This window comes from Maribacter stanieri (assembly GCF_900112245.1).
In the GTDB taxonomy this organism is placed as follows: domain Bacteria; phylum Bacteroidota; class Bacteroidia; order Flavobacteriales; family Flavobacteriaceae; genus Maribacter; species Maribacter stanieri.
Genome location: NZ_FOYX01000005.1, coordinates 64,034 through 157,944, shown reverse-complemented (window position 1 = coordinate 157,944; position 93,911 = coordinate 64,034). Strand labels below are relative to the sequence as shown.

General features: G+C 34.3%; 87 protein-coding genes and 1 other RNA gene (1 of these 88 cut by a window edge). 36 read left to right on the top strand and 52 right to left on the bottom strand.

Annotated features, from left to right (window positions below):
- The 7 genes from BM296_RS18650 to BM296_RS18620 all read right to left on the bottom strand — a co-directional run.
- Nucleotides 1-2,994 (bottom strand): PQQ-dependent sugar dehydrogenase (locus tag BM296_RS18650; RefSeq protein ID WP_177214979.1); only part of this gene is annotated, 2,994 nt, incomplete at its 3' end.
- A gap of 239 nt (nt 2,995-3,233) precedes the next feature.
- On the bottom strand, nt 3,234-3,764 hold the full coding sequence (locus BM296_RS18645) for a 1-acyl-sn-glycerol-3-phosphate acyltransferase (protein WP_091905577.1): 531 nt from the start codon (nt 3,762-3,764) through the stop codon (nt 3,234-3,236).
- 51 nt (nt 3,765-3,815) lie between these two features.
- Nucleotides 3,816-4,925, bottom strand: coding sequence for an iron-containing alcohol dehydrogenase family protein (locus tag BM296_RS18640; RefSeq protein ID WP_245787053.1), 1,110 nt, complete (start codon nt 4,923-4,925; stop codon nt 3,816-3,818).
- 23 nt (nt 4,926-4,948) lie between these two features.
- A complete protein-coding gene (locus BM296_RS18635) occupies nt 4,949-5,647 on the bottom strand; it encodes an HAD family hydrolase (RefSeq protein WP_091905574.1) in 699 nt (232 codons plus the stop codon).
- Entirely contained in the window at nt 5,638-6,351 is a 714-nt protein-coding gene (gene kdsB, locus BM296_RS18630; protein WP_177214981.1) for a 3-deoxy-manno-octulosonate cytidylyltransferase, read from the bottom strand. The genes BM296_RS18635 and kdsB overlap by 10 nt, the downstream gene beginning before the upstream one ends.
- A 26-nt stretch (nt 6,352-6,377) precedes the next feature.
- On the bottom strand, nt 6,378-6,947 hold the full coding sequence (locus BM296_RS18625; protein WP_091905570.1) for a DUF4126 domain-containing protein: 570 nt from the start codon (nt 6,945-6,947) through the stop codon (nt 6,378-6,380).
- A 61-nt stretch (nt 6,948-7,008) separates the two neighbouring features.
- Nucleotides 7,009-8,442: an ATP-dependent DNA helicase gene (locus BM296_RS18620; protein ID WP_091905567.1), complete on the bottom strand. Its 1,434-nt coding sequence runs from the start codon at nt 8,440-8,442 to the stop codon at nt 7,009-7,011.
- A gap of 101 nt (nt 8,443-8,543) precedes the next feature.
- On the opposite strand from BM296_RS18620, the gene BM296_RS18615 reads away from it, so the two are divergent.
- The 3 genes from BM296_RS18615 to BM296_RS18605 are packed head-to-tail and all read left to right on the top strand — an operon-like array spanning nt 8,544 to nt 10,544.
- Nucleotides 8,544-9,194 (top strand): hypothetical protein, encoded by a 651-nt coding sequence (locus tag BM296_RS18615; protein ID WP_027067715.1) that lies wholly within the window; start codon nt 8,544-8,546, stop codon nt 9,192-9,194.
- Complete coding sequence (locus BM296_RS18610; protein ID WP_036147178.1) at nt 9,172-10,008, top strand: DUF3822 family protein; 837 nt, start codon at nt 9,172-9,174, stop codon at nt 10,006-10,008. The genes BM296_RS18615 and BM296_RS18610 overlap by 23 nt, the downstream gene beginning before the upstream one ends.
- Nucleotides 10,008-10,544, top strand: a complete 537-nt coding sequence (locus tag BM296_RS18605) for an RsmD family RNA methyltransferase (protein WP_091905564.1) — start codon at nt 10,008-10,010, stop codon at nt 10,542-10,544. The genes BM296_RS18610 and BM296_RS18605 overlap by 1 nt, the downstream gene beginning before the upstream one ends.
- 85 nt (nt 10,545-10,629) lie before the next feature.
- Here BM296_RS18605 and rnpB read toward each other — a convergent pair.
- Nucleotides 10,630-10,937, bottom strand: an RNA gene (gene rnpB, locus BM296_RS18600) — RNase P RNA component class A.
- A 109-nt stretch (nt 10,938-11,046) separates the two neighbouring features.
- Here rnpB and BM296_RS18595 point away from each other — a divergent pair.
- A complete protein-coding gene (locus BM296_RS18595) occupies nt 11,047-12,909 on the top strand; it encodes a DNA polymerase III subunit gamma/tau (protein ID WP_091905561.1) in 1,863 nt (620 codons plus the stop codon).
- Here the strand turns inward: BM296_RS18595 and BM296_RS18590 are convergent.
- The 7 genes from BM296_RS18590 to BM296_RS18560 are packed head-to-tail and all read right to left on the bottom strand — an operon-like array spanning nt 12,898 to nt 19,660.
- The gene (locus BM296_RS18590) at nt 12,898-13,251 is read right to left on the bottom strand and encodes a transmembrane 220 family protein (RefSeq protein ID WP_027067719.1); all 354 of its coding nucleotides are present in this window, start codon (nt 13,249-13,251) and stop codon (nt 12,898-12,900) included. The genes BM296_RS18595 and BM296_RS18590 overlap by 12 nt on opposite strands.
- Nucleotides 13,252-13,257: 6 nt before the next feature.
- Nucleotides 13,258-14,631 (bottom strand): alkaline phosphatase family protein, encoded by a 1,374-nt coding sequence (locus BM296_RS18585; RefSeq protein ID WP_091905558.1) that lies wholly within the window; start codon nt 14,629-14,631, stop codon nt 13,258-13,260.
- A gap of 1 nt (nt 14,632) precedes the next feature.
- On the bottom strand, nt 14,633-15,826 hold the full coding sequence (eboE, locus tag BM296_RS18580; RefSeq protein WP_091905555.1) for a metabolite traffic protein EboE: 1,194 nt from the start codon (nt 15,824-15,826) through the stop codon (nt 14,633-14,635).
- Nucleotides 15,827-15,830: 4 nt separating this feature from the next.
- Nucleotides 15,831-16,991: a 3-dehydroquinate synthase gene (locus BM296_RS18575; RefSeq protein WP_091905552.1), complete on the bottom strand. Its 1,161-nt coding sequence runs from the start codon at nt 16,989-16,991 to the stop codon at nt 15,831-15,833.
- 6 nt (nt 16,992-16,997) lie between these two features.
- Entirely contained in the window at nt 16,998-17,897 is a 900-nt protein-coding gene (gene eboC / locus BM296_RS18570) for a UbiA-like protein EboC (protein ID WP_091905550.1), read from the bottom strand.
- Nucleotide 17,898: 1 nt separating this feature from the next.
- Nucleotides 17,899-18,807, bottom strand: coding sequence for a TatD family hydrolase (locus tag BM296_RS18565; protein ID WP_027067724.1), 909 nt, complete (start codon nt 18,805-18,807; stop codon nt 17,899-17,901).
- Between the two features lie 4 nt (nt 18,808-18,811).
- Nucleotides 18,812-19,660 (bottom strand): EboA domain-containing protein, encoded by an 849-nt coding sequence (locus BM296_RS18560; protein WP_091905547.1) that lies wholly within the window; start codon nt 19,658-19,660, stop codon nt 18,812-18,814.
- Between the two features lie 120 nt (nt 19,661-19,780).
- Between BM296_RS18560 and miaE the strand changes: the two genes are divergently transcribed.
- Nucleotides 19,781-20,362 (top strand): MiaE family protein, encoded by a 582-nt coding sequence (gene miaE / locus BM296_RS18555; RefSeq protein WP_027067726.1) that lies wholly within the window; start codon nt 19,781-19,783, stop codon nt 20,360-20,362.
- A 1-nt stretch (nt 20,363) separates the two neighbouring features.
- Here miaE and ppk1 read toward each other — a convergent pair whose 3' ends face one another.
- The 11 genes from ppk1 to BM296_RS18500 all read right to left on the bottom strand — a co-directional run bounded on the left by ppk1 (nt 20,364) and on the right by BM296_RS18500 (nt 29,689).
- Nucleotides 20,364-22,436 (bottom strand): polyphosphate kinase 1, encoded by a 2,073-nt coding sequence (gene ppk1 / locus BM296_RS18550; protein ID WP_027067727.1) that lies wholly within the window; start codon nt 22,434-22,436, stop codon nt 20,364-20,366.
- Nucleotides 22,433-22,921 (bottom strand): SixA phosphatase family protein, encoded by a 489-nt coding sequence (locus BM296_RS18545; RefSeq protein ID WP_091905544.1) that lies wholly within the window; start codon nt 22,919-22,921, stop codon nt 22,433-22,435. Before BM296_RS18545 ends, ppk1 begins: the two co-directional genes overlap by 4 nt.
- 9 nt (nt 22,922-22,930) lie before the next feature.
- Entirely contained in the window at nt 22,931-23,578 is a 648-nt protein-coding gene (pdxH, locus tag BM296_RS18540; RefSeq protein WP_091905606.1) for a pyridoxamine 5'-phosphate oxidase, read from the bottom strand.
- Nucleotides 23,579-23,656: 78 nt separating this feature from the next.
- Nucleotides 23,657-24,562, bottom strand: a complete 906-nt coding sequence (locus BM296_RS18535; RefSeq protein ID WP_091905541.1) for a ribonuclease Z — start codon at nt 24,560-24,562, stop codon at nt 23,657-23,659.
- Nucleotides 24,563-24,597: 35 nt separating this feature from the next.
- Complete coding sequence (locus BM296_RS18530; protein WP_091905538.1) at nt 24,598-24,930, bottom strand: ribonuclease Z; 333 nt, start codon at nt 24,928-24,930, stop codon at nt 24,598-24,600.
- 1 nt (nt 24,931) lies between these two features.
- Nucleotides 24,932-25,858, bottom strand: coding sequence for an aspartate carbamoyltransferase catalytic subunit (locus BM296_RS18525; RefSeq protein ID WP_027067732.1), 927 nt, complete (start codon nt 25,856-25,858; stop codon nt 24,932-24,934).
- A gap of 4 nt (nt 25,859-25,862) precedes the next feature.
- Nucleotides 25,863-26,402, bottom strand: a complete 540-nt coding sequence (gene pyrR, locus BM296_RS18520) for a bifunctional pyr operon transcriptional regulator/uracil phosphoribosyltransferase PyrR (RefSeq protein WP_091905535.1) — start codon at nt 26,400-26,402, stop codon at nt 25,863-25,865.
- Between the two features lie 111 nt (nt 26,403-26,513).
- Complete coding sequence (locus tag BM296_RS18515) at nt 26,514-27,242, bottom strand: LytR/AlgR family response regulator transcription factor (protein WP_091905533.1); 729 nt, start codon at nt 27,240-27,242, stop codon at nt 26,514-26,516.
- Nucleotides 27,239-28,273 carry a sensor histidine kinase gene (locus BM296_RS18510; RefSeq protein ID WP_027067735.1) on the bottom strand — a complete coding sequence of 345 codons (1,035 nt, stop codon included), beginning with the start codon at nt 28,271-28,273 and terminating at the stop codon, nt 27,239-27,241. Before BM296_RS18510 ends, BM296_RS18515 begins: the two co-directional genes overlap by 4 nt.
- A gap of 7 nt (nt 28,274-28,280) precedes the next feature.
- A complete protein-coding gene (locus BM296_RS18505) occupies nt 28,281-28,622 on the bottom strand; it encodes a DUF4907 domain-containing protein (RefSeq protein ID WP_051638368.1) in 342 nt (113 codons plus the stop codon).
- Between the two features lie 74 nt (nt 28,623-28,696).
- Complete coding sequence (locus tag BM296_RS18500) at nt 28,697-29,689, bottom strand: Kelch repeat-containing protein (protein ID WP_091905530.1); 993 nt, start codon at nt 29,687-29,689, stop codon at nt 28,697-28,699.
- A 239-nt stretch (nt 29,690-29,928) separates the two neighbouring features.
- On the opposite strand from BM296_RS18500, the gene BM296_RS18495 reads away from it, so the two are divergent.
- Together BM296_RS18495 and BM296_RS18490 are read left to right on the top strand one after the other, a co-directional pair.
- Nucleotides 29,929-31,269, top strand: coding sequence for a DUF4270 family protein (locus tag BM296_RS18495; RefSeq protein ID WP_081819474.1), 1,341 nt, complete (start codon nt 29,929-29,931; stop codon nt 31,267-31,269).
- On the top strand, nt 31,259-32,512 hold the full coding sequence (locus BM296_RS18490) for a BamG family beta-barrel-assembly machinery protein (RefSeq protein WP_027067738.1): 1,254 nt from the start codon (nt 31,259-31,261) through the stop codon (nt 32,510-32,512). The genes BM296_RS18495 and BM296_RS18490 overlap by 11 nt, the downstream gene beginning before the upstream one ends.
- A gap of 169 nt (nt 32,513-32,681) precedes the next feature.
- Here the strand turns inward: BM296_RS18490 and rpsA are convergent, their stop codons facing one another.
- A complete protein-coding gene (gene rpsA / locus BM296_RS18485) occupies nt 32,682-34,517 on the bottom strand; it encodes a 30S ribosomal protein S1 (protein WP_027067739.1) in 1,836 nt (611 codons plus the stop codon).
- Between the two features lie 262 nt (nt 34,518-34,779).
- Between rpsA and BM296_RS18480 the strand changes: the two genes are divergently transcribed.
- Nucleotides 34,780-35,160 carry a LysM peptidoglycan-binding domain-containing protein gene (locus tag BM296_RS18480; RefSeq protein ID WP_027067740.1) on the top strand — a complete coding sequence of 127 codons (381 nt, stop codon included), beginning with the start codon at nt 34,780-34,782 and terminating at the stop codon, nt 35,158-35,160.
- A gap of 49 nt (nt 35,161-35,209) precedes the next feature.
- Here BM296_RS18480 and cmk read toward each other — a convergent pair whose 3' ends face one another.
- Together cmk and lon are read right to left on the bottom strand one after the other, a co-directional pair.
- Complete coding sequence (cmk, locus tag BM296_RS18475; protein WP_091905528.1) at nt 35,210-35,905, bottom strand: (d)CMP kinase; 696 nt, start codon at nt 35,903-35,905, stop codon at nt 35,210-35,212.
- Nucleotides 35,906-35,933: 28 nt separating this feature from the next.
- Entirely contained in the window at nt 35,934-38,384 is a 2,451-nt protein-coding gene (lon, locus tag BM296_RS18470; RefSeq protein WP_091905525.1) for an endopeptidase La, read from the bottom strand.
- A gap of 263 nt (nt 38,385-38,647) precedes the next feature.
- On the opposite strand from lon, the gene BM296_RS18465 reads away from it, so the two are divergent.
- Genes BM296_RS18465 through BM296_RS18450 form a run of 4 tightly spaced genes read left to right on the top strand, consistent with a single transcriptional unit; the run spans nt 38,648 to nt 41,590 of the window.
- Nucleotides 38,648-39,202 (top strand): RNA polymerase sigma factor, encoded by a 555-nt coding sequence (locus BM296_RS18465; protein ID WP_091905522.1) that lies wholly within the window; start codon nt 38,648-38,650, stop codon nt 39,200-39,202.
- Nucleotides 39,202-39,765 carry a hypothetical protein gene (locus BM296_RS18460; protein WP_091905519.1) on the top strand — a complete coding sequence of 188 codons (564 nt, stop codon included), beginning with the start codon at nt 39,202-39,204 and terminating at the stop codon, nt 39,763-39,765. Before BM296_RS18465 ends, BM296_RS18460 begins: the two co-directional genes overlap by 1 nt.
- Nucleotides 39,746-40,837 carry a DUF4097 family beta strand repeat-containing protein gene (locus BM296_RS18455; protein ID WP_091905603.1) on the top strand — a complete coding sequence of 364 codons (1,092 nt, stop codon included), beginning with the start codon at nt 39,746-39,748 and terminating at the stop codon, nt 40,835-40,837. Before BM296_RS18460 ends, BM296_RS18455 begins: the two co-directional genes overlap by 20 nt.
- A 27-nt stretch (nt 40,838-40,864) precedes the next feature.
- A complete protein-coding gene (locus BM296_RS18450; protein WP_091905601.1) occupies nt 40,865-41,590 on the top strand; it encodes a head GIN domain-containing protein in 726 nt (241 codons plus the stop codon).
- 45 nt (nt 41,591-41,635) lie between these two features.
- Here the strand turns inward: BM296_RS18450 and BM296_RS18445 are convergent, their stop codons facing one another.
- From BM296_RS18445 to glgB, 4 genes are all read right to left on the bottom strand, one after another.
- Nucleotides 41,636-42,976: an MFS transporter gene (locus BM296_RS18445; RefSeq protein ID WP_091905517.1), complete on the bottom strand. Its 1,341-nt coding sequence runs from the start codon at nt 42,974-42,976 to the stop codon at nt 41,636-41,638.
- A gap of 61 nt (nt 42,977-43,037) precedes the next feature.
- Nucleotides 43,038-43,847: a M48 family metallopeptidase gene (locus tag BM296_RS18440; protein WP_027067748.1), complete on the bottom strand. Its 810-nt coding sequence runs from the start codon at nt 43,845-43,847 to the stop codon at nt 43,038-43,040.
- Between the two features lie 36 nt (nt 43,848-43,883).
- Entirely contained in the window at nt 43,884-46,286 is a 2,403-nt protein-coding gene (locus tag BM296_RS18435; RefSeq protein WP_091905515.1) for a glycoside hydrolase family 31 protein, read from the bottom strand.
- Nucleotides 46,287-46,370: 84 nt separating this feature from the next.
- Nucleotides 46,371-48,266, bottom strand: coding sequence for a 1,4-alpha-glucan branching protein GlgB (glgB, locus tag BM296_RS18430; RefSeq protein ID WP_091905598.1), 1,896 nt, complete (start codon nt 48,264-48,266; stop codon nt 46,371-46,373).
- Nucleotides 48,267-48,438: 172 nt separating this feature from the next.
- Here glgB and BM296_RS18425 point away from each other — a divergent pair, with 172 nt between their 5' ends.
- The 4 genes from BM296_RS18425 (at nt 48,439) to BM296_RS18410 (ending at nt 51,548) form a co-directional block, all read left to right on the top strand.
- Entirely contained in the window at nt 48,439-49,002 is a 564-nt protein-coding gene (locus BM296_RS18425; RefSeq protein WP_091905511.1) for a collagen-like triple helix repeat-containing protein, read from the top strand.
- Between the two features lie 151 nt (nt 49,003-49,153).
- A complete protein-coding gene (msrB, locus tag BM296_RS18420; RefSeq protein ID WP_027067752.1) occupies nt 49,154-49,651 on the top strand; it encodes a peptide-methionine (R)-S-oxide reductase MsrB in 498 nt (165 codons plus the stop codon).
- Nucleotides 49,652-49,847: 196 nt separating this feature from the next.
- A complete protein-coding gene (gene lpdA / locus BM296_RS18415; RefSeq protein ID WP_091905508.1) occupies nt 49,848-51,239 on the top strand; it encodes a dihydrolipoyl dehydrogenase in 1,392 nt (463 codons plus the stop codon).
- Between the two features lie 21 nt (nt 51,240-51,260).
- Nucleotides 51,261-51,548, top strand: a complete 288-nt coding sequence (locus BM296_RS18410; RefSeq protein ID WP_027067754.1) for a DUF3817 domain-containing protein — start codon at nt 51,261-51,263, stop codon at nt 51,546-51,548.
- A gap of 112 nt (nt 51,549-51,660) precedes the next feature.
- Here the strand turns inward: BM296_RS18410 and aroQ are convergent, their stop codons facing one another.
- Together aroQ and BM296_RS18400 are read right to left on the bottom strand one after the other, a co-directional pair.
- On the bottom strand, nt 51,661-52,077 hold the full coding sequence (aroQ, locus tag BM296_RS18405; protein ID WP_091905505.1) for a type II 3-dehydroquinate dehydratase: 417 nt from the start codon (nt 52,075-52,077) through the stop codon (nt 51,661-51,663).
- 81 nt (nt 52,078-52,158) lie between these two features.
- Entirely contained in the window at nt 52,159-52,677 is a 519-nt protein-coding gene (locus tag BM296_RS18400; protein ID WP_091905595.1) for an outer membrane beta-barrel protein, read from the bottom strand.
- Between the two features lie 210 nt (nt 52,678-52,887).
- On the opposite strand from BM296_RS18400, the gene xerD reads away from it, so the two are divergent.
- On the top strand, nt 52,888-53,790 hold the full coding sequence (xerD, locus tag BM296_RS18395) for a site-specific tyrosine recombinase XerD (RefSeq protein ID WP_091905503.1): 903 nt from the start codon (nt 52,888-52,890) through the stop codon (nt 53,788-53,790).
- Here xerD and BM296_RS18390 read toward each other — a convergent pair.
- Together BM296_RS18390 and BM296_RS18385 are read right to left on the bottom strand one after the other, a co-directional pair.
- On the bottom strand, nt 53,787-54,302 hold the full coding sequence (locus BM296_RS18390) for a hypothetical protein (protein WP_143099102.1): 516 nt from the start codon (nt 54,300-54,302) through the stop codon (nt 53,787-53,789). The genes xerD and BM296_RS18390 overlap by 4 nt on opposite strands.
- Nucleotides 54,303-54,437: 135 nt before the next feature.
- Entirely contained in the window at nt 54,438-55,730 is a 1,293-nt protein-coding gene (locus tag BM296_RS18385) for an NAD(P)/FAD-dependent oxidoreductase (protein ID WP_036147192.1), read from the bottom strand.
- Between the two features lie 99 nt (nt 55,731-55,829).
- Between BM296_RS18385 and BM296_RS18380 the strand changes: the two genes are divergently transcribed.
- From BM296_RS18380 to BM296_RS18370, 3 genes are all read left to right on the top strand, one after another.
- The gene (locus BM296_RS18380) at nt 55,830-57,257 is read left to right on the top strand and encodes an amidohydrolase (RefSeq protein ID WP_091905497.1); all 1,428 of its coding nucleotides are present in this window, start codon (nt 55,830-55,832) and stop codon (nt 57,255-57,257) included.
- A gap of 124 nt (nt 57,258-57,381) precedes the next feature.
- Nucleotides 57,382-57,876: an RNA polymerase sigma factor gene (locus BM296_RS18375; RefSeq protein ID WP_091905493.1), complete on the top strand. Its 495-nt coding sequence runs from the start codon at nt 57,382-57,384 to the stop codon at nt 57,874-57,876.
- A gap of 4 nt (nt 57,877-57,880) precedes the next feature.
- Nucleotides 57,881-58,531 carry a DUF8845 family protein gene (locus tag BM296_RS18370; RefSeq protein ID WP_091905490.1) on the top strand — a complete coding sequence of 217 codons (651 nt, stop codon included), beginning with the start codon at nt 57,881-57,883 and terminating at the stop codon, nt 58,529-58,531.
- Here BM296_RS18370 and BM296_RS18365 read toward each other — a convergent pair.
- Nucleotides 58,528-59,334, bottom strand: a complete 807-nt coding sequence (locus BM296_RS18365; RefSeq protein WP_027067763.1) for a lysophospholipid acyltransferase family protein — start codon at nt 59,332-59,334, stop codon at nt 58,528-58,530. The genes BM296_RS18370 and BM296_RS18365 overlap by 4 nt on opposite strands.
- Nucleotides 59,335-59,360: 26 nt before the next feature.
- Nucleotides 59,361-60,002, bottom strand: a complete 642-nt coding sequence (locus BM296_RS18360) for an NUDIX hydrolase (RefSeq protein ID WP_027067764.1) — start codon at nt 60,000-60,002, stop codon at nt 59,361-59,363.
- Between BM296_RS18360 and BM296_RS18355 the strand changes: the two genes are divergently transcribed.
- On the top strand, nt 60,001-60,720 hold the full coding sequence (locus BM296_RS18355; RefSeq protein WP_091905486.1) for a peptidylprolyl isomerase: 720 nt from the start codon (nt 60,001-60,003) through the stop codon (nt 60,718-60,720). The two genes, BM296_RS18360 and BM296_RS18355, sit on opposite strands and share 2 nt — an antisense overlap.
- A 19-nt stretch (nt 60,721-60,739) precedes the next feature.
- Here the strand turns inward: BM296_RS18355 and BM296_RS18350 are convergent, their stop codons facing one another.
- Both BM296_RS18350 and BM296_RS18345 read right to left on the bottom strand, forming a co-directional pair.
- Entirely contained in the window at nt 60,740-61,351 is a 612-nt protein-coding gene (locus BM296_RS18350) for a trimeric intracellular cation channel family protein (RefSeq protein ID WP_091905483.1), read from the bottom strand.
- Nucleotides 61,352-61,354: 3 nt separating this feature from the next.
- Nucleotides 61,355-62,080, bottom strand: coding sequence for an RDD family protein (locus tag BM296_RS18345; protein WP_091905480.1), 726 nt, complete (start codon nt 62,078-62,080; stop codon nt 61,355-61,357).
- A 33-nt stretch (nt 62,081-62,113) separates the two neighbouring features.
- On the opposite strand from BM296_RS18345, the gene BM296_RS18340 reads away from it, so the two are divergent.
- The 6 genes from BM296_RS18340 to BM296_RS18310 all read left to right on the top strand — a co-directional run bounded on the left by BM296_RS18340 (nt 62,114) and on the right by BM296_RS18310 (nt 68,276).
- Nucleotides 62,114-63,100: a stage II sporulation protein M gene (locus tag BM296_RS18340; protein ID WP_091905477.1), complete on the top strand. Its 987-nt coding sequence runs from the start codon at nt 62,114-62,116 to the stop codon at nt 63,098-63,100.
- Nucleotides 63,063-64,001, top strand: a complete 939-nt coding sequence (locus tag BM296_RS18335; protein WP_027067769.1) for a hypothetical protein — start codon at nt 63,063-63,065, stop codon at nt 63,999-64,001. The genes BM296_RS18340 and BM296_RS18335 overlap by 38 nt, the downstream gene beginning before the upstream one ends.
- Nucleotide 64,002: 1 nt before the next feature.
- Nucleotides 64,003-64,725 (top strand): hypothetical protein, encoded by a 723-nt coding sequence (locus BM296_RS18330; RefSeq protein ID WP_091905474.1) that lies wholly within the window; start codon nt 64,003-64,005, stop codon nt 64,723-64,725.
- A gap of 1 nt (nt 64,726) precedes the next feature.
- Nucleotides 64,727-65,947: a DUF4350 domain-containing protein gene (locus tag BM296_RS18320; protein WP_143099101.1), complete on the top strand. Its 1,221-nt coding sequence runs from the start codon at nt 64,727-64,729 to the stop codon at nt 65,945-65,947.
- Nucleotides 65,937-66,935: an AAA family ATPase gene (locus tag BM296_RS18315; RefSeq protein WP_091905469.1), complete on the top strand. Its 999-nt coding sequence runs from the start codon at nt 65,937-65,939 to the stop codon at nt 66,933-66,935. The genes BM296_RS18320 and BM296_RS18315 overlap by 11 nt, the downstream gene beginning before the upstream one ends.
- Before the next feature lie 114 nt (nt 66,936-67,049).
- On the top strand, nt 67,050-68,276 hold the full coding sequence (locus BM296_RS18310) for a DUF58 domain-containing protein (RefSeq protein ID WP_245787052.1): 1,227 nt from the start codon (nt 67,050-67,052) through the stop codon (nt 68,274-68,276).
- A gap of 4 nt (nt 68,277-68,280) precedes the next feature.
- Here BM296_RS18310 and BM296_RS18305 read toward each other — a convergent pair whose 3' ends face one another.
- Nucleotides 68,281-68,742 (bottom strand): hypothetical protein, encoded by a 462-nt coding sequence (locus BM296_RS18305; protein ID WP_091905463.1) that lies wholly within the window; start codon nt 68,740-68,742, stop codon nt 68,281-68,283.
- Nucleotides 68,743-68,936: 194 nt separating this feature from the next.
- Here BM296_RS18305 and BM296_RS18300 point away from each other — a divergent pair, with 194 nt between their 5' ends.
- The 5 genes from BM296_RS18300 (at nt 68,937) to BM296_RS18280 (ending at nt 74,800) form a co-directional block, all read left to right on the top strand.
- Nucleotides 68,937-69,650, top strand: coding sequence for a pirin family protein (locus tag BM296_RS18300; protein WP_091905459.1), 714 nt, complete (start codon nt 68,937-68,939; stop codon nt 69,648-69,650).
- 246 nt (nt 69,651-69,896) lie between these two features.
- Nucleotides 69,897-71,213: a sensor histidine kinase gene (locus tag BM296_RS18295; RefSeq protein WP_091905456.1), complete on the top strand. Its 1,317-nt coding sequence runs from the start codon at nt 69,897-69,899 to the stop codon at nt 71,211-71,213.
- Between the two features lie 45 nt (nt 71,214-71,258).
- The gene (locus BM296_RS18290; RefSeq protein WP_091905453.1) at nt 71,259-72,359 is read left to right on the top strand and encodes a Gfo/Idh/MocA family protein; all 1,101 of its coding nucleotides are present in this window, start codon (nt 71,259-71,261) and stop codon (nt 72,357-72,359) included.
- 24 nt (nt 72,360-72,383) lie between these two features.
- Nucleotides 72,384-74,576 carry a transferrin receptor-like dimerization domain-containing protein gene (locus tag BM296_RS18285; RefSeq protein ID WP_091905450.1) on the top strand — a complete coding sequence of 731 codons (2,193 nt, stop codon included), beginning with the start codon at nt 72,384-72,386 and terminating at the stop codon, nt 74,574-74,576.
- A 5-nt stretch (nt 74,577-74,581) separates the two neighbouring features.
- Nucleotides 74,582-74,800, top strand: a complete 219-nt coding sequence (locus tag BM296_RS18280; protein WP_091905447.1) for a putative signal transducing protein — start codon at nt 74,582-74,584, stop codon at nt 74,798-74,800.
- Between the two features lie 55 nt (nt 74,801-74,855).
- Here the strand turns inward: BM296_RS18280 and BM296_RS18275 are convergent, their stop codons facing one another.
- Complete coding sequence (locus tag BM296_RS18275; protein WP_027067778.1) at nt 74,856-75,791, bottom strand: 3-keto-disaccharide hydrolase; 936 nt, start codon at nt 75,789-75,791, stop codon at nt 74,856-74,858.
- A gap of 195 nt (nt 75,792-75,986) precedes the next feature.
- Here BM296_RS18275 and BM296_RS18270 point away from each other — a divergent pair, with 195 nt between their 5' ends.
- Nucleotides 75,987-79,418 carry a HEAT repeat domain-containing protein gene (locus BM296_RS18270; RefSeq protein WP_091905444.1) on the top strand — a complete coding sequence of 1,144 codons (3,432 nt, stop codon included), beginning with the start codon at nt 75,987-75,989 and terminating at the stop codon, nt 79,416-79,418.
- A gap of 1 nt (nt 79,419) precedes the next feature.
- Here the strand turns inward: BM296_RS18270 and BM296_RS18265 are convergent, their stop codons facing one another.
- Both BM296_RS18265 and mnmA read right to left on the bottom strand, forming a co-directional pair.
- Nucleotides 79,420-80,361: an NAD(P)H-dependent flavin oxidoreductase gene (locus BM296_RS18265; RefSeq protein WP_091905441.1), complete on the bottom strand. Its 942-nt coding sequence runs from the start codon at nt 80,359-80,361 to the stop codon at nt 79,420-79,422.
- A gap of 62 nt (nt 80,362-80,423) precedes the next feature.
- Complete coding sequence (mnmA, locus tag BM296_RS18260) at nt 80,424-81,614, bottom strand: tRNA 2-thiouridine(34) synthase MnmA (protein WP_091905439.1); 1,191 nt, start codon at nt 81,612-81,614, stop codon at nt 80,424-80,426.
- Nucleotides 81,615-81,957: 343 nt separating this feature from the next.
- Between mnmA and BM296_RS18255 the strand changes: the two genes are divergently transcribed.
- Nucleotides 81,958-83,829 carry a fasciclin domain-containing protein gene (locus BM296_RS18255; RefSeq protein WP_177214978.1) on the top strand — a complete coding sequence of 624 codons (1,872 nt, stop codon included), beginning with the start codon at nt 81,958-81,960 and terminating at the stop codon, nt 83,827-83,829.
- Between the two features lie 378 nt (nt 83,830-84,207).
- Here the strand turns inward: BM296_RS18255 and yidC are convergent, their stop codons facing one another.
- From yidC to BM296_RS18240, 3 genes are all read right to left on the bottom strand, one after another.
- On the bottom strand, nt 84,208-86,061 hold the full coding sequence (yidC, locus tag BM296_RS18250; RefSeq protein ID WP_091905436.1) for a membrane protein insertase YidC: 1,854 nt from the start codon (nt 86,059-86,061) through the stop codon (nt 84,208-84,210).
- 68 nt (nt 86,062-86,129) lie between these two features.
- Nucleotides 86,130-87,767 (bottom strand): CTP synthase, encoded by a 1,638-nt coding sequence (locus BM296_RS18245; RefSeq protein ID WP_091905434.1) that lies wholly within the window; start codon nt 87,765-87,767, stop codon nt 86,130-86,132.
- Between the two features lie 59 nt (nt 87,768-87,826).
- Entirely contained in the window at nt 87,827-88,060 is a 234-nt protein-coding gene (locus tag BM296_RS18240) for a DUF3820 family protein (protein WP_027067784.1), read from the bottom strand.
- A gap of 48 nt (nt 88,061-88,108) precedes the next feature.
- On the opposite strand from BM296_RS18240, the gene BM296_RS18235 reads away from it, so the two are divergent.
- Complete coding sequence (locus BM296_RS18235; RefSeq protein WP_091905431.1) at nt 88,109-88,978, top strand: hydroxypyruvate isomerase family protein; 870 nt, start codon at nt 88,109-88,111, stop codon at nt 88,976-88,978.
- Between the two features lie 72 nt (nt 88,979-89,050).
- Here the strand turns inward: BM296_RS18235 and BM296_RS18230 are convergent, their stop codons facing one another.
- From BM296_RS18230 to guaA, 4 genes are read right to left on the bottom strand one after another with little or no spacing between them, the layout of a single operon-like run.
- Nucleotides 89,051-89,584 (bottom strand): DUF922 domain-containing protein, encoded by a 534-nt coding sequence (locus tag BM296_RS18230; RefSeq protein ID WP_245787051.1) that lies wholly within the window; start codon nt 89,582-89,584, stop codon nt 89,051-89,053.
- Entirely contained in the window at nt 89,572-89,976 is a 405-nt protein-coding gene (locus tag BM296_RS18225) for an OsmC family protein (protein WP_027067787.1), read from the bottom strand. The genes BM296_RS18230 and BM296_RS18225 overlap by 13 nt, the downstream gene beginning before the upstream one ends.
- 1 nt (nt 89,977) lies before the next feature.
- Nucleotides 89,978-92,164, bottom strand: a complete 2,187-nt coding sequence (locus tag BM296_RS18220) for a PBP1 and LysM peptidoglycan-binding domain-containing protein (protein WP_091905429.1) — start codon at nt 92,162-92,164, stop codon at nt 89,978-89,980.
- A gap of 1 nt (nt 92,165) precedes the next feature.
- Nucleotides 92,166-93,698: a glutamine-hydrolyzing GMP synthase gene (gene guaA / locus BM296_RS18215; RefSeq protein ID WP_027067789.1), complete on the bottom strand. Its 1,533-nt coding sequence runs from the start codon at nt 93,696-93,698 to the stop codon at nt 92,166-92,168.
- A gap of 73 nt (nt 93,699-93,771) precedes the next feature.
- Between guaA and BM296_RS18210 the strand changes: the two genes are divergently transcribed.
- Nucleotides 93,772-93,911, top strand: the start of a protein-coding gene (locus BM296_RS18210; protein WP_091905423.1) for an SIMPL domain-containing protein. The gene runs 586 nt beyond the window's last position; the window shows 140 of its 726 coding nt (coding positions 1-140); the start codon lies at nt 93,772-93,774; the stop codon falls past the right edge of the window.

The window sequence follows — 93,911 nt, the reverse complement described above, 5'->3', positions numbered from 1 at the left end:
GGGTGCAGTAGTGTCCGGAGCCGGGTCTCCCGGCAGATATTGAATCAACGTGGCCTTGGTCGCCATAGCGCTATCGTCCACATATTGGGACACTCCGCCCCTTCCCCGGAGATGGATGCTTACAAGATCATTGTTTCCATCGCTGTAAACCTGAACCCGGAGCGCATCGGCCTCGATAGGGTACTGGTCAGGTCCGCCCCATTCATAGATACCGGAGTCGATCCATCCGCCCTTGCCCTCTTCAAGTACGGCCCAACTTCCGTTGTGCAGATACGATATCCTCCACATCGAATTTGGCTGGGGCTGGTTAGGGTACGTTCCCCCGAAAGTAATATAGTTGATACGCTTGGGCGTAGGCCAATCAACCTGCCACCTGAAACCGTCATCCGCAACGGGACGACCTAGGTTTTCTTGATAAGCCACACCGTGCTCGTTGAACCGTGTTGGCGTATAGTAATTGTCCGCAATGGGATCGTACAATATCGCCTCCATCGTGCCCCTGCCATCACCGACAGTACCACTGAGAACCGCATCGTCCAAAAGACCTAGGTTGATATTCGCATCAGGATCATTGAATTTACCAGTATTTGGCTCGACATTTAGTTGATTAATCCATTCCTGTAAAAGTTCAACCCCTTTTTCATCTATCTTATTTTTAGCAATTGGAGGCATCATAATTCCTGAATCCGTACTGTTTACCCTGTAAAAAATATGTGACTTTGCAGCATTACCTGGGTATAAAATTTTTTGATTATTTCCAATACCTTCAACAACTTCACCTATACCAGCAGTTAAAAGACCAGTTTCTTCCAAAGAATTTATTAACCTTAAGTCAAACTCTGCTCGTAGTCCATTTGATGGCAAATGGCAATAAGCACAGTTCAAATCTAAATATGAACGAGCTTTATCTTCTAAGGTGGCATTGAGATCATCGATGGAGGTATGGGTCAAAAAATCTTGTGTATCAGAATCAATAATTTGTTCATCTAAAATTCCCAAGTGACTTAAAGTAACTAATTGATTGGCTACCATTCCTCCATTAATATGGGTGGAGTAATCATACTCAATATTTAAATACCTTGTTCTTGGACCTAAAGTACCTTGAGAAGATTCATTATGGCAATTTAAACATTCATTTGTCGAAGGATAGCGCCAAATTTCCGTACGTGTTCCCCCATCAGTTTTAACAACTCCAATTGATCGTTCTTCACCCGTAGTCATATTTACAAGGACTGCATCTGTCTGAGAAGAATTCCATTTATACGATAAAAATGTCCAATTATTATCACTATTTTTAATTGAAATCCGCGTCTCTATTTTTGCAGTTAACTCTGGATTACTATCACTTATAGGATAATCAAAATGTTTCACTAAAACAGAACCTACCGGAAAAATCCAATTATTATTTTCTGAATATTGAATTTGTTCCTCAACAGAATCGTGTGTTCCATCATTAGGAATTGCCATCCAACGTTTCTTAACAGATCCGTCAGACCAAAATGCATCAATCATATCATATGGTACAAAACCATTGGTCACAGTTAAATTGCCCAAATTTGTAAATACTCCAGTCTCTGAAAGTAATTGTGGAATACCAGATGATAATACCGGGGCTACGAAACGAAGTAATTGTACATTGTTTCCCTGTAACAAATAATATATACTACCGTCCTTTCCTTCCCCAAATGAAATTGGTCTCTTAGGAAGAGTTCCTAAAACAACATGACTTCCATCAGTGATATCGACAGAAAATATCTTTTGTGTAAGCCAATCAGCAGTAATATATTTTCCCTTATAGGATATAAATTCTGACCCACGATAAACTTGTCCCCCTATTATTGATTTAGCGTCATCTCTATTAAATGATGTTAATGGAACTTCATGCTCCATATTATTTAACATCTGAATATTACACTGGTTGAAGGGGCCAGGTATTTCACCTTCCCAAACTGGCCAGCCATAATTTTTACCTTTGGAGACAACATTTATTTCGTCATGTGTACTTTGACCAACTTCTCCAATATATAGTTTTCCTGTTTGAGAATCTTTACTCATTCTATGAGGACTTCGATTGCCAACAGTATAATATTCCTCAAAATTATTACCTGAAGCACTTAAGAAAGGATTGTCGTTCGGTATCCAATAAAACCTACCTGAAAATTCATCAGTTTCCCCAGCATTATCAGGCATAATCCTAATTGGCGGATGACTTTTATTTGAATTCATATCTACATCTATGCGCAATACTCCACCATCTAAATTATCACTCAAATTTTGCGCACTAACAGCTCTACCTTGTTCACCTGTAGCTATATAAAGAAAACCGTCATCTCCAAATTCCATTGCTCCACCTCTATGCGTAGTGTTCAACATACGCCTTCGCATCATACGCTTTCTGGAATTTGCAACAAATGACATATTTGAAGGGTTTATTTCAAAACGATCCAAATGGATATAGTTTCCATGAAAATTTGCTAAGTCACAGCCAAAAGTGCCATTACCACCACTATTTAAAGTATCATCTCCTGTCTCTGATTCAGTAGTATAATATATGAAAATGAAGTTTTTGCCAACTTCGCCAAATTCTGGATGAATCTCCAATCCTAGAAGTCCACCGTCCCAAACTTCAATATTTGGCAAAACAGCATCGCCTATCTCATTTGTAAAATCAACCAGTAAATTTTTATTCAAAGTTCCCTGGCTATCGTCCATCCAATAAATCTTTCCATCTAATTGCCCAATTAGAACTCGATTATGATTAGGTATTGCGGTATAGGTTATAGGCCAGTCAAATCGTATATTGGAATATGCAATTTCGTAAGGTTCATGATTAAGATTAACATCTGGAAAATTATAATTTACAAATGGTCCTATTGGTTGTACATCATTATAACCAGGTCCAAAAAACATTGAACCAAAACTCATTGAGATTGAAATTATCGTGAAACCAGCAACTATTTTTAACCATCCATTTAAGCCCCTTTTTATTTTCATATTGGTATATTTAAACATCTATCTATCAACAATAATCGATTGTTAATAAATAATATATGGGATATTAAAAATTAGGGGAAAAACAATAAATTAATTGACACTATTAAAACTACGACAGTATTATATTAACGGAAAATTAACATCTAATTACCAGATAAAACACTCAAAAAATCGACGATCGGCAGTATGGATCAGATTTATAAGGAAAATTAATTTTTCTAAAATAATAAATTTAATATCTATCTATGCTTCCCCTCCACCCCATCAAAAAAAGCATGATATTTTTTAAAATCAGCTTCCTGTTCATCCGTAGGGATTATTGGTTCTGAAATTTTAATTTCTTTCTTACCATAATCAAAAGCAACTAATACAATGGGGACATTAGCGGTTTTAGCAATAAAATAAAAACCTGTTTTCCATTTCTCTACCTTCTTTCTTGTTCCTTCTGGAGATAGTGCTAATCGGAACTTTTTTCTTTCACTAAAAATCTGAGCCGTAGCCTTAACCGTATCATTGTTTTTTGTTCGATCTATTGGTGCACCACCTGTCCACCTAAAAAACCATCCAAATGGAGGTTTAAACAAACTCTTTTTACCAACAAAATTTATTTCCTCTTGCCATACAGCACGTATTAATAGCCCTAAGAGAAAATCCCACCAACTGGTGTGCGGTACCACTATTGATACGAACTTATCTAAATACGAAGGAAATTCGCCATTAAGTTTCCACCCTAATAATCTGAAATAGATGAATTTTGCTATTTTTTGCATCATAAAATTGAAGTGATTACCAGCTAAGTATCTAGATGGATGGATACTGTATTAAATTTTTCTGTAAATAGCTTTTAGCTTTTCAGGTGAAATAATGGACTGCCAATTTTCTCCTAGTGCATTTTCCCATAATGGAGCCATACCTAATGCTACAGAAATCATTGTGTCCATTTCAGAAGATGACAAGTTAGAACACACTCCTTTCGGCAAAATAATTTTATGCTTTGCTAGCATTTTATTAAACACTGCTACTCCTTCCGGATAAAACTCTTCTAAATATTGAAAAACTAGACAATTTCCTATGCCGTGTTTAACCCCTAGAACATAACCGAGCCCATAACTCATTGCATGCGCTACACCTACTTGAGAATAGGCTATACTCATACCGCCATGCCATGATGCCATCATGAGTTTTTCTCTACTTTCAGATGCTTCTATATCTTCTAAAAACACTTCTTTACAAAGCTCCAATGATTTTTCACCATAGCTTTTACTGAAGGCATTTAAAAAGGTACCGTTAAGTGATTCAATGCAATGTATATAGCAATCCATACCTGTATAGAACCATTGTTCTTTTGGCACGCCTTTAGTTAATTCTGGATCAAGTAGTACTTGGTCAAAAGTGGTATAATCAGAATTAATACCTAATTTTTTTTCCGGTCCCAACAAAACTGTTGTTCTTGAGACCTCTGCACCCGTACCACTAATAGTAGGTATACCTACATGATAAATAGATTTTTTATTTACCAAATCCCACCCTTGATATTCTGATGCATCACCTTTATTGGTGAGCATTATCGCTACAGCTTTTGCTAAATCTAACAAAGTGCCACCACCAATACCAATAACACCTGAAGGTAATTCTGTATACTTACCCCTTAGCATCTTCACAAGAGCATCTACCTGTTCTGTTTTCGGCTCTTCATCTGCTGAAATCAATATTATTTGATCACAAAATATACTTGGTATTCTATCTAAAAGTTCCGTTCCTTCAAAAATATCATCCACTAGATAAATCATCGGTGCCTCTGAATGCTTCCTTTTTGGCATCAATATATCACCTAAGGTATCGAAACTTCCTTTACCATATACCACTCTGGGTACCATCGGAAAATTTCTAAACTCCTCTGAAGCTTTTGTTGGTATTTTCTTCAATGCCATTTTTTTATTCACCTCGATTTTCATTAAACATATTCCAAAATATCCGACAGGGTAGAAATTGTAATATACCCCTTATTCTCAATAGGTCCTTTTACTTCTTCATGTTCCCACGTGGTATGAAATGGTACGTGTATTGCCCTCGCTCCTATTTCAACTAGCGGTAAAACGTCTGATTTTAAAGAATTACCTATCATTAAAAACTCACTTGGCTCTATCTGTAAATGTTCTAATAAATCGCTATAATTCTTTTCTTTTTTATCACTCAATACTTCTACATGATGAAAATATTCTGATAGCCCAGAACGTTCTAACTTTCTTTCTTGATCCAATAAATCTCCTTTTGTCAAAACAATTAAACGATACTTATCATTTAAACTTTTTAAAACATTTTCAACTCCATCCAACAATTCTACAGGCTGAGTAATCATTTCTTTACCAAGATCTAATAATGCACCAATTGTTTTAGATGAAACTTGATTATTAGATAGTTCAAGTGCACATTCAATCATTGAAAGCATAAACCCTTTTATACCATAACCATATAAATCTAAATTCTTGATTTCGGTCCTAAACAGTTCTTGGTCTATTTTATTCTTGGTTTCGTACTTCTCCAATAAATTGGCGAACTTATCTTCTGTATCTCTAAAGTAAGTCTCGTTCACCCATAGGGTATCATCTGCATCGAAACCGATTACATTAATTCCGTCAAAATTTATTTCCATGCTTCTTGGGCTTTCCTTAAGTCTTCAGGTGTATCTATCTCTATTCCCTGAACATCAGTTTCTACCATTTTAATCTTCTTGCCATACTCCAAATAACGTATAGCTTCAATTTTTTCTGTTGCCTCTAATTGCAACATTGGTAACCGTTGAAAATCTACCAAAGCACTTTTTCTAAATGCATATATACCTTTATGTTTAAAATAAGTGGTATTTGAATCTTTAGCTCTTGGATAAGGTATTGGAGATCTTGAAAAATATAATGCAAAATTTCTATTATCCACAATTACCTTTACAGTATTAGGATTGTTGATTTCCTCTTCATCTGTAATTTTCACCATCAAGGAAGCTAAATCAATCTCCTTATGCACATCATCTTCAAAAACTTTTAAGACACCTTCTAAGCTTTCTCTATCTGTAAAAGGTTCGTCTCCTTGCACATTTACAATAATATCCACGTCCATATGCATAACCGCTTCAGCTATTCTATCGCTTCCACAATCATGTTCTTTTTTGCTCATGATAGCCAAACCACCCTCTTTTATGATGGTTTCGTAAATAATATCACTATCGGTGACTACAAACACTTCATCGAACAACTTTGTGTGCACTGCTGCTTGATAAGTTCTTAAAATGACCGGTTTACCAGCCAAATCTTGCATTAATTTTGCAGGAAATCTCGATGCCGCATAACGGGCAGGAATCATTGCTATTTTCTTCAACTAAATCTAATTTAAGTTTTTGCTTTTGGTCTTAAGCTTCTATAAATTCTAAAGATTATTACCAAAATAATAATAACCAAAACGGCAGCAAGTATCGGTGCAAATATAGAAGCAACGGATACTACTGCAGCTGCCCCTGTTTCAACAGTCGTTAATACAGGGTTTGCTAAACCACCGGTTGTTGCTGTAGAAGCCAATCTACCGGTTGCTCCTGCGCCCTTTATCGCCGTAGCAGTTCCTCCACCTGCAATTATTGCAAGAGACCAAGTTATTACGGGATCTAAATCTGCAACGGTTGACACCATAACTGCAGTACCGGCTATTGCAGCTAAAGGCACGGCAATACTGTCCAGTAAATTATCGAACCAAGGAATGAAATAAGCGAATATTTCTAAAAATGTAGCAACACCTAAGGTTAAAACAGCTACCAAACTTCCAATCCATTCCCAATTATCATTTAATTCCCAAACTCCAAAATAAGAGGCCAGACTTAATGCAAATAAGGGTAAAAACACCCTAAAACCCACAGAAGCCGCTAATCCTATTCCTAAAAATATACTTAAAACTGTATCGGTCGTCATATTAAATCTACTATTAAAAAGTATATTTTATTATATCAATAATCACTAAAATAATCTTTTCTTAATCAAGAAAAAAATCATCCTTAAACCCAATAAGGTACAATTTATTTTTTGCTCTTGTAACTGCGGTATATAGCCATCTTAAATATTCTTTATCTATACCGTTAGGTAAGTAAGGTTGCTCTATAAAAACGGTATCCCATTGTCCACCCTGAGACTTATGACATGTTATGGCGTAAGAAAATTTAACTTGTAACCCGTTAAAATATTTATTGTTCTTTACACCTAGAAACTTCTTGTACTTAGAGCTCTCATGGGCAAAATCTTTCATTACTTCTTGGTAAAGTCTATTACCATCTTCATATGATAAAGAGGGAGATTCCGCTGCTATGGTGTCTAATAACAAAACTGTTTCAAACGGAGGCATATTTGGATAATCAACCATTTTTACCTTAACCTCAGCAAATTTGAAGGTGTAAATTTCCTTAATATCATATATTTCTAAAACCTCTATAATATCACCGTTTGCAATAAAACCGGCTTCCGTGCTTGGTTTTAACCAATAGTAGTTATTCTTAACCACCATCATAAAATCGCCTACAGCAATATCATTCTCTAAAAATAAAATTCGCTCTCTTATATTCTGATTGTAAAGATTTGCACGTTTATTAGATCGGACTATAAATGCAGTTTCTTCTTTACCATTTTCTGAATAAGAACTATCTATTGCCTCTTGAATTTCATTGCCATCTATTAAACGTACAATATCCGTAAAAGGGTTTACATCAAATTTAAAATCTTCAAAGAAATTACTTTGTAATTGTTCTCTTAACAAAGTTGCATTAGCCAATATCCCCGAATCGCCCGCTTGCCGAACAACTTCATTCAACTCTAAACGAACAACTTCCTTATTGTAGTTTAATGACAGCTTATCCCCATCCAACGCCGGACTCAACACTAAATGTACTGGTGGTAATTGAGCAGTATCCCCAATTAAAAGTAATTTACATTTATGACCTGAATACACAAACATCATTAAATCATCTAATAAAGAACCGTTTTCAAATAATTTTGAATCTGCAGCAGTATCTGGTATCATTGAGGCCTCATCAACAATAAATAATGTGTCTCTGTGCTTATTTGGCGCTAAAACAAATTGCACTCCACCACCACTTTGTTTTTTAGGAAAATAAATTTTTCTATGAATTGTAAAAGCCTGCGTTTTTGAATAATTAGACATCACTTTTGCCGCCCTACCAGTAGGTGCCATAAGTACTGCTTTCTTCTGAACCTTCCATAAACTGTTAACTAAAGTCCCTATTAAGGTCGTTTTACCAGTACCGGCATAACCTTTTAATAAAAAAACTTCATCTTTAACTGTTGACAATGTAAATTCCGCTAACTTTTGCAAAGCCACTGATTGTGTGGCAGTTGGTGTATGTGGAAATTTACTTTCTAGTATACTATAGAATGATGCGGGAGTTGTTGGTTTCATGAGCCCTCAAAGATAAAGATGATTTTTAGGCTAAAAACTTTTACCATTAAAAAAAAATTGTAGATTTGTGAAGACCACTAAATAAAAATAACACATACGAAATGAAGACCATTATACAAATTGTACTTTGGATTGGATGTATCGCTTTAGGATACTTTATTTACAACTCCATAACTGGACCAATCAAATTTAAAGAGGTAAAAGAGGAACGTTTTTCTCAAGTTATTGCCAAATTAAAAGATATTAAGAATTCTCAAGAAGCTTACAAAACAGTAAACGGTAAATATGCAAATGACTTTAACAGTCTTATTCGTTTTATTGATACTGGTAAATATGTAATTACACAACAGAGAGATTCGTCTTTCATGGAATTCGATAAAGCATATGGAATTGATATGTTGAAAGAAATGAAAATTATCGACACGTTAGGTTTTGTTTCAGTAAAAGATTCACTTTTTAAAAGTGATGGTAGATATAAAAGCTTAATGGAAGTACCTACAGCTGCAAATGGCGAAAAATTTGAGATGAAAGCTGGATTTGTTGAGAAGAGTGGATATAAAGCTCCTGTTTTTGAAGTAAAAGTTGATAAAGAGGTAGTTCTTTACGATCAACCCAAAGATCTTTTATCTCGTGAAAAAGCTGCATTAAGTGTAGAAGAAGTTAATGGACCATCTATTAAAGTAGGTTCTTTAGACGATGTTAGCACAACTGGTAACTGGCCTGCTATTTATGACAAAAAAGAAAAAAAATAGTAGCTTAAATATAGCGGATAAAAATTTTAAGAAATTGTCCATTCAGGTTAGCTTGAATGGACTTTCTTTTTGTGTGGCAGATACTGTCTCACAAAAAATCTTGATTTCTGATAGGGTTGATTTTTCAGATGAGAAAAATCCTATGGAGATTAAGAATGAATTGGAAAATCTATTTCAACAACATGATATTGAAGAAATGCAATTTGATGAAGTTGTAGTTGTTCACAGAAATACCCTTTTTGGACTTGTACCTAAATCCTTATTCCAATCAGACAATTTAAACGAATACCTTAAATTTAATACGAAAGTTTTAGCCACCGATGTTTTAGCTTTTGACGAGGTAGAAAATCATGATTTAGTAAATGTCTATGTACCTTATGTAAATATCAATAATTACATATACGATTTATTTGGCGAGTTTAATTTCATGCATAATGGCACCGTTTTATTACAGTCATTAATGAATAATCAATCGCAAAGCTTAGAAACCACATGTTTTGCCCATGTAAATAAAAACCAACTAGATATTACCGTTTTAAACCAGCGCAAGCTGCTACTCTACAATAGTTTTAAATACCATACTAAAGAAGACTTTGCATATTATCTTTTATTTGTAATAGAACAATTAGAATTAGACCCTAAAACAGTTACAGTTAAGTTATTTGGTGCTATAGAAGAGGATGATGACATTTATCAATTATGTTATAATTACATTCAAAATATCAGCATCTTTGCTCCATCAACACCACAGTTGATAAAGCTTGGAGAACCAACAGCATCCTCTTTAGATTTCACACTTATTAATACGATATAATGCGCATCATTTCAGGAAAACATAAAGGACGTAATTTAACCGCACCAAAAAATTTACCTGTAAGGCCTACTAAAGATATGGCCAAAGAAAGTTTGTTCAATATTTTGAGCAATAACTATTATTTTCCTGATTTAAAAATACTTGACTTATTTGCAGGTACAGGAAACATAAGCTATGAATTCTCATCTAGAGGAGTTGACGATGTTCTTGCAATAGATGCACACTCAGGATGCGTAGATTTTATTGATAAGACTGTAACGCTTTTAGACATGAATATTCGTACTCTAAAAAGTGACGTTTTTTCATTTTTAAAGCGAAATAACGAAAAATTCGACATTATTTTTGCTGATCCATTTTATGATATGGATTTGACCGATTTTGAGAAACTACCTCAATTAGTTTTTGAGAATGATTTATTATTAGAAGACGGGGTTTTAATCATTGAACACTCTAACCGTACCAGCTTAGCCGAATTTCCACACTACAAAAACTCTAGGAAATATGGTGGTAGTGTTTTTAGTTTTTTTGAAAAATAAAACTTTCCATTACACTTCTGCTCACAAAACAAGCAACTAAATTTCAAAGCTTCAGTAAAGTTTCAAACTCAATACTTAAGTTTTTTAAAAAAGCAGGCCATAAGCCGGATTCTGTAGACTAAAAAATTAGAATTCCTTATCATTTATCTAGGCAATGGGTTACCCCAATGCTCTAACCGCCTACCCTTCGGCTTGAGCGTGCAGCCCTTAAACACCGATTTACATGACGTTTCACCGTATAGAGTTTACCTGGTTTCACTACAGCCGAACTGTACTTGCTTTCTGTTGCACTTGTCCTCACTTTTCAGTGGACGGGCGTTACCCGCTATACTGCACTATGGTGTCCGGACTTTCCTCTCCCAATTACTTGGCAGCGATAAGGCGGCCTGCTTTGCGCAAATGTACTGCAATTGTTGATAACTATGGATGATCTCTATTCTTAATTCTCGTTAGTATTCACTGCTATATTTATATTTGTATAAGTTTAATCAGAGATAGAATTTTGGAACCATTTATCGTATCGGCCAGAAAGTATAGACCTCAAACATTTAAAGATGTTGTAGGTCAACAATCTATTACCAATACGTTACAAAATGCAATAGACCAAAATCACCTAGCCCAAGCACTATTATTTTGTGGACCTAGAGGTGTTGGTAAAACTACTTGTGCACGTATTTTGGCCAAACAGATAAATTCTGATGGCACGGAGCAAGAAAATGAAGATTTTGCTTTCAACATTTTTGAATTAGATGCCGCATCTAACAACTCTGTAGACGACATTCGAAATCTTATAGATCAAGTACGTATACCACCACAAGTTGGTAAATACAAGGTTTATATTATCGATGAGGTACATATGCTATCTCAATCTGCTTTTAATGCTTTTCTAAAAACCTTAGAAGAACCGCCAAAGCATGCTATTTTCATTTTAGCAACTACAGAGAAACATAAGATTATACCTACCATTCTTTCTAGATGTCAAATATTTGATTTTAAAAGAATTACGGTTAAAGATGCTGCTGAGTATTTAAAATATATTGCTGAAAACCAAGGTATAAATGCCGAGGACGATGCTCTTCATATCATTGCCCAAAAGGCTGATGGTGCTATGCGTGATGCCTTATCTATATTTGATAGGGTCGTTAGTTTTTCAGGCGCTGAACTTACACGTAAAGCAGTAACAGAAAACTTAAATGTATTAGACTACGACACTTATTTTGAAGCAACAGATTTAATTTTGGAACATAACATTCCAAATCTTCTATTACTTTTCAATAAGACATTATCACTTGGTTTTGATGGTCACCACTTTATATCTGGCCTAGCTTCGCATTTTAGAGATTTGATGGTATGCCAACATCCAGACACTATTACATTACTTGAAGTTGGTGAAGCAGCACAGCAATTATATAGAGACCAAAGTAAAAGAACATCTCCTTCATTTTTATTGCAAGGTTTAGATATCGCAAATGACTGTGATCTAAAATATAAAACAAGTAAGAACCAACGCTTACTAGTTGAACTAACTCTTATGAAGCTTGCCTCTATCAATTTTGATGGAGAAAAAAAAAATCCTGAATCTGTAGCATTACATAATAAGACTATTGATTTTATTGCTCCTTCTGCTTTTTTCAAGCAACTACCTAAAGCACCTGCAAAAGTTTCTGAAAATAATACTATTGTTTCTAAAGAAGTAAGTAATCAAAAAATTCAAGCTAAAGCTACACAAGAAAATGGTAGTCCTAAACAACCAGAAGCGCCAACCGATGTGAAAATAGCTGCAAAAACTGAGCAAGAGCAAGTTTCTTTAAAGACTAAAGAACCAGAGCAAGTAGCCAATCAAAATACTTCTAGCCCAGAAGTAAAGGAAATTGCAAAAAAGCTGACTATTAATCGCCCTACAAAAAGGGTTTCTGGTTTGTCCATATCTAGTCTTAATGCAAAAAAACAACATGAGCTCAATAAAATTGAAGTTGTAATAGATGAGAACAACTTACCTAAAGACCCATTTACAGAAGAAGAATTGCGTAAGCACTGGGCAGATTTTATAGAAATCATAGATAAGAAAGGGCAAAAAATTCTAGCTTCTAACCTACATTCAGATATTCCTAAATTAAAAGAGAATTTCGCTATTCACTTAGAGCTTCCTAACGGAACTATGAAGAAAGAAATTGAGCGTGAGCAGTTTGAATTGATGGAGTATCTACGAACTAAGTTGAATAATCACTTTGTTCATTTAGAAATTACGGTAAATGAAACTACAGTAACAAAATTTGCATTTACTCCCGAAGAAAAGTATGAAAAATTAAGGAAGAAGAATCCAGTTATTGATTTATTAAGAACAGAATTCGACTTATACCTTTAGTTTTCTTTTTATTCTAAAGGCAAACACTAAAAGTGTTATGGAAATTATTAAGGATCCAAATGCCTCTCTACCTAACTCTACAGTTTCTATATCTCCATCGTTTAAATCAAAACCTTGAAAATCTGACGGATATAAATACACAAAATTTATAAAAGCTAACACTCCTAAAACTAACGGTACTAAAAATCCTATTTTATTCAAAGCGAATAAAAGAGATACTAATGCAGCAATTCCGTATATAATTATCCAATGTAGAGAATCGGGATCATTGTATTGTAATACAGCACTAATTGTAAATAAAACCGCAAAAAGATAACCTAAAACCTTAAATAATTTATTCATTTGAAATTAGTTTAATAAGTGATCTTCAATAAGATCACGCACTTGTATTGCCGTAATTTTCTGATGATTATCACCCATTACATGATTACTAATGAAAATGGGGAAATCCTCAATATCTTCAGTTAATCTCCCATGAGAACCTTTTATTAAAGTTGCATCAATAGGAATTATATCCATCACAGTTCTAAAGCCCATTTTCTTTTTAAGAAGTTTACCCACCACTTTCGCCATCACCAATTTATCTTTTGGATCTGTCATCATTTCAACAGGATCATAACCAGGCTTTTTATGAATGTCTACCATTCGTGCATAGTCGGGAGCTTTTGAATCATCTAACCAAAAGTAGTATGTAAACCAAGAATCTTTATCTGCAATTACCACAATATCTCCACAGCGTTCATGATTTATATGATGGGTTTTTAAATCATCACCATAAAGAACTTTTTCAACACCTTCAACTGATTTTATAATTTGCGCTACACGTGCAATGTCTTTTGAATCTTTGCAATATACATGCGCTATTTGATGGTCTGCAACTGCAAAAGCATCACTCTCACCAGCATCCAAGAGCTCTAAGCCTCTTTCTTCACGCACGACAATCATACCTTCCCTTCTTAATACTCTATTAAGATGAACAGGTCTGTTTACATTTGTAATTCCGTATTCCGAAAGCAAAATTACCCTAGCATTCAATGCTTCATAATGCTTTACTAATTGCTCAACAACAGTATCTATTTCTTGAAGGTCTTGTGAAATGATTTCAAAATCAAGACCATATCGCTGCAAATTATAATCTAAGTGAGGAAGGTAAATCAATGTCAAATCTGGATTATGCTTTTTGTCTGTCAACAAAGCGGCATCGGCTATCCATTTAGAGGAATTGATAGTTGTTTTAGGTCCCCAAAATTCGAACAAAGGAAACGTACCCAAGGCTTTTTGCATATCATCTCGTAATTGTGGAGGATATGAATAAACATCAGGGATTTTTCTTCCGTCTGCCAAATAATTTGGTCTTGGGGTAATGCTAAAATCTACATTAGAATACATATTGTACCACCAAAAATGATTGGCACAGGTAAAATCAGGATACTTTTCCTTTAGATCATCCCAAAGTTTAGGTTGCTGTACCAATTTATTGGACTGTCGCCAAAACTTAACTTCACATTCATCTTTAAAATACCAGCCATTACCCACAATACCATGTTCTGCCGGCCATTTACCTGTAACATATGTAGATTGCACTGTGCAGGTAACCCCTGGCAATACAGGCTCAATATAAAGAGCTTCACCTTTTTCTAAAAACGATTCTATAAACGGAGTATGCTCACCTATCAACCGTTTCGTTAACCCAACTACATTTATGACTACCGTTTTTTTCATGCTACATGTGTGATTTAAACCACTCTATTTCTCTTATTATGGATACTGTTAAATCTTGTTTCAAATCTGTAGGCAAAACATCCCATGTATAAGTTTCGATTTCTAAATGTTCAGATACCGAATTAGATTTAATGAAATCTATCGTCTTTAAAATATGATCTTGTGTTGAAAACAACTCTCCATATATTTCCAAGAAAATGGGAACATGATAATGCGCTCGAAGTTCTTTATGATTTCTTTCTCCATCTAAAACTAATGGCAAATCACTGTATGTTTTTACTTTACCATCTATTTTCTCAGTGACTTGGTGTAAATAGGTAGGCTCATTAAATTGAGATAATTCTTTCCAAATACGCTCATTGTCCTTCCTATTAAATATAATTTTAAGAGCTGCGCTTACTTGAATTTTACCAACTCTTATATTTTCTTTTTTAAACTTGGCAAACGTATCTTCCGGCTCTTCATATGCTAAAGAAAAATGGCAAATGTCATAACAAACGGTCAGATACTTTTTAATTACCGCTTCAGCTTCTTCTTGCCCTAAACCCAGTTCTTTCTTAAAATACTCAACCCCTAAAGGCAGTAAATAGTTTGTATAAAAAGATACTACTTCATCACTATTTTCTAGCAAACCATCTGGCTCAGGTTCTATATCTAGATGTAAATATTTTCCGGTACTTTTCTCTAATTCAAGTAATTGCTTAGCAACTTCTAGCATATTTTTAGCACCAATCTCAAATGCATTTTGAGTATCGCTTTCCGTCTCATGCCAATATTTATAAGTAATTGGTGAGGTTGAAATTCCACCATTCAATCCATCAGGCAATAATTCTGATAATTGGCGAAACAATCGTTTTGTATAAGTCAGACGTTTATCTGTTGTCCAATCAGGAGCGTGTACCATATCTTTTACACGTTCATCATGAAAATTACCATAAGGAAATCCGTTCATGGTAAAAACGTATACATTATTTTCTGATAGCCACTTTTTGAAATTGAACAAGTTATCCCCAATTTCTAGTTCTTCACTAGCCTTATTGGATAAACGTAGCCCTAGACCAAATGGTTGATCTTTTGAAACCTTATGCTTTATAGCGGGTACATGTTTTTTTATACTATCAAAAGTACTTTTCCAATCTTGACCAGGATGAATATTGGTACAATAAGTTAAGTGAAGATTCTCCTTTATTTGCATTGTTTTAATTTAATGCGAATTGATGATTCAATTTTAAAATAGCTTGGGCCATCAGCTCCATATCAATAGTATGGACATCGTGCTTCACACCTAAATCAGAAATTAAGGTAATTGTCAATTGACCACCTAAATGCTCTCTAAACTCCTCTATACCATCTAACAAGGATTGAATCTCGTTAGAACTTTCAACAGGGAGTGTGAGATCAAAACCTATAGAAATCATTACATCTAAAATATGTTGTAAATCTGCCTCTGAAATTAAACCTGTTAATTGGGCATAAGTTACATCTAGGGCTATTCCTTTTGCTACCGCTTCACCATGTCGTAATTCATAATTAGTCATGAATTCCATTTTGTGGGCAGCCCAATGTCCAAAATCTAAAGGTCTAGATGAACCAGATTCAAATGGGTCACCACCTTGGGCAATATGCTGCATATGCATTTCTGCACATTTATAAATTACATATTGCATTGGTTCCATTTCCCTATGCTTTAGCTTTGTAGCATTGTCAGAAATATATTCAAAGAACGATTTATCTTTTATCAACGCAACCTTTATTGCTTCAGAAATACCTGAAATCCAATCACGTTGCTCTAAAGTTTTTAAAAAATTGCTATCATTTATAATCGCGTATGGCGGTGCAAATGTTCCTAAGAAATTTTTCTTTTTAAAAGCATTTACGCTATTCTTTACCCCAACCGCAGAATCATTCTGAGATAGCACTGTAGTAGGTATTCTAATCAATTTAACGCCTCTATGTGCAATTGCAGCAGCATAACCAACCATATCAATCACTGCACCACCTCCAATTACTACAACAAATGAATGACGACAGATTTTGTTATCATTTACTCCCTTTAAAACGGATTCAACAGCTTCATCACTATTCTTAACTTGCTCTCCACCAGGTAACACCAAAGCACTTGTATACTTTATAGTCTGTTGATGTTTTTCACAATATGCCGAAATTTGATTTATTAAAGCTGGGTGATGATTTTTTACTCCATCATCTATAACGAAAAGTAATTTTACGGGTTCAAAATCTTTGTAATCCGCTATTAATTTTTCAAATAAAGGATTCTCCAAAGAAAATAATCCAGAAGTAAAATACAATTGATAATCATATTGTACTTTAAAAGACTGTTTTATAGGTTGTAATTGCATATGAATTTATGTTACTGCAAATAATTTAGACAAAAGCATTGATAATGGTAAAAGCAACAAAACTGCCAATGCTAAGTACCAATCTGAAAAACCAGCTACCCAGCATGCGTTCATGACAACAAGTGACAAAACACCAGACATAACCGCTTTTTTGATATTGCTTGGTGAATTTTCTTTAAAAGCCTTTACTAATGGCTTGAAAATTAAAAATCCGAACAATATTAGAAACGGTAATAACACTATTAGATTGTCTTTCTGTTGCATTACAACTAACGCAATAGACAGTATAACTATTGCATACAAAATACCTGCCCAAACAATGTGTTTTTTATTGTTTCCATGAACTTCTCCTCTGCTTATTAAAGTAATAGCAAAAATATATACTACCGGAACAATTGAAATGTACCAATGAGAGAGCGTTCCTAAAATAGACATACCCATTAGCAAATTCAATCCACGACAGATTCCCATATTTAAAGGACCTGAAAATGAAAATTGTTTAAAGTATGCATCGTAAGTTAATATCGCTATTGTCAAAGCAATTGATATTAGCCCCGACAACAAACTACATTTAAAAGCCAATGTTATACCTATTAGCATTAAAATAATTCCAAAATAAACCGCTTCCCTCTTAGGAACAAGTCCGCTAGGTATTGCCCTTTCCGGTCTTTCAACAGCATCTAACTCTGCATCAAAAACATCATTGAATACAACACCACCTGCGTAGAGTGCTATAGAAGAGAACACCAATGACAAAATATCAGCACTCTGATCTTCAAGAAATTTAAGTACTTCAATATTTTTAAGATATAAAGCTATAGCAGTACCTGCCAAAATATCTGCCGCTGCAGTTGGCAAATTTGCGGGTCTTGCCAAACGAGCAAAACCCATTAATTTCTCCTTCATCCTAAGTAATTTGGTCTTCGTCTATTCGTGGTTTCTGACCTCTTAAAACACTATTATCATTAAATAATTGCGATTGATTAATGCTATCTGGTTGTAGCCAATGTGCCTCTTTCATTTTTCCATTCTTACTAAAAGCATCCAAGGCATTTTGATAACAAGTCTTTCTTACATCTTCCATTGAAATACCTCTTTTCAACATCAAAGAAGCTGTTTTTGGCACAGCCAAAGGATCACTAACGCCCCAATCTGCTGAACTATCTACAATTATATTAGAGCTTCCATATTTTTTAACAACCTCAACCATACGTTCATTTCCCATTTTAGTTTTAGGGTAAATTGTAAATGCAGCTATAAATCCACGATCTAAAACTTCTTTAACCGTTTCTTCGTTATTATGATCTATAATTACATTTGCAGGGTCTAAACCATGTTCTAAGCAAACTTCCATGCTTTTGATAGTACCGGCTTTTTTATCTCGGTGCGGAGTATGAACTTGTACGGTCATATCCAATTCTTTGGCCATATCCAACTGCATTCTAAAAAACTTATCTTCTGCAGGCGTTTGGTCGTCATATCCTATCTCCCCTATAGCTACAACATTTTCTTTATGTAAGTATAAAGGCAACAGCTCAATTACTTGCTCTGCCAATGCTTCATTATTGGCTTCTTTAGAATTTAAACCTATTGTACAATAGTGCTTTATACCAAATTGACTAGCTCTAAAAGGTTCCCAACCTACTAGACTACTAAAGTAATCTTGAAAAGAACCAACTTGGGTTCTAGGCTGACCTAACCAAAAAGAAGGTTCTATTATTGCTACTACCCCCGCAGCTGCCATTGCCTCATAATCATCCGTGGTTCTTGACGTCATGTGTACATGCGGGTCAATAATCATCATTTTATCTTCCATTCTTTTATTGTTTAATCGTTTTCCAATTAATTTGCCCGTCTGCCACTTTATGTTTCAACTCCGGCTTATTATTTAAAAGTGCTATTGCTTTATCATTTTCTGAATAATAACAACATAACGCACCTGATTTATTCTCAATCACATCTTCACTTTCAAGAAGCGTATTCATGTCATTTAAAAGTTCTTCATTCAAAAATTTTGAAACAGGTCGCCAAAACATCGGATCTATTTTTCTAGAGGCCGCCCATCTTTCATGAGCATAATCTGATATAATTCTAGTAAGATCTTCATTTGCCCTTTCATCAACAGACTCTATTTGCGAAAGATCGCGCTCCATAAATGCGGCCTTTAAATACATTTGATTCCACTGTTGATCATTAAAGTATTTTGCCGGATATGGATTATTCAACGAAATTGCATCAAAAATTATTGCAATATTGGTACGTAATGCCTCTACTGCAGTTTGCTTATAGGCTTCAGGGTTAGGTAATAAAACCAAATATTTCAAAAATGTTTCCAATTCACCAGTATCAGCTACCTGAATAATATTAGCCACCTTAGGTGTATAAAATTCTATGTCTTCGCTTAGAACTTCTGACAATAGATATATACGTGCTACCTGTAGAATATTTGCTTTATGTGCATTAAAATAGCGTGAGCTATCATTATCTAAATCATCGAACGAAATAGGCTTTGATGCACTAAATTTGACATTCAAAAGACTATAGGTCATAAATAAATCTTTTGACGATTTATTCCCTGCCATCTTTTCAATTTTATCTTTCAACCAAGCAATACTTTCTGGCTTACCGTATTTGATTACTATATTCTGGATATCTTCTCGATTGTGCATTTTATAATAAAGATTGACTTTACTTCAAAAATAATTATTATTCATCAGTAAGTTGTGCAGGTTCTTAATTATAATTGGTGAGGTCTTCAAAATCTTTCTAATTTTGAAAAAAAGTAAACTATGCTAGGCTTAAAATTACCAACCGATCCAAGATGGGTAAATATTGTTGAGAAAAATATTGATGAAATACTTACAGACCATGCTTATTGTGAACAAAAAGCTGCTAGTACAGCTATCTCTTTGATTGTATCTTTTCCTGAATATACTGAACTTGTTGAGGAAATGGTAGCTTTATCAAGAGAGGAAATGGGGCACTTTAAAATGGTACATGACCTTATTTTAAAACGCGGCAATACATTAGGAAGAGACCGTAAGGATGATTACGTTATTGAATTAATTAAATTTTTTCCTAAAGGTGGTAGCAGAACTACACAATTGGTTCATAGATTATTATATGCCGGTTTAATCGAGGCACGCAGCTGTGAACGTTTTAGATTACTTTCTGAAGAATTGGAAGACAAAAAATTAGCCGACTTCTATCATAAATTAATGATAAGTGAAGCCGGCCATTATACGATGTTCTTAAAATTTGCCCGTAAATATGGGGAATTAGAAGAGGTTAATAAGAAATGGAACAGTCTTTTGGAATATGAAGCCCAAATCATGAAAAATTTAGGTACAAAAGAATCTATTCACGGTTAACCTATTCATTGGATTCTAAACTTTTTAAGTAATAGTTATAGGTCTCAAATTGTGATCGTATTTTAGGTATCGATGTTTTACGGTATGCATTGTCTTGCGCCATATTAAAAACACGAGCCTTTGTATTATCCCTCCAACAGATATCATAAGTTTCCATTAATTCCTTTTTAATATCCTCATCATAAATTGGACAACCTACTTCTACCCTATAATCTAGATTTCTTGTCATCCAATCTGCAGATGATATGTATATTTTTGGATCACCTCCATTTGCAAAAGCAAACAACCTTGTATGTTCTAAAAATTTGTCAACAACACTAATCGCTTCTATGTTTTCACTCATGCCCTCAACACCTGGTATTAAGCAACATATACCTCTTATGATCAACTGGATCTTTACCCCCGCCCTACTAGCTTCATACAACTTATCTACCATCTTATAAGAGGTGAAACTGTTCATCTTTATTTTAATGTAAGCTTCTTTTCCCTGCTTAGCATTAGCGATTTCATTATCTATTAATTTTATGAAAGCATTTTTAGTGTAATGCGGAGAAACTATAAGATGCTTGTATTTATTGATTTTGTACGTTGTTTCAAAGAAATCAAATACTTTGTTCAATTCCTTTAAAATTGGATCATACGCTGTAAACAAGGTATAATCCGTATAAATTCTTGCTGTAGATTCATTAAAATTACCAGTACTTACAAAACCATATCGCTTTAATGAGTCGCCTTCTTCACGCTCAATTAAACATATCTTACTATGCACTTTTAAACCCGGTACACCAAAAATCAACTTTACCCCTTCAGCTTGAAGTTGTTCGGCATATTCAATGTTTGCTTGCTCATCAAAACGAGCTTGTAACTCAATTTGTACCGTAACCTGCTTACCATTTTTAACTGCATTAATCAATGATGCCGCTATTTGAGAATTACTTGCCAGTCTATAAACCGTAATTTTAATTGTACGCACCTTAGGATCAAGTGCCGCTTCTCGTAAAAATTTTAAAATATAGGTAAAGGTGTGGTAAGGAGTGTATTGCAGATAATCTTTTTTTGCAATGCTTTCTAAAATACTTCCTTCTACACTTAAACCTTTTACTGGTAACGCTGTTATTTTATCATACAATAGGTCTTTTCTCCCTAAACTAGGAAACCCCATATAATCTCTGCGGTTATGATATCTACCACCTGGTATTACACTATCCGTATCTTCAATATTCATTTTTTCCTTTAGAAAAGTCAATGTATCTCTACTGATACTTTTATCATATACAAAACGTACCGGATCACCCGTTTTTCTATGCTCTACACTAGAAGATATTTTCTCAATAAAACTCTTACTTAGATCATTATCAATATCAAGTTCTGCATCTCTAGTAATCTTTATCATGTGAGCAGATATCGAATCGTATTCGAACATGGTAAAAATATTGTCTAAGCAATATCTAATTAAGTCATCTAAGATGATGATAAAGCTCTTATCACCTTCGTCTGGTAATACAACAAAACGGTCTATTCCTTTAGGAATTTCAATTAAAGCATATCGTTTCTCCTTTTCACTTTCTTCACTTTTAATTACCATTTTAACTGCTAAATACGCAGCAGTATCTTTTAAGGTCGGAAAACGAGTAAGATCATTTAATATAATGGTCATCAACTGTGGACTAACCTCTTTTAAGAAATATGCCTTCACAAATTCCTTTTGGTTTTCGTTCAGTTCTGTTTCCTTGATGATAAAAATGTTCTTACCCTCAAGTTCATGCTCTATTCTTCTAAGTATGGTTAAACTCTTGGTTTGCTGCTCAATTACAATATTCGTAATCTCCTCTAAAAGATCTTTAGCCTTCTCACCACCCAAAACGCTCTTTCCTGTTTTACCAGCCTCTACAATACGCTTTACAGTTGCATAACGCACTTTAAAAAATTCATCTAGGTTGTTAGAGAAAATACCTAAAAAACGAAGTCTTTCAATTAAAGGCACGTTCTTATCTGCGCTTTCTTGTAAAACACGCTCATTAAACCATAACCAACTTATTTCTCTATTTACGTATTGATTGTTATTTTTTATCATGCTTTTAGTTGCTTCGGAAAAATGGTTTGTATTGTTGAGCCTTTTGAAATGGAAGCCCAAGAATCTTCGTTAAATTTTATATGCACCAACCCACTTGTAGGTACATTATCTATATGCTTGTCACCTAATGAATTAGCTAAATAGGTAAAGGTATGATTGTGACCGAATAAAAGTACATTCTCTAATTTATTATCTAAACCCTGAATAAGTTCAAGCACTTTTTCTCCAGAAAAATCATATAAATCTTCTACTATACTACAATTTTCTAAAGGATAATTTAATGCTCTTAAACATATCATACAAGTGTGAAAAGCCCTATTTGCCGGACTCGTGAAAACACAATCTATTTTTAAATTTTTACTTTTAAGCTCATTACCCACTAATTGGGCATCAATGATACCTCTTTGTAATAATGCCCTATCTTGATCACTTACATTAAGTTCCCATGAAGATTTACCATGGCGCATTAAAAATAGATTCTTCATATTGTATATTTAAGGAGCCAAACGATCCATTTTCCAGTCAAAATCTTCGGTTAATGTATAACGAATACGGTCATGCAACCTATTTGGTCTTCCCTGCCAAAACTCCATTGAAACCGGTCTTACCAAATAACCACCCCAATGTTCTGGTCTTTTAATTTCTTTTCCGCTATACTCTTTTTCTAATTGTGAAAGTTTGTCTTCTAAAACGCCTCTTGATTCTATGACCGTACTTTGTTCAGAAACTAATGCACCTAACTTACTACCGTCTGGTCTAGATTCAAAATAACCATCAGACAGATTTTTTGCTAACTTTTCAGCAGTACCTTTTATTATAATTTGGCGTTCTAAACTCGGCCAAAAAAATGAGAGACAAATTTTAGGGTTTTCACTTAACGCCCTTCCTTTTTCACTGTTGTAATTAGTGTAAAATATAAAACCTTCATGGGTATACTTTTTAAGAAGAACTACTCTACTTTTTGGAAAACCATCTAAACCTACAGTTGAAACCGTCATGGCGTTAGGTTCATCTACTCCATCTGATTTTTCGACCTCGTAAAACCAAGTCTGGAATAGCTGAATAGGATTGTCAGATATACTGTCTTCCATCAACGCACTTTTCTCGTATGATTTTCTGTAATCGCCTAAATCTTTCTGCATCATTTTCGTGTTAAAAACAAGATAAACAAAGTTCTAAAAAGAAAGGAAAATAAATGGTATAAAAATGGATTAAAACATCTAAAAATCGAAAGTCTTTCCGTCATCGGCAAGCAGAACATTTGGAAAAACAGTAGACGCTTCTTCTTTAAAAAGTTCTATAGATTTATAACGCGTAGAATAATGACCTAACACTAAGGTTTTTACGTTAGCATCTTTAGCTACTTTTGCAGCTTGTTTAGCTGTGGCATGCTTTGTTTTAGTCGCTAAATCTGCCTCTGACTCTAAAAAGGTGGCCTCATGATACAAAATATCAATATCCTTAATTTTAGCTGCTAAACTTTCATCATAAATAGTATCACTACAAAAGGCATATGATTTTGGTGCTGGCGGATCAAAAGTCAATTCCTTATTATCAACTACCTTACCATTATCTAAAGTTATGTTCTTGCCATTCTTTATGTTATGATAATAAGCTTTGTCTATTCCGTACGCCTCTGCCGCATCAATATTCAACTTTCTTTTACCTATTTTTTCACTAAACAAAAAACCGTTTGTATACACCCTATGATCTAATGGAATAGTAGTTACAGATATCTTTTCGTCTTCGAAAACAAGCTCAGATTCTTTGCTGGACAATTCATGAAATAGTAACGGATAATTAGTCCAAGAATCTCCTAATTTTAGAAGTAATGTAATTGCCTCCTTTATTCCCTTAGGCCCATAAACATGAAGTTCCTTTTCTCTACCCAACAACCGCATGGTGGAAATAAAACCTGGAAGACCAAAAAAATGGTCTCCATGAAGGTGAGAAATAAAAATGTGGTTAATTCTAGAGAACTTAATTTTATGCCGTCTTAATTCTACTTGCGTACCTTCTCCACAATCAATCAATACAATATGGTTATTAATTTCAAGAACTTGAGATGTAGGATTCGTAAGTGTTCTTGGTGTTGCAGCATAGCAACCCAATACGGTAAGGCGCATATTATCTAAGTTCTAAATTATTTAAGTCTATACAATTACAGACCTAAATCACGTTCTATTTCTTCCATTTCAATTAAATCCCTAGCTTCTTGAAGTGTAGGCACTAAATTGATTTCTTCTGGCACATCATCGTAAGATACCTTATCGGACACCAAAACAAATGACTGTTCATTCTTTTTATGTTTTCTAGATATTTCTAAAAATGAAATAACATTGTACGGAGTTAATTTAGAGAAACCCAATAAATCTACCACCAAGTTATCATTCTTCAACTTAGCGTATTCGTTTTCCAAATTCTGCAAAAAACGTTCAATTGAAATTTCTTCTTGAGAAACTATAATCAACGACCCTTCTTTAGTAAAAATCATATCATTTAATTTTAGATGCTAACAAATAAATAACCGCCATACGTATCGCGACACCGTTTTCAACTTGATTCAAAATTATAGATTGTTTTGAATCTGCAACATCACTCGTAATTTCAACGCCCCTGTTTATAGGACCTGGGTGCATGATTACAATTTCTTTATCCAAGCTATCCAATAGCTTTTTATTTACTCCAAATTGCTGGGTATATTCTCTGGTAGTTGGAAAATAACTAATATCCAATCTTTCGTTTTGTATACGTAACATATTAGCCACATCGCACCATTCTAAGGCTTTTCTAAGATCAGTCTCTACGCCTACTCCTAAAGAATCTATATATTTAGGTAACAATGTTTTAGGACCGCATACTTTAACATTTGCTCCTTGTAATTTTAAGGCGAAAATATTTGACAGCGCTACTCTTGAGTGAAGAATATCTCCCACAATTACCACGTTTTTCCCAGCAACATCTCCTAGTTTCTCTCGAATGGAATATGAATCTAATAACGCCTGTGTTGGATGCTCATGAGCTCCATCACCTGCATTTACAATAGACGCGTTTACATGTTTAGATAGAAATATACCTGCTCCAGGATTTGGATGCCGCATAACAACCATATCTACTTTCATAGACAAAATGTTATTTACAGTATCTATCAATGTTTCACCTTTCTTTACAGAAGATTGACTGGCGGAAAAATTAAGTACATCTGCAGAGAGTCGTTTTTCAGCTAGCTCAAACGATAATTTAGTTCTTGTACTGTTTTCAAAAAATATATTGGCAATTGTAATATCTCGTAGCGAAGGAACTTTTTTAATCGAACGATTGATCACTTCTTTAAAATGATCGGCAGTTTCAAAAATAAGCTGAATATCGGTTTCCTTTAGATACTTAATTCCCAATAAGTGTTTCACACTCAGTTCGCTCATTTTCTTATCTATTTACTAAATATATAATATCTTCTCCATCATTTTCTTTCCACATCACCTTTACCTTTTCATCATTTATAGCATCTACCTGTCGCCCTCTATAATTTGGTTGTATTGGTAAATGTCTACTAAATCTGCGGTCTATTAAGCATAATAACTCTACATCTTTAGGCCTACCAAAAGATTGTAAGGCTGTTAATGCAGCATTTATACTTCTACCGGTATATAGAACATCATCAATTAAGACCACATTCTTATCTTCTACTAAAAAATCAATTTTTGTTTTTGTAGCCTCTAAGGTTTTATCACCTCTTCTAAAATCGTCTCTATAAAAAGTAATATCCAAGAAACCAACATCTATATGCTTTACCTTATATTCTTCTTTAAGAATTTTGGTTAAGCGCTGAGCAAGAAATTTACCTCTTGGCTGTATACCTATTAAAACCGTATTATCAAAATTCAAATGGGTTTCAAGAAGCTGACAAGCCAAACGATGCAGGATGATATTTATTTCTTTGGAAGAGAGTAAAACTTTTTCGCTCATAATAGGCACCCGTGCTTTAGCTTAACAAAAATAGATAATTCTATCTAAACTATGACAGGTAAAATTAGGAAGTAAACCTGAAAAATATAATTCAAGTTTTTAAATGCGCTACTACAATCCTAAAATGGAGAAAAATGCCTCTTTATGACTTTCACCTATAGGTATGCGCATATCATTAATGACAATTCTATTACGTTGAACGGTCTTAATATAATTTACATTAACAACGTAAGACTTATGCACTCTAAGAAATTGGTTTGCAGGTAATTTGCTCATAATCTCCTTAAAGCTCATTAACGTTAAAATGGTTTTATTGGTATTGGCTATATGAATTTTCAAATAATCTTTTAACCCCTGTACATATTCAATCTGGTCAAGATCTATTTTAATACTTTCGTATTCAGCCTTAACAAAAATGAACTTTTTTTCTACTGAATTATCGCCGGTCGATGAGAATACGTTTGCTTCCATAATAGGTGTTTGTTTTTTAGAAATTAAATCTTGTACTCTAGACACCGATTTTATAAAACGATGGTACGGTATTGGTTTTACTAAATAATCTACAGCGTTTAACTCAAACCCATCTACAGCGTATTGAGAATATGCCGTTGTAAATATGAACAAAGGTTTGTTATCTAAAGTGCCCATAAAATCTATTCCATTTATTTGAGGCATCTCTATATCACAGAATATTAAATCGATTTTCTTCTCTTTTATTTCTGCAATAGCATCTAACGGATTGGTATATGTGTTTACCAATTCTATAAAATCTAACTTTTCGCAGTATCCCGATAGTATTTCGATCGCTAATGGCTCATCATCTATAATAATACATTTCATAAGCTAGATTGTTTTTGATAAATAGTTAATGATACTTCGTAATCTTTTCCATCGTTATCAACTTCAAGATTATGCAACCCAGGGTAGATTAACTCTAACTGGTTTCTAATATTCTCCAAACCAATTCCAGAATTTTTTGTAGGTTCTCTAAAAATTCCAATTTTATTTTTTACGTTCAAAAAAACAGAAGTATCCGTAATGGTCAGGGTAATTTTCACATAGGTTTTCCCTTTATAGTCGGTACCATATTTAAATGCATTTTCTATAAAGGAAATAAACAATAGTGGTGGAACTGCCCTACCCCTATCTTCACCTGTTATTTTTAAGCAAACATTCTCACTATCAGATAAACGTAAACGCTGTAACTGAATGTAACTTTTAATATAGTCTATCTCTTTATTTAGAGGCACCAAATCTTTGTCTGCCTCGTAAATCATATACCTCATTAACTCAGACAAATCAACTATAGCTTCTGAAGTATCGGGTGATTTTTTTACCGAAAGTGCATAAATGGTATTAAGAGTATTAAATAAAAAATGAGGATTTAGTTGTGCTTTTAAAAATTGTAATTCAGATTTAATATTTTCCTTCTCAACCGATAATCGTAAATTCTCATTTCTTTTCCACTCTACATACATTTTTAAAATAGCACTAATGACATAAGGTATACCAAGACTTACAAATGACCTATAAATTGGTATATACCCAAAATCTCTCGGAGGTTTTCTACCTAAAAAAAAATTTTCTGGAAATTTTGGCTCATAGAAATGATTTAACGCTACTACTGATATTATCAATAAACCCAACGAAACCATTAAGTATATAAAAACACTCTTTCGCAATAAATATACGGGCACTAAATAGAAATAATTGAAATAAAAAAGAACAAGGATAACAAGTAACTTTGGAAAAACATCTGAAGGAATTGGTCTTTCATTATTTAAAATAGGATAAAAAGTTAGCCCGTATAACAAAATCCATATACTTATATGAACTACTATTTGAACTCTATTTTTAATAATTGATTTCATATAGAAATTAGTGACTTACTGCAGTAGAAATATTCAATTCTGCTAAATCTGACGGCAATAAAACTGGCGACTTTCCATCTTCCAATTTTGAGATTACTAGACCTGCCGTTTTAAGAGCTTCCTTTTTGGTAACAAACTTCTGTTTACCAGGAAAACCAGGGATAAACTTTTGTAAAATCACTATTTTCTCTCCTTTCATAATCTGATAACCATAACCATCATTTAAATCTACAATCTGACTATGAAATGTGTGATCATTATTAGTTAATGGCTGATTATAAATTGAGTACCCAAAGCCTAGTGCCAAAAATAACACAATAACAACCCAATATTTTGCAGTAGAAATCATAAATAAATGTTTAAAAATGGGCCAATCCACACAGATTGACCCAAAAAATTAACAATTGCACTCACTATGAAAAATTAATCTTCCTCTTCGTATTCATCAAGAGGAAAGAATTCATCTAAATCATCTAAGTATAAAGTACCTGTTCTACCCATACCTATAAACACACGACTACCATTAGAAAAAGCAATCGCATCTTGTCTTGTAGCCCCTTCAAACGAAGTTTTTTGATCCCATTCATCTGAAGAAGGGTCGTATTCCCATACAGTGTTAGTTGCACCGCCTAATTCACCACAGGCTATATAACCGTATCCGTTTACCGTAAATCCTACAGCGTTGCTTCTTTCTACAGCATACTCATCTTCCTCATCCAAGTCTAACTTCTTTGTCCAGCTTTCTGTTGTAGGGTCAAATACCCAAAAATCATCTAAGTAAACTCCGTTAGAAACACCGGTACCCAAATACACCAAACCATCTATTGTAAATGTGGTTGCCGATCTTCGTTTGTTTCCCCCAAAACCTACTAATTCTACCCATGTATCATTTGCAGGGTTATATTTCCAGAAATCTTTTCTATCATTCTCACCATCATAACCAGTTCCCACAAAGCCAAAACCATTTGCACCAAAACCAACCGCACTTCTTCTTGCTGTTGGTAAAGAAGCAATCTCGGTCCATGTGTTGGTTGCCGTATTATAACTATAGAAATCAGTTAATTCATCAACACCGTCATAACCAGAACCTATATAACCAGTACCATCTACTTCAAAACCTACCGCTGCGTTTCTGGCAACACCAGGAAAATCCGCTTTCTGTGACCAGTAGTCTCCCTCTATATCATAAGCCCAAAATGAAGCTAAATAATCATCCCCGTCATAACCTACTCCCATGTAACCAACATTGTCAATAGTAAATCCAGAAACACTACTTCTAGCACTGCCATCAAAAACAGACTTATCTACCCAGTTGCCTAAATCGTCATCGTCATCATCACTTGAACAACTTGTAATTACCATGGCCATTAATGCCATTCCAGTAATCTTGTACACATACGATTTTCTTTTATTCATTATTTTTTGTTTAAAGGTTCTTTCTTTTCTGGTTCAAATCTACTAGAGACCTTAGTGTCCAAAAAACACAATAGATTAAGGTTGGTTTTTAACATACCAAACCCAGTTTTTCATCTACCAACACAAACATTTCATTAATAGTTTAAATAACTGAGTTCATCCCTTAACATTGGGGATTCGTCTATTCAGGTTTTTACAACCGTACTTGGTATTTAGTTTTGATAAAAATTAAATTCTAAATGAAGGTGTTCCTAAACAAAGTACGTGCGCTCTACATCATAATGTTTGGCGGTTTCCTCTCTATTGCTGTAATATCTTGTAGCAGTGAAATATATAATGATTCAGAATTTGTAGCTGGTGAAACGTTTACAGACAGTAATATTCGTCTTATACTGGTTGATACATTGACGGTCAGTACTTCTACCATGAAGTTTGATAGTATTACCACTTCTGAATCTACTAGAATACTTACCGGTAAATACACAGACTCCGTTTTTGGATCCATAACAGCATCTAGCTACATGCAGTTTTTACCAGAAACCTACACTATTGACAGTGAAGCCGAATTTGATAGTATTGTTATGGTATTAGGGTATGATAAGTATTATTACAATGACACACTACAGAAGAACACAATACACATTAAAAAAATAAACGAAAACTTAAAGCCTGAAAGCGATGATTACTTCTACAATACTAGTAACATTGGCTATGATGAAGATGATTTAGGTTTTTTAGAATACTACCCAAGACCATTGGCTGGAGATTCAATTACTATTACCCTTGTTGATGATTTTGGTACAGATGTATTCTCTAGACTACAAGAAAAAAACATTGTAAATTCTGATGAGTATAGAGATTACTTTAAAGGAATTGGTATTGTACCAGATGACACCGATAATGGTTCTATTATTGGCTTTTCTAAATCTTCCGAAAACACTTATCTACGTTTATATTTTAGTACAGATACAGCAGATGAATCTGTGCAAGAATATATGGACATTCAAATAAATGCAACAACATCCCCTATTCCATTTTTTAATAAAATTACGGCAGATGATCCTATTGCCCCTCTGCAAACGCTTACCAATAGCAAAGTAAATTTAGAAAGTGCCGACTCTAACAACCAAAGCTTTATAGAATCTGGTATAGGTATAGCCATGCGTGTACAGTTTCCACATATTAACAGCCTTTATGACATACCTGGTAATGGAACAATACTGGATGGCGTTCTTAAAATAAAACCTGTTGCACAGTCTTATGACGACCATTTAAAGCTTAGAGACACGCTTGCCGTATACGTTGTTGACCAGAACAATAATTTGACGGAAACCTTAACCTCTACATCTTACGCCATTCTTAACAGAGACAATCAAGAATTCAATGACATCTATTATGAAATATCGCTGGCTTATTATTTGGAAGAATTACAATTAAAAGACAGAGATATAGATGATGCATTAATATTACTTCCTATAGATTATAATTCTTCTGTTGATCGATTTATTATGAGTGGAAATGGAAATGGCGAAAACGAAACAATTTTAGAATTAACATACGGTATATACGATGAAGATTAATCAAATTATATTTAGTACAATCACCTTATTAGTAATAGGCTCTCAATATATTTTTGCCCAGTCCGAGGCATTAACGAGTTCTCCATATTCATTATATGGTTTAGGGGTTATTAACCAAACCAGCATTGGCAAATTCAATAGTTTGGGCTACAGCGGTATTGGGATAAAATCGCCCTATGAACTTAATAACTTAAATCCTGCTAACTACGCATTGGTTCCACAGAATTCATTTTTATATGATATTGGGGTAACAGGTGAATATAATAATTACAGTAATTCATCTGCCTCCGAAGGAAAATCGAATGTCAATTTCTCAAATCTTGCATTCGGATTTAGAGTAATGGAAAATTTAGGCGCAGGTATTACGATGACACCCTATAGTGACGTTGGATACTCTATTCTGGGAGTTAGCAGTAATATAGAAGGTTCAACAGAAAGTTTTGAAAGTAACATTACAGGATTGGGCGGTCTAAACGAAATTAAACTTAATGTTGGTTACTCACTTACACCTAAACTAAGACTTGGCTTAAGTGCTTCGTTTTTATTTGGAAATATTGAAGAAACCGAATCTTTTATTTACAGTTCCACCACATTTGAATCTATAGAAAAAACCAACTATAGTGGGGCGAGACTAGGCTTTGGATTTCAATATGACATCAATGACAGAATTACTATTGGTGGTACTGCACAATTACCAACAAGTTTAAATGGTAACCTTAAAAGATCTGTAAATAAATCCCTTTCTGGAATAGATATTTCAGTTGAAGATGAAAGTTCTGATTATGTTTCAGATTTTAAACTACCCTTAGAACTTGGGTTTGGGATGAGTATAAAACCTATAGAAGAGATAACTTTTAGTGCAGATTACAAGAAAAACTTCTGGACAGACACCGATCAATCTGAAAATATTGGCAACTATCAAGACCAAGATATTTATGCATTTGGATTAGAATACCTTCAAGACCCTTCTAGTTATAAGTATGGTCAAAGAATAAGCTACAGATTGGGCTACAATTATGATAATGGATATTTAGCCATTGGCGATAGTAAAGTAGAAGGTTACAATTTTACTGCAGGTGTTGGTATACCTACAAGCAGAGGCACGCATTCAATGATTAACCTATCATATAGTTATGGCTCTAAAGGATTATTACAAAACGTTCTAGTCAAAGAAAACTACCACCTTATTACATTAAACCTAAGCTTAGAAGATTTATGGTTTGTGAAGAGAAAAATCAATTAGTAAAAGACAGCGAATAGAAATTATACAAAGTCCTATTCATTTTAAATTCTCCACTAGTAATTCATTTTCTTAGAACCCTAATAGGAACCGATTAAATGAAAACTAAAAAAGCCCGGATATATATCCGGGCTTTTACTTTTAATCCTTTATCAGGATCTATAATAAGAAATTACTTCTTCTTAGAATCAGCTTCCATCTTATCTTTCAACGCTTGTAGTGCATCGTTAGCATCACCTAAAGTAGGCTTAGCTTCATCTGCGCTAGCCGCTTGTCTTTTGACAGCTGCCTTAACATTACGTTGTTCTTCTTCACGGAAAATAGCAGTATGACTAGCTACAACACGCTTGAAGTCTTTATTGAACTCAATAATCTTGAATTCAGCTTCATCGCCTTTACCTAGTTTCTTACCATCTTCTTTCTCTAAATGACGTTGAGGAATGAATGCAGTAATATCTTCGTTAAATTCAATTGTTGCACCTTTATCAACTACATCAGAAATGGTTGCCGTATGAACCGTACCCAAAGCGAATTCAGTTTCATATTTATCCCAAGGGTTTTCAGTAGTTTGTTTATGACCTAAACTTAACTTACGACCTTCAACATCTAATTCTAATACTTCAACTTCTAAAGTATCGCCTACGTTAGTAAACTCAGATGGATGCTTGATTTTCTTAGTCCAAGAAAGATCAGAGATGTAAATTAAACCGTCAATACCTTCTTCTAGCTCAACAAAAACACCAAAGTTTGTAAAGTTTCTTACAATACCTTTATGTTTAGAAGCTACAGGATATTTAGTTGTAATATCAGTCCAAGGGTCTGGAGTCAATTGCTTGATACCAAGAGACATTTTACGATCTTCACGATCCAATGTCAATACAACCGCTTCAACCTCATCACCAACATTTACGAAATCCTGTGCAGAACGCAAGTGCGTAGACCAAGACATTTCAGAAACGTGGATAAGACCTTCAACACCTTCAACAACTTCGATGAATGCGCCATAATCAGCTATAACAACTACTTTACCTTTTACTTTATCACCAATCTTAATTTCATCAGATAAAGCTTCCCAAGGATGCTTCTCTAATTGCTTAAGACCTAATTGTATTCTAGATTTGTTTTCATCAAAATCAAGAATTACAACATTTAATTTCTGATCCAATTCAACAACCTCGTTCGGGTGGTTGATTCTGCTCCAAGAAAGGTCAGTAATGTGAACTAAACCATCAACACCACCAAGATCAATAAAGACACCGTAAGAAGTAATGTTTTTAACAACACCTTCTAATACTTGTCCTTTTTCAAGTTGGCTAATGATTTCTTTCTTCTGTTCTTCAATATCAGCTTCAATAAGAGCTTTATGAGAAACAACAACGTTTTTAAATTCGTGGTTGATCTTTACAACCTTGAATTCCATTGTTTTGTTAACATACTGATCATAATCACGAATAGGCTTAACATCAATTTGAGAACCTGGTAAGAAAGCTTCAATACCAAATACGTCAACGATCATACCACCTTTAGTTCTGCATTTAACAAAACCACTAACGATTTCTTCTTTGTCATGAGCCGCATTTACACGGTCCCAAGCCATAATAGTTCTCGCCTTTCTGTGAGATAATACTAATTGACCACTTTTATCCTCACGAATATCGATCAATACCTCTACTTTGTCACCAACTTTTAAACCTGGGTTGTAACGAAATTCGTTTAACGAAATTACACCTTCAGATTTTGCATTGATATCAATAATAGCTTCTCTATCTGTGATATAAACTACCGTTCCCTCAACTACTTCCTCATCGGCAGTATCAACGAAATTTTCGGCTACTAAACTTTCAAATTCCTTTAATTTAGAATCATCAACACGCTCAATTCCTTGCTCGTATTTTTCCCAATTAAAGTTTTCTAAAAATTCTTGTGGATCTTGCTGTGGAGTTTCAACAGCTTGTTGTGTTGCTTCAGTAGTAGCTTCTACCTCTGCGTTTGTTTTTTCTTCAGCCATTTGCTGATTAATAATTTGTATTTCATAACCTTATCAAGACTTAGGCAACGACTATGAAAGTTGTTATAATTATTTGTTTATCTAATCCCTTCTCTCTTGACTTCCTTGCGAAAAAGGTGTGCAAAAATAATCATTTTATTTAAATTAGACAACTCAACTAATTATGTTTCATTCATTTATCGATTATGGCACGATTTTGGAATAAAATATTATAAATATGCGTAACTTAGAAGCATAAAATTAACCATTAAAAATTATAATTATGAGTGTTAAAGCGAAGTATCAAGGTCTTTTAGACTTAGGTGAGCAATTAGGTATAAAGGACGGTAACGTTACTGTTGAAGGTGATGTTCTTAAAATAAAAGGACAAGCAAAAACTCCTTATGAAAAAGACCTAATGTGGGATAAAATTAAGCAAATAGGTGGCGAAAGTCCTTCTGATATAAAAGCTAATATTACCGTTGAAGATGAATCTGTATATCACAGACACGTTGTTAAGGGTGGTGAGTCTTTAAGTAAGATAGCTAAGCATTACTATGGTGATCCTATGAAGTACAAAGCTATATTTGAAGCTAACACTGGTGTTTTGAAAAACCCAGATGTTATTCATCCAGATCAAGTATTGGTTATTCCAAACAACTAGTATATATAATATATATTAAAAAAGAGGTTAGCAATGCTAACCTCTTTTTTTATGCTTGACTTTCTATAACTCGAAGGGAATGTTCATACATTCTTTGAAATTGATCTTCTAAACCTAAATCACTATTATCAAACTCTATAGCGTCTTCAGCTCTTTTTAAAGGTGATATTGCACGATTACTATCAATATGATCTCGTTTTTGAACATTCTCCAGAATATCTGCATAAACAATATCCTCTCCTCTATCCAATAATTCTTTATATCTCCTTACCGCACGTTTCTCTGGTGATGCTGTCATAAAAATTTTAAGTTCAGCATCTGGGAATACCACTGTGCCAATATCCCTGCCATCCATAACAATACCTTTATCAACACCCATTGCTTGTTGCATAGCTACCAATTTCTCTCGCACAGCTGCTATAACAGAAATCTGACTCACATTTTTAGACACGGACATTGTTCTTATTTCCTTCTCTACATTTTCGCCATTCAAATACATTTCGGCAAAACCTAAATTTGAATTAAAAACAAATTTTAAGTCTATATCATCTAAAGTTTTAATCAATGAATCTTCATCAATTTTATCTTCCTCTATAAACCCGGACCTCATAGCAAACAAGGTTACGGCGCGGTACATTGCACCTGTATCTACATATATATAATGTAACTTCTTAGCTAATTGTTTAGCTAAAGTGCTCTTGCCTGTAGAAGAGAAACCGTCAATTGCTATTGTTATTTTTTTCATTCTAACATAAATATAAAGAAAAGAGAATTTATAACTCCTTGGCGTTTTTTACTTTAACATCTGTAATTGCAATATCTATAACCTCAGACATTTCTTTTACATAATGAAAAGTAAGTCCTTTTAAGTATGATTCTTTAATCTCCTTAATATCGCGCTCATTGTCGGCACAAAGAATAATTTCCTTTATACGGGCTCTTTTAGCAGCTAGAATCTTCTCTTTGATTCCACCTACAGGTAATACCTTTCCACGTAACGTAATTTCACCTGTCATAGCCAAGCTCTTTTTAATACGTTTCTGAGTAAATAAAGAAACCAATGATGTCAACATGGTTATACCGGCACTTGGCCCATCTTTTGGCGTTGCTCCTTCTGGCACGTGAATATGTACATTGTAATTTTCAAATACAGTAGGATTAATATTAAACCTTTCTGCATTAGACTTTATGTATTCCATTGCAATAGTAGCCGACTCTTTCATCACCTTACCAAGATTACCGGTAATACTCATAGTTCCTTTACCTTTTGAAAGTATCGATTCTATAAATAGAATATCACCACCTACACTTGTCCACGCAAGACCAGTTACAACACCTGCAACCTCATTGTTTTCATATTTGTCTCGCTCCATTTTGGGTGCTCCCAAAATTTCAATAATATCTTCGTTGCTTACCTTTTTATCATATTCTTCCTCTGTAGCAATAGATTTAGCTGCATAACGTACCATTTTAGCAATTTGCTTCTCTAAAGAACGAACTCCAGATTCACGGGTATAACCCTCCACAATTTTTTCTAATTGTGGTTTGCCAATTTTTAAGTGGCTAGTATCTAAACCATGCTCAGTCAATTGTTTTGGCAATAAATGCTTTTTAGCTATTTCTACCTTTTCCTCAATGGTATATCCACTTACATGAATAATCTCCATACGATCTCTCAATGCTGGCTGTATACTACCTAAATTATTGGCTGTAGCAACGAACATCACTTTAGAAAGGTCATAACCTAACTCTAAAAAATTATCGTGAAAATCGCTATTCTGCTCAGGATCTAACACTTCTAACATTGCAGAAGATGGATCACCTTGATTACTATTCGATAATTTATCTATCTCATCTAGTATAAAAACCGGATTTGATGTACCTGCCTTTTTAAGACTTTGAATTATTCTACCTGGCATAGCACCAATATAGGTTTTTCTATGCCCTCTAATTTCAGCTTCATCACGTAAACCACCTAATGACATTCTAACGTACTCTCTACCTAATGCTTCTGCAATAGATTTTCCCAATGAAGTTTTGCCAACACCCGGTGGTCCGTACAAGCATAAAATTGGAGATTTCATATCGTTTCGCAACTTTAATACCGCTAAATACTCAATGATTCTCTTCTTAACATCTTCTAAACCAGAATGATCACGATCTAGAATTCTTTGTGCTCGTTTTAAATCGAATTTATCTTTTGAATACGATTTCCAAGGTAAATCCAATAATAAATCTAGATAGTTTCTTTGGATCGAATATTCAGCCACTTGCGGATTCATCCGCTTCATTTTTGATAGTTCTTTCTCAAAATGCTCTCTTACCTTCTTGCCCCATTTCTTCTTTTTAGATTTGACTTTCATCTCCTCTAATTCCTCATCATAAGAAACCCCACCTAATTCTTCTTGAATGGTTTTCATTTGCTGATGCAGAAAGTACTCTCTTTGCTGCTGGTCCAGGTCATTTCTAACCTTAGACTGAATATCATTCTTAAGCTCTAATTTCTGCATTTCAACATTCATATATTTCAATGTTGCCAATGCTCTTTCTTGCAAGCTTCCTATTTCTAGTAAATCTTGTTTTGCTTTTACATCTAAATTTAGATTAGAAGAAACAAAGTTTATAAGGAATGAATCGCTTTGAATGTTTTTAATAGCAAATGAAGCCTCACTAGGAATATTAGGGTTATCCCTAATTATTTTCAGCGCCAATTCTTTGATCGACTCAATAATAGCCATGAACTCTTTATCGTTCTTTTCAGGTCTTATCTCTTTAGTCTCCCTTACTGTAGCTGTTAAATAAGGCTTTTTAGTTAACACCTCTGCAACCTCAAAACGTTTTTTACCTTGAATGATTACAGTTGTATTACCATCTGGCATTTGTAGAACACGCAAAATTTTTGCGACTGTACCCAAAGTATTAATATCCTGTACATCAGGATTTTCAGTTTCCTCGTTTTTTTGAGATACTACGCCAATTACTTTAGAACCATTATTGGCATCTTTTATTAAACGAATACTCTTATCCCTTCCTGCAGTAATAGGTATTACTACACCAGGAAAAAGAACTGTATTTCTTAAAGGCAAAATCGGTAAGGTTTCTGGTAGCGTTTCACTATTCATTTGTTCCTCATCTTCTGGGGTCAATAGTGGTATAAGCTCAGAATCTTGATCGATTCCCTGTAAGGACATGTTGTCAAAATTTGAAAATTTAGAATCTCCCATACTCATATATCGGTCATTCTGTCATTAAACCAACAGAATTTTATTTTTATAAATTATACATAAATGCCGTAAATGCAATGAAAACTAAGCTATTATAGCTTTTAACACCTTCATTTGCACCTATGTATTTCAATTCTTGTGCCAAGTGAAAAGAATCATTTTAAAAATTAAACAGAATAGAAATAAAGAATAAAATCATATTAATTCTAACAAACTGTAACAAACCGTAAATTGAATCATCTTTCAATAAAACCAATCACTTTTTGAGCCAACAAAGAGAACATATTGATGAGCTAGTGCAATTGTGCATGGCCGGTAAACAGAGTGCACAGCTAGAAGTGTATAACAGGTATTACAAGGCTATGTTCAACACATCAATCAGAATCGTAAAGGACACTGCCCAAGCAGAAGACATTATGCAAGAATCGTTTTTAAGCGCATTTACGAAACTGCATACTTTTAAAGGTGAAGTAACTTTTGGATCCTGGTTAAAACGCATTGTTATTAACAACAGCATACATCAATATAGAAAGCAACAAAAAAAGAATGAAGTTGCTTTAGATGAAGTATTGTACAAGGTCGAAGATAATGACGGAATTGCATCTGACCATGTGTTTACAGAACTAAAGGCTCAAAAAGTGATGGAAACCATGAAAGATTTAAAAGACAATTACAGAATTTCTTTGACCTTACATCTAATTGAAGGGTTTGATTATGATGAAATCAGCGAAATCATGAACATTAGTTATGCCAATTGCAGAACTACTGTTTCACGAGCTAAAGAAAGTTTAAGAAAGAAATTAATACTCGCAGTCTAATGAAGAAAGATACTATTGACGAGCTTTTTAACAAGCTACAGGATACTATAGATTATGCGGAACCCAAAAATGGGCACCAGCAACGTTTTTTAGAAAAATTAAATGAATCTAAAGGAGCAACAAAACTTACACCAAAGAAAAATAATTCTTGGTTACTATTTTTATCTGTTGCCGCATCAATCGCTATTTTATTATCTGTAGGCATATTTCAACTTAATACTGCTAGTAGCATTGATGATAAGGTTGCCGAAATTTCACCTGAAGCTTCTAAGACCCAATTTTATTTCGCCAATTTAATCGAAGAGCAAATCAACGAACTGAATTCTGAAAAATCACCAGAAACAGAAAAAATAATTAATGACACCATGACCCAATTGAAAAAGCTTCAATTGAATTACACCAAAATGGAACAGGATCTTTTAAACGGTGGTAATAGTAAACTTATATTAAGTGCTATGATTACCAATTTCCAAACCAGAATAGACCTTTTAAACGAGGTAATGATACAAATTGAAAATATTAAATCAATTAAAAAATCGAATGATGAAAACTATACTATATAAATATACCTGGCTATTATTATTAGCATTTACCACTGTAGCCAATGCCAACGATACTGATTTTGATGGCAAGCATACTAGAGAAAAGACCATTAAAAAAGAATTTAATGTCAATGCTAATGCATTGCTAAAAATCAACAACTCATACGGTAATTTAAATATTACTTCTTGGAACGAGAATAGGGTCGTTATCGAAGTTCATATTAAAACCAATGGTAATAACGAAGAAAAGGTTCAGAAAAAACTAGATGAAATTTCAATTGATTTTGAAGCCAGTAGCGAACGTGTTTCTGCAGAAACTATTTTCAATAAAAGTAGTAATGGCTGGGGATGGAGCTGGGGAAACAACAACAATGTTAACATGCAGATCAACTACACCATAAAAGTTCCTGTAAAAAACAATGTTGATCTTAGTAATGATTATGGCAACATTATTCTTGATAGAATTGACGGTCATGCTAGAATTAATTGTGACTATGGTAGACTTGAGTTGGGTGAACTTAGAGGTCGAAACAACCGTTTAAACTTCGATTATACTTCTAAGTCTACAATTGGGTATATCAATAGTGGAGAAATAAGAGCTGACTACTCTGGTTTCACCATAGAAAAAGCAGGAAATCTTGCTATTAATGCAGACTATACCAACGCTAGTATTGGCATTATGGATAACCTAGAGTATACGAGTGATTACGGCAATATGGATATTGACGAATTAAAGAGTATTGATGGTAACGGCGATTATATTACTGTAAAATTAGGTACCGTACATGGTGATGTTTCTATTGTTGCCGACTATGGATCTATAAGAATAGAAGAACTTGCCGCTGATGCTGGCGATGTAAATATTAGAACTGACTATACCGGAATCAAAATTGGATATCATAGTGAATACCATTTCGATTTCGATATTTCGACCAGTTATGCAGGAGTTAGTGGAAAAGATGACTTTACCATAAACATCAGTACAGAAAAATCTTCGGACAAACACTATGAAGGTTTTTATGGGTCTAAAGGAAGTGGAAATAAAATAACGCTATCAAGTGACTATGGCGGAATCAGTTTTACCAAAAAATAATCAATCAATCAATTAAATATGAAAATCATGAGAAAATTAAGTGTATTAGTATGTGCAGGTCTACTATCCTTATCTTGTTCTGCCCAATGGGGAAAAACAATTAAAGGAAATGGAAATAATGTAACCATAGAAAGAAGCACCGGAGATTACGACGGTGTAGCGGTTTCTGGCTGGTTTGATATAGATTTAGTTGCAGGTAGTGAAGGTGAGATTACGCTAGAAGGTGAAGAGAATCTATTAGAATATATCATTACCGAAGTTAAAGATGGCAAATTGGTTATTAAAACGGAAAAAGGTGTCAATCTTAAATCTAGTAACTGGAAGTCTGGAATTCATATTACAGTGCCGATAGAATCTATAAGTTCTGTGGCCATGTCAGGTTCCGGAGATATTGTTGGTAAAACAAAAATTAAAACAGACAAATTCAGTACGGCAATGTCTGGTTCTGGTGATATTACGTTAGATATCGACACTAACTCTATATCAGCTACAATGTCAGGTTCAGGGGATATTACCCTTAGCGGTAACACTACTGATTTTGAAGCAACTATATCAGGTAGTGGGGATATTGAAGCATATGGCCTTGAGGCTGATAATGTTGAGGCAACCGTTTCTGGATCTGCAGACATACAAGTAACTGCAAATAAATCTATAAAAGCGCGTGTATCTGGATCGGGTGACATCTCTTATAGAGGCAATCCTGAAAAAGTAAATACAAAAACCTCTGGTTCAGGAGATATCTCTAAAGGGTAAAGTATAAAATCAAAATAGCGAACAATCAATTCAATTAAGCCTCTTTTAAAGGGGCTTTTTTGTTTCATTAACCCTAAATAGCAATATAATACCGCCTAAAAAGAATACGAACAAAAATAGAATGGCATATCTCATATTGCTTACTTGATCTATTATAGCAAAGAGTGCCATACCTATAACAATACCTATTTTTTCAGCTACATCATAAAAACTAAAATACGATGTAGTATCTTCTGTTTCCGGTAAAAATTTTGAATATGTTGATCTCCCTAAAGATTGTACACCTCCCATTACCAAACCGACAAAACCGGCTGCAATATAAAACTGAATAGGTGTTACCATAAAGTAAGCATAAACACATAATAGCATCCAAATAGCATTTACAACTATTAGCGTTTTAATATTACCATATTTTTCTGATGCTTTGGAGGTAATAACAGCACCAATTATGGCTACCAATTGTATAACCAATACACTAATAATTAAACCTGTAGTCTTTTCACTTGCAGAAACCCATGCAATTTCTTTTTCTCCGAAATATACTGCGACTAGCATAATTGTTTGGACAGCCATACTAAACACAAAAAAAGCGTTTAGATAACGTTTTAGTCTTTCATTTTCTTTCAATTGACCCCAGACAACTTTAAGTTCCTTTAACCCATTAAACACAATATCTTTAGTTATTTTGTGCCCTTTACCTACTCCCTTTGGCAGCACCCAAAATGTATATTGACTAAAAATCAACCACCATAATCCGACTGTTATGAATGATATTCTCATCGCTTCTACCTTAGCCAAGTTTAGTGAATCTTCAGTTTCACCAATATCAAACCCAAACAACTCTGGTTTCATGACCATGGCCAAATTCAATAACAACAATAGAACACTCCCAAAATAACCTAATGAAAATCCTTTTGCGCTAATACTATCTTGTTGATCTTCAAACGCAATATCTGGCAAATACGAATTGTAAAAAACTAGACTCCCCCAATACCCTATTAATCCCATAAAATAGAACAACAGACTAAGATGAATATGCTCTAGATCAAACCAATACAACCCAATACAACCCAAACTACCTGTATAGCAAAAAAACTTCATGAACATTTTCTTATTGCCAACATAATCTGCTATACCAGATAATACAGGCGACAAAAATGCTACAACAAGAAAGGTGAAAGCAGTAACTATTGAAATGAGAACGGTCTGCTTCATATCAAAACCAAATGCAGTAACCAATTCATCTTTAGTCGAGAATAGTGTAGAATAATAGATAGGAAAAATTGAAGATGCTATAGTTAATGTATAAACCGAATTAGCCCAATCATAAAAGGCCCATGCATTCAATAATTTTTTACTCCCTTTTAGATCTAATGTTTCTCCCATATATAAAAAATAAAAGCCGTTCATTTCTGAACGGCTTCAATATACAATAATCCTTAACGTTTTATTGGAATTTAGTCACTCCAAATTTAGCTGCTTCTGCCGCGGCATCTGGTGCCCAAGCTGTTAGATTATTAATTCTTGTATCATTAGAAGGGTGCGTACTCATAAATTCTGGTGGTGCTTGGCCCCCGCTGTTTGCCTTCATGCGTTTCCACAATTCTGCTGCTTCGTAAGGATCGTAACCTGCAATGGCCATAATTTGTAATCCAATTCTATCTGCTTCAGTTTCGTGACCTCTACTAAAAGGTAACATACCTAAATACTGTGTACCCACACCATAAGCCTGATTAAATAAGCCTAAAGTTTGTTGATTTTTAATTGCTACATTACCGGCAACAGCTCCTACTTGTTGTAAAGTACCAGCACTCATACGTTGTGCTCCATGGTCTGCTAAAGCATGTGCAACTTCGTGCCCCATAACTACCGCAACACCTGTTTCAGTTTGGGTAATAGGTAATATTCCTGTATAAAATACAATTTTACCACCTGGCATACACCAAGCATTTACAGTCTCATCGTTTACTAAATTGTATTCCCAAGAATAATCTTTTAAGTAACCTGGGTAACCATTTGCAGTTAACCAACGCTCTGCCGCAGAAGAAATACGTTGCCCTACCCTTGTAATCATTTGAGCATCGCTTGTACCTGTTACTACTTTATTTTCAGTTAAAAACTGATCATATTGTGCGAATGCAGATGGAAACACTTGACTGTTTGGATAAAAGTTCAAAGTTTTCTGCCCTGTAAAAGGGTTTACTTTACAGGCTGAAACGCCTATAAAGACTAGTACTATTAATAATAATTTTTTCATGTCCTTATTTTAAAGTTAATGGTATAAGCTACAAAGTTATTGTTTTCCTGATAAATGCAATAAAGTAAAGTTTTTGTTTATTCGTAAATCATCACTATTATTTACAGATAAACTCTCTATTGAGATTTCCTCATTATCAACCATAACATTCACAATCTCAAAAGGCAAACCATGAAAACTTAACCTTACCATCTCATATTCAGTATCAAAAGTACCGTCTTTAAACAACTGAATGGTCAGGGAATTCTCTTTACCCGTCAATTTATAATTACTTAAAGAATACCTACCCTTTTTGTAATCATAACCATTATTTGCATCTTCATATACCTCAGAAGCTTCTGTACCTTCTTTATAATATACTTCTAAAACTAATTCTTCAATTTTCTTTTCCCCTACATATTGCTGAACAGGATATTTAGGAATTATAGCTCCAGCTTTTACAAAAATCGGAAGCATGTCTATCTCTGCAGCCACCCATTTTTCTTTGCCTCCTGTTACATGTTCGTTAGTCCAAAAATCATACCAGTCTCCACGTGGTATATACATTCTACGACCTTGCGCGTTGGGCTCTTGTATTGGACACACCAATATTTTTTCACCAAAAATGAACTCATCTGTTCTAAAATGCGTCTGACTATCTTCTTGGTCAAAAAACACTAAAGACTGCACCATTGGAATGTTCTCTTTCGTGTACTTATAGAACATAGTATATAAGTAAGGTAATAATTGATACCGTAGTTCCACATATTTTCTTACGATATCAGTAATTTCAGAACCGAACGACCATGGTTCTTGATCACCATGATCTCCACTTGAATGTACCCTACAAAATGGATGGAATATTCCTAATTGTACCCATCTAGCAAATAGTTCGCCATCTGGTTGTTCTGCAAATCCACCAATATCAGACCCCACAAAAGAATAGCCACTTAAGCACATGCGTTGTACCTGTACGTTGGCTATCCACAAATGTTCCCATGTAGCCACATTATCTCCTGTCCACGTAGAAGAATATCTTTGTGTTCCTGCAAATGCAGCTCTTGTTATTACGAATGGTCTTTTAGGATATACATATTTTTTGACCCCTTCATAAGTAGCCCTAACCATTTGCATTCCATATACATTGTGCGCTTTTCTATGCGTACAAGGGTGACCATCATAATTATGTCTTGTATCTAAAGGGGCTGTTTTTGTAGGTACCTCCATTACCGCTGGTTCGTTCATATCATTCCAGACGGCATGTACACCTAGGTCAGACATAAATTCTTTATATAATTCTGCCCACCATTCTCTGACTGCAGGGTTGGTAAAATCAGGAAAATTACATTCTCCAGGCCACACCTTACCATGCATTAACGGTCCATCTCCCCTTTTACAAAAATAATCGTTCTCTAAAGCTTCATTATAAATCCAATAATCTCGATCCACTTTTATACCTGGATCAATCATTACTACGGTTTTAAAGCCATCTTCTTCCAATTCGCTTATCATCCTTTTAGGATCTGGAAAATGGTTCTTATCCCATGTAAAACATCTAAACCCATCCATGTAATCTATATCCAAATAAATGGCATCACACGGAATTCGATGTTTTCTAAAATCACTAGCTATTTCTTTTACATTACTTTCTGGATAATAGCTCCATTTAGACTGATGAAAACCTAATGCCCACATTGGAGGCAATTCTGGAGTACCGGTAAGACTAGAATAAGAGCTTACCACTTTTGACATATCTGGACCAAAAATGAAATAATAATTCATCTCGCCACCGTCTGCCCAAAAATTAGTTATGTTTCTACGTTCTTGTGAAAAATCAAAACCAGTTCTAAAACTGTTATCAAAATAAATACCGTAAGCTTTACCTTTATTTAAGCCTACGTAAAACGGAATTGCTTTATATAATGGGTCTTGCTCTTTAGCAAAAGCAAATTGATCGGTCACCCAATTTTCTACTCTTTTTCCTTTTAAATTACTATGCATGGCTTTATCTCCCATGCCGTAAAAACTTTCTCCAGATTGCGTTATTTTACTAAGCTTTACAGTATTACCACCATACTCGTAGTTTTCTTCCCAGTGAAAACCTAGTTCATCTTCATTTATAATAGTACCTTCTAAATCTGAAATTTGAGTACGTAATGTTTTTTTATCTACCAGTATATTTAGCCTTGCAGTAGATATTATATATTCCGTATCATTCTCCACTACCTCTAACTTACTATAACCCATAGTGGCGTCTGGGTCTATACCATAAGAAAAATCTGGCTCAAAGTTATAATTGGTAGCGTATCTAAAACGTATTATACTACCCCTTAAAATTGTTATTTGTAAGACAACACCGTTGTCTGTCGTGAAGTATATTTTATCTGAGTCTTGTGAAAATTCAACGATGTGGTTTGGATATAAATTACCTTTATATTCAAGCTCTGTATTTGTAATCATTAACTTATGAATTAAAAAATATCAAATTAATAGTACTACAGAAATACCTTATAGTGGTCTAAACGAAGACCTATTTATTACAAGTTATTTCAGTATCACAATTCCTAAAGGCGGAATCGTTATTTCAATCGACTTCTCATGTCCGTGAAAAGGCTTGGTAGAGCTCTTTATTTTATTATTCACATTGCCGCCTCCACCATACTTGGCGTTATCACTATTTAAAACCTCTTTAAGTTTTCCTTTTTTAGGATTACCTATTCTATAATTTTCTCTGGGTATAGGTGTAAAATTACATGCTATAATTAAATCGTTTTTAATATCATGCCCTTTACGAACATAGCACAATACAGAATTTTCATGATCACTATAATCTATCCATTGAAAACCTTCTGGACTAAACTGCTTTTCATATAACGCAGGAGACCCTTTGTACAAATGATTTAGATCTTTTACAAAATCTTGTATGCCTTTATGACCATCATATTGCAATAAATGCCAGTCTAAACTTGTTTCAAAATTCCACTCTGCAGTTTGTCCAAATTCGCCGCCCATGAACATTAAATTAGTTCCTGGGTGGGTAAACATGTACCCGAATAACAACCTCAAATTTGCAAATCGCTGCCATTCATCACCTGGCATTCTATATACTAATGACTGCTTTCCGTAAACCACCTCATCATGGGAAAACGGCAACATAAAGTTCTCTGTAAAAGCATAGGTCATACTGAAGGTTAAATCATTCTGATGATGCTTTCTATATATTGGTTCTTTTTGAAAAAACTGTAACGTATCATGCATCCAGCCCATCATCCATTTCATTCCAAAGCCTAACCCGCCATGTGCTACAGGTTTAGATACTCCAGAAAAAGCAGTGGATTCTTCGGCAATTGTCTGTACACCATCAAAATTGGTATACACCGCCTCATTCAATTCTCTAATAAAAGATATTGCCTCTAAATTTTCATTATTACCATATATATTTGGCTCCCACTCCCCTTCTTCTCTAGAGTAATCTAAATACAACATAGATGCAACCGCATCTACTCGTAAACCATCTACATGAAATTGATCCAACCAAAAGATAGCATTGCTTATTAAGAATGCCCTAACTTCATTTCTTCCATAATTAAAAATGAGACTCTTCCAATCTGTATGGTAGCCTTTTCTTCTATCTGGGTGTTCATATAAATTAGAACCATCAAAGAAACCAAGTCCGTGAGCATCTTCTGGAAAATGAGATGGTACCCAATCTAAAATTACACCAATGTCATTTTGATGAAAAGTATCTACCAACATTTTAAAATCTTCTGGTGATCCAAACCTTGATGTAGGCGCAAAATATCCTGTTAATTGATATCCCCAAGACGGATCATAAGGATACTCCATAATTGGCATGAATTCTACATGGGTATACCCCATTTCCTTCACATAATCAACTAGGTCTATTGCAAACTCTTTGTAGGTTAAAAATTTATTCTCCGCATTTTTCTTCCATGAACCTAAATGCACCTCATAAACGGAGTAAGGTTTATCTAAACCGTTTTTGTCTTTTCGATAACCCATCCAAGCGTCATCCTTCCAATCATGCTCAGAAGTCCATATAATAGATGCTGTATTTGGTGGATGTTCGCAATATTTAGCAAAAGGATCTGCTTTTTCTGTCCAAATATCATTATTGTTAGATTGTATCTTATACTTATAGATTTCACCTTTTCCAATATTAGGAATAAAGCCTTCCCAAATACCACTAGAATCCCAGCGAACATTTAGTTGATGCTCTTGAACATCCCAAGAATTAAAATTACCTACAACAGAAACTGTTTTCGCAGATGGAGCCCAAACGGCAAAATAAGTTCCTTTTACGCCATCCACTTCAACTAAATGCGAACCCAGTTTTTCATAGAGTCGATAATGCTTACCTCCCTTAAAAAGATTGATATCAAAATCAGTGAATAATGAGTGAACTATTACGTTAGGCATATAAAAGGTTATTTTGGTAAAGCTAATCATCTTTTAAAGACGGTCGACTTCAATTCATTTTTGTTGAAAATATAGCAGTTAATATCCGATTTAAATATCTAAAAACCAAAAATGGAACGCTTTTTGAAACATACAATCAAGATTTAATCTCAAACCGAATAATTATAACATTATGAAAAAACTGAATTTATTTTTAGGAGCACTAATTACTATATTTTTTATATCATGTGAAGGACCACAGGGACCCGCTGGGTTTGATGGATTTGACGGCGCCCCAGGACAAGATGGTGCAGATGGAATTAATATATTAGGACAGGTTGTTGATATTGAAGGAACTTTTACAATAGACAATGATTATTCTATCTTTTATGAGTTTCCACAAAGTATAGAGGTTTTTGAAACCGATGTTGTATTAGTGTACATGCTTTGGGATGTAACCGAAGATGGAAATGGTGAATCTGTAGACATATGGAGACTAATGCCACAGACAAGAATTATAGATCAAGGGCTTCTTCAATATAATTATGATTATACTTTTTTTGATGTAAATATTTTCTTGGAGTCAGATTTTGACCTTGCCACTTTACCAGCAGGCGATACAGATAATCAAGTTTTTAGAATTGCTGTTTTACCAGCAGAATCTACAACTGGAAAATTAGACACTTCTAACATTAATTCTGTAATGGCACATTTAGGTGTATCTGAAGAAAGCATTCAAAAAGTAACATTAGATTAACACCCCATGTAGTTAACCTATTTAAAGTCTTTGATTATTAATCAAAGACTTTTTTTATTTATATTATTTAAAACCTTAACCTAAAAGTTACGTAAATACAGTACATTGAAAGGAACACATAATTTTATCGACAGAAATAAAAAATTGAAAAATGAAATTTAAAATAGCAATTGCACTTTTAGTACTTTTTGTTAGTTGCAAGGGTACTTCACAAGAAAAAGAAATGGCTAAGGAAACTAAACCCAGCCAGAAAAAAGAATTTGCCGTTCAAAAGACAAATAGCGAATGGAAAAAAGAGTTAACCGATTCTCAATATTATGTACTGCGTGAAGCTGCTACAGAAAACCCTTTTACGAGCGAACTTTTAAAGAACAAAGAAAAAGGTACTTATGTTTGCGCAGCATGTGCAACTCCTCTTTTTAAAAGCTATACTAAGTTTGACTCTGGTACCGGATGGCCTAGCTTTTATGAAGAAATTAAAGGTAATGTAGCGTATGATGTTGATTATAAAATCGGTTACAAGAGAACAGAAGAACACTGTGCTACATGTGGCGGTCATTTAGGCCACGTTTTTGAAGACGGTCCTAATCCTACTGGTTTAAGGCATTGTATAAACGGTGTTGCTTTAGATTTTGTTCCTGCGGAATAAATCCATGTTAGCATTTTAAAAAACAAGAGGTCTAAATAGACCTCTTGTTTTTTTCTAATAGTTTCATAATCGGTCATCTAGATACTTTTCAAAATATCACAATTTCTTATTAAAGGTCATATTTTAAAAACCTACAATCAATTTCAATTAGGTTTTGTATTTTTGCACCTCAATTCAAACTACAAAAAATCAAAATATGAGCACTTTCGATATTATTGTTTTAGGTAGTGGTCCTGGTGGATATGTTACCGCTATTAGGGCTGCACAATTAGGCTTTAAGACTGCCGTTATTGAAAAAGAAAGTTTAGGAGGCGTTTGCTTAAATTGGGGTTGTATACCTACTAAAGCCTTATTGAAATCTGCACAAGTATTTGAATACTTAAAGCATGCAGAAGACTACGGTTTAACAGTTAATGGTGCCGATAAGGATTTTGATACTGTAGTAAAAAGAAGTCGTGGCGTTGCCGAAGGAATGAGCAAAGGTGTTCAGTTTCTAATGAAGAAGAATAAAATTGAAGTTATTAAAGGCTACGGAACTTTAAAAGCTGGCAAGAAAGTTTCAGTTAAGGCTGAAGATGGTACTACTACTGAATACAGTGCAAATAATATCATTATTGCAACTGGGGCTAGAAGTCGTGAATTACCAAGCTTACCACAAGATGGCAAAAAAATAATAGGTTACAGAGAGGCAATGACCTTAGATAAGCAACCTAAAAAAATGATTGTTGTTGGTAGTGGTGCAATAGGTATTGAATTCGCTTACTTCTACAATTCAATGGGAACTGAAGTTACCGTTGTTGAATATTTACCAAACATAGTACCTGTTGAAGACGAAGATATTTCTAAGCAATTAGAAAGAAGTTTCAAAAAAGCGGGCGTTAAGATTATGACTTCTGCAGAAGTTACTTCTGTTGATACATCTGGTGATGGTGTAAAAGCAACCGTAAAAACCGCTAAAGGCGAACAAGTTTTAGAAGCTGATATCGTATTATCTGCTGTAGGTATCAAAACCAACATTGAAAATATAGGTTTAGAAGATGTAGGTATCGCTACCGATCGTGATAAAATTTTGGTTAACGATTATTACCAAACAAATATACCTGGCTACTATGCTATTGGTGATGTTACACCAGGCCCGGCTCTTGCACATGTTGCATCTGCAGAAGGTATTTTATGTGTTGAAAAGTTAGCAGAAATGCATGTAGAGCCATTAGATTATGGTAACATACCTGGCTGTACATATTGTTCTCCTGAAATTGCTTCTGTTGGTTTAACCGAAAAACAAGCAAGAGAAAAAGGTATTGATATTAAAGTAGGGAAATTCCCATTCTCTGCTAGTGGTAAAGCAAAAGCTTCTGGTGCTTCTGACGGATTCGTAAAAGTTATTTTTGATGCTAAGTACGGTGAATGGTTAGGTTGCCATATGATCGGCGCAGGTGTTACAGATATGATTGCTGAAGCTGTTCTTGGTCGCAAATTAGAAACCACGGGGCATGAAGTACTTAAAACAATTCACCCACACCCAACTATGAGCGAAGCTGTTATGGAAGCAGTTGCAGCAGCATATGACGAGGTTATTCATTTATAATTAATTACAATTTTATATAACATGTTAAAATTATTTCGAGCAACGGCAATTTTAGAAGGAATCTCCTATTTGGCGTTGTTCGGGATAACCATGCCTTTAAAATATTGGGCAGAAATACCTGAACCCAATAAATGGGTAGGTTATGCACATGGTGCGCTTTTTATTGCCTTTATTGCACTTACTCTAATCGTAGGTTTCAAACACAAATGGAGCTTTAAAAAAGTATTTATATTTGGGATAGCATCACTTCTACCCTTCGCAACTTTTTATGTAGAAGAAAAATACTTAAGAACTGAAAAAGCCGATTAAGGTGATTCTTCAGTTACGGTAGTTAGTTTATACACACTACCATCAAAAAAATAGCTACATATTTTATATTATTTGAAAAAGAGTGCTTTGAATAACGTAAAGGTTTTACGTTCTAAACCAAAAAGCTCTCAATGGCCAAATCATAACTTTTAAGACCAAAGCCTAGTATTACACCACTTGCAGCTGGTGAAATATAAGACACATGCCTAAATTCTTCACGCTTGTGAGTATTTGATATGTGCACCTCTATAACGGGAGTTTCTACTGCTTTTACAGCATCTCCAATACCTACAGATGTATGCGTATATGCCGCAGCATTTAAAACAATACCATCATAGCTAAAACCCTTTTCCTGAATTTTAGAAATAAGCTCCCCTTCTATATTAGATTGAAAATACTCTAATTCAACGTTTTTAAATTTGAATTGTAGCTTTGAGAAGTAATCTTCAAAAGTTTCAGCTCCGTATACATCTGGTTCCCTTTTTCCCAAAAGATTTAAGTTGGGACCATTAATTATGATAATCTTCATACATCAAAAATAATGAATGTTGCCGTACAATGAATTAGAAATACAAGAAGTAAATTAAACTTGCTTAGCTAAATTATTTCACTAGCGACGTGTTCTATATTTAGGCTCAAAATTATAGACAATTCCTAAGGTCACCGTAGACCATGTAGTTTCTTCAACATCAATACCAGTATAGGATAAATTAACCTCAACACTTGAACTCATTAAATAAGCAATTGTAGGTCTATAATATAGACCACCTTCATTACCGTCACTAATACCCATAGCATAACCTATATTACCACCAAATGAAAAATAATTTGATGTCCAAAAACGAACGCCTGCAGATAATGGCAAAAACTGAACAGCTTCTTGTTCTTCTCTAATAATCGTTGTTTGAAAGGTTTCTGCAAAACCATGAATATAACCTACAGCAGGCCCTACATCTACTACTTCACCTAACGGATACATGTATGAGAAATCCGCTCCAAGTACAACACTTACCGCTTCATTATAATCATCTAAAGGTATTCCTGCTTGTATCCCGAATTTAAATCCTTCTTGAGCGAAAATTTCGGCTGAAAGACATAAGGCTAATAGTAAAATAAAATACTTATTCATGGTTGATTGGTTTATTCTAACAAAAATAAAGGTAAGAGTAAGCTTACAGGCATCTTTGTTGTGAACACCATAAAAGTAGTTGTACATCATACAATTAGGTAGGTTATAAAATATTAAATTTAGAGAATTTACGCTATATGATACAATTTTACATGGCTATAGACTATACTTTATAGACTGCTGAATTAATGTATTCTTTATCTTTAAACCATGAAATGGAAACATGCGCTGAAAGATTACACCACTTACTTAAAGCTTGAACGCGGTTTATCAAAAAACTCTATTCAGAGCTATACTATGGATATTGAAAAGCTAATTTCTTTTCTTGAAACCCATGATATTAACGTTACTCCTATTCTTATTGATAAAGACACAGTTCAACAATTTATCTATGAAATTGCAAAAGTGATTAACCCCCGATCTCAAGCACGAATTATATCGGGACTTAAAAGTTTCTTTAACTATCTTATTTTTGAAGATTACCGAAAAGACAATCCTTTAGATTTAATAGAATCACCTAAATTAGGCAGGAAATTACCCGACACTTTATCTGAGAACGAAATTGATAATTTAATACAAGGTATTGATTTAAGCTCTGCCGAAGGGGAGAGAAATAGAGCTATACTTGAGACGTTATATGGCTGCGGATTAAGAGTGTCTGAACTTATTGGCTTAAAAATATCTGATTTATTTTTTGAAGAAGATTTTATTAAAGTTACCGGTAAAGGAGATAAGCAACGTTTTGTTCCTATAAGCCCTGTAAATAAAAAGTATATTAATATTTATAGAAATGAAATAAGAGTTCACCTAAATATTCAAGAAGGCTTTCAAGATATCCTTTTTCTCAACAGACGAGGAAAACAACTTACTAGGGCTATGATTTTTACTATTGTGAAAAATCTGGCTGTAACTATAGGGTTACAGAAAAATATAAGCCCGCATACATTCAGGCATTCTTTTGCTACGCATTTACTAGAAAACGGAGCCGATTTACGTTCCATTCAGCAAATGTTAGGACACGAAAGTATAACCACAACAGAAATATACATGCATGTAGATCGCTCGCATTTAGCTGAAGTCATGAACACCTATCACCCTAGAAAGAGTCATTAAAATTTCCACTTACTACCTAATGTAAGTGCAGCGGGCATTACTACGTGCTTTTCACCAAATGCACCCATACTCGGGTTATTCATTTGAATATTAGCCTTCAACTCAATCATTAAATTAGGATCGACATCATACCCTAATCCAGTAACAAAACCAATACGATATGGTGTTTGACCAACACCTGCATTTTCTGTAGCTATTTCTGCTTCTATCCCACCAAATAGATATAACCGTTCATTCAAATACACTTTAGCCAATACACTAGATCTGAACCTTTCACTCAATATGTACGTGTCATAAAAACCTTGAAGTTCTAATTGTAGCGATTTTGAAACTCCGTATCGCACCATAAAAGACTTATGAACATCACCAAGTGCAGAATCAGGGTAAGCATGTCCAGTTATTGACAATCCAATTAATGACGAAGGTAAATTTGATACTGGTGGATTTTCTTTTACTTGCCCTTTAGATACTATGACAAACAAGAATAGAAAACTACTCATAAATACTTTCATAGGTTGGATATCTTAAGTAATTGAAAATAAATTCCTACAAAAGATATTTTAAAAAACAGAGCCAACGAAACACTTAGCAAAACTTTAACTGCCAAGTATTTAAACTATTACGAATTAAACCACTTATTAAGTTGACTAATCTTTAAATTGACTGTAATCTCTTTTAAACGGACGGATAATCAATCTAGCTTCTCTATCAAACCTAATGTAGTTGTATACCCAATTGATAAAAACTACCATTCTGTTTCTAAAACCTATAAGAAAAAATAAATGAACGAACATCCAAACAAACCAGGCAAAAACCCCTTGAAACCTGAATTTGTTAATATCGCAAACAGCCTTATTTCTACCAATAGTAGCCATACTACCTTTATCGTTATAGATAAAAGGCTTCATAGCTTTATGCTCTACTAGCTTAATTAAGTTTTCTCCTAATAACTTTCCTTGTTGAATTGCGGGTTGTGCAACCATAGGATGTCCTCGGGGATTATCTACTGTAGCCATACAAGCAATATCTCCAATAGCGAATATTTCTGGATGACCAATTACCTGATTAAACTCATTTACGTTTATTCTATTACCACCAGCGGCAACGCCTTCACCTTCTAAACCTGGAATAATTGCACCTTTTACACCAGCAGCCCAAACTACTGCTGCGGAATCGAATTTCAAATCTGTTTTAGTAGTAACGGTTTTACCATTGTAACCCGTAACACGAACACCTTTCCAAACTTGTACCCCTAATTTCTCTAAAAAGTCCTCTGCTTTTTTTGAGGCCTGCGCACTAAAGCCCGGCAATAAGCAATCGCCACCTTGCACAATATTTATCTGTGCTCTTCTAGTATCCAAATCAGGATAATCTTTTGGAAGTATTCCTTTTTTAATTTCAGCTAAAGCACCAGCAAGCTCTACCCCTGTTGGACCACCACCAACAATCACAAAATTCATTAGAGCATCTCGTTCATGATAATCATCTGTAAGAAGTGCCTGTTCAAAATTTTCTAATATTAAACTTCGAAGATTTAAAGATTGCGGTATCGACTTCATCGACATTGCATTCTTTTCTATCTCCTCATTACCAAAAAAGTTTGTCTCTGAACCTGTGGCAACAACTAAATAGTCATAAGTTATATCACCAATGTTAGTATTTAACTTTTTACCAGCAGTATCAATGTTCTCCACTTCCGCTAAACGGAAATAAAAATTATCGTATCCGATTAACACCTTACGCAATGGGTATGCAATGGAATCTGGTTCAAGACCACCTGTAGATACTTGATATAATAAAGGCTGAAAAGTATGGTAATTGTTCTTATCTATAAGAACGACTTGCACTTCTTTTTTACTTAATTTTTTAGCTAGAGAAACTCCGCCAAAACCACCACCTATAATTACAATTCTAGGATAGCTTGAAAGTGGTATGTTCATAGTATAGTACTTAAATGCAAAATTAAACAAATGGACTTCCACTTTAAAATAATAATGTGTTTTTAGTATCTTTAAGCTCTAACTCAAACAAACACCAAAATGCGTAAAACCCTTATTTTATTGGCAGTACTAAGTACTTCCATTTTTTCGATGAATGCTCAAAAGAGCGAAAAAGATATTATTAAAAAATTAGATCAAAAAAGTGCCGATTACGGAAATATAGCTCAAAATATTTGGGAATTCGCAGAAATGGGATACCAAGAAGAACAAAGCTCCGGTTTGTTACAAAAGACCTTACAAGATGCTGGGTTTACCATTAAAAAAGGTGTTGCCGGTATACCAACAGCATTCATTGCCGAATATGGTAGTGGAAGTCCTGTAATTGCAATTATGGGTGAATATGATGCTTTACCTGGTTTATCTCAGAAAGCGGTTGCAGAAAAAGAATCTGCAGGTGCTGCTGCCGGTCATGCATGTGGTCATCATTTATTTGGTACAGCCTCTACAGCTGCCGCAATTTCAACTAAAGAATGGCTAGAAGCCAATAAATCTAAAGGTACTATTCGTTTTTACGGTACACCTGCTGAGGAAGGTGGTTCTGGTAAGGTATTTATGGTTCGTGAAGGTTTGTTCAATGATGTTGATATTGCTCTACATTGGCACCCAGGTGCACAGAATGCTGCAAGTGCCGGAGCCGCTTTGGCAAACAAGTCTGCCAAATTCAGATTTTATGGTGTTTCTGCACATGCTGCCGCATCACCAGAAAAAGGACGTTCTGCTTTAGACGGTGTAGAAGCTATGAACATGATGATAAATATGATGCGAGAGCATATACCACAAGAAGCTAGAATTCATTACGTAATTACTGCCGGCGGTAAAGCTCCTAATGTTGTGCCGGATTTTGCTGAAGTATATTATTATGCTCGCCATAATAGACGTGATGTTGTAATAGATATTTTTGACCGTATGGTAAAAGCCGCTGAAGGCGCTGCTTTAGGTACCGGCACTACAATGGATTACGAAATGATTGGTGGTACACATGAGTTACTACCAAATCTTACCCTACAAAAAGTAATGCATGATAACTTATCTGAAGTAGGTGGAATGGAATATACTGCTGAAGAAAAAGCATTTGCAGATAAAATTGCAAAATCTTTAGGTCAGGAAAAAGCGGACCTTGCTACTGCAAAAAATGTACAGCCTTACAAAACCGAAGCGAGAGCTTTTGGCTCTACTGATGTTGGAGATGTAAGTTTCACTGTACCTACTGTAGGTTTTAGCACGGCTACATGGGTACCTGGCACTGCAGCTCATAGCTGGCAAGCTGTTGCAGCAGGTGGTACTTCAATTGGTAATAAAGGAATGATGATTGCTGCGAAAACATTAACTATGACAGCTATAGACTTATTCAAGGATAAAAAATTGATTGAGACTGCTAAAGCTGAGTTCATAGAAAAGAGAGGTGCAGATTTTAAATATATCCCACTTCTAGGGGATAGAGCTCCTGCTTTGGATTATAGAAAATAGTCTAGCATTAATATAAAATAGAAAAGTGCCAAGTTGACCTTGGCACTTTTTTTACGTATTTACAGATTTATTGTAACAAATGAAACCAAACATAGACTAACACCGTAAGAACAGCCAACTAATAGTGAATAAAGACCTTGAACACAAATTTGTGACCGAGTTACAGGACAATCAAAATATTGTCCATAAGGTGTGTACCCTGTATACAAATGACCGTGACTCTCACAATGACCTTTTTCAAGAAATCACTATTCAATTGTGGAAGGCATATCCAAAATTTAGGGGCGAAGCCAAGTTTAGTACATGGATGTATCGGGTAGCACTGAATACTGCGATAACATTGTATAGAAAGCGTAAAAGAAGAATTGATACTGCCGACTATGAGTCTATAATTTTTAAAATTAAGGCCGAAGTATATGATGAGACCGAAGAATTGCAATTGAAACTGATGTACAAAGCAGTAAAGCAATTAAATGATGTTGATAAGGCTTTAGTATTTTTATATCTTGAGGATAAAAATTATGCTGAAATATCAGAAACCTTAGGTATTACCGAGGTAAATGCAAGAGTGAAAATGAATCGTATCAAAACAAAATTAAGAACCATTTTGAATCCATAAGCGTATGACGGATGAACTGGAATTATTAAAGAGAGACTGGCAGAAGAAGGAATTTGATGTTCCTAAACTAAGCTATGATGAGATACATAAAATGATTTGGAAGAAATCTTCTTCTATTGTTAAATGGATACTCATAATAAGCATATTAGAATTTACAGTGCCTCACCTATTATATCTTTTACCTTCAATGCGCGAGGGAATGGAAATATATGATAAAATAGGAATATCGAAGTACCTGCTATTTTTATCTGGTTTCACCTATTTAGTAGCGTTCTACTTTATATTTCAATTCTATAAAAGATTCAAGGAAATATCGGTTTTAGATAACTCTAAGAACTTGATGAAGAAAATAATTAAAACTAGAAAAACAGTAAAGCATTATGTCATCTTTTCTTTATCAATGATAATGGTTACTATCATTATGATGATAATTGGTGTTTACCTAAACGATAATATCACCCTTGCCTTTCCTGAATTAAAAGATAGTCTAGAAAACATATCACAAGAAAAGCTAAAAGTAACTATAATGCTTTCCATTGGAATTTTCGGCGTCATACTAACTTTAGCTATGGGTGGAATATACTTTCTACTTTACGGACTTTTACTTAGAAAATTAAAACAGAATTATAGTGAACTAAGACATTTAGCAGTTTAAGAATTTTTCCATTTACGCTGCTTATTCTCTTCTTCATATGCCAAGAGATCCGCTTTTGAAATCACTTTTAAAAATGAAGGATGTTGTTCAATTGCATACTCTAATTTTTCTATAATAGATTCAGAAGTTTCATTATCATAATCTATCTGTAATGGTTCTTTAATAACCATAGATTGAAGAATACCTTTTTTCTTTACACGGAGCCCTTTTTTATCAAAAGAACGTCTAAAACCATCTATAACAACTGGTACTACTACAGGTTTGTACTTCTTGATTATATGCGCCGTTCCTTTTCGTAAAGGTTTCCATGGCGTGGTTGTTCCTTGGGGAAACGTAATTACCCAACCATCATTTAAGGCTTTACCTATACTAGATATATCGCTCATTTTCACTTGACGCTTAACATCTTTACCTTCAGAACGCCACGTTCTTTCAACACTAACAGAACCTGCATAGGCCATTATTTTGGTCAACAGACTTTTCCTCATCGTTTCCGCTGCAGCAACATAATACATGTTCAATTTAGGTTGCCATATGTACCCTAAATTTTTAATGGAATCCTCTCGCCCACTTAAACTAGCATTGAATACGTGAAACATAGCCACTACATCTGCAAAATAAGTTTGGTGATTGCTTACAAACAGCACATTTCTGTCTGGCAGATTTCTGATAATATCAGAACCTTCAATTTCTAATGTATTAAATCCCTTATAGCGCTGATGCGACAATAAGGCCAAAATACGAATTAGCCACTTTTTAATATATAAATTATGCCCAAAAGGGTTCTTATCAAATAATCCCATAGAATGCTAAAATAATTAAATATGCCTTACAACACCTGCTTTAATAACTCTTTAATCTCATTCAACATCATTGCGGTTGCTCCCCAAACGATATAACCGTTTAATTCAAAGGCTGGTACTTCAATATCTTCCGCGTATGATGTCGTTAATTTTTTAGAAATAACTTTATTCTCATCTAAAAAGTCCACTATAGGCACTTCTAAAATTAATTCTACCTCAGTATCTTGTTTTACAAATGGTTTCGGGTTTTTATACAAACCTATATATGGTTGCACCATAAAATTACTTGGTGGTATAAAAATCTCTGAAATTTCTTTTACCAAAGTAACATCATTAGGTAGTACACCTACTTCTTCATGTGTTTCTCGTAATGCGGTGGTCAATAATCCATCATCAGACTTTTCTGCCTTCCCCCCCGGAAAACCAACTTGATTAGAGTGTATTCCTTTATAGGTTTTACGCAATATCAACAATAAGTTTGTATTTTGATTTACCGTTGGATAAAACAATGCCATAACAGCTGCCTTCCGTGGATTTTTCTTAGCAATATTGATTTGTTTTAAATCTTCTAGCCGACTTTCTGGAGCCATTTTATATTGCGAAGCCTCTCCCGGTAGCGGTAGATCCTTTATTTTTGATATTCGTTGTTCAAAAAAATTGAAATCCATGCGTTTACTTAAATACTATTCATATTTCTGCGCTGCCATTCTCGCTTTAACCAGCTGCAAAGATACTTCTAAGAAAGTTGATGATACAACTACAACAGTAGAAGTAGTTATAGATTCAACTAAAATTACCGAAAATAAAGTAGGTGATGAAAAACAAGAGGAAACCTTTGAACTTAACGAAGACAATGCCATCGATTTCTTTTTCAATTATGAAAAGACTTTAACTTCTAATAAAGTAAAAATTACTACCAACCTTGGTAGCTTTATTGTTGAGTTGTATGATAATGTCCCCTACCACAGGGCTAACTTCATCTACTTAACAGAAAAAGGATATTTCGATTATACCCAATTTCATAGAGTGGTGAAAAACTTTATAATTCAAGGTGGTAATTCTGATGACGAAAGAACTGGTAAAAAAAGAACAAAAATAGGCAGGTATTTATTACCACCCGATACTAGAAAAGGCCATAAACACCATAGAGGTACTATTTCTATGCCTAGTAGCGAAATGGATAACCCACATATGTTAGCCTCCCCTTTTGAGTTTTTCATAGTAGTTACCGATCCTGGCTCTTATCATTTAGACAATGAATACACCCCATTTGGAAGAGTTATTGAAGGTATGGATGTGGTTGACAAAATTAATAATCAGCCTGTTGAAAAAGGAGATTGGCCTTTGCAAAATATTTACATTGAAAAAGCGGAAGTACTTAAATAATTCTTGCCTTTCTGATGAATTAAGTTATTTCCCGATAGATGTTCGGTAACGAAATTTTAAATTGTACCGCCAATACACGCATGATTATTATGGTTACAATTGCCATAGAATAGGCAATTGTGTTTTCAATTGGGAATTGAATTAAAAGAAAGTATACCAAACCGCCCAAAATACATACGGTTGCATAAATTTCTTTTCTAAATATCACCGGAATTTCATTACATAAAATATCACGTATTACGCCGCCAAAACACGCTGTAATTGTACCTAAAGCGATACACATTACCGGAGACAAATCTGCAGCTAAACCCTTTTCTATACCTACCATGGTATATAACCCTATACCAATAGTATCAAACAGGAATAACGATTTTCTAACGTACTTTAACTGCTTTACAAAAATAATCGCCAATAATACGGTAACTACTATTATCATTAGATGCATTGGTGCATTCAACCATCCAACAGGTTTTATCCCTATTAAAAGATCTCTTAAAGTACCACCACCAACTGCTGTTACAAATGCAATGATTAGCACACCAAATACATCTAGTCTTTTATCCATTGCAACCAAAACTCCGGATATTGCAAATGCAATGGTTCCTAAAATATCAATGATGAAATAAAACATTATCTACAGCTTTTGAGTAAAGTAATTATAGTCCTTCAAAACAGTATTTATATATGCAACATCATATAATTCTGAATTGGTCTGCAAGATACTATCTACTTTATCCCTAAGCGCTTTTAATGTCTTAAAATCGTTACTTTTTTTAGCTATACTAAAGGTTTCTTTGATCAGTCTTACATCCTTATCCGTCAACAAGGTAACATTCATGAATTGAGGCACATAAGTATCTTCAACTTCTTCAAGTATGGTATGTGAAACAGTTGTTTTATTCTTAGTACTGATTACTACGGTACCTGCGGCCGCATCACCTAAACGTTGTCTTTTTTCAGAAAACAAAATAGTAAGTATCCCTATTGATCCTACAAAAATCCAGATATCAACCAAACGTAGCATCCATCTAATTAAAAAATTGCTCCAGTGTACTGGTGAACCATCAACTTTTACCACCCTCATTTTCATAAGCATTTTACCTACAGTTCTACCATTAAAGATAATATGCATCAGTAAACTGTAAAACATTGCAGGTAATGTAATTAAAGCAACTATTCCTCTTTGTGTCCAACCATCATCATAGATATAACCAATGGCATCACCTATTAAATTTACCAAAGCATAATAGAGATATAGTATAAAAGCGTCGATACAAAATGCTACAATTCTTTCACCTATACCAACAATAGTATAATTAAGATTAACATTTTGCGTTGTATTGATTTGGAGGTTATTCATTAAGTCTTAAATTTAACAAGGTAAAAATAGTTTATGCGCGAAGCTGCTTTTGTAAGGCAAAATAAGGAAAAATGGATAGCATTTGAAAAGGCTATCAACCTAGGTGCTACTACAAACCCAGATGAACTTGCCAATGGCTACATTCAACTGACCAATGATTTAGCTTATGCGCAAACGTATTACGCAGAAAGTAAGACTTTATTGTATTTAAACGGATTAGCATCACAAGCGCACCAAAAAATTTATAAGAATAAAAAAGAGAGTAGAAACAGGATTTTCAGTTTCTGGAAGACGGAATTTCCACTTTTCTTTAAGCAATACCATAATACGCTAGGGGTAGCATTTTTAATTTTTGTTATAGCCTCTGCCATTGGCTCGCTTTCAGCTTTAAACGATGCAACTTTTGTACGTTTAATATTGGGTGATGCCTATGTTAATGAAACTCTTAATAACATTGCTAACGGAGATCCTGCTGCAATTTATAAAGGCGGTAGTGAAATTGGTTCTTTTTTAGGGATTACCATAAATAATATTAGAGTTGCATTCCTTGCCTTTGCTTTTGGTGTTATTACTAGTATTGGAACTGCTTACATTCTTTTTAGCAATGGAGTAATGCTCGGAGCATTCATTACTTTTTTTTATACAAAAGGTGTATTCTTTGAAGCCAATAAACAAATTTGGTTGCATGGAACCATTGAGATTTCCGTAATAATCATAGCTGGTTGTGCCGGTTTAATTATGGGCAATAGTATTCTTTTCCCAAAAACCTATTCTAGACGCGTATCATTTATGAAAGGGGCTAAAGATGGCCTAAAGGTTGTTATTAGTACAATTCCCTTTTTTATCCTTGCTGGGTTTATTGAAGGTTTTATAACACGATATACAAGCATGCCAAATTGGTTGGCTTTTCTAATAATTGGTGCTTCATTATTTCTAATCATATTTTATTACATAGTATACCCCATTTTACTTAACAACCAACATGAAAGACAATTACATACCGTTACGGGTAAACCGTGATTTTGGCGGAATTATTTCTGTTTATTTTGACTATTTTAAACAAAACATTAAAAACTTTACCAATGTTTTTATAAGCTATAACGGCGTTTTCTTAATAGGACTTTTAATAACTAGCTACTTATTAGTATCTGGTTTTTTAGGAATGATTGCACAAGAAACGGGTCAGAATTCTTTTGTTGGTGGTAATGATTTTGAGCAAGACTATTATATATACTTAGGAATTGGAGGGTTTTTATTTGCCATCATCTTTTTAGGTGTTGCTTTTCTTAACTACTCGTTATCCACTAGTTATATGATAAAATATGTAGAGACCAGGGATAACAATGTAGATAAAAAAGAGGTTTGGAACTTGGTAAAAAACCAATTTGGAAATATTGCCCTCTTCGTTCTTTTATTGATACCAATTTATATAGCATTTATAATTGCAGCAATTATATTGGCTATAATACCATTGGTAGGATTTTTTGCCCAATACATTGTTCAATTTTTCTTAACGGCATGGATAGGTGTTTCATTCTTTGATATGTTAGAAAAGAAAAAAGGTGTTACAGAAGCACTAGGCGAAGGCTGGAAATTAGTAACCTCTAACTTTTGGAAATCTGTAGGTGTCAATTTTATTATGGGATTGTTATTAGGTCTTTTACTAATGATCGCTTTAATTGTACCTGGTATTATCATCGGTGTCTATACATTTCATGTAGTTGAAAACGATGTAGATTACTCCCACTCTATAGTTTCTACAATTATATATACTTTAAGTACATGTCTTATACTTATTATTGCAGTGTACGGGCAGTGTCTTACTCAGTTTGTTAATGGTATTTTATATTATGCTTTGCACGAAAAAACATACAACGAAAACACTAGGGCTACCATTGATCAGATAGGCCAAAACGATTAATTTGAAATATTTTATTTTTCTCATATTCTTTCAACTAATAACCCTTTGCTCTTTTGCACAGGAGAAGAATGATAGCATCATAAAAATTGACTCATCTTCAATATTGATATCTAGAAATATTGAAGAAGACCTTTCTAAAAGGTATACGGGAGATGAGTTTAATTATACCTTTAAAACAGGTGAATCTCAAAACATTTTAGCTCGATTTATAAATTGGATAGGTCAAGGTTTATATAACGTATTTGGCATAACATTATCTCCACAGGTACTTCAAATTATTGAATATTTTATATACTTTTTGCTAGTGATTCTGGCTATATATCTAATTGTAAAAGTACTAATCAACGAAAGTTTCAATTCTATTTTTCAGAAAAAAGCCAAGGCAATAAATGATATAAACCTAACGGAAGAACACATAGAAAGTATTGATATTAATACGCTTCTTAATACAGCATTAAACGATAAAAATTATAGACTTGCAATACGATATCAGTTTCTACTAACGTTACAGAAATTATCTGAAAATGATATTGTTGAATGGCATTTTGATAAAACAAATTCGGATTATTTAAGCGAAATTAAACAGCCCCAACTTCAAAATGGATTTAAAAAAATAACCTACCTGTACGACTATATATGGTATGGTGAGCAGCCAATAGATGAAATTAAATACAGTAAATCGATTTTAGATTTCGAATCGATAAACCAACTAATAAAACCATAAATTGGGGAAACGTTCTAAAATAATACTTGGGCTTTTGGTTACTGTGCTTATTGGCATCATTGTAACGGAAATTGTGCGCCCTAGACCTATTAATTGGCGACCCTCATATACTTCTATTTCTAAAATACCATTTGGTTGTTTTGTTTTATTTAATGAACTCCCTTCCATATTTCCAAATAGTGATATAGAGAAAGTAGAAAAAAGCGTGTATGATCTTCTTATTGAAAATGATTCTACGATCACTTCCAATTATATAATGATTAATGACTTCATCTATTTAGATGAGCAAGAAACTAATCAGATTTTAAAATATGTCGAAAATGGAAATCAGGTTTTCATTGCCAGCAGCAATTTTACAGGGAAATTGGCGGACACTTTAAATATTCAAATTACCCAACAATATGATATTCAAGAAGACTCTGTAAAGACATCATTTTCTAATCAAAATTTTAAACAGGAACATTTCTATTTTACAAGAGGAGTAGATCCCGCTTATTTTACAAGTGTTGACACTGTTAACACAGAAATACTTGGACACATTCAGTTTAAAACCTCAGCGTTTTTAGAAAACGAGACGGAAAAAATAAAAACTAGAGCCAACTTTATAAAAACATCTTTTGGTAAAGGAAGTTTTATCATAAACACTTTACCCATTGCATACTCTAACTATTATCTTTTAGGCGAAAATAGTAACTACAGTGTACAAAGTTTCTCTTACTTAGAAGACCATCTTTTATATTGGGACGACTATAAAAAATCTGGTCGTAAAGTTATTACTTCGCCAATGCGATTTGTTCTAAATCAGCCTGCCTTAAAATGGAGCTATTATTTATTGATTGTTGGATTATTACTTTTTGTCGTTTTTAAAGCCAAGCGAGAACAACGCATAATACCAATTATAAAACCGCTTGAAAACTCTTCTGTAGAATTTGCAAAAACAGTTGGGTCTCTCTATCATCAACACAGAGATTACAAGAATTTAAACGATAAAAAAACCACCTACTTCTTAACTTACATTAGAAATAGATATTACGTAGACACCACTGTTTTAGATGAAAAATTAATTACTCAATTAACTGCCAAAGCAGGAAAACCAACAGAAGAAACTAAAGCTATTATTGAACTCATACTCAGTCTTAAAAATAAACCTATACATACTGAACAAGATGCTTTAAACCTTGCTCAGAAAATAAATACATTTAAACAATCTTATGGAAGATAATATACAAGATGAAAACAACGTAGAATTTAATTCTCGAATTGATCTTACCAAGCTCCAAGATTCTGTAGCAAAAGTAAAATTAGAATTAGGTAAGGTTATTATTGGTCAACAAGAAATGATCGAATTATTAATCGTTTCTATTTTGGCAAACGGGCACTCGCTTATAGAAGGTGTACCAGGTGTAGCCAAAACCGTTACCGCTAAGCTTTTAGCAAAAACAATGAATGTAGACTTTAGCCGAATTCAGTTTACGCCAGACTTAATGCCGAGCGATATTTTAGGAACTTCTATTTTCAACGTAAAGACTTCTGAATTCGAATTTAAGAAAGGTCCTATTTTTTCTAATATAATACTGATAGATGAAATAAACAGAGCTCCAGCAAAAACACAAGCCGCTCTTTTTGAAGCAATGGCAGAAAGACAAATTACTATTGACGGTAATGAATTTGAAATGCAACCCCCGTTTTTAGTTTTTGCCACTCAGAACCCTGTAGAACAAGAAGGAACATACAGACTACCTGAAGCTCAATTAGACCGTTTTTTATTTAAAATAAATGTCAACTACCCTACTTTAGAAGAGGAAATACAGATTTTAGAGAATAAACACCAACAGAAAAATATAAATGTAGAAGCATTAATAGATTCCGTTCTTTCTGCGGAACAAATTGCATCTTACCAACATGTTATTAAGGATATTATCGTAGAAGATAATCTGTTGAAATATATAGCAGCAATCGTCAATAATACACGAACCAATGCCAATCTATATTTAGGGGCTTCCCCTAGGGCATCTATTGCAATTTTAGAAGCATCAAAAGCAGTCGCTGCTATTAATGGTAGAGATTTTATAACTCCAGATGATATAAAGAAGGTAGTAGGTCCTATTTTATGTCATAGAATAATACTTACACCTGAGCGTGAAATGGAAGGTTATACTGCAGAAAAAATGATTAAAGACCTAATTCAAACTATAGAAATTCCAAGATAAAATTCTGTGAAAAAAATCTTTAAAAAAATATTTCTTCAAAAGAGGTTCTTCCTTGTTTTAACAGGGGTGATTCTCAGCTTTTTGGTATCCTATATTTTTGAGAATTTTATTTTCATGGCCAAGATATTTTTCTTTCTATTCTTAATATTAATCTTGGTAGATGCAGTATTATTATTTTTTTCTAAAGGCAATATAATAGCTGATAGAATAGTACCTGACAAACTCTCTAACGGAGATGAAAACAGTATCAAAATCAAGGTAACCAATCAATATTTATTTTCATGTAATGTCAACATAATAGATGAGCTTCCATTTCAATTTCAGAAGCGTGATTTTAGTTTTCTGGGTATATTAAAATCTGGGGAACAAAAATTTTATTCCTATACCATTAGACCCGTAGAAAGAGGTGTTTATAGTTTTGGTGATTTAAATATTTTCGCTTCCTCTCCTATTGGGTTTTTAGCTAATAAGTATACGTTTAGTCATAATAAAGAAGTACCCGTATATCCTTCTTTCTTACAACTTCGTAAATATGACCTTTTGGCATTTAGCAACCGACTACTAGAATTTGGTATTAAAAAAATTCGTCGCATAGGGCATACGATGGAGTTTGAACAAATCAAGGATTATATTCAAGGTGATGATATTAGAAATATAAACTGGAAAGCCACAGCCAAAAGAGGTCAGTTAATGGTCAATCAGTTTCAAGATGAAAAATCTCAACCCATTTACTCTATTATAGACAAAGGGAGGGTGATGAAAATGCCTTTTAACGCCCTAAGTTTATTAGATTACGCCATTAACGCTACATTGGTCATCAGTAGCATTGCTCTCAAAAAGAATGATAAAGCGGGTATGTTCTCCTTTAGTAATAAAATAGAGAATAGAGTTGTTGCAGAACGTAGAAGCTCGCAAATGAATCTAATTCTAGAGACGCTATATAATCTGAACACTAATTTCGTGGAGAGTGATTTTAGTAGATTGTATATTGATACAAAAAGAAATCTACCCCAAAGAAGCTTATTACTATTATATACTAATTTTGAAACATTAGATGCATTACACAGGCAATTACCCTATTTACAGGCAATTGCTAAACAACATTTATTGGTGGTAATATTCTTTGAGAATTCTGAGCTAATATCTTATGCTAAAGAGAAACCCAATAGCACATTAGCCGTTTTTGAACAAGCCATTGCCGAAAAATTCATATATGAAAAGCAATTGGTCGTTAATGAACTACGTAAGTATGGGATACAAACAATTTTGACCAAACCTGAAGATTTAACCATTAATACAATTAATAAATACTTAGAGATAAAAGCTAAAGGACTGTTATAAATAATTATCTAAGTAGGTAAGCAGCTTGTAGTTCAGAGTTTATATCACCAGTGCCATTATCAACGAACAATGGCAAGTCTAATTTATTTTCAGTATCTAGATTTATAACCAAACAACCACAATTTTTACCTCCACCATTTCTTCTTCTAGTATTGCTAGTCAATATATCTAAAGCCATACCAGACAGTATACCGCCTAAGGTTGTATACAACACATCTTTTGTTTCCCACTCGTATCCCTTGGGCTTGTCATAAAGAGTTTCCTTTGCAAGACCAGCAGCCAGGCTACTACCAACTGCGCCTGCCCATTTCCACCCACGTTGACCGTTAGTTATTTTATGTGCGGCGTAACCACCCGCAACACCAATAACAATACCTGCTCCAATATGTTTTGCTGCATCGCTAGGGTCTTGCGCATTTATTTTGGTGATAATGGTTATAGCAAAAACAAGTATAATTAATTTCATTATAGGGGATTTGGCATTTTAATTCTATAACGAATTTCAACAAATTAAATTATATAAATATATTAATTTGCCTATTAACATTTTTATTAGATTAAATACCAATTTCAGTAGATTCAATCTGTGCGCCACAGAATTTTACAATGTAAACTTTTACTAAAATTTTCGACTAACTTGTCATATAAAAATAGATAAAAATGAAAACTGTATTACATAAATCTGATACCAGAGGTCATGCTGATCATGGTTGGTTAAATTCATACCATAGTTTTAGTTTCGCAAACTATCACGATGCTGAACGAATGAATTTCGGAGTATTAAGAGTACTAAATGATGACACGGTAGCTGCCGGGAGAGGATTTGGCACACACCCTCATAGCAACATGGAAATTATTTCAATTCCGTTAGAGGGTGACCTTCAACATATGGACGATATAGGCAACTCAACAGTTATTAAAGCTGGTGATGTTCAGGTTATGAGTGCAGGTACCGGTGTTTCCCACAGCGAGTATAACAAGAATAAAGATCAGCCAGTTAAATTTTTACAGATTTGGATTATTCCTAACAAAGAAAATGTTACTCCGCGCTATGATCAAATCTCAATTAATGATATTGCAACGAAAAATAGTTTGTATCAAATTCTTTCTCCAAACCAGGATGATTCCGGTGTGTGGATTCATCAAAATGCCTGGTTTCATCTTGGTGAATACGAATCTGAAACAACAGATTCATACACTTTAAAAAAGAAAGGCAACGGAGTCTACATATTTGTTTTGGAAGGAGAATTTGAATTGGAAAATCAAAAACTAAGCAAACGTGACGGATTAGGAATTTGGGATATCGATACTATTAATTTTAAAACGAATGGCAATTCGAAAATATTAGTAATGGAGGTTCCTATGAGCTTTTAATTAGTAAATTGTTTAAATGAAGATTCAAGTTTAAAAAGACATCAAAAAAAGGTGTCTTTTTAATTTTTAATACCACTACTTTCTTATATTTAAGTAAAATATGATAACGTTAAAAACTCCCCCAATTCTTCATATTTTACTTTTTGAGATTTAATATAAATACGCACTCATTTAACCTTCCAAAAAATAACATATATTAAAAAAAATAGTTTGTCTGAACATATAACGACATCAATAAAAAAACCTTTGAAGAGTAGTAAATTCTTAGATGAATTTGGTTTAATAACCATTATATCTTCAATTTTTACATTTGCAGTATTTATATACGCCCTAATTTTTCATTCTTATATAGAGCAAATACTGTCATTTGTTGTTGCCCTAGGTTTCGGTATTGGTTTTATTTTAAATCGCTTAGGTTATCATAAAGCTACCAGAATTTACATGACCTTGTTTCCCCCAGTCATGTTCATGAGTTTGATATTTTTAATTGGCGGTTTTTTTGGTCAAGCTGTGGCCTTTGCCACAATGGGGTTTTTAGCATATATAGGGTATCGTAGAAACCCTAGGTTACGAAACCTAATTATAACTTTTGATATTCTTGCATTTATTATCCCTACCATTTACATTTCTATTCATGAACCCATTTTGGGTACTATTGATGTACCATTTGATGAAGTTTTTGCCTTCTTAGCCTGCTTGGGTTGGTTATCACTAACGTTTAGAATATATGATGAGAATAAGACCAAAACGTATACTACAGATTTAGAAAATCATATTACAGCATTAAAAGAGAGTGAACTAAATTTAAAAAAAGCTCAAGATGACCTAAAATTTCAAAACAATAGGTTGGCTGTTTTAAATAATGAGTTAAAATTAAAGAATACCCATATTGAGGAATTCACTTTTATTGTAACCCATGATTTAAGAGGTCCTTTAAATAACATTAATGTCATTGCCAAAGAATTAGAAAAACAATATCAAGCTAGTAATTATGCCAATTTTGATAGCTATCTAAAACATTTACAAGGCAGTTCTACTAGATTAACAAATTTAGTTGAAGGACTTTTAAAGTATGCTGAAATTGGAAATTCCAGCGGAATGGAAAACGTAAATATTACTGAGATAATTCAACTTGCTTTAGATGATCTTTCTGAAAGAATTAAAGAAACCAATGCTACCATTCATTTAGGCGAAATGCCAGTACTTACGGCAAGACCTAACGATATACGCATGTTGTTCCAGAACTTAATTCACAATGCGTTAAAATTTAAAACTTCCGACAAAGCACCCGTAATCACCATTTCTTCTAAAAAAAAGTCTAATGAGTATTTATTTAGTGTTGCAGATAATGGTATTGGAATTCCAAAAGAACATAAAGACAATATATTTAATGCGTTTCATAAATTACATAACCAGTCTAAATTTGAGGGATCGGGTATCGGACTTTATGGAAGCAAGAAAATAATAGATCATCATCTTGGTAAGATATGGGTTGTATCAGAAGAGAATGTTGGTAGCACCTTTTACTTTACTATACATGATAATTTATTAGAATCTAGTTAAAAATAGGAGCATTTTTTAAAAAAAATTTAACCAAATTATAATTCGATGAAGAAATTAATTACAATGTTAATATTGTTCTTTATGTGTATTGGTTATTCCCAAGACCCACCTTTGAAACTTGGTGTTGCAGGTCTTACCCATGGTCATGTTGGATGGATTTTAAGTAGAGAGGTTCAGTCAGATATCAATATGGTCGGTATTGTTGAAACCAATACAGAACTAGCAAAAAGACTTTCTGAAGAATTTGGTTTTTCAATGGATATCGTTTTTAATTCTATGGATGAAATGATAAAAGCCGTAAAACCAGACGCCATAGCAGCATTTGGCAATATTAAAGATCATTTAATTATAGTTCAAGGAGCTGCACCAAAAGGTATTCATGTAATGGTTGAAAAACCATTGGCTACTACATTAGAAGATGCTCTTAAAATTAACAATCTCGCTAAAAAACATAATATTCAAGTATTAACAAATTATGAAACCTCTTGGTACGAAACTAATGTTAAGGCCAACAGTTTATTAGAACAAGGGACTATTGGAGAATTAAGAAAAGTAATTATTAGAGATGGTCATAAAGGTCCAAAAAAAATTGGCGTTTCAAATGAATTCTTAGAATGGTTAACAGACCCTGAATTAAATGGTGGTGGTGCCATTACAGATTTTGGTTGTTACGGAGCTAATTTAATGACTTGGATTACCAAGGGACAAATTCCTAATACTGTTACCGCGGTCACACAACAACTACAACCAGAAAACAACCCTAATGTTGATGATGACGCCACTATTATTTTAACCTATGACAATAAAATGGCAATTTTAGAACCTTCTTGGAATTGGCCAATAGGAAGAAAAGACATGGAACTTTATGGCACAAAAGGCGCTGTTTATTCTGACAATCCTACGCAATTAAGATTAAGATTATCAAAAGGATATAGTGACTATACAGAAGAAACATTTCTTTTACCGGAACGTGACAAACCATATGATGATCCTTTTTCCGTTTTTGCAAATGTCATCAATGGCAATCTTATTTTAGAACCTTTTAATGTATACTCATTAGAAAATAACCTTATAACCATGCAAATTCTACAAGCGGCTATTAACAGTGCCAAAAGTGGAACTACCATAAAACTAGAAACTAATTAAACCTAAATAACTACACTTTGTATTATGAAAAATTTACTCACCACCCTATTTCTAATTATTTTTCTCAATGGATACTCTCAAACTTCAATTATTGGTTTTACTCCAGAGAATACCAATAAACAATTACAGCTAGAAAAAAGCTTTGAAGAAAAATTAAACGCAACAAATCTTGATACTTGGATGCAAAAAATGGCTGCAGAACCTCATTGGGTTGGTACCAAATTTGGAGAAGAGAATGCAAAATGGATTAAAAATCAATTTGAATCTTGGGGTTATGATGCAAAAATAGAAACCTACCAAATTCTATTTCCTTATCCAACAGAAAGGGTTTTAGAATTAACAGGACCTACGCAATACAAAGCCAAATTAACGGCAGTACCTGTAGAAGGCGACCCTTTTACAGCACAAGGTGATGCATTGCTACCTAGCTATAACGCATTCTCTATTGACGGGGATGTAGAGGCTGAATTGGTCTTTGTTAATTACGGAATACCGAAAGATTACGAAAAATTAGAAAAGCTTGGCATTAGCGTAAAAGGTAAAATAGTTATTGCTAAATATCAAGGCTCATGGCGAGGTATAAAACCGAAACTAGCCGCCGAAAAAGGAGCTATTGGTTGTATCATCTACTCTGACCCAGAAGATGATGGGTATGGCCAAGGTGATGTTTATCCAAAAGGTGCCTACAAGAATAAAACTGGGGTACAGCGTGGTTCGGTTATGGATATGCCTACATATCCTGGAGATGTATTAACTCCTGGATACGGAGCTACAAAAGACGCTAAAAGATTAGATAGAAAAGATGCCCCGACGATTACAAAAATTCCTGTACTACCAATTTCTTACGAAGATGCACTTCCGCTTTTATCAGCTTTAGATGGTACTGTTGCACCAGAATCTTGGCGAGGTGGATTGCCAATTACATATCATATTGGTCCTGGACCAGCAAAGGTTCTTTTAAAACTTACATTCGATTGGAAACTGGTACCTGCCCATAATGTTATTGCAACCCTAAAAGGAACAGAATTTCCTGATCAGTGGGTAATGCGTGGTAATCATCATGATGCATGGGTACATGGTGCCAATGACCCAATTAGTGGAATGGTCGCCCTTATGGAAGAAGCAAGAGCTATTGGCGAACTTGCAAAAAAAGGTCAAAAACCAAAGCGTACCTTGGTATTTTGTGCTTGGGATGCCGAAGAACCAGGATTAATTGGATCTACAGAATGGGTTGAAGACCATAAAAAAGAACTTCAAGAAAAAGTAGTTGCATATATTAACACCGACGGTAACGGACGTGGCTTTTTAGGTGCTGGCGGATCGCACTCTTTACAAGCTATGGTAAGCGAAGTGGCAAGCACTGTTGTTGACCCACAAACTAATGTCTCTGTTAAAGAACGTAGAATTGCAGCGAATATGGTTAATGGTGGCGATGACTCTTTTAAATTATATGCATTGGGCTCTGGATCAGATTACACTCCGTTTATTCAACATGCCGGTATTGCTGCTTTAAACCTAGGTTTTGGCGGTGAAAATGGAGGTGGTGAATATCACACTATTTATGATACTTACCCACATTACAAAAGATTTAAGGATCCAGAATTTGCTTATGGTGTTGCTTTAGCAAATACTGCCGGTCTTATTACCCTACGTTTAGCAAATGCTGATGTTATTCCTTTAAACTTCTCGCAATGGAAATCTACTGTTTCAAATTACCTTACAGAAATTATCGATGAGACTGAAAGTATGCGAAAAGAGGTATTGAAGCATAATAAAATGATTGATTTAAATACATATCAATTAGCAGCAGATCCAACCAAAAAGGTTAAAACTCCGACGAAAAAAGAACTTATACCTTATATTGATTTTTCACCTTTACAAAATGAACTTGTAGCACTTGAAGCTACTATTACCGAGTTTGAAAAAATTAATACAACTACTCTTTCAAAAAAATCTATTGATGATTTAAACAAGAGTTTAATGAAAGCGGAACAAATGCTTACCTCTGAAAAAGGATTACCACGTAGACCATGGTTTAAACACCAAATTTATGCTCCTGGTTTTTATACCGGTTACGGCGTAAAAACTTTACCTGGGATAAGAGAGGCTATCGAACAAAAAAATTGGGTAGAGGCACAAGAACAAATTGAAATCTTGACAACAACATTTAAAAATTTCAATACGTATATTAAAGACGTAACTAAAAATTTAAAATAATTATTATGGACTCAAATTATATAAAAGTGTTCGGTGGCAATAGCATAGTTGCACATCGCATAGAACTGGCATTAAAAGAGAATAACATAGAACCAATTCTTAAAGATGAAACAGAATCCGCACGTCTTGCAGGTTTTGGCACTCCTTTACCAGAGTTAGTAGAAATCTATGTTCATAAAGATCAAGAAGAAAAAGCATTAGCTTTAATTAATGAGCTAAGTTAAAATCAATAAAAAAGCCTCCAATAATGGAGGCTTTTTTTATACGTATTCTATAATACTACCCTTTACTCAGTGGTGTAATTTCTAGTTTTCTAAATTCTACAGGACCATGATCTCCTTGAATCATAATAGGTCCAGCTGCTGCCTCATTATTATCTAAAGCACCACCTGTCATAGAATCTATATTTTGGTTTGAAATAATCGTTTTACCATTAGCTACAATTGTAACACGTCTACCAATTAAAGTAATATCAAATGTTTGCCACTCCCCTGCTTTCATGGCTACATTTTCATTTGGTGTTAATAGACCATAAATTCCACCAAAGTAAATTGAAGATGCATCTAAGCCAATGTTATCAGCTATTTGCACCTCATAACGTCCTCTTAAATATAGACCACTATTACTACCTTCTGGATATCTAAACTCTGCATGTAATTGAAAATCTTTAAACTTTTCTTCAGAGATTAAATTAACACCAGGTTTTTCGCTTGTAAGTAAGCCATCTTTTACCGCCCATTGGTTATTTGGTTTCATCTCCCAACCATTTAAATTCTTTCCGTTAAAGAGTGATATTGTTTTTCCCTTTTTAGCATTGCTATAATATGGAAGTTTAGGAGATTTTGTAGCTGTCCAATTATAGGTCTTGCCATCTACATAAATCATAGTTCCGGCTAAACCTTCGCCAACTATTTTTCCTTCAAATTCCATATTAGCAGCACCAGGCTCCCATTGTGGCGGAATTTCAAAAGAGAATAAATCTCCATGCTTTTCTATTTCCGCTACTGGTCTTGCACTTCCAAATGCGTATGTAAATCTTCCGATCAACGTGTTGGTACCTGAGTGTCTAATTTCTAACCAAGATGGTAGTTTTTCTCCTTCTTGATCAATGGTTAAATTCCATTTTCCTTCTAACGGGTGACCTTCTTGTGCTTTTAATGTGGTAAAACTAAAAGTCAACAGAAAGAAGAAAGCAACTGTTTTAATAGTATTCATATTATTTTAGGTTTGATAAGTAATCAAATATAAAAGAACTTTTAAATACAGCTTCCCAACATAGAACTAAATATTCTCAAATTCAAAAAAAAGACAAGCTTTACTTATGATGTTAGTAATTTAACTTGACATTAATTTCATTATTTATTAATTACATTATTTGCTACATTTAAACTTCAATTCAACCAATCAACAATGACATTTTTTAAAAAGCTTCTACTTGGGGCAATATGCCTTGTATTCTTGTGCACTTCTTGTATAAATAGAAATCCTACTGAAATTCCATTAACCATTCAACAAGATAGTACGGACCTTATTGAAATGGCAAAAAAAGCTAGAGAAACCATTACCGCAAAGGTAGCAGATGGTTTAGAATTAAGTCTTTGGGCTTCTGATTCTTTAGCGCCAGATCCAATAGCTATGGATATTGACAACGAAGGCAACGTCTACATTACACGTTCTAACAGAAATAAAAATTCAGAATTTGATATTCGTAGCCATAGAGATTGGATGACAGAATCAATAGCCCTAGAATCTGTGGAGGATAGACGTGCGTTTCTTCATAAAACCTTTGCTCCAGAACTTAGTAAGGAGAACGAATGGTTTCCAGATTTAAATAACGATAGTATTCATGATTGGCAAGACCTTACTGTTGAACAAGATGAAATTTGGATGATACAAGATTTGGATAAGGATGGTATAGCCGATGTTTCCACCCAAATCATGAATGACTTTAATGATGAAATCAATGATCAAGCTGGTGCGCTTTTAGTTAGGGACAATGATGTTTTTGTAGGTATTGGTCCAGGCATGTATCGGCTAACTGATACTAATGGTGATAAGATTTTAGATGAGAAGACCAGTATTGCTACTGGTTTTGCCGTGCATATTGGTTTCAGCGGTCATGGTATGTCTGGTGCTGTTGAAGGACCAGATGGTAAAATCTATTGGGGAATTGGAGATATTGGCGCAAATATTACTACGGTTGATGGTGAGAACCATAAATACCCAAATGAAGGCGTTATTGTTAGAAGTAACCCTGATGGGACTGATTTTGAAGTATTTGCACACGGACTAAGAAACACCCACGAGTTTGTTTTTGATGCCTACGGAAATATAATTTCTTCTGATAATGATGGTGACCATAAAGGAGAAAGTGAAAGATTAGTGCATATAGTTGAAGGTTCAGATGCAGGTTGGAGAGCTAATTGGCAGTATGGTAAATACACAGACCCAAAGAACAATGGCTACAATGTTTGGATGGATGAAAAGCTTTTTACACCTCGTTGGGATGGGCAGGCTGCATATATCATGCCACCTATACAGAATTTTCATAATGGTCCCACAGGTATGAGATATAACCCAGGTACTGCGCTAGGGACAAAATGGTTGAATAAATTCTTCTTGGTAGAATTTGTAGGTGACCCCAGTAGATCTCATATTTGGTCGTTCGATTTAAAGCCAAAAGGCGCCTCTTTTGAGCTTAATTCAGATGAATCTATTTTATCTGGAGTATTACCTACAGGTATAGATTTTGGACCTGATGGTGCTTTGTATCTTGCCGATTGGGTTAATGGATGGGGTAGCAAAAACTATGGTCGAGTATGGAAATTAGACGTTAATAAAGAAACCAATGACTTAGAACAAGAACGGTTGGAAACACAACGACTAATGACTCATGATTATGAAGATGATAAGACAGATAATTTAGTGAAATTATTATCATATGGCGATATGCGAATTCGCCAAAAAGCACAATTTGAACTTGCTAAAAGAACCTTTTGGGGTTATAGAGCCTTAGAAAAAGTTATAAAAGAAGATGAAAACCAATTTGCACGCATTCATGCCATTTGGGGTATTGGGCAAATAGCCGCAAATGATAAGGATGATGCTAAGCCACTTTTGAATTTATTACAAGACGATGACCCCGAAATTATAGCGCAAAGTGCAAAAGTTTTAGGAGATGTTAGATATGAGAAAGCTGCCGATAGTTTAATATCGCTTACTACTCATGAAAATGATAGGGTAAAGTTTTTTGCTGCACAGGCACTTGGGCGTATGAAGTATGAAAATGCGACCGAAGCATTAATAGCTATGATCGAAGCGAATAATGATCAGGATCTTTATTTAAGACATGCCGCAGTTTTAGCACTTTCAAGAATAGGAAATGCCGAACCACTTTTAGCTCTTTCCAATAGCGATAATAAAAGTTTGCGTATCGCAGCTGTTCTTGTTTTAAGAAAATTACAAGAGCCTAAAATCTCTGTATTCTTATCTGATGAAGATGAATACATTATTACTGAAACCGCTCGTGCAATCAATGATGACCTTTCTATTGCGGCTGCATTACCAGCATTAGCAGCAACGCTAAATAATGAAATATTAAAATCTGAACCCTTGTTACGTAGAGCTATTAATGCCGCATTACGCGTGGGTGGTGATGAGCAGTTAGATATGCTTATCAATTTTGCAAAAAGAACAAATGTGTCTAGTGATTTACGTGGGGAAGCTCTTGCTGCCTTAGGTACATGGAACAATCCTTCTCTTTTAGACCGTGTAGATGGTAGATACAGAGGCGAAATTTTAAGAGAGAACGGTCAGTTAGAAGAGAAAATTAAAAAAGATATTCCTTCATTTCTTAAAGAGCGCCAACCTGAAATGTTAATAGGTATTTCTAAAACTATAAGCGCAGTTGGTATTAACTCTTATAATGATGAGCTATTTTATATTTTTAAGTCGAATAGATCACCTGAAGTAAGAGCTGCTGTTTTAACTGCCTTAAGTCAATTAAAATATAATAGAATGGAAAGCGCCATGTCTATTGGCATGCAAGATAAAAATGAAGAAGTAAGAACTGCAGCAGTAGGCCTTTTAGGTCAACTGAACTTACCGAAAGAAAAATTACCTGCAATTGTTGACCCTATATTTAAAAAAGGGTCTATCTCTGAGCAACAAAGAATGTTAAACGTCTTAGGTGATTTACCTGACGCAAATAGCAACGCCATACTTACGAGCCTAATTGATAAAGCCAGTAAAAATCAATTAAAACAAGGTATTTTACTTGATTTAATGGAATCTGTAAATGCGACTGAAAATCCTGCATTAATTGCACAATTAGACAAATTGAACAAGGCAGGCTATTCTGCCGATTCGTTTCAAGAAACACTTTACGGAGGTAACTGGTGGACAGGTAGATCTGTTTTTAACAATAATCCTACAGCGCAATGTGTTCGTTGTCATTCCGTAAATGGTGCTGGTGGAGAAGTTGGTCCGGCATTAGATAATATAGCTAATGTTTTAAGTAGAGAACAATTGTTAGAGGCACTTATAGAACCAAGTGTAAGATTAGCACCAGGCTATGGCACCGTTACGTTGACATTGAATGACGGGCAGAAAGTGCAAGGTGTTTTAATTGAAGAAAACAATACACAATTATTACTTAGAACATCTGAAGCTGAACCTTTAAAAATTCCTTTAAAAAGAATTTCAAGAAGAGAAAACTCCATGTCTGCAATGCCCGCCATGGGTCGTATGATCTCTAGAAGAGAACTCCGTGACCTTATGGAATATCTTTCGTCTTTAAAAAATAAAGAGCGAATTATTGAAGGGGAAGATAAAGAAGTATAAATTATAATGAGGAAAGTTCTGCTTTCCTCTTATAAAATTCGTTCATTAAATCTTTTATAATCTCACCAGCTGGTTTTATGTCATGTATCAAAGCAGATACCTGACCAATTTCTAGCTCACCATCTTCTAAATCACCTAAGAACATGCCTTTTTTGGCACGACCTCGACCCAATAACATCTTCAATTCTTCGGTAGTTGCGCCTTCAGCATATGCTTTTTGAACTTCTTGATAGAACTTATTCTTGATTAAACGAACAGGAGCCAATTCCTTTAATGTTAATTGAGTATCCCCTTCTTTGGCATTGACCACAACTTCTTTAAACTTGATATGGTTTGATGCTTCTTCACTTGCTACAAACCTACTTCCCACCTGCACTCCGTCAGCTCCTAAGACCATTGCCGCTAACATTGCTTTTCCAGTGGCAATACCACCTGCGGCAATTAACGGAATAGTAATCTGTTCTCGTACTGCAGGAATTAAAACTAGGGTAGTAGTTTCATCCCGCCCATTATGTCCACCAGCTTCAAATCCTTCAGCAACAATAGCATCTACACCAGCCTCTTGTGCTTTCAATGCAAACTTTAGGCTACTGACCACATGAACTACCGTAATTCCTTTTTCTTTTAGAAACAATGTCCAAGTCTTTGGATTTCCTGCAGAAGTAAAAACAATCTTTACCCCTTCTTCTAAGATAATATCCATCAATTTATCAATATCTGGATACAACATTGGTACATTGACGGCAAATGGTTTTTGTGTCGCTCGTTTGCATTTTTGAATATGTTCTCTCAATACATCTGGATACATACTACCAGAACCAATAACACCCAAACCTCCAGCATTAGAGACGGCACTAGCTAATCGCCAACCGCTGGTCCATACCATTCCTCCTTGTATTATAGGAAATTCTATTTTGAAGAGCTCGGTAATTCTATTTTGCATAAGAGATATTTAAGACTGTCATTCTTAAGGTGTCTATTCACCTAAAAAAAGATACCTCTAATTTAAGAAATTACGCCCGAACCAATAAGATCATCTTCTAAATACCAAGCTACAAACTGACCTTCGGTAATTGCAGATTGCATCTCTTTAAAATCAACATACATACCACCTTCAACCCTATAAATTGTTGCTTCTTGTAATTCTTGACGGTATCTAATTCTTGCTTTTACTGCTAACTTTTCATCAATTTTCAATGCCAAATCTTGACGTACCCAATGTATTTCATCATCGTTTACAAATAATGTACGTCTGTACAATCCGGGGTGCGCTTTACCTTGACCGGTATAAATGATATTTTCGTTAACATCAGTATCTATTACAAACAATGGTTCTTTAGTACCTCCTACATGCAACCCTTTACGTTGCCCTTTGGTGAAATAATGTGCACCTTGATGTTCACCAACAACTTTACCATCAGTTAAATGATAAACTGGTTTCTCTGCATAAAACTCTAATTCAGACTTTTTATCTGAAAAATTGGGTGTTTCTCTGTCATATGTGTCAAAAGCTGCAGGCACCTCTACTATTTTACCCGTTCTAGGTTTTAACTGCTGTTGTAAAAATTCTGGCAATCTAACCTTACCTATAAAACACAAACCTTGTGAATCTTTTTTATCTGCAGTAATTAAATTCATTTTCGCAGCAATTTCCCTTACCTGTGGCTTGGTCAAATCCCCTATTGGGAACAAAGTTTTTGATAATTGCTCCTGCGATAATTGACATAAAAAGTAAGATTGATCTTTATTTCCATCCTTACCTGCCAGTAATTGATAAGTCTCTGTACCGTCAGAATTTTGTAAAGTTCCTTTTCTACAATAATGACCTGTAGCTACATAATCTGCACCTAACTGCATTGCAATTTTCATAAAGACATCAAACTTTATCTCTCTATTACATAGCACATCTGGGTTTGGGGTACGCCCCATTTCGTATTCCTTGAACATATAATCAACTATACGCTCTTTATATTCAGCACTTAAATCTACTGTTTGAAATGGAATACCCAATTTCTCAGCGACAATAAGTGCATCATTACTATCCTCTAACCACGGACATTCTTCTGATATCGTAACCGAATCATCGTGCCAATTCTTCATAAACAAGCCAATAACCTCATAACCTTGCTCTTTTAGCAAGTATGCCGCTACGCTTGAATCTACTCCTCCAGAAAGTCCTATTACTACTTTTTTCATCTCTTCTACTTCGTCGTAACAAAATTACAAAATTTCATTTCAGAAAGACTTTTTTATAAGTAACAAGATTCTTTATAAGATGTAACCATCTTCTCCTTAATAATTTGAATAAAATTCTAATCTACCTATTTAAATAATAAATTATTTGTTAAACTTTTCTAAAATAATTATAAACACTAAATAACATTAAACATCCAGAACATATTATAAAATCAATACTTTAAAGCCCATAAAACAATAATAAAATATAATTTTCCATAATTTTTTAACATATCATTAATTTTTTAAATTATTATTTTGTTTAGGTTTGATTAATAATTGTTAAACAATAAACCTATATAACATGAAAATTCTTGGTAAAATTCTAAAATCTACGGCATTAGTAATGCTACTTATCTTTGCTGCATCATGTAGCGATGATGACAACGAAAATCTTGTAATTATCGAAGATGACGATAATATTGTTGAAGCTGCTCAAAAAACAAGTTCTTTAAGTTCTTTAGTTGCCGCTCTATCGAAAGCTGATGAAAGTACAAATAACGACTTAATTACCGCTTTAAGTAGTGAAGGTCCTTTTACAGTATTAGCTCCAACAAATGAAGCCTTTACAGATTTATTAGCCCGTTTAGATGGATTTGATTCTTTAGACGATTTTAATAACGAACAGTTACAAGATTTGTTAGCAACTATTCTAACCTATCACGTTGTCTCTGGTACTGCAGTAAGTTCTAGTGAATTAACCGCAGGGCAATCTATTAATACACTACAGGGCGAAAACCTAACTGTAAGCTTAACAGATGGCGTAACCTTTACAGATGCTGCTGGAGAAATAGCCACGGTAACTACAGCTGATGTAGAAACAGAAAACGGCGTTGTACATATTATTGATAAAGTATTAATTCCACAAGCTGCTTTAGATGCATTAAGCAATGTATTATTAGTATCTATTACAGACTTAGCGGTTTCTGTACCCAGCCTAAGTATTTTGGTAGATGCATTGGTTGCAGCTGATGGAGACTTACCTACAGTACTAACAAATGATGGCCCTTTTACCGTATTTGCCCCAACAAATGATGCATTTGAAGCATTTTTAATGGCTAATGATTTTAATAGTCTGGATGACATCCCAACAGAGATACTTACACAAGTATTACTGAACCATGTAGTGGCTGGTACTAATTTATCTACGGATTTAAGCAGCGGTTATGTTTCTACACTTTCTACTGCAGGTGCAAACGATGCTAATCTAAGCATGTTCATTAATACAGAAGACGGTGTAACACTAAACGGAAATTCTACAGTTACCGCAGCGGATAATAAAGCAATAAATGGTGTAGTACATATAGTTGATGCCGTAATTGGACTTCCAAATATTGTAGATCATGCAATAGCTAATCCTAATTTGACATCTTTAGTTGGTGCATTGACTGCCGACAATAATACAACGTTCACTACTTTATTAACTGATTCAGAAACTGATTTCACCGTATTCGCTCCTTTGAACACAGCTTTTGAAAGTTTTACAAACCCTTCGGATAATGACCTAAATTCAATTTTAGCTAATCATGTTATATCTGGTGCAGCAGCTAATGCAGAAAGTCTTACAAATACATATTTCAATACTACAGCTATGAATGCTGATGGAGATAATTTAAGTATTTACGTAAACATTGATGATGGAGTTACTCTAAACGGAACAAGCACTGTAGTTGCTGCCGATATTATTGCAACTAACGGAATCATCCATGCTGTAAATACAGTAATTGATTTACCAACAGTAGTTACTTTCGCAACCGCAGATCCTAACTTTAGTTCACTTGTAGGAGCGTTGACAGCTGAAGGTCAACCAGATTTTGTTAGTGTTTTAAGTACGCCTAACGGTACTGACCCAGCACCTTTCACTGTATTTGCGCCTACTAACGGAGCATTTGCCAATTTAGCAGAAGTACCTAGTGGAGATGCTTTAACTGCTGTTTTAAATCATCATGTTATCGTAGGTGCTAATATCATGTCTGGAGATTTAAGCAACGGATTAATATCGCCTGCCACATTAGAAGGCGACACCTTAACTTTTACAATAGATGGTGATAACAATGTTACCATTACAGATGGTTCAGGCAATTCTGAAATTGGAATTATTGCTGTTGATGTTCAAGCTAATAATGGTGTTATACATGCCATTGACACAGTAATGATACCAGATACAACAAACTAATCTATACCTTTTATTTAAAACTCAAAGAGCCGCATAATGCGGCTCTTTTTACATTTTATATCGTTGTATTTTAAAAACTTGATAAGTAAAAGATTCATGCTAAATGTACATTATTGAATTTATCAAACTACATCCTAATAAATTTAATAACCATAAAATACCCTATGCTCAAACTCGTTTTATTTATGTCTAAAAATTGCTAACAACAGCATACACTCCTTTAACATACAATATGTCACCCTTGACAACTAACTTTTTATAGAACTTAAAATAAATCACATATTTACCATCCCAAATCTTACCAAACCAACCTTAATAAATGGTAAAAGCCCTTTCAAATTTGAAAGGGCTTTTCTTTTATATAATAATGTATAATTTTTAATTCTTTTTCTGCGCTTCTGCCTGTTCCATCATTTCACGCATTTTCTTTTGAAACTTGTTCTCTTTCTTAGGTTTCTTTTTATTCTCTTGTATCTGGGCATGAATTTTATCATTATCGAGAATAAAATTCTTTATGACGAGCATAATACCAATAGTAATGGTATTAGAAACAAAGTAATACAAACTTAAACCACTCGCATAATTATTGAAGAAAATCAACATCATAAATGGCATTAGGTACATGATAAATTTCATGTTAGGCATACCTGGTTGTGTTGGCATGTTTTGTCCTGTAGTCATCATCATATAGAAAAAGATTGCTATGGATGCCAAAATTGGAAACAAACTAACGTGATCTCCGTAAAACGGAATAGAGAATCCTTCAGGGAATTGATATATAGTATCAAAAGATGAAAGGTCATCTGCCCATAAAAATGATTTCTGACGTAATGCAAATGATGTTGGGAAGAACATGAACAATGCATAGAATATAGGCATTTGTATGACTGCAGGTATACAACCACTCATAGGACTTACACCAGCCTTACCATATAATTTCATGGTTTCTTGCTGCTTTTTCATAGCATTGTCTTTGTACTTCTCTCCTAACTCTGTAATCTCCGGCTTCAACACCTTCATTTTCGCTTGAGACAAGTAAGACTTATACGTAACCGGTGACATTGCTAAACGAACTAAAATTGTCATTATAATAATAGCAATACCATAAGGAAAATAAGTACTAATTAAAGAGTAGAAAGGTGTAAATACATAGCGGTTGATCCAACCAAATATTCCCCATCCAAAAGGAATGGAATCAACCAAACCTAAATCTTCATATTTGGATAATGTTTCAACATCTGTAGGACCAAAATACCAATGTAAATCTTTTACAATTTCACCACCTTCTAAATCTACTGGTAGTTTAGAAGCATATTCTTTTGTAAAACCAAAAGTTCTACTTTCTTCTTCCACTAAATTAACCGAAGTTAAATCGCCACTTTTAAATGGTTGATCAGCAGCTAGAATACTACTAAAGAAATGCTGTCTGTAAGAAATCCATTTTACATCTTCTTCCGTTTCTTCATCATCACTACCCTCTGACAGTTTACTAATTTTACCATCTTCATGATTATACGTTAAACGTGTATAACGATTTTCGTACTCAATACTTTTAGAATGACGAATACCCTTTAATTTCCAGTCTAATTGAACTGGCTTGCTAGAGCTTATTACATTATCCAATCCTTTAGATTTGATAGTAAAATCTACCAAATAATCATTTGGCTTCATCACATATTTATATTCTAAATATTGATTACTAGAAGTCTTAGCTTTTAATGACAATACTTGATTACCATTATCTTTTGTTATTGATGGCTCAAAAAATAAATCTTGAGTATTCAATACTCTATTATCAGATGTAGAAAAATCTAAACCAAATGAAGCATTACCATCTTTAATCAAATAAACAGGAACAGAATCATAAGTAACGAATTGTTTCATTTTCGCTTCTACAATCTGTCCACCTTTATTACTGATTTTCAATAAAAGAACTTCATTCTCTATAGTTGTTGTTGCATTAGAAGGTTTTGTAAAACCAAAAGCACCAAGTTTACCTTGGTAATTAGCAACTGCAGTTGAATCTTGTAAATCTAACTGAGGAACATCATTAATAACAGTTTCTGTTTCTGAATTTACTGATGCTTTTGCAGCCTCTACTTGTTCTTGCTTTGCCTTTTCTGCCTCCAACTCTTCTGGAGTAGGTTGATTTTGGTAAAACATGAAGATGAGTATTCCGAAAATAAGCACGAAGCCTATTATGGATTGTACATCAAATTTCTTTTCTTCCATGTGGTATTTCTAATTAATTGGGAATATTTGAATTTTTAAGAAAGCAAATATATGTCCAAATATGATGTTTATGCCATTGTGGCATTAGTTTGTCTCTTTTTGTACTCTAAAGCTGCCTTAACTAAGCCTACAAATAAAGGATGCGGATTAGCTACGGTACTTTTATACTCTGGATGATATTGTACGCCAATAAACCAAGGATGATCTTTTAACTCAACAATTTCAACCAAATTGGTTTCTTTATTCAAGCCTGTTGCATATAAGCCTGCATTTTCTAATTGCTCTAAATAAGCATTATTAAATTCATACCTATGACGATGACGCTCAGATATTTGAGAATCTCCATTATACATTTTCTTAACTAAGCTATCATCTTTTAATTCGCAGTCCCAAGCCCCTAAACGCATAGTACCTCCTTTATCGGTAATACTCTTTTGCTCTTCCATAATACTTATTACCGGATCAGGAGTCTTATCATCCATCTCGGTAGAGTTTGCTTGGGCAAGACCTAACACATTACGTGCATATTCTATTACCGCCATTTGCATACCTAAACAGATACCTAAAAAAGGAATATTATTAACACGGGCATATTCTACAGCTTTCACTTTACCTTCAATACCACGCTCACCAAAACCTGGAGCAACCAAAATAGCGTCTAAGCCTTTTAATTTATTTTCGTAATTATCGGCAGTTATATATTCTGAATGAACAGATTTTACATTCACCTTCACTTCATTAGAAGCCCCTGCATGTATAAATGCCTCTAAAATAGATTTGTATGAATCTTGAAGCTCCACATATTTACCTACCAAACCAATAGTAACTTCGTTCTTTGGGTTCTTGTGTCTTACCAAAAATTCGTTCCAGCGCGTTAAATCCGGTTCTACCGTATTTGGTAATGCCAATTTCTGCAATGTAACAGTATCAAGACCTTCTTCTTGCATTAACAATGGTACATCATAAATGGTAGATGCATCAATACTTTGTATAACAGCTTCTCGCTTAACATTACAGAAAAGCGCCAATTTATCCTTTATCTCGTTAGAAATTTCATGCTCTGTTCTGCATACTAGAATATCAGCTTTTATACCGCTTTCCATTAAAGTTTTTACAGAGTGTTGGGTTGGTTTTGTTTTCAATTCACCCGCTGCAGATAAATAAGGCACCAAGGTCAAATGAATAACAATTGCGTTATTATCACCTAACTCCCAAAGTAATTGACGAACCGCTTCTATATAAGGTAGCGACTCTATATCCCCTACAGTACCACCAATTTCGGTGATAATAATATCATATTCACCACTATTACCTAGCAACTGAACACGTTCTTTAATTTCGTTAGTTATATGGGGAACTACTTGTACCGTCTTACCTAAAAATTCTCCTCTACGCTCTTTTTCAATTACGCTTTGGTAAATTCTTCCGGTGGTAACATTATTAGCTTGTGAGGTTCTAACATTTAAAAAACGCTCATAATGACCAAGGTCTAAATCGGTTTCTGCACCATCATCCGTAACATAACATTCGCCATGCTCATAAGGGTTTAGTGTTCCTGGATCTACATTAATATAAGGGTCCAGCTTTTGAATGGTAGTTTTGTAGCCGCGAGATTGCAGTAATTTCGCCAAAGATGCAGCAATGATGCCTTTTCCTAATGATGAAGTAACGCCTCCCGTAACGAAGATGTATTTGGTTTGTGCCATGTATCGAATTCTATGTTACGGGACACAAAGTTACAAATTGAGGTTAGAACTTAAAGGGTTTACTTAGGAAAATGTTTTTGTATTTTTCGAATTATGGATTCTAGCCCATTTGTTCGGATTTCTAGCGCAGAACGCAACAAATCTCCTAATTTACCATCAGGAAATCCTTTTTGTTGAAACCATACTAAATAGTATTCTGGTAAATCTATCAAATATCTACCCTTATACTTACCGAACGGCATACGGTAATGGGCTAATTCTATCAACTTTTCCTTATCAGGTTTTATTTCCATTTTTAAAACTAAAAAAATTATCTTTAAGGAATCAACAACTCGATCAACATGAAAAGAAGAAATTTTATTGGAACCTCAGCAGCTGCTTCTGTGGGATTCTTAACTACTTCAGCTGCAATAGCGAACAATAGAAAAACCGATACTACAGCTAAATTAAAGTACAATATTAATCATAGTGTTTGTTATTGGTGCTATGGAACCATCCCTTTTGAAGATTTTTTAAAAAATTTAGTGGAACTTGATATTCGGTCTATTGATTTGGTAGGACCTGATGAATTTCCTCTTCTCAAAAAATATAACATTCACGCATCTATGTGCTGGGGTGCTGGCATGGGCATTGAAAAAGGATGGAACGACCTCTCTTTACATGAAGAGTTAATTGCAGATTACGAAAGAGTAATACCCTTAGTTGCCGAAGCCGGATATACTAATCTAATTTGTTTTAGTGGTAATAGAAATGGAATGGATGATTTAGTAGGGTTAAGAAATTGCGCCAAAGGACTAAGACAATTAATGCCATTAGCAGAAAAACACGGTGTAGTTCTACAAATGGAACTTTTAAATAGTAAAGTAAATCATAAGGACTATATGTGCGACACCTCTGAATGGGGTGTTTCTCTTTGTGAGACCATAGGTTCTGAAAACTTTAAATTACTATATGATATTTACCACATGCAAATTATGGAAGGTGATATTATAAGAAATATACAAGACTATCATCAATACTACGGGCACTACCATACAGGCGGTAACCCAGGTAGACATGAGATTGATGAAACTCAAGAAATTTTTTACCCTGCCGTAATGAAGGCTATCTTAAAAACTGGCTATACTGGGCACGTAGCTCAAGAATTTGTACCAAGTTGGGATGATAAATTAGCTGCATTAAAACAAGGGGTTACTATTTGTGATATTTAACACATGAGCATCTCTAAAATAAAAAAGCACCCCAATTAGAGGTACTTTTTTATTTATGGATTACTAAAAATTTTATTTTTTTAAAGCCGCCTCTATCTCTTTTACCCAACGTTCTTGAACAGGTAAGTTTCTAGAGTAATTGGTTTCTGAATCGTATTTATTTTGAAAATCATTCAGCTGGCGAATTGTTGCTTTATAGATTTTTTTAATCTCCTCTTTTATGTTTTTGGTAAATTTTGTCTCGGCTAATTGCTTACGCATTTTACGTGCGTAGAGCTCGGTAATATCAAAATGTAATTGCTCATGGAGTAAAGTAACCTCATTACACAACTTAGGTTTATACCAAGATTTTGTAGGATAAAAATAGGCATATACGTTATAATCAACCTTTAATTCATCATTTTCGTCATATGTAGAAAAGCGATATGTTATACCACTTGCTGTGGTTGCTGCCGCCCCAGATGTTATTGGCACATCGCCTTTAAAATCGTTCCAAGTAAATCTAAAATCAGGTTCCCAAGACACTACTTCTTGACACTGAACATATGGGATGGTCAGCGTTGCCAATAGAACTAGAATTAAATGCGCCTTTTTTATAAGTCCCAATTATAAGTGATTACTTTCTCTATATCTGGATGTAAACTATAGTGCACAGGACAAGTATTAGCAGTGTGCACTAAAATTTTTCTATTCTTATCTGATATTTCTTTTGGCAAATGTACCTCAACCTCAATTTTAGATATTCTTCTTGGAGAAGCTGCCATATGTTTGGTAACTGATGCTGTAGTGCCTTTTAAGTCCACTTCCAATCCGTTTGCCTTAATACCCATCATTGTTAACATACAACTAGCCAAACCTGTAGCTACCGTATCTGTAGGCGAGAATGCATGACCTAAACCATTATTATCTACTGGTGCATCTGTTACAAATGAATCATTAGATTTCAAATGAACACATTCTGTTCTTAACGCTCCGTTGTATGTAACTTTTGATGTCATGCTACTCTATTGTTTTAATTCTTAAATCATCCATCATCATTATATATGACGACTGATTATAGTATCCTGATACACCTTTTCTTTCGTAATTGAACTTATTACCGCTATACTCTGTTTCTCCTATAATTCTAGAAACGTCAACCAAATTGTTCTTATAAGCCAATTTTAACAACATATCATAAGTAAGATCAAAGCCTCTTACGGCATACTTATCTGGATCATCTCCAAAACGTGTTCTATAACGCTCAACAAAGGAATTATTAGACACTTGACGATTTACAGAAGGATACGTAAACTTCAAATTAGATAAATGTGTATTTGATATCACATCATTTTCAAAGGCAGAATTCATATCTGTTGTAAACATGCGAACATTAACCTTATCCTTACCCAATACAGGATCAAATGCTGTGTTATTGAAGGAATTTAAGATAGAAACAACACTGGAAATCAGCTTATAATTATCTGACTCTACAAAAACCCAATTTGCTACGTCATCTGAAAGTAAGGTTTGTAATTTATCTCTATTTATACCAATATTCTTTTCTTCTTCTTTTACTACAACCACTTTAGCTGTTGGAAAACGTTTAAGAATAGCATCTTTCTCTTTTTTGTTATCCTCATCTGCAATGATCAAAAGAGTTTCGTCTTTATGATTGGTTTCTACATAATCTAACATATGCTCCCACAACACCTCTTCATCGGTATATGAGAAGAATACATTATCTAGACTTATATCGCTTTTAGCAGGAACCGGAGCTACAACAGGTACATTAAACTTAGATGCTTGCACTGCCGTCTCTTTTAATGAAGCCATATCTAACGGACCAAAAACTGCACTATAACTACCTAACTGCTCTCCCTGTAATATTTGTTTAGTCTTCACCAAATCTAATTGGTTATCAAATGTTTTCACATCTATAGATACACCTAAAGATTTCATAGAATCTATAGCAATCAATGCTCCAGAATAAAGCCCTAAACTGTATTTTAAACTATTTCTATTATCAATAATTTTTTCGGTTTCCTCTTTATTGTTCAAGTCCAATTTATCTAACCTAAATGGCAACAGAAATAAGACTTTAGGAACAACTGCTACATTTATACTGTCTAATAAATTAACCTTATCCAATACCAGCGCATTTCTAACTTCAAAATCACCTACTTTGTCTTTTGGTAATTTAAGAACCATTCCCGCCTTTAAACCATCCTTTAAATCTGGATTCAACTGAACCAATTCTGCCCAAGTCATTCCAAATTTTCTAGTTAATCTAAATTCATTTTGCTTTGGTTTAACCTCGTAAAAGATGTAATTATCCGTATTTATTACTCCTGCTTCTACCTTTTGCTCCGGAATACGAATTACCATACCCTCTTTTAACCCACCACGTTCCGTGATTTCTGGATTAAGGCGTACTATTTCGTCTGACTTAACACCAAATTCTTTTTCTAAACGGTAGAAATTCATTTTGGCAGGTACGGTATATGAAGTAAACAATTGAGTTACTTGATTCTTTACAGTACTACCGGCAATTTTCGGCATCAACAATTCATAGCCTTCAGATAAATAATTATTGGACTTTGACAAACCAGGGTTTAATGCCAACATACTGTCTATAGTGATACCGTATTTATGAGCTATACTCCACCTTGTTTCCTTTGGCGCAACTATATACTTCTCAAAATTGTCTTCATTAATACCTACCTCTTCTAATTTTGGAGCTCTATATTTTGGTATACGCAAATCCATCTTCTTTTGAAGTGGAGAAGCATACAATGTAGGATTGTATTTTTTTAACTCATCTTCGGTAATATTATACATTTGTGTAATACCAAAAATTGTTTCTCTCTTCTTAACCCTATGTTCGGTAAAACCGATGGGCTCCCTATCTGCAACAGAATCTTGAATTACATTTTTACCAAGACCACTAGTAGAATTGGAAGGCTTTGCAGCAATCTTAGCTCCCGGAACTACCAAAATTGTATTAGCCCTTAAATCTTGCCCAGACTTTATTTCCTTATTGTATTGTAAAATGCTTGCCGTAGAAACGCCATACAGTTTAGAAATACTCTCTAAAGTCTCTCCTTTTTTAACTTCATGGGTATTGAATTTTTGAGCCATTGCAGTGCAAGAGACCAAAACACAAAATGCCCAAATGATGTAAACTTGATTAAATATATATTTCATACTATTCCCATTCTATTGTTGCTGGTGGCTTTGAACTTATATCATATACGACACGATTCACCCCAGGGACTTTATTAATAATATCATTTGATGTTTTTTGTAGAAACTCGTACGGTAAATTCACCCAATCCGCAGTCATACCATCGGTACTTTCTACAGCTCTAAGTGCTACACATTTCTCATATGTACGCTCGTCACCCATTACACCAACACTATTTACAGGTAATAACATAGCACCTGCCTGCCATACCTTATCATATAAATCCCACTTCTTTAAACCATCAATAAAAATTGCATCTACTTCTTGTAAAATAGCCACCTTCTCTGGGGTTATATCACCTAAAATACGAATAGCCAAACCTGGACCTGGAAATGGATGTCTACCCAACAAAGCTTTATCTATACCTAAGCTAGCTCCTACTCTTCTTACCTCATCTTTAAACAACATTTTTAATGGCTCCACTACTTTCAATTTCATGAAATCTGGTAAACCACCAACATTGTGATGACTCTTTATTGTTTGTGACGGACCACCAGTTGCAGAAACCGATTCTATAACATCTGGATAAATAGTACCCTGAGCCAACCATTTTGCATTTTCGACTAAATGAGATTCATCATCAAAAACTTCTATAAATACACGACCTATGGTTTTTCTTTTTGTTTCTGGATCACTCTCTCCTGCTAAATCATCCAAAAAACGTGCCGAAGCATCAACTCCTTTTACATTTAACCCCATACCCTCGTATTGTTTTAATACGTCAGCGTACTCATTCTTTCTTAAAAGACCATTATTTACGAAAATACAGTGAAGATTTTTTCCAATTGCCTTATGTAATAGAACAGCTGCCACAGAAGAATCTACTCCTCCAGACAATCCTAAAATCACCTTTTCATCGCCAATCTTTTCTTTTAACTCCGCTACTGTTTTATCTACAAAAGCATCAGGTGTCCAAGTTTGCTCCATTCCAGCAATATTCACCAAAAAGTTCTCTAAAACTTGTTTGCCATCTTTAGAATGATACACTTCCGGATGAAACTGTATCGCATAGGTTTCTTCACCTTCAAACTTAAAAGCAGCATTCTCTACGTCATGTGTGCTTGCCAACAACGTTGTGTTCTCTGGCAGATGCTTAATAGTATCGGCATGACTCATCCATACTTGGCTACCTGTGCTTACTTTATCAAAAAATGGTTCGTTTTCCTTAATAAAGCTAAGGTTAGCACGACCATATTCTCTTGTATTAGATTTTTCTACACTACCACCGTGAAAATGTGCCAAATACTGCGCGCCATAACAAACGCCTAATAATGGTTTTTTACCACGAATTTCAGACAAGTCTGGGTGAACGGCATCTTCACCTCTAACTGACAAAGGAGATCCAGAAAGGATTACCGCTGTATACTCAGAAAGGTCTTCAGGTAGTTTATTATAAGGTTTAATTTCAGAGAAAATATTAAGCTCACGTACGCGTCTTCCAATCAATTGGGTGTACTGTGAACCGAAATCTAGTATCAGGACTTTATTTTGCATGGGCAAAAATAGCAAATTGACCGTTCTTGAAAAGGATCTTTTGTTATATTTAGATTCGATTTAAATATTTTTTATGAAACACCTTAGTGCATTTATTTTTGGAGCGGCTATTATCATAGCTGCTTATTTTTTGGGCGACGCTTATATTCAAAGGGCAAACCCTCCACAAATGATATCCGTTACGGGCTTAGGTAACGAAAATTTTACCTCTGA

Excerpts from the sequence above, each read along its gene's own strand:
- BM296_RS18460 (WP_091905519.1), top strand. The coding sequence starts at position 39,202 with ATGAAGAAAGATACTATTGACGAGCTTTTTAACAAGCTACAGGATACT.
- lpdA (WP_091905508.1), top strand. The coding sequence starts at position 49,848 with ATGAGCACTTTCGATATTATTGTTTTAGGTAGTGGTCCTGGTGGATAT.
- BM296_RS18345 (WP_091905480.1), bottom strand. The coding sequence starts at position 62,080 with ATGAATAACCTCCAAATCAATACAACGCAAAATGTTAATCTTAATTAT.
- BM296_RS18265 (WP_091905441.1), bottom strand. The coding sequence starts at position 80,361 with ATGCAAAATAGAATTACCGAGCTCTTCAAAATAGAATTTCCTATAATA.
- BM296_RS18280 (WP_091905447.1), top strand. The coding sequence starts at position 74,582 with ATGGACTCAAATTATATAAAAGTGTTCGGTGGCAATAGCATAGTTGCA.
- BM296_RS18505 (WP_051638368.1), bottom strand. The coding sequence starts at position 28,622 with ATGATTTCTACTGCAAAATATTGGGTTGTTATTGTGTTATTTTTGGCA.
- BM296_RS18240 (WP_027067784.1), bottom strand. The coding sequence starts at position 88,060 with ATGGAAATAAAACCTGATAAGGAAAAGTTGATAGAATTAGCCCATTAC.
- BM296_RS18380 (WP_091905497.1), top strand. The coding sequence starts at position 55,830 with ATGCGTAAAACCCTTATTTTATTGGCAGTACTAAGTACTTCCATTTTT.
- BM296_RS18615 (WP_027067715.1), top strand. The coding sequence starts at position 8,544 with ATGAAGACCATTATACAAATTGTACTTTGGATTGGATGTATCGCTTTA.
- pdxH (WP_091905606.1), bottom strand. The coding sequence starts at position 23,578 with ATGCAGAAAGATTTAGGCGATTACAGAAAATCATACGAGAAAAGTGCG.
- BM296_RS18440 (WP_027067748.1), bottom strand. The coding sequence starts at position 43,847 with ATGAAAAAATTATTATTAATAGTACTAGTCTTTATAGGCGTTTCAGCC.
- BM296_RS18525 (WP_027067732.1), bottom strand. The coding sequence starts at position 25,858 with ATGAGCGAACTGAGTGTGAAACACTTATTGGGAATTAAGTATCTAAAG.
- BM296_RS18455 (WP_091905603.1), top strand. The coding sequence starts at position 39,746 with ATGAAAACTATACTATATAAATATACCTGGCTATTATTATTAGCATTT.
- BM296_RS18560 (WP_091905547.1), bottom strand. The coding sequence starts at position 19,660 with ATGCACAATCGAGAAGATATCCAGAATATAGTAATCAAATACGGTAAG.
- BM296_RS18255 (WP_177214978.1), top strand. The coding sequence starts at position 81,958 with ATGAAAATTCTTGGTAAAATTCTAAAATCTACGGCATTAGTAATGCTA.
- BM296_RS18225 (WP_027067787.1), bottom strand. The coding sequence starts at position 89,976 with ATGACATCAAAAGTTACATACAACGGAGCGTTAAGAACAGAATGTGTT.
- cmk (WP_091905528.1), bottom strand. The coding sequence starts at position 35,905 with ATGAAAAAAATAACAATAGCAATTGACGGTTTCTCTTCTACAGGCAAG.
- BM296_RS18235 (WP_091905431.1), top strand. The coding sequence starts at position 88,109 with ATGAAAAGAAGAAATTTTATTGGAACCTCAGCAGCTGCTTCTGTGGGA.
- BM296_RS18585 (WP_091905558.1), bottom strand. The coding sequence starts at position 14,631 with ATGAAAAAAACGGTAGTCATAAATGTAGTTGGGTTAACGAAACGGTTG.
- BM296_RS18270 (WP_091905444.1), top strand. The coding sequence starts at position 75,987 with ATGACATTTTTTAAAAAGCTTCTACTTGGGGCAATATGCCTTGTATTC.
- BM296_RS18305 (WP_091905463.1), bottom strand. The coding sequence starts at position 68,742 with ATGAAATTAATTATACTTGTTTTTGCTATAACCATTATCACCAAAATA.
- BM296_RS18490 (WP_027067738.1), top strand. The coding sequence starts at position 31,259 with ATGAAGATTAATCAAATTATATTTAGTACAATCACCTTATTAGTAATA.
- BM296_RS18355 (WP_091905486.1), top strand. The coding sequence starts at position 60,001 with ATGCGTTTACTTAAATACTATTCATATTTCTGCGCTGCCATTCTCGCT.
- msrB (WP_027067752.1), top strand. The coding sequence starts at position 49,154 with ATGAAATTTAAAATAGCAATTGCACTTTTAGTACTTTTTGTTAGTTGC.
- BM296_RS18410 (WP_027067754.1), top strand. The coding sequence starts at position 51,261 with ATGTTAAAATTATTTCGAGCAACGGCAATTTTAGAAGGAATCTCCTAT.
- eboC (WP_091905550.1), bottom strand. The coding sequence starts at position 17,897 with ATGAAGGAGAAATTAATGGGTTTTGCTCGTTTGGCAAGACCCGCAAAT.
- BM296_RS18400 (WP_091905595.1), bottom strand. The coding sequence starts at position 52,677 with ATGAATAAGTATTTTATTTTACTATTAGCCTTATGTCTTTCAGCCGAA.
- BM296_RS18635 (WP_091905574.1), bottom strand. The coding sequence starts at position 5,647 with ATGGAAATAAATTTTGACGGAATTAATGTAATCGGTTTCGATGCAGAT.
- rpsA (WP_027067739.1), bottom strand. The coding sequence starts at position 34,517 with ATGGCTGAAGAAAAAACAAACGCAGAGGTAGAAGCTACTACTGAAGCA.
- lon (WP_091905525.1), bottom strand. The coding sequence starts at position 38,384 with ATGGGAGATTCTAAATTTTCAAATTTTGACAACATGTCCTTACAGGGA.
- BM296_RS18365 (WP_027067763.1), bottom strand. The coding sequence starts at position 59,334 with ATGGGATTATTTGATAAGAACCCTTTTGGGCATAATTTATATATTAAA.
- BM296_RS18480 (WP_027067740.1), top strand. The coding sequence starts at position 34,780 with ATGAGTGTTAAAGCGAAGTATCAAGGTCTTTTAGACTTAGGTGAGCAA.
- yidC (WP_091905436.1), bottom strand. The coding sequence starts at position 86,061 with ATGGAAGAAAAGAAATTTGATGTACAATCCATAATAGGCTTCGTGCTT.
- guaA (WP_027067789.1), bottom strand. The coding sequence starts at position 93,698 with ATGCAAAATAAAGTCCTGATACTAGATTTCGGTTCACAGTACACCCAA.
- BM296_RS18645 (WP_091905577.1), bottom strand. The coding sequence starts at position 3,764 with ATGCAAAAAATAGCAAAATTCATCTATTTCAGATTATTAGGGTGGAAA.
- BM296_RS18545 (WP_091905544.1), bottom strand. The coding sequence starts at position 22,921 with ATGAAGAATCTATTTTTAATGCGCCATGGTAAATCTTCATGGGAACTT.
- BM296_RS18620 (WP_091905567.1), bottom strand. The coding sequence starts at position 8,442 with ATGAAACCAACAACTCCCGCATCATTCTATAGTATACTAGAAAGTAAA.
- BM296_RS18370 (WP_091905490.1), top strand. The coding sequence starts at position 57,881 with ATGACGGATGAACTGGAATTATTAAAGAGAGACTGGCAGAAGAAGGAA.
- kdsB (WP_177214981.1), bottom strand. The coding sequence starts at position 6,351 with ATGATTCCTGCCCGTTATGCGGCATCGAGATTTCCTGCAAAATTAATG.
- ppk1 (WP_027067727.1), bottom strand. The coding sequence starts at position 22,436 with ATGATAAAAAATAACAATCAATACGTAAATAGAGAAATAAGTTGGTTA.
- BM296_RS18575 (WP_091905552.1), bottom strand. The coding sequence starts at position 16,991 with ATGCAATTACAACCTATAAAACAGTCTTTTAAAGTACAATATGATTAT.
- BM296_RS18340 (WP_091905477.1), top strand. The coding sequence starts at position 62,114 with ATGCGCGAAGCTGCTTTTGTAAGGCAAAATAAGGAAAAATGGATAGCA.
- BM296_RS18450 (WP_091905601.1), top strand. The coding sequence starts at position 40,865 with ATGAGAAAATTAAGTGTATTAGTATGTGCAGGTCTACTATCCTTATCT.
- BM296_RS18245 (WP_091905434.1), bottom strand. The coding sequence starts at position 87,767 with ATGGCACAAACCAAATACATCTTCGTTACGGGAGGCGTTACTTCATCA.
- BM296_RS18425 (WP_091905511.1), top strand. The coding sequence starts at position 48,439 with ATGAAAAAACTGAATTTATTTTTAGGAGCACTAATTACTATATTTTTT.
- BM296_RS18445 (WP_091905517.1), bottom strand. The coding sequence starts at position 42,976 with ATGGGAGAAACATTAGATCTAAAAGGGAGTAAAAAATTATTGAATGCA.
- BM296_RS18640 (WP_245787053.1), bottom strand. The coding sequence starts at position 4,925 with ATGGCATTGAAGAAAATACCAACAAAAGCTTCAGAGGAGTTTAGAAAT.
- BM296_RS18360 (WP_027067764.1), bottom strand. The coding sequence starts at position 60,002 with ATGGATTTCAATTTTTTTGAACAACGAATATCAAAAATAAAGGATCTA.
- BM296_RS18350 (WP_091905483.1), bottom strand. The coding sequence starts at position 61,351 with ATGTTTTATTTCATCATTGATATTTTAGGAACCATTGCATTTGCAATA.
- xerD (WP_091905503.1), top strand. The coding sequence starts at position 52,888 with ATGAAATGGAAACATGCGCTGAAAGATTACACCACTTACTTAAAGCTT.
- BM296_RS18315 (WP_091905469.1), top strand. The coding sequence starts at position 65,937 with ATGGAAGATAATATACAAGATGAAAACAACGTAGAATTTAATTCTCGA.
- BM296_RS18510 (WP_027067735.1), bottom strand. The coding sequence starts at position 28,273 with ATGAAATCAATTATTAAAAATAGAGTTCAAATAGTAGTTCATATAAGT.
- BM296_RS18435 (WP_091905515.1), bottom strand. The coding sequence starts at position 46,286 with ATGATTACAAATACAGAGCTTGAATATAAAGGTAATTTATATCCAAAC.
- BM296_RS18220 (WP_091905429.1), bottom strand. The coding sequence starts at position 92,164 with ATGAAATATATATTTAATCAAGTTTACATCATTTGGGCATTTTGTGTT.
- eboE (WP_091905555.1), bottom strand. The coding sequence starts at position 15,826 with ATGCAAATAAAGGAGAATCTTCACTTAACTTATTGTACCAATATTCAT.
- glgB (WP_091905598.1), bottom strand. The coding sequence starts at position 48,266 with ATGCCTAACGTAATAGTTCACTCATTATTCACTGATTTTGATATCAAT.
- BM296_RS18290 (WP_091905453.1), top strand. The coding sequence starts at position 71,259 with ATGAAGAAATTAATTACAATGTTAATATTGTTCTTTATGTGTATTGGT.
- mnmA (WP_091905439.1), bottom strand. The coding sequence starts at position 81,614 with ATGAAAAAAGTAGTAATAGGACTTTCTGGAGGAGTAGATTCAAGCGTA.
- BM296_RS18610 (WP_036147178.1), top strand. The coding sequence starts at position 9,172 with ATGACAAAAAAGAAAAAAAATAGTAGCTTAAATATAGCGGATAAAAAT.
- BM296_RS18515 (WP_091905533.1), bottom strand. The coding sequence starts at position 27,242 with ATGAAATGTATTATTATAGATGATGAGCCATTAGCGATCGAAATACTA.
- BM296_RS18385 (WP_036147192.1), bottom strand. The coding sequence starts at position 55,730 with ATGAACATACCACTTTCAAGCTATCCTAGAATTGTAATTATAGGTGGT.
- BM296_RS18530 (WP_091905538.1), bottom strand. The coding sequence starts at position 24,930 with ATGATTTTTACTAAAGAAGGGTCGTTGATTATAGTTTCTCAAGAAGAA.
- BM296_RS18335 (WP_027067769.1), top strand. The coding sequence starts at position 63,063 with ATGAAAGACAATTACATACCGTTACGGGTAAACCGTGATTTTGGCGGA.
- BM296_RS18310 (WP_245787052.1), top strand. The coding sequence starts at position 67,050 with ATGGCCAAGATATTTTTCTTTCTATTCTTAATATTAATCTTGGTAGAT.
- aroQ (WP_091905505.1), bottom strand. The coding sequence starts at position 52,077 with ATGAAGATTATCATAATTAATGGTCCCAACTTAAATCTTTTGGGAAAA.
- BM296_RS18285 (WP_091905450.1), top strand. The coding sequence starts at position 72,384 with ATGAAAAATTTACTCACCACCCTATTTCTAATTATTTTTCTCAATGGA.
- BM296_RS18390 (WP_143099102.1), bottom strand. The coding sequence starts at position 54,302 with ATGAAAGTATTTATGAGTAGTTTTCTATTCTTGTTTGTCATAGTATCT.
- BM296_RS18625 (WP_091905570.1), bottom strand. The coding sequence starts at position 6,947 with ATGACGACCGATACAGTTTTAAGTATATTTTTAGGAATAGGATTAGCG.
- BM296_RS18500 (WP_091905530.1), bottom strand. The coding sequence starts at position 29,689 with ATGAATAAAAGAAAATCGTATGTGTACAAGATTACTGGAATGGCATTA.
- BM296_RS18275 (WP_027067778.1), bottom strand. The coding sequence starts at position 75,791 with ATGAATACTATTAAAACAGTTGCTTTCTTCTTTCTGTTGACTTTTAGT.
- miaE (WP_027067726.1), top strand. The coding sequence starts at position 19,781 with ATGCTAGGCTTAAAATTACCAACCGATCCAAGATGGGTAAATATTGTT.
- BM296_RS18300 (WP_091905459.1), top strand. The coding sequence starts at position 68,937 with ATGAAAACTGTATTACATAAATCTGATACCAGAGGTCATGCTGATCAT.
- BM296_RS18535 (WP_091905541.1), bottom strand. The coding sequence starts at position 24,562 with ATGCGCCTTACCGTATTGGGTTGCTATGCTGCAACACCAAGAACACTT.
- BM296_RS18605 (WP_091905564.1), top strand. The coding sequence starts at position 10,008 with ATGCGCATCATTTCAGGAAAACATAAAGGACGTAATTTAACCGCACCA.
- BM296_RS18495 (WP_081819474.1), top strand. The coding sequence starts at position 29,929 with ATGAAGGTGTTCCTAAACAAAGTACGTGCGCTCTACATCATAATGTTT.
- BM296_RS18590 (WP_027067719.1), bottom strand. The coding sequence starts at position 13,251 with ATGAATAAATTATTTAAGGTTTTAGGTTATCTTTTTGCGGTTTTATTT.
- pyrR (WP_091905535.1), bottom strand. The coding sequence starts at position 26,402 with ATGAGCGAAAAAGTTTTACTCTCTTCCAAAGAAATAAATATCATCCTG.
- BM296_RS18565 (WP_027067724.1), bottom strand. The coding sequence starts at position 18,807 with ATGGAAGATAAAATGATGATTATTGACCCGCATGTACACATGACGTCA.